This window comes from Bradyrhizobium sp. URHC0002 (assembly GCF_054059515.1).
In genome coordinates this window covers 3,181,880-3,294,967 of record NZ_JBSSCF010000001.1, presented here as the reverse complement: position 1 = coordinate 3,294,967, position 113,088 = coordinate 3,181,880, and the positions used below count along the sequence as shown (strand labels likewise).

General features: G+C 61.6%; 113 protein-coding genes and 2 pseudogenes (2 of these 115 only partly in view). 49 read left to right on the top strand and 66 right to left on the bottom strand.

The features are described from left to right. Positions 1-1,700: the 5' portion of a nitrite reductase large subunit NirB gene (gene nirB, locus ACVWVY_RS15960; protein WP_456627255.1), read on the bottom strand. Its footprint begins 760 nt before the window's first position; only the first 1,700 of its 2,460 coding nucleotides appear in the window; the start codon lies at positions 1,698-1,700; its stop codon lies off the left edge, out of view. Positions 1,701-2,350: 650 nt separating this feature from the next. Here nirB and ACVWVY_RS15955 point away from each other — a divergent pair. After that, complete coding sequence (locus tag ACVWVY_RS15955; RefSeq protein ID WP_456627254.1) at positions 2,351-3,610, top strand: MFS transporter; 1,260 nt, start codon at positions 2,351-2,353, stop codon at positions 3,608-3,610. A gap of 90 nt (positions 3,611-3,700) precedes the next feature. After that, positions 3,701-5,413 (top strand): protein kinase domain-containing protein, encoded by a 1,713-nt coding sequence (locus tag ACVWVY_RS15950; RefSeq protein WP_456627253.1) that lies wholly within the window; start codon positions 3,701-3,703, stop codon positions 5,411-5,413. A 71-nt stretch (positions 5,414-5,484) separates the two neighbouring features. Here ACVWVY_RS15950 and ACVWVY_RS15945 read toward each other — a convergent pair whose 3' ends face one another. From ACVWVY_RS15945 to ACVWVY_RS15910, 8 genes and pseudogenes are all read right to left on the bottom strand, one after another. Continuing rightward, positions 5,485-6,921, bottom strand: coding sequence for an NAD-dependent succinate-semialdehyde dehydrogenase (locus ACVWVY_RS15945; protein ID WP_456627252.1), 1,437 nt, complete (start codon positions 6,919-6,921; stop codon positions 5,485-5,487). 98 nt (positions 6,922-7,019) lie between these two features. Beyond that, entirely contained in the window at positions 7,020-7,679 is a 660-nt protein-coding gene (locus tag ACVWVY_RS15940; protein ID WP_456627251.1) for an ATP-binding cassette domain-containing protein, read from the bottom strand. After that, positions 7,679-8,380, bottom strand: a complete 702-nt coding sequence (locus tag ACVWVY_RS15935; RefSeq protein WP_456627250.1) for an ABC transporter ATP-binding protein — start codon at positions 8,378-8,380, stop codon at positions 7,679-7,681. The genes ACVWVY_RS15940 and ACVWVY_RS15935 overlap by 1 nt, the downstream gene beginning before the upstream one ends. Further along, positions 8,377-9,120 (bottom strand): ABC transporter ATP-binding protein, encoded by a 744-nt coding sequence (locus tag ACVWVY_RS15930; protein WP_456627249.1) that lies wholly within the window; start codon positions 9,118-9,120, stop codon positions 8,377-8,379. Before ACVWVY_RS15930 ends, ACVWVY_RS15935 begins: the two co-directional genes overlap by 4 nt. After that, entirely contained in the window at positions 9,111-10,154 is a 1,044-nt protein-coding gene (locus ACVWVY_RS15925) for a branched-chain amino acid ABC transporter permease (protein ID WP_456627248.1), read from the bottom strand. The genes ACVWVY_RS15930 and ACVWVY_RS15925 overlap by 10 nt, the downstream gene beginning before the upstream one ends. A gap of 3 nt (positions 10,155-10,157) precedes the next feature. Then, on the bottom strand, positions 10,158-11,078 hold the full coding sequence (locus tag ACVWVY_RS15920; RefSeq protein WP_456627247.1) for a branched-chain amino acid ABC transporter permease: 921 nt from the start codon (positions 11,076-11,078) through the stop codon (positions 10,158-10,160). A gap of 77 nt (positions 11,079-11,155) precedes the next feature. Next, positions 11,156-11,497 (bottom strand): hypothetical protein, encoded by a 342-nt coding sequence (locus tag ACVWVY_RS15915; RefSeq protein WP_456627246.1) that lies wholly within the window; start codon positions 11,495-11,497, stop codon positions 11,156-11,158. Next, positions 11,454-12,402: pseudogene (locus tag ACVWVY_RS15910) on the bottom strand (ABC transporter substrate-binding protein). The gene ACVWVY_RS15915 and the pseudogene ACVWVY_RS15910 overlap by 44 nt, the downstream one beginning before the upstream one ends. 182 nt (positions 12,403-12,584) lie before the next feature. On the opposite strand from ACVWVY_RS15910, the gene ACVWVY_RS15905 reads away from it, so the two are divergent. From ACVWVY_RS15905 to greA, 5 genes are all read left to right on the top strand, one after another. Next, positions 12,585-13,421, top strand: a complete 837-nt coding sequence (locus ACVWVY_RS15905; RefSeq protein ID WP_456627245.1) for a MurR/RpiR family transcriptional regulator — start codon at positions 12,585-12,587, stop codon at positions 13,419-13,421. Positions 13,422-13,445: 24 nt separating this feature from the next. Then, entirely contained in the window at positions 13,446-14,270 is an 825-nt protein-coding gene (locus tag ACVWVY_RS15900) for an SDR family NAD(P)-dependent oxidoreductase (protein ID WP_456627244.1), read from the top strand. A gap of 188 nt (positions 14,271-14,458) precedes the next feature. Next, complete coding sequence (locus ACVWVY_RS15895) at positions 14,459-14,731, top strand: hypothetical protein (RefSeq protein WP_456627243.1); 273 nt, start codon at positions 14,459-14,461, stop codon at positions 14,729-14,731. Between the two features lie 191 nt (positions 14,732-14,922). Further along, positions 14,923-16,434 (top strand): helicase HerA domain-containing protein, encoded by a 1,512-nt coding sequence (locus ACVWVY_RS15890; RefSeq protein ID WP_456627242.1) that lies wholly within the window; start codon positions 14,923-14,925, stop codon positions 16,432-16,434. Positions 16,435-16,567: 133 nt separating this feature from the next. Continuing rightward, a complete protein-coding gene (gene greA / locus ACVWVY_RS15885; protein WP_456627241.1) occupies positions 16,568-17,050 on the top strand; it encodes a transcription elongation factor GreA in 483 nt (160 codons plus the stop codon). Positions 17,051-17,091: 41 nt separating this feature from the next. Here greA and ACVWVY_RS15880 read toward each other — a convergent pair whose 3' ends face one another. Beyond that, positions 17,092-17,829: an SDR family oxidoreductase gene (locus tag ACVWVY_RS15880; RefSeq protein WP_456627240.1), complete on the bottom strand. Its 738-nt coding sequence runs from the start codon at positions 17,827-17,829 to the stop codon at positions 17,092-17,094. A 19-nt stretch (positions 17,830-17,848) separates the two neighbouring features. Further along, positions 17,849-19,456 carry a class I adenylate-forming enzyme family protein gene (locus ACVWVY_RS15875; RefSeq protein ID WP_456627239.1) on the bottom strand — a complete coding sequence of 536 codons (1,608 nt, stop codon included), beginning with the start codon at positions 19,454-19,456 and terminating at the stop codon, positions 17,849-17,851. A gap of 234 nt (positions 19,457-19,690) precedes the next feature. On the opposite strand from ACVWVY_RS15875, the gene ACVWVY_RS15870 reads away from it, so the two are divergent. Both ACVWVY_RS15870 and ACVWVY_RS15865 read left to right on the top strand, forming a co-directional pair. Continuing rightward, positions 19,691-20,434 (top strand): SDR family NAD(P)-dependent oxidoreductase, encoded by a 744-nt coding sequence (locus ACVWVY_RS15870; RefSeq protein ID WP_456627238.1) that lies wholly within the window; start codon positions 19,691-19,693, stop codon positions 20,432-20,434. A 1-nt stretch (position 20,435) separates the two neighbouring features. Continuing rightward, a complete protein-coding gene (locus ACVWVY_RS15865) occupies positions 20,436-21,113 on the top strand; it encodes a glutathione S-transferase family protein (protein WP_456627237.1) in 678 nt (225 codons plus the stop codon). A gap of 35 nt (positions 21,114-21,148) precedes the next feature. Here ACVWVY_RS15865 and ACVWVY_RS15860 read toward each other — a convergent pair whose 3' ends face one another. Further along, the gene (locus tag ACVWVY_RS15860) at positions 21,149-22,348 is read right to left on the bottom strand and encodes a CaiB/BaiF CoA transferase family protein (RefSeq protein WP_456627236.1); all 1,200 of its coding nucleotides are present in this window, start codon (positions 22,346-22,348) and stop codon (positions 21,149-21,151) included. A 106-nt stretch (positions 22,349-22,454) separates the two neighbouring features. Continuing rightward, positions 22,455-23,087, bottom strand: coding sequence for a DsbA family protein (locus ACVWVY_RS15855; RefSeq protein WP_456627235.1), 633 nt, complete (start codon positions 23,085-23,087; stop codon positions 22,455-22,457). 238 nt (positions 23,088-23,325) lie between these two features. Here ACVWVY_RS15855 and ACVWVY_RS15850 point away from each other — a divergent pair, with 238 nt between their 5' ends. Continuing rightward, complete coding sequence (locus tag ACVWVY_RS15850; RefSeq protein ID WP_456627234.1) at positions 23,326-23,838, top strand: winged helix-turn-helix transcriptional regulator; 513 nt, start codon at positions 23,326-23,328, stop codon at positions 23,836-23,838. Positions 23,839-23,957: 119 nt separating this feature from the next. On the opposite strand, the gene ACVWVY_RS15845 is transcribed toward ACVWVY_RS15850, so the two are convergent. The 7 genes from ACVWVY_RS15845 to ACVWVY_RS15815 all read right to left on the bottom strand — a co-directional run bounded on the left by ACVWVY_RS15845 (position 23,958) and on the right by ACVWVY_RS15815 (position 31,943). Next, positions 23,958-25,058, bottom strand: coding sequence for an NADH:flavin oxidoreductase (locus ACVWVY_RS15845; RefSeq protein ID WP_456627233.1), 1,101 nt, complete (start codon positions 25,056-25,058; stop codon positions 23,958-23,960). Positions 25,059-25,350: 292 nt separating this feature from the next. Further along, positions 25,351-26,442, bottom strand: a complete 1,092-nt coding sequence (locus ACVWVY_RS15840; RefSeq protein WP_456627232.1) for an ABC transporter ATP-binding protein — start codon at positions 26,440-26,442, stop codon at positions 25,351-25,353. 12 nt (positions 26,443-26,454) lie between these two features. Next, entirely contained in the window at positions 26,455-28,206 is a 1,752-nt protein-coding gene (locus ACVWVY_RS15835; RefSeq protein WP_456627231.1) for an ABC transporter permease, read from the bottom strand. A gap of 8 nt (positions 28,207-28,214) precedes the next feature. Continuing rightward, positions 28,215-29,237 (bottom strand): ABC transporter substrate-binding protein, encoded by a 1,023-nt coding sequence (locus tag ACVWVY_RS15830; protein WP_456632223.1) that lies wholly within the window; start codon positions 29,235-29,237, stop codon positions 28,215-28,217. Between the two features lie 59 nt (positions 29,238-29,296). Further along, complete coding sequence (locus ACVWVY_RS15825) at positions 29,297-29,713, bottom strand: Rieske (2Fe-2S) protein (RefSeq protein WP_456627230.1); 417 nt, start codon at positions 29,711-29,713, stop codon at positions 29,297-29,299. Next, the gene (locus tag ACVWVY_RS15820) at positions 29,713-30,816 is read right to left on the bottom strand and encodes an amidohydrolase family protein (RefSeq protein ID WP_456627229.1); all 1,104 of its coding nucleotides are present in this window, start codon (positions 30,814-30,816) and stop codon (positions 29,713-29,715) included. The genes ACVWVY_RS15825 and ACVWVY_RS15820 overlap by 1 nt, the downstream gene beginning before the upstream one ends. Then, on the bottom strand, positions 30,813-31,943 hold the full coding sequence (locus tag ACVWVY_RS15815) for an amidohydrolase family protein (RefSeq protein WP_456627228.1): 1,131 nt from the start codon (positions 31,941-31,943) through the stop codon (positions 30,813-30,815). The genes ACVWVY_RS15820 and ACVWVY_RS15815 overlap by 4 nt, the downstream gene beginning before the upstream one ends. Before the next feature lie 214 nt (positions 31,944-32,157). On the opposite strand from ACVWVY_RS15815, the gene ACVWVY_RS15810 reads away from it, so the two are divergent. After that, positions 32,158-32,649 carry a MarR family winged helix-turn-helix transcriptional regulator gene (locus tag ACVWVY_RS15810; RefSeq protein ID WP_456627227.1) on the top strand — a complete coding sequence of 164 codons (492 nt, stop codon included), beginning with the start codon at positions 32,158-32,160 and terminating at the stop codon, positions 32,647-32,649. A gap of 313 nt (positions 32,650-32,962) precedes the next feature. Here ACVWVY_RS15810 and ACVWVY_RS15805 read toward each other — a convergent pair whose 3' ends face one another. The 16 genes and pseudogenes from ACVWVY_RS15805 to ACVWVY_RS15730 form a co-directional block, all read right to left on the bottom strand. After that, complete coding sequence (locus ACVWVY_RS15805; protein ID WP_456627226.1) at positions 32,963-33,322, bottom strand: hypothetical protein; 360 nt, start codon at positions 33,320-33,322, stop codon at positions 32,963-32,965. Positions 33,323-33,391: 69 nt separating this feature from the next. After that, positions 33,392-33,625 (bottom strand): DUF6894 family protein, encoded by a 234-nt coding sequence (locus ACVWVY_RS15800; RefSeq protein WP_456627225.1) that lies wholly within the window; start codon positions 33,623-33,625, stop codon positions 33,392-33,394. Between the two features lie 272 nt (positions 33,626-33,897). Then, the gene (locus tag ACVWVY_RS15795) at positions 33,898-34,353 is read right to left on the bottom strand and encodes a hypothetical protein (RefSeq protein WP_456627224.1); all 456 of its coding nucleotides are present in this window, start codon (positions 34,351-34,353) and stop codon (positions 33,898-33,900) included. A gap of 28 nt (positions 34,354-34,381) precedes the next feature. Next, a pseudogene (locus ACVWVY_RS15790) lies at positions 34,382-34,546 on the bottom strand (ring-cleaving dioxygenase); the annotation flags it as partial. A 38-nt stretch (positions 34,547-34,584) separates the two neighbouring features. Next, on the bottom strand, positions 34,585-35,616 hold the full coding sequence (locus ACVWVY_RS15785; RefSeq protein ID WP_456627223.1) for a 3-hydroxyacyl-CoA dehydrogenase NAD-binding domain-containing protein: 1,032 nt from the start codon (positions 35,614-35,616) through the stop codon (positions 34,585-34,587). A 21-nt stretch (positions 35,617-35,637) separates the two neighbouring features. After that, entirely contained in the window at positions 35,638-36,561 is a 924-nt protein-coding gene (locus ACVWVY_RS15780) for a 3-hydroxyacyl-CoA dehydrogenase (protein ID WP_456627222.1), read from the bottom strand. A gap of 52 nt (positions 36,562-36,613) precedes the next feature. Further along, positions 36,614-38,104 carry a class I adenylate-forming enzyme family protein gene (locus ACVWVY_RS15775; RefSeq protein ID WP_456627221.1) on the bottom strand — a complete coding sequence of 497 codons (1,491 nt, stop codon included), beginning with the start codon at positions 38,102-38,104 and terminating at the stop codon, positions 36,614-36,616. Positions 38,105-38,116: 12 nt separating this feature from the next. Further along, entirely contained in the window at positions 38,117-38,899 is a 783-nt protein-coding gene (locus ACVWVY_RS15770) for an enoyl-CoA hydratase (RefSeq protein ID WP_456627220.1), read from the bottom strand. Positions 38,900-38,932: 33 nt separating this feature from the next. Continuing rightward, positions 38,933-40,159, bottom strand: coding sequence for a CaiB/BaiF CoA transferase family protein (locus ACVWVY_RS15765; RefSeq protein WP_456627219.1), 1,227 nt, complete (start codon positions 40,157-40,159; stop codon positions 38,933-38,935). A gap of 38 nt (positions 40,160-40,197) precedes the next feature. Further along, positions 40,198-41,043, bottom strand: coding sequence for an enoyl-CoA hydratase-related protein (locus tag ACVWVY_RS15760; RefSeq protein ID WP_456627218.1), 846 nt, complete (start codon positions 41,041-41,043; stop codon positions 40,198-40,200). A 59-nt stretch (positions 41,044-41,102) separates the two neighbouring features. Continuing rightward, positions 41,103-42,323, bottom strand: coding sequence for an acyl-CoA dehydrogenase family protein (locus tag ACVWVY_RS15755; protein WP_456627217.1), 1,221 nt, complete (start codon positions 42,321-42,323; stop codon positions 41,103-41,105). A 301-nt stretch (positions 42,324-42,624) separates the two neighbouring features. Beyond that, a complete protein-coding gene (locus ACVWVY_RS15750; protein ID WP_456627216.1) occupies positions 42,625-43,605 on the bottom strand; it encodes a helix-turn-helix domain-containing protein in 981 nt (326 codons plus the stop codon). A 147-nt stretch (positions 43,606-43,752) separates the two neighbouring features. Then, entirely contained in the window at positions 43,753-44,235 is a 483-nt protein-coding gene (locus ACVWVY_RS15745) for a hypothetical protein (protein ID WP_456627215.1), read from the bottom strand. Positions 44,236-44,284: 49 nt separating this feature from the next. Beyond that, positions 44,285-44,611 carry a hypothetical protein gene (locus ACVWVY_RS15740; RefSeq protein WP_456627214.1) on the bottom strand — a complete coding sequence of 109 codons (327 nt, stop codon included), beginning with the start codon at positions 44,609-44,611 and terminating at the stop codon, positions 44,285-44,287. A gap of 47 nt (positions 44,612-44,658) precedes the next feature. Continuing rightward, positions 44,659-44,847, bottom strand: coding sequence for a hypothetical protein (locus ACVWVY_RS15735; protein WP_456627213.1), 189 nt, complete (start codon positions 44,845-44,847; stop codon positions 44,659-44,661). A gap of 315 nt (positions 44,848-45,162) precedes the next feature. Further along, positions 45,163-46,059 carry a LysR family transcriptional regulator gene (locus ACVWVY_RS15730; protein ID WP_456632222.1) on the bottom strand — a complete coding sequence of 299 codons (897 nt, stop codon included), beginning with the start codon at positions 46,057-46,059 and terminating at the stop codon, positions 45,163-45,165. Positions 46,060-46,278: 219 nt separating this feature from the next. Here ACVWVY_RS15730 and ACVWVY_RS15725 point away from each other — a divergent pair, with 219 nt between their 5' ends. The 13 genes from ACVWVY_RS15725 (at position 46,279) to ACVWVY_RS15665 (ending at position 56,180) form a co-directional block, all read left to right on the top strand. Next, complete coding sequence (locus ACVWVY_RS15725) at positions 46,279-46,419, top strand: hypothetical protein (RefSeq protein WP_456627212.1); 141 nt, start codon at positions 46,279-46,281, stop codon at positions 46,417-46,419. 284 nt (positions 46,420-46,703) lie between these two features. Next, entirely contained in the window at positions 46,704-47,009 is a 306-nt protein-coding gene (locus tag ACVWVY_RS15720) for a hypothetical protein (protein ID WP_456627211.1), read from the top strand. Next, positions 47,000-47,758 carry a sulfite exporter TauE/SafE family protein gene (locus ACVWVY_RS15715; RefSeq protein ID WP_456627210.1) on the top strand — a complete coding sequence of 253 codons (759 nt, stop codon included), beginning with the start codon at positions 47,000-47,002 and terminating at the stop codon, positions 47,756-47,758. Before ACVWVY_RS15720 ends, ACVWVY_RS15715 begins: the two co-directional genes overlap by 10 nt. A gap of 26 nt (positions 47,759-47,784) precedes the next feature. Next, positions 47,785-48,780 (top strand): helix-turn-helix domain-containing protein, encoded by a 996-nt coding sequence (locus tag ACVWVY_RS15710; protein ID WP_456627209.1) that lies wholly within the window; start codon positions 47,785-47,787, stop codon positions 48,778-48,780. A gap of 169 nt (positions 48,781-48,949) precedes the next feature. After that, positions 48,950-49,351 (top strand): hypothetical protein, encoded by a 402-nt coding sequence (locus tag ACVWVY_RS15705; protein ID WP_456627208.1) that lies wholly within the window; start codon positions 48,950-48,952, stop codon positions 49,349-49,351. 12 nt (positions 49,352-49,363) lie between these two features. Continuing rightward, positions 49,364-49,585 (top strand): hypothetical protein, encoded by a 222-nt coding sequence (locus tag ACVWVY_RS15700; protein WP_456627207.1) that lies wholly within the window; start codon positions 49,364-49,366, stop codon positions 49,583-49,585. Between the two features lie 24 nt (positions 49,586-49,609). Further along, the gene (locus ACVWVY_RS15695; protein ID WP_456627206.1) at positions 49,610-51,664 is read left to right on the top strand and encodes an FUSC family protein; all 2,055 of its coding nucleotides are present in this window, start codon (positions 49,610-49,612) and stop codon (positions 51,662-51,664) included. Further along, positions 51,661-51,870, top strand: coding sequence for a DUF1656 domain-containing protein (locus ACVWVY_RS15690; RefSeq protein WP_456627205.1), 210 nt, complete (start codon positions 51,661-51,663; stop codon positions 51,868-51,870). Before ACVWVY_RS15695 ends, ACVWVY_RS15690 begins: the two co-directional genes overlap by 4 nt. Further along, entirely contained in the window at positions 51,867-52,310 is a 444-nt protein-coding gene (locus ACVWVY_RS15685; protein ID WP_456627204.1) for a DUF983 domain-containing protein, read from the top strand. Before ACVWVY_RS15690 ends, ACVWVY_RS15685 begins: the two co-directional genes overlap by 4 nt. After that, positions 52,307-53,281, top strand: coding sequence for an efflux RND transporter periplasmic adaptor subunit (locus ACVWVY_RS15680; RefSeq protein ID WP_456627203.1), 975 nt, complete (start codon positions 52,307-52,309; stop codon positions 53,279-53,281). The genes ACVWVY_RS15685 and ACVWVY_RS15680 overlap by 4 nt, the downstream gene beginning before the upstream one ends. A 307-nt stretch (positions 53,282-53,588) precedes the next feature. After that, positions 53,589-53,837, top strand: a complete 249-nt coding sequence (locus ACVWVY_RS15675) for a hypothetical protein (protein ID WP_456627202.1) — start codon at positions 53,589-53,591, stop codon at positions 53,835-53,837. Between the two features lie 636 nt (positions 53,838-54,473). Then, positions 54,474-55,424, top strand: a complete 951-nt coding sequence (locus tag ACVWVY_RS15670) for a helix-turn-helix transcriptional regulator (protein ID WP_456627201.1) — start codon at positions 54,474-54,476, stop codon at positions 55,422-55,424. 36 nt (positions 55,425-55,460) lie between these two features. Then, positions 55,461-56,180 carry an SDR family oxidoreductase gene (locus ACVWVY_RS15665; RefSeq protein WP_456627200.1) on the top strand — a complete coding sequence of 240 codons (720 nt, stop codon included), beginning with the start codon at positions 55,461-55,463 and terminating at the stop codon, positions 56,178-56,180. A gap of 5 nt (positions 56,181-56,185) precedes the next feature. Here ACVWVY_RS15665 and ACVWVY_RS15660 read toward each other — a convergent pair whose 3' ends face one another. Then, on the bottom strand, positions 56,186-57,760 hold the full coding sequence (locus ACVWVY_RS15660) for a winged helix-turn-helix domain-containing tetratricopeptide repeat protein (protein ID WP_456627199.1): 1,575 nt from the start codon (positions 57,758-57,760) through the stop codon (positions 56,186-56,188). A 161-nt stretch (positions 57,761-57,921) separates the two neighbouring features. Here ACVWVY_RS15660 and ACVWVY_RS15655 point away from each other — a divergent pair, with 161 nt between their 5' ends. The 10 genes from ACVWVY_RS15655 to ACVWVY_RS15610 all read left to right on the top strand — a co-directional run bounded on the left by ACVWVY_RS15655 (position 57,922) and on the right by ACVWVY_RS15610 (position 68,604). Continuing rightward, positions 57,922-58,716 carry an SDR family oxidoreductase gene (locus ACVWVY_RS15655; RefSeq protein ID WP_456627198.1) on the top strand — a complete coding sequence of 265 codons (795 nt, stop codon included), beginning with the start codon at positions 57,922-57,924 and terminating at the stop codon, positions 58,714-58,716. Between the two features lie 23 nt (positions 58,717-58,739). Beyond that, entirely contained in the window at positions 58,740-59,663 is a 924-nt protein-coding gene (locus ACVWVY_RS15650; RefSeq protein ID WP_456627197.1) for a helix-turn-helix transcriptional regulator, read from the top strand. Between the two features lie 517 nt (positions 59,664-60,180). After that, entirely contained in the window at positions 60,181-61,398 is a 1,218-nt protein-coding gene (locus tag ACVWVY_RS15645) for an NAD(P)/FAD-dependent oxidoreductase (protein WP_456627196.1), read from the top strand. 75 nt (positions 61,399-61,473) lie between these two features. Continuing rightward, positions 61,474-62,403, top strand: a complete 930-nt coding sequence (locus tag ACVWVY_RS15640) for an MBL fold metallo-hydrolase (protein ID WP_456627195.1) — start codon at positions 61,474-61,476, stop codon at positions 62,401-62,403. Positions 62,404-62,512: 109 nt separating this feature from the next. Next, a complete protein-coding gene (locus ACVWVY_RS15635; protein ID WP_456627194.1) occupies positions 62,513-63,313 on the top strand; it encodes an acetoacetate decarboxylase in 801 nt (266 codons plus the stop codon). A gap of 33 nt (positions 63,314-63,346) precedes the next feature. Then, positions 63,347-64,522: a DUF3734 domain-containing protein gene (locus ACVWVY_RS15630; protein ID WP_456627193.1), complete on the top strand. Its 1,176-nt coding sequence runs from the start codon at positions 63,347-63,349 to the stop codon at positions 64,520-64,522. A 42-nt stretch (positions 64,523-64,564) separates the two neighbouring features. Then, positions 64,565-65,347: a 3-hydroxybutyrate dehydrogenase gene (locus ACVWVY_RS15625; protein ID WP_456627192.1), complete on the top strand. Its 783-nt coding sequence runs from the start codon at positions 64,565-64,567 to the stop codon at positions 65,345-65,347. Positions 65,348-65,363: 16 nt separating this feature from the next. Further along, positions 65,364-66,608: an HlyD family efflux transporter periplasmic adaptor subunit gene (locus ACVWVY_RS15620; protein ID WP_456627191.1), complete on the top strand. Its 1,245-nt coding sequence runs from the start codon at positions 65,364-65,366 to the stop codon at positions 66,606-66,608. After that, complete coding sequence (locus ACVWVY_RS15615; protein WP_456627190.1) at positions 66,605-68,194, top strand: MFS transporter; 1,590 nt, start codon at positions 66,605-66,607, stop codon at positions 68,192-68,194. The genes ACVWVY_RS15620 and ACVWVY_RS15615 overlap by 4 nt, the downstream gene beginning before the upstream one ends. Before the next feature lie 50 nt (positions 68,195-68,244). Then, positions 68,245-68,604 carry a hypothetical protein gene (locus ACVWVY_RS15610; protein ID WP_456627189.1) on the top strand — a complete coding sequence of 120 codons (360 nt, stop codon included), beginning with the start codon at positions 68,245-68,247 and terminating at the stop codon, positions 68,602-68,604. Between the two features lie 737 nt (positions 68,605-69,341). On the opposite strand, the gene ACVWVY_RS15605 is transcribed toward ACVWVY_RS15610, so the two are convergent. Both ACVWVY_RS15605 and ACVWVY_RS15600 read right to left on the bottom strand, forming a co-directional pair. Continuing rightward, positions 69,342-69,626 (bottom strand): hypothetical protein, encoded by a 285-nt coding sequence (locus ACVWVY_RS15605; RefSeq protein ID WP_456627188.1) that lies wholly within the window; start codon positions 69,624-69,626, stop codon positions 69,342-69,344. A 97-nt stretch (positions 69,627-69,723) separates the two neighbouring features. Next, positions 69,724-69,927 (bottom strand): DUF6894 family protein, encoded by a 204-nt coding sequence (locus ACVWVY_RS15600; RefSeq protein WP_456627187.1) that lies wholly within the window; start codon positions 69,925-69,927, stop codon positions 69,724-69,726. 412 nt (positions 69,928-70,339) lie between these two features. Here ACVWVY_RS15600 and ACVWVY_RS15595 point away from each other — a divergent pair, with 412 nt between their 5' ends. Together ACVWVY_RS15595 and ACVWVY_RS15590 are read left to right on the top strand one after the other, a co-directional pair. Next, positions 70,340-70,639: a PilZ domain-containing protein gene (locus ACVWVY_RS15595; RefSeq protein WP_456627186.1), complete on the top strand. Its 300-nt coding sequence runs from the start codon at positions 70,340-70,342 to the stop codon at positions 70,637-70,639. 56 nt (positions 70,640-70,695) lie between these two features. Then, a complete protein-coding gene (locus tag ACVWVY_RS15590; protein WP_456627185.1) occupies positions 70,696-71,046 on the top strand; it encodes a hypothetical protein in 351 nt (116 codons plus the stop codon). 349 nt (positions 71,047-71,395) lie between these two features. On the opposite strand, the gene ACVWVY_RS15585 is transcribed toward ACVWVY_RS15590, so the two are convergent. Continuing rightward, a complete protein-coding gene (locus ACVWVY_RS15585) occupies positions 71,396-71,590 on the bottom strand; it encodes a hypothetical protein (RefSeq protein WP_456627184.1) in 195 nt (64 codons plus the stop codon). 293 nt (positions 71,591-71,883) lie between these two features. Here ACVWVY_RS15585 and ACVWVY_RS15580 point away from each other — a divergent pair, with 293 nt between their 5' ends. From ACVWVY_RS15580 to ACVWVY_RS15570, 3 genes are all read left to right on the top strand, one after another. Beyond that, positions 71,884-72,171: a hypothetical protein gene (locus ACVWVY_RS15580; RefSeq protein WP_456627183.1), complete on the top strand. Its 288-nt coding sequence runs from the start codon at positions 71,884-71,886 to the stop codon at positions 72,169-72,171. 434 nt (positions 72,172-72,605) lie between these two features. Then, positions 72,606-73,244, top strand: a complete 639-nt coding sequence (locus tag ACVWVY_RS15575; RefSeq protein WP_456627182.1) for a nucleotide-binding protein — start codon at positions 72,606-72,608, stop codon at positions 73,242-73,244. Between the two features lie 100 nt (positions 73,245-73,344). Further along, a complete protein-coding gene (locus ACVWVY_RS15570; RefSeq protein WP_456627181.1) occupies positions 73,345-74,007 on the top strand; it encodes a phasin family protein in 663 nt (220 codons plus the stop codon). 173 nt (positions 74,008-74,180) lie between these two features. Here the strand turns inward: ACVWVY_RS15570 and ACVWVY_RS15565 are convergent, their stop codons facing one another. The 5 genes from ACVWVY_RS15565 to ACVWVY_RS15545 all read right to left on the bottom strand — a co-directional run bounded on the left by ACVWVY_RS15565 (position 74,181) and on the right by ACVWVY_RS15545 (position 79,524). Continuing rightward, entirely contained in the window at positions 74,181-74,858 is a 678-nt protein-coding gene (locus ACVWVY_RS15565; protein ID WP_456627180.1) for an RraA family protein, read from the bottom strand. Positions 74,859-74,932: 74 nt separating this feature from the next. Continuing rightward, positions 74,933-75,889, bottom strand: a complete 957-nt coding sequence (locus ACVWVY_RS15560; protein WP_456627179.1) for an amidohydrolase family protein — start codon at positions 75,887-75,889, stop codon at positions 74,933-74,935. Beyond that, positions 75,886-77,208, bottom strand: a complete 1,323-nt coding sequence (locus ACVWVY_RS15555) for an MFS transporter (RefSeq protein WP_456627178.1) — start codon at positions 77,206-77,208, stop codon at positions 75,886-75,888. The genes ACVWVY_RS15560 and ACVWVY_RS15555 overlap by 4 nt, the downstream gene beginning before the upstream one ends. 34 nt (positions 77,209-77,242) lie before the next feature. Beyond that, positions 77,243-78,157 (bottom strand): DUF1932 domain-containing protein, encoded by a 915-nt coding sequence (locus ACVWVY_RS15550; protein WP_456627177.1) that lies wholly within the window; start codon positions 78,155-78,157, stop codon positions 77,243-77,245. 2 nt (positions 78,158-78,159) lie between these two features. Next, entirely contained in the window at positions 78,160-79,524 is a 1,365-nt protein-coding gene (locus ACVWVY_RS15545) for an MFS transporter (protein WP_456632221.1), read from the bottom strand. 202 nt (positions 79,525-79,726) lie between these two features. On the opposite strand from ACVWVY_RS15545, the gene ydiJ reads away from it, so the two are divergent. After that, positions 79,727-82,759 carry a D-2-hydroxyglutarate dehydrogenase YdiJ gene (gene ydiJ, locus ACVWVY_RS15540; RefSeq protein WP_456627176.1) on the top strand — a complete coding sequence of 1,011 codons (3,033 nt, stop codon included), beginning with the start codon at positions 79,727-79,729 and terminating at the stop codon, positions 82,757-82,759. 1 nt (position 82,760) lies between these two features. On the opposite strand, the gene ACVWVY_RS15535 is transcribed toward ydiJ, so the two are convergent. The 10 genes from ACVWVY_RS15535 to ACVWVY_RS15490 all read right to left on the bottom strand — a co-directional run bounded on the left by ACVWVY_RS15535 (position 82,761) and on the right by ACVWVY_RS15490 (position 91,127). Next, a complete protein-coding gene (locus ACVWVY_RS15535) occupies positions 82,761-83,684 on the bottom strand; it encodes an SMP-30/gluconolactonase/LRE family protein (RefSeq protein WP_456627175.1) in 924 nt (307 codons plus the stop codon). Then, positions 83,681-84,433 carry an amidohydrolase family protein gene (locus ACVWVY_RS15530; RefSeq protein ID WP_456627174.1) on the bottom strand — a complete coding sequence of 251 codons (753 nt, stop codon included), beginning with the start codon at positions 84,431-84,433 and terminating at the stop codon, positions 83,681-83,683. Before ACVWVY_RS15530 ends, ACVWVY_RS15535 begins: the two co-directional genes overlap by 4 nt. A 290-nt stretch (positions 84,434-84,723) precedes the next feature. Further along, positions 84,724-85,473: an IclR family transcriptional regulator gene (locus ACVWVY_RS15525; protein ID WP_456627173.1), complete on the bottom strand. Its 750-nt coding sequence runs from the start codon at positions 85,471-85,473 to the stop codon at positions 84,724-84,726. A 294-nt stretch (positions 85,474-85,767) separates the two neighbouring features. Further along, a complete protein-coding gene (locus tag ACVWVY_RS15520; protein WP_456627172.1) occupies positions 85,768-86,502 on the bottom strand; it encodes an amino acid ABC transporter ATP-binding protein in 735 nt (244 codons plus the stop codon). Beyond that, positions 86,499-87,149 carry an amino acid ABC transporter permease gene (locus tag ACVWVY_RS15515; RefSeq protein WP_456627171.1) on the bottom strand — a complete coding sequence of 217 codons (651 nt, stop codon included), beginning with the start codon at positions 87,147-87,149 and terminating at the stop codon, positions 86,499-86,501. Before ACVWVY_RS15515 ends, ACVWVY_RS15520 begins: the two co-directional genes overlap by 4 nt. A 5-nt stretch (positions 87,150-87,154) precedes the next feature. After that, complete coding sequence (locus tag ACVWVY_RS15510; RefSeq protein WP_456627170.1) at positions 87,155-87,862, bottom strand: amino acid ABC transporter permease; 708 nt, start codon at positions 87,860-87,862, stop codon at positions 87,155-87,157. A gap of 57 nt (positions 87,863-87,919) precedes the next feature. After that, the gene (locus ACVWVY_RS15505; RefSeq protein ID WP_456627169.1) at positions 87,920-88,702 is read right to left on the bottom strand and encodes an amino acid ABC transporter substrate-binding protein; all 783 of its coding nucleotides are present in this window, start codon (positions 88,700-88,702) and stop codon (positions 87,920-87,922) included. A gap of 110 nt (positions 88,703-88,812) precedes the next feature. After that, positions 88,813-89,505, bottom strand: a complete 693-nt coding sequence (locus tag ACVWVY_RS15500; protein WP_456627168.1) for an HAD hydrolase-like protein — start codon at positions 89,503-89,505, stop codon at positions 88,813-88,815. Between the two features lie 61 nt (positions 89,506-89,566). Next, positions 89,567-89,953, bottom strand: a complete 387-nt coding sequence (locus tag ACVWVY_RS15495) for a RidA family protein (RefSeq protein WP_456627167.1) — start codon at positions 89,951-89,953, stop codon at positions 89,567-89,569. Between the two features lie 4 nt (positions 89,954-89,957). Beyond that, positions 89,958-91,127, bottom strand: coding sequence for a DSD1 family PLP-dependent enzyme (locus ACVWVY_RS15490; RefSeq protein ID WP_456627166.1), 1,170 nt, complete (start codon positions 91,125-91,127; stop codon positions 89,958-89,960). A 232-nt stretch (positions 91,128-91,359) separates the two neighbouring features. On the opposite strand from ACVWVY_RS15490, the gene ACVWVY_RS15485 reads away from it, so the two are divergent. Further along, entirely contained in the window at positions 91,360-92,010 is a 651-nt protein-coding gene (locus ACVWVY_RS15485; protein WP_456627165.1) for a GntR family transcriptional regulator, read from the top strand. A gap of 189 nt (positions 92,011-92,199) precedes the next feature. Here the strand turns inward: ACVWVY_RS15485 and ACVWVY_RS15480 are convergent, their stop codons facing one another. The 7 genes from ACVWVY_RS15480 to ACVWVY_RS15450 form a co-directional block, all read right to left on the bottom strand. After that, on the bottom strand, positions 92,200-93,318 hold the full coding sequence (locus ACVWVY_RS15480; RefSeq protein WP_456627164.1) for an alpha-hydroxy-acid oxidizing protein: 1,119 nt from the start codon (positions 93,316-93,318) through the stop codon (positions 92,200-92,202). A gap of 112 nt (positions 93,319-93,430) precedes the next feature. Next, positions 93,431-94,435 carry a nitrilase gene (locus ACVWVY_RS15475; protein ID WP_456632220.1) on the bottom strand — a complete coding sequence of 335 codons (1,005 nt, stop codon included), beginning with the start codon at positions 94,433-94,435 and terminating at the stop codon, positions 93,431-93,433. Between the two features lie 31 nt (positions 94,436-94,466). Continuing rightward, positions 94,467-95,513, bottom strand: a complete 1,047-nt coding sequence (locus tag ACVWVY_RS15470) for a branched-chain amino acid ABC transporter permease (protein WP_456627163.1) — start codon at positions 95,511-95,513, stop codon at positions 94,467-94,469. Continuing rightward, positions 95,510-96,376, bottom strand: a complete 867-nt coding sequence (locus ACVWVY_RS15465; RefSeq protein WP_456627162.1) for a branched-chain amino acid ABC transporter permease — start codon at positions 96,374-96,376, stop codon at positions 95,510-95,512. The genes ACVWVY_RS15470 and ACVWVY_RS15465 overlap by 4 nt, the downstream gene beginning before the upstream one ends. Positions 96,377-96,378: 2 nt before the next feature. Beyond that, entirely contained in the window at positions 96,379-97,071 is a 693-nt protein-coding gene (locus tag ACVWVY_RS15460) for a branched-chain amino acid ABC transporter ATP-binding protein (RefSeq protein ID WP_456627161.1), read from the bottom strand. Further along, the gene (locus ACVWVY_RS15455) at positions 97,058-97,807 is read right to left on the bottom strand and encodes an ABC transporter ATP-binding protein (protein ID WP_456627160.1); all 750 of its coding nucleotides are present in this window, start codon (positions 97,805-97,807) and stop codon (positions 97,058-97,060) included. Before ACVWVY_RS15455 ends, ACVWVY_RS15460 begins: the two co-directional genes overlap by 14 nt. Before the next feature lie 5 nt (positions 97,808-97,812). Beyond that, positions 97,813-99,126: an ABC transporter substrate-binding protein gene (locus tag ACVWVY_RS15450; protein ID WP_456627159.1), complete on the bottom strand. Its 1,314-nt coding sequence runs from the start codon at positions 99,124-99,126 to the stop codon at positions 97,813-97,815. Between the two features lie 284 nt (positions 99,127-99,410). Between ACVWVY_RS15450 and ACVWVY_RS15445 the strand changes: the two genes are divergently transcribed. Next, on the top strand, positions 99,411-100,406 hold the full coding sequence (locus ACVWVY_RS15445) for an AraC-like ligand-binding domain-containing protein (RefSeq protein ID WP_456627158.1): 996 nt from the start codon (positions 99,411-99,413) through the stop codon (positions 100,404-100,406). A 29-nt stretch (positions 100,407-100,435) separates the two neighbouring features. Here the strand turns inward: ACVWVY_RS15445 and ACVWVY_RS15440 are convergent, their stop codons facing one another. Further along, a complete protein-coding gene (locus tag ACVWVY_RS15440) occupies positions 100,436-101,359 on the bottom strand; it encodes a LysR family transcriptional regulator (RefSeq protein ID WP_456627157.1) in 924 nt (307 codons plus the stop codon). A gap of 103 nt (positions 101,360-101,462) precedes the next feature. Here ACVWVY_RS15440 and mdlC point away from each other — a divergent pair, with 103 nt between their 5' ends. The 7 genes from mdlC (at position 101,463) to pcaG (ending at position 109,980) form a co-directional block, all read left to right on the top strand. Continuing rightward, positions 101,463-103,088 (top strand): benzoylformate decarboxylase, encoded by a 1,626-nt coding sequence (mdlC, locus tag ACVWVY_RS15435; RefSeq protein WP_456627156.1) that lies wholly within the window; start codon positions 101,463-101,465, stop codon positions 103,086-103,088. A gap of 22 nt (positions 103,089-103,110) precedes the next feature. Then, entirely contained in the window at positions 103,111-104,562 is a 1,452-nt protein-coding gene (locus tag ACVWVY_RS15430; protein WP_456627155.1) for an aldehyde dehydrogenase, read from the top strand. 100 nt (positions 104,563-104,662) lie between these two features. Next, positions 104,663-105,613, top strand: a complete 951-nt coding sequence (locus ACVWVY_RS15425; RefSeq protein ID WP_456627154.1) for a ketopantoate reductase family protein — start codon at positions 104,663-104,665, stop codon at positions 105,611-105,613. Positions 105,614-105,707: 94 nt separating this feature from the next. Next, on the top strand, positions 105,708-107,132 hold the full coding sequence (locus ACVWVY_RS15420) for an MFS transporter (protein WP_456627153.1): 1,425 nt from the start codon (positions 105,708-105,710) through the stop codon (positions 107,130-107,132). Between the two features lie 184 nt (positions 107,133-107,316). Next, a complete protein-coding gene (locus ACVWVY_RS15415) occupies positions 107,317-108,495 on the top strand; it encodes a 4-hydroxybenzoate 3-monooxygenase (RefSeq protein WP_456627152.1) in 1,179 nt (392 codons plus the stop codon). A 126-nt stretch (positions 108,496-108,621) separates the two neighbouring features. Then, positions 108,622-109,347, top strand: a complete 726-nt coding sequence (pcaH, locus tag ACVWVY_RS15410; protein ID WP_456627151.1) for a protocatechuate 3,4-dioxygenase subunit beta — start codon at positions 108,622-108,624, stop codon at positions 109,345-109,347. Positions 109,348-109,350: 3 nt separating this feature from the next. Beyond that, complete coding sequence (gene pcaG / locus ACVWVY_RS15405) at positions 109,351-109,980, top strand: protocatechuate 3,4-dioxygenase subunit alpha (protein WP_456627150.1); 630 nt, start codon at positions 109,351-109,353, stop codon at positions 109,978-109,980. A gap of 546 nt (positions 109,981-110,526) precedes the next feature. Here pcaG and ACVWVY_RS15400 read toward each other — a convergent pair. The 3 genes from ACVWVY_RS15400 to ACVWVY_RS15390 form a co-directional block, all read right to left on the bottom strand. After that, on the bottom strand, positions 110,527-111,534 hold the full coding sequence (locus ACVWVY_RS15400; protein ID WP_456627149.1) for an ABC transporter ATP-binding protein: 1,008 nt from the start codon (positions 111,532-111,534) through the stop codon (positions 110,527-110,529). A 79-nt stretch (positions 111,535-111,613) separates the two neighbouring features. Beyond that, positions 111,614-112,717 carry a carbohydrate ABC transporter permease gene (locus ACVWVY_RS15395; RefSeq protein WP_456632219.1) on the bottom strand — a complete coding sequence of 368 codons (1,104 nt, stop codon included), beginning with the start codon at positions 112,715-112,717 and terminating at the stop codon, positions 111,614-111,616. A gap of 77 nt (positions 112,718-112,794) precedes the next feature. Continuing rightward, positions 112,795-113,088, bottom strand: the 3' end of a protein-coding gene (locus tag ACVWVY_RS15390) for a carbohydrate ABC transporter permease (protein ID WP_456627148.1). 864 nt of this gene lie beyond the right edge of the window; 294 of the gene's 1,158 nt are visible here — the last part of the coding sequence; the start codon falls outside the window, past its right edge; it ends in the stop codon at positions 112,795-112,797.

Genomic DNA, 113,088 nt, shown 5'->3' with positions numbered 1-113,088 from the left:
CCGTCCTTCTGGATATTGGCGTGGACGCGTTCGTTGATGTAGCGCGACTGCTGGTCGTCGCGATACTCGCCGGGCCAGGTGGCGAGCAGGTAATAATTCAGGGCGGGCCGGCAGGAGTGGCATCCGTTCGGCGTCTTCCAGTCCATGAACCTCATGACGTCGGGAATGGTCTTCAATGAGTTCTCGATGATGACGCGGCGCGCGTCGTCATGGCTGTGGTCGGTACACGCGCACATCGGCTTGACCTTCGGCGCCGCCGAATAGTCGCCGCCGAGCGTGAAGGCGAGCACCTGTTCGACCAGGCCGGTACAGGAGCCGCAGGACGAGGATGCCTTGGTGTGAGCCCGCACGTCGTCGATCGTGAACAGTTTCTTTTCGCTGATCGCCTTGACGATCGTGCCCTTGCAGACGCCGTTGCATCCGCAGATTTCCGCGTCGTCGCCCATGGCGGCGACCGAATTCTTGCCGCTATGGCCGCCGTCGCCGAGATTGGCGGCGCCGAACACCAGCCGCTCGCGCATTTGCGAAACGTCGGTCCCGTCGCGCAGATGCTGGAAGTACCATGGGCCGTCGATGGTATCGCCATAAAGCACGGCGCCGATGATCTTCTTGTCGCGCAGAATGATCCGCTTGTAGACGCCGCGGGAAGCGTCCTGCATGACGATCTCTTCCTTGTCCGCACCCGGCGCGAAGTCGCCGGCGGAGAACAGGTCGATGCCCGTCACCTTCAATTTGGTCGAAACGACCGACCCGTCATAGGTGGCAAAACCCTTCATGGCGAGGTGGTTGGCGCAAACCTTGGCCTGGTCGAACAGGGGAGCGACGAGGCCGTAAGTCTGGCGGCGATGCTGCACGCATTCACCGACCGCATAAATTCGCCCGTCGTAGGTCTGCATGGTGTCGGAGACGACGATGCCGCGCTCGCAATAGAGACCCGCCTTGCGCGCCAGTTCGAAATTCGGGCGGATACCGACGGCCATCACGACCAGGTCGGCCGGAATCTCCTCGCCGTCGGCAAAGCGCACGCCGGTCACGCGGTCCTCACCCAGGATCGCTTCCGTCTGCGCGGGCATCTTGAACACCATGCCGCGCTCTTCCAGCGACTTGCGCAGCAATCCGCCCGCGACCTGATCGAGCTGGCGCTCCATCAGCGTGTCGAGCAGATGCACGACGGTGACGTTCATGCCGCGCTTCATCAAGCCGTTGGCAGCTTCGAGACCGAGCAGACCGCCGCCGATCACGACGGCGTTCTTGTAGCTCGTCGAAGCCTGAACCATGCGCTCGACGTCCTGAATGTCGCGAAAGCCGATGACGCCCGGGAGATCCTTGCCCGGAAGGGGCAACATGATCGGGTTCGAACCGGTGGCGATCAGCAGGCGATCGTAAGGCACCCGCGCGCCTTCCGCGGTGACGACTTCGCAGGTACGCCGATCGATCATCTCGATCATTTCGCCCTTGCGGAGCGTGATGCCGTTGTCCTCGTACCACTGCACCGTATTGAGCATGATGTCGTTGACGGTCTTCTCGCCGGCGAGCACCGGCGACAGCAGAATTCGGTTGTAGTTGCCGTATGGTTCGGAACCGAAGACGGTGATGTCATAGAGATCGGGCGCGCGGTCCAGCAGCACTTCCACCGTGCGGATGCCGGCCATGCCGTTGCCGATCACCACCAACTTTTGCTTGTTTATTTTCTCGAGCATGCTCTGCCTTCTAATCCTGGTTCCGATGGCCCGACGCGGCGACGCAGATCTGCATCGTCGATTGGCAAGAAATATTGATGATTGGGGAGCGCCCATCGGCGGGCAAAGGATCATCGACTATGACGATCGAGATCTCAGGTATTCAAGACACGTGCCAACACCGAACCCGTAATTTTCCGGGCGCAACGCACGGCTACAGCCGATCAATCGTTAATTGGCGGCGCCTGCACATGCATAAATGCCCAAAAAATCACCCCCTCGGGCTATCCATTGTGCACGACACGAATGCTTAACTATCACCCGGCGTCAATTTGCTCCCGGAAATGGCACGACGCCGACAAGCGGCTTTTCAGGCGCGCTTTTCGCCAAAGCCCAGCACCGCATAATAAAACACCACGATGCACGTTCGAGCGGCTGCTTTTGCCAACAAACGAAGCAGCAGCCGCATTCGCGGTGGGGTTCGCCACGCGCCGCAAGGCCCTGCAAATACACGCAAAGTGGCACGCTTGCTTTTTCTGGCACACGAATTGCTGACGTCGGGATCAGAGTGCGTCTCAACGACGAGACGACTCGCTTTCCAAAATTCAATCCCTTTGTGCCGAGATCACCGCGCTTGCGCGGTGTCACGCACCGATGTTCGAGGCTGCTCGATGAAGTTTGCTGAATTCAAGAAGGCTGGCCACTGGCCCACGCTGCTCGCCGCCTTCCTCTATTTCGACATAAGCTTCATGGCTTGGGTCGCGCTCGGTCCGTTGATCGTCTACATCGTGCGCGACATGAACCTCGCCGTCGACGAGAAGTTCACGCTTGTCGCGATCCCGGTTCTGGCCGGCGCGTTGCTGCGGGTGCCGATGGGCTTGCTCGCCGATTTGTTCGGCGCCAAGCGGACCGGAATTGTCGCGCAACTCGTCGTCATCGCCGCGACGGCGTGGGTTTGCTACTTCGGCCTTCCGAGCAAGCTGTCGGTGGAGATCTTCGGTCTCGCGCTCGGCATCGGCGGCGCCTCGTTCGCGGTGGCGCTGCCGCAGGCTAGCCGCTGGTATCCGCCGCAATATCAGGGCGTGGTGATGGGGATCGCCGGCGCCGGCAATATGGGTGTCGTGCTCGACACGATGTTCGCACCGACGATCGCCGAACATTGGGGCTGGCAAGCTGTGTTCGGCGTGCTGCTCGTTCCGATGTTGCTGATCCTCGCCTACTACGCCTACGCCGCCAAGGATGCGCCGGGGGAACGGAAACCGGTTTCGCTGAAGGCCTATGGTACGTTGCTGCGCGATCCCGACAGCCGCTGGTTCATGTTCTTCTACTTCATCACTTTCGGCGGCTTTGTCGGACTGGCCAACGCGCTACCGCTGTATTTCACCGTGCAGTATCACGTATCAGGCGTCGCGGCGGGCCTGCTGGTTTCCCTGATCGTCGCTTTCGGTTCGGGTTTTCGCCCGGTCGGCGGCCTGCTCGCCGACCGCATTGGCGGCATCCGCTCGTTGTCGATGTTCTTTGGAGTCGTCGTGGCGGCATATCTCGCCATCGCCTTCATGCCGGAAGGACCGACCGCGCCGGCGCCTGCCGGTTGGGCGCTCACCGAGATGCCGCGGATCGCCTGGGTGTCAGTGTCGCTGTTCTCGATCGGTGTCCTCGCGCTTGGCATGGGCAATGGCGCCGTGTTTCAGCTCATTCCACTCCGCTTCCGGCAGGAGATCGGCTTGATGACCGGCATGGTCGGCTGCGCCGGCGGAATCGGCGGCTTCTTCCTTGCCAAGGCGCTCGGCCTGGCCAAGGGAATGACCGGCGGGTTTGGCGCGGGCTTCGTGTTTTTCGGCCTGCTGGCGTTGCTTGGGTTCCTCGGACTTGCCATGGTCAAGGTGCGCTGGCGCACCACTTGGGGCGCCGCATCGGGAGCGCGGGTCTGACGACGCGCGCTGCTCATAGCGTTTTCAAGCGAAGTGGGTACCGGTTCGCGTGAAGAAAACGCGTCCTAACAAAGGTCCGACAGGCCGCGGGTGACGATCGGTTCGCAACGAAATCTCGGGGTTCGCGTCGGCTTCGTCAGCGAGACCGGCAAGCGGTCCGCCAACGAGGATTACGTCGGGACCTGTCTCGGCCGGTCCGGTGTGAGCAACCGCGACATCGTCGCCGTGGTCGCCGACGGCGTCGGCGGACACAAGGGCGGACGCGAAGCGGCCGAACTCGCGGTTCGATGCTTCATCGACGCCTATTATTCCCTTCCCGAAACGCTCGGCGTGCGCCGCCGGGCATCGCGTTCGCTGGAAGCCGCCAATAGCTGGATCTACACGCAAGGCCGCACCGATCCGCTGCTCAGCGGCATGAGTTGCGCATTTTCGTCGATCATCCTGTCGCGGCGGCAGTGCCACGTCATTCACATTGGCGACACCCGCGCCTATCGCCTCAGCGAGGGGCGCCTGGAGCGGCTGACCACGGACCACATCGCCGGACGCGGCGATCTCGCTCACCTGCTCAACCGCGCCATCGGCTTTGAGGATTTCGCCCGCTTCGATTACGCCACCGTCGGACTGCGCCAGCACGACAGGCTCCTGATCTGCAGCGACGGCGTTCATGGCGTGCTGGCCGATCACCGACTACAGGTGCTGTTGAGCGAGCGCACCTCGCCGGAAGAATCCGCGCGCGCGCTGGTCGACGCGGCGCTGGATGCCGGCTCCAGCGACAACATGACCGCCCTGGTGCTCGATGTCGTCGACCTGCCGCCCGCCGACCGCGACGAACTCACCCACTCGATCGCGACGCTTCCGATCCTGGACTTGCCCGAAACCGGCGACGTCATCGACGATTTCACGCTCGGTGAAATACTGTCGGATGGACGCTACAGCCGCCTGTTCAAGGCGATCGACAAGCGGCAGGGCCGCGAACTCGTGCTGAAGTTTCCGCATCCGCGCGTGGCCAGCGAGGGCTCCTATCGCCTCGCCTTCGTCCGCGAGGCGTGGGTCGCCGCGCGCGTGCGCAGCCTGTGGATCGGAGAAATCGTCGAACTGCCTGCCGAAAGGCAGACCCGCCTCTATTCGGTGATGCCGCTTTACGAAGGCGAGACGCTGGAGCAGCGGCTCAATCGTTCGCCGCAGCTTTCGCTGGCCGAAGGCATCGGGATCGCGACCAAGCTGGCGCGCGCGGTCGCCACTCTGCATCGCGCCGGCATCATTCATCGCGACATCAAGCCCGACAACGTGATCCTGTTGAAGGCCGGCGGATTGCGGCTGGTCGACCTCGGGGTTGCGCGCGTGCCGCTGCTCGAGGATTTTCCCGCCGAGGATATTCCGGGCACGGCGAGCTACATGGCGCCGGAGCTGTTCGGCGGGCGGACCGGCGACGAGTTTTCCGATCTGTATGCGCTTGGCGTCACCGTGTACCGGACGTTCACTGCCGCCTACCCTTACGGCGAGATCGAACCATTCTCGCGGCCCCGCTTCGGCAAGCCCGCTTCCCTCTCCCGCTATCGCCCCGACCTGCCGGCCTGGCTGGACGCTGTAATCGGCAAGGCGCTCAATGTCGATCCGGCGCAACGCTACGGCGATGTCATCGAGTTCTCGCACGAACTCGAGAATGGCGCGATGTGGGCGAAGCCGGCCGCAGCGTCACGGCGCTCGCTCTACGAGCGCGATCCGCTCGTTTTCTGGAAGAGCCTGTCCGCAGGCCTGATCGTGCTCGTGATCCTGCTTCTGGCGTGGTCGGTACGACATTAGCCCGACGCCTGGGTGGAGCGCCGGGCTATGTCACATGAGCGAAGCAAACCGCGTCGGCTTCGCGATCTGGCTCACACCCCGGTCTGGGTGATGAACTTGGTGTTGAAAAACCCGTCCATCGCCTCGGTGCCGCCCTCCGAGCCGTAGCCGGAATCCTTGATGCCGCCGAACGGCACTTCGGGCAGCGCAAGGCCAAAGCTGTTGATCGAGACCATGCCGGCTTCGATGGCGGCGCCGATCGCGGTCGCCGTCTTGGTCGAGCTGGTGAAGGCGTAGGATGCCAGACCGAACGGCAAGCGGTTGGCTTCCTCGGCCACTTCGTCGAAGGTGGAGAAGCGGGAGATCAGCGCCAGCGGCCCGAACGGTTCCTCGTTCATGGCGCGCGCATCCTTCGGCACGTCGCTGACCACGGTCGGTTCGTAGAAGTATCCCTTGTTGCCGACACGATGGCCGCCGGTCTCGAGTTTTGCTCCCTTGCCCACGGCATCCTGCACCATGCCTTCGATGGCGGTGACGCGGCGCGGATTGGCGAGCGAGCCCATCTTCGAATCCGGGTCCAGGCCGTTGCCGACCTTCATCGACTTGGCGCCTTCGACGAACTTGTCGACGAACTCACGGAACACGTCGTCCTGTACCAGCATGCGGGTCGGCGAGATGCAGACCTGGCCGGCGTTGCGGTACTTCGCCGCCGCCAGAATCTTCGCCGCCGACGACACGTCCGCGTCCTTGAACACGATCACCGGTGCGTGGCCGCCCAACTCCATGGTGGCGCGCTTCATGTGCAGGCCCGCCAGTGCGGAGAGCTGCTTGCCCACGATGGTCGATCCGGTGAAAGAGATCTTGCGGATCACCAGGTGCGGGATGAGATATTCAGAAATCTCCGACGGCACACCGTAAACGAGATTGATCACGCCGTCAGGCACACCCGCATCGACGAACGCCTTGATCAGTTGCGCAGGCGACGCCGGCGTTTCCTCGGGCGCCTTGACGATGATCGAGCAGCCCGCCGCAAGCCCCGCGGAGAGTTTTCTCACGACCTGATTGATCGGGAAATTCCACGGCGTGAAGGCCGCGACCGGGCCGACCGGCTCCTTGACCGCGATCTGGTAGATGCCGGGGCCGCGTGCCGGGATTACCCGGCCATAGGCGCGCTTGGCTTCCTCGGCGAACCACTCGATGACGTCGGCGGCGGCCATCGCTTCCATCTTGGCCTCGGCCAGCGTCTTGCCCTGCTCCATGGTCAAGAGCAGCGCGATCTCGTCATTGCGCTCGCGCATGATCGCGGCCGCCTTGCGCATGATCCTGCAGCGCTCGAACGGCGCCACCGCCCGCCAGACCTTGAACCCCTTGGCGGCTGCTTCCAGCGCCTCGTCGAGATCGGCGCGGTCGGCATGGGCTACGGTGCCGATGGTTTCCTCCGTCGCCGGATTGAGCACGGCGATGGTCTTGCCCGACTGGCTCGGCCGCCATTTGCCGTTGATGAACAATTGCGTATTGGAATATGCCACGAGACTTGCTTCCTCTTTTATTGTCGCCGGATGGCGAATGGGCCGGCTGAAGATCGGGCGCTTTTATGTGCGAAGCCCGGCCGGATTGCAAAACCGATTCATCCGGGTGTGACCCAGCGACCGGCGCAGAGCGCTTCCGCCGCCCGGGTCATTTCCGCACCCAGATAACTGCGAAACCGCGCCTGACCGGTGAGTGCCGCGAAATCGGGGTGTCGCGTCACGCCGCCATCGGCCACCAGCAGATATTGCTCGGCAATTTCAGCGAGGATTTCCAGATGCCAGGCCGCGGTCGGATGCAGGCACAACACCACGAGACGACCCTCGGCCCGCAATTTGCGGAAGAAGTCGAGCATGAAGCCGATATAGCCGTCCTGCAGGTTGAACTGCGGCTCGTCGAACAGATGCACCATGGGGGCCGATGTCGGCGACTTCTCGAGCAGCACCGACGGGACCAGCTTGCGGAAGCGGCGGACCTGATAAGACTGATGATAATGGATCGCCAGCCGGTCACGCTCGCGATATTTGACCCGGTGAATGTCGGTACCGGCGACGTAGACATGGCCGGAAGACGGCGTATTTGAACCCGTCATCATCTCAAACAGCGTGGTCTTGCCGGCGCCGTTCGGGCCGACCACGCCGACGATCGATGGTTGGGCGATCTCAAGATCGGCTTCGAGCCCAAACGTCTGATGGCGCACCACGCGCCCGCGCGTGTAGACCTTGCGAACCTTACTCAGAACAAGCAGCGGCGAAGCCATCAGTGAACTCCGAGCAGGCGTTGGCGCAGACCGCCGTCGTCGCGGAGTGCCGCCGCTTCTCCGGTCCAGGCAATCCGGCCCCGGTCGATGACCGCGGCATGATCGGCGACCGATAGCGCGATCTCGGCGTTCTGCTCGACGACCAGCGAGGCGACGCCCTCCTCCCGCAGCCTGCGAATGGTCGCCAGCACGTCGCCGACGATCTTCGGCGCCAGCCCCTGGCTCGGTTCGTCGAACAGGATGAGCCCAGGCGCGCCGACGAGGGCGCGCGCGATCGCCACCATCTGCATTTCGCCGCCCGACAGGTTTTCGCATTCGCGCTCCATCAGATACTCGAGCGGCGAAAAGATTTCGCAGGTCTCCTTGACGGTCCAGCTCCGGAACCGGGTGCGCTTCTGCGCGATGCCGAGATTGCGCGCCACCGATAGCGTCGGACACAGCCGCCGGTCGTCGGGCACCCAGCCGATGCCGCCGCGCGCGATTTCGTGCGTCGGACGATGGGTGACCTCGCGGCCATCGAACCGGATCGCCCCACGCCTCGGACGCGTGAGCCCCAGGATCGAACGCAGCATCGTGGTCTTGCCGGCGCCGTTGGGGCCGAGCAGCGCAAACACCTTTCCGCGCTCCACCGCCAGCGAGGCGCCGAACAGCGCCTGGGTTTCGCCGTAAAACGTATCGACCGCATCGACTTCCAAAATCATGCGAACCGCCCGAGGTTGGAGCGCTTGACCCATTCATTCTGCTGCAGCTCGTGCGGCGTGCCGCGCGCGACCACCTGGCCCCAGTGGATCACCGAAATGCGGTCAGCCAGCGAGAACAGGAATTCCATGTCGTGCTCAATGGCCACGATCGTGAGCTTGCCCTTGAGACGCCCGACCAGCGCCGCGAGCCGCTGCACGCCATCGGAGCCAAGCCCGGAAGTCGGCTCGTCCAGGCACAGCACCCGGGGGTTCTGCCCCAGCGCGACTGCGATCTCGAGCGCACGGCGGTCGCCATAGGAAAGATCCTTGGCTCGCACATCGCCCTTGTCGGAAAGCCCGACGGTCGCGAGCACCTCCGACGCTTTCGTTGCAAAACCGCGATCGCCGGCCGCCGCGTAGCGCATATCAAAGCCGCGGGTGCGAAAGTCCGGCAGGCCGACCATGACGTTTTCGCGCGCCGTGAATTCATCGAACAGCGTCATGATCTGGAACGAGCGCGCGACGCCCTTGGCGGCGACGCGGTGCGAGCTAAGCCCCGTCACATCTTCGCCATCGAGCAGGATCGAGCCGCGGCTCGGCTTCACGCGGCCGGTGAGCACGTTGAAGAACGTAGTCTTGCCCGCACCGTTCGGCCCCATCAGACCGTGGAATTCACCCTCCGGCACCGCAAGGTCGATGCTTTCGAGCACGACGCGGTCGCCGAACCGGACGTGAACGCCTGCGACTTGGATCAGCGCCATCGCCCACCTCCGAACAACAGTCGCAGCGCGGAGCCGCCCTGCTGCCGCATCGAATGCAGCGAACGGTTTTGCCAGGCTGCCGTAATGGCGCCGGCAACGCCTTCGGGACGGAACAGCACCACGGCAATGAACAGGAGACCGAAATACAGCATCCAGGCATTGGTCATGGCGCCGATCACATCACGCGCGATCAGGAACAGGAACACGCCGACCACCGGTCCCCAGAAGCTGACGAGGCCGCCGCCGACCAGCGTCATCATCACCACATAGCCGGATTGATGCAGGCTCATCACATCAGGGAATGCGGCAAGCTGCGCCATCGCGAACAACCCGCCGGCAAAGCCCGAAACCGCCGCGGACAGCGTAAAGATCGACGCCTTGTAGAGCCAGACATTGTAGCCGAGATGCGCGGCGCGGGTTTCGCTCTGCTTGATGGCCGCGATGACACGGCCATAGGGCGAATGCACCAACCGCCACAACGCGATGACAGCGAAGCCGAACACGATGAGAACGAAATAGTAGAACGCCACATTGCCGGCGAGATCGAACGACGCGAATCCAAGATCAGCCGGCAGCCGCGCGATCTTCAACAACCCGTCCTCGCCGCCGGTGACCTTGTGCGATTTGATCGCGAGCGTCCAGAATATCTGGCCGAACGCGATCGTCATGAAGGCATAGTAGATGCCACGCCGGTGCGAGATGAACAGCGCGACCAGCGCTCCGGCCAATCCCGCCATAACGAACGCCGCGGCCAGACATATCCAGAGATTGGCGACGACGTTGAACTGACAGAGACCGAACGCATAGGCGCCGATGCCGAAATAGGCGCCGTGACCGAACGACGGTAGTCCGGCCGTACCAAGCACGAGATTGAACGCCAGCGCGTAGAGCGACCAGATCAGGATTTCGATGCCGAGATAAGGATAGAGACCGGCGCGCGCGATCCACAGCGGCACCGTCGCCAGGACCAGGAACAGCACCAGCATGGTGGGCGTGATCAGCCGAACGGAATCGGATTGTTGGGTCGGGATCATCTTTTAGGCCTCGAGCACGCTTTTCTTGCCCCAGAGGCCGCGCGCCCGGACGGTCACCACCGCCACCAGCAGCACGTACATCGACAGCAATGACCATTCGGAGGCGTATGCGCCGGAGAGACCGACGGCGAGACCGACCAGAAGGCCCGCAACGACGGCACCCCAGAAGCTTCCGACGCCGCCGAGCACGATCACCAGGAACGCAGGAATGACGGCGTCGACGCCCATATGCGGACGGATGCCCCAGATCGGCGCCACGATGATGCCGGCAATCGCAGCCAGCATGGTGCCGAACACGAAGACCAGCAGCCGCAGCCGCGTCAAATTGATGCCGAGCGCGCGCACGATCTCGCTGTCATGGGCGCCGGCTTTCACGGTCGCACCGAATGACGTCTTCTCGATCAGCAGCCAGACCAGTCCGATGATCGCGACCGCAATGCCGGCGGCATAGAAGCGATAGGTCGACCAGATCAAATCACCAAACAGGAATCCGCCACTGACCCCTTGCGGCACCTGCAACACGTAATCGCGCGTGCCCCAGGTCAGGCGGATCGTCTCCTCGATCACCATCGCCGCGCCAAAGGTGAGCAGCAGGCCATACATCGGATCCTTGCCGTAGGTGCGGCGCATGCAGAATTCGATGGCGATGCCGACGACGCCCACCGCCGCCGGCGCCAGGATCAGCGTCGCGACATAGCGCCAGCCGAGCGGCATCGCGAGCCAGGCATGCGCGATGTCAGGCGGGAACGGCGGGCGTGGTCCCATCAGTTGCATGGCGAAGTAAGCGCCGAGCGCGAACAATGAACCATGCGCCAGGTTGATCTGCTCCATCAGGCCTACGATCAGCATGAAGCCGAGCGCGATCAGCGCGAACAGCAGGCCGAGCGTGAGGCCGTTGAGGATATGCGGAAGGAGATCGAACAAGCTGCAGTCTCGTGTTGGTATTTGCGAGACAGCGGGCGCACGCGCGCCCGCTGCAAGAGATCAAGCCCCTGTTGTCGTCAGGAGTCGACGGTCGGAACCTGCTCGTAGGGCGTCAGCTTGCACTTGGCTTGCGCATCGGTATCGGCAGCCGCCTTCGGCTCGGTCCAGCTGATGATCTCGTACAGATCGGTGTTGTCGGACGGCTTGGCGTTGCGCCGCGCCAAATAGATCGTCTGCTGCATCTGATGGGTAATCGGATCCATATAGGCATCGAAATGCTGCATGCGGTCGGTCGCCGAGACCTTCAGGTTTTCAAGTTCCTTGATGATCTTGATGTTGTTGGTCGAGCCTGCGCGCTCGATCGCGCGCAGCAATTCACGCGTCGCCATGTAGCCGTTGTAGGAGACGTTTCCGGGCACCGGAATCGACCCCCTCCTTGTTGGTGGCCTGCCACTTCTTCACGAATTCGGCGACGCCGGGCAGCGCCAGCTTGTGATACCAGGTGGTGCCGAACACGCCGAACAGGCTGTTGGGCGCGCCCCATACATCCGGCCAGTCCTGCTGGTTGTTGATCCAGGCCGGCTTGCCGTCGAGCTTGAGCTGGGCGACCTGCTCGCGCAGCGCCTTGATGTCGTCGCCGCCGATCGCGGTCGCCACCACATCCGGCTTCGCCTGCTGGATCTTCAACAGATAGGCGGTGAAGTCACGGGTGTTCTGCGGCACCAACAGATTGTCCATGATCTTGCCGCCGGCGCCTTCGACCTGCGCTTTGGTTGCCGCCGACGTGGTGTGGCCCCACACGTAATCGTTGGTGAGCAGCATCCAGTTCTTGCCGATCGAATCGACGGCGTTCTTGACCGATGCCTTGGAGAAATTGGTGCCGTTGCCGTCCCAGACGAATTTGATGCGCGAACAGTTTTCGCCGGCCTCGCTGGGCGCCGAGGAATTGGTATTGAGATAGATCACGCCGTTCTTGGCGGCGACCTGGGTGATGGCGTTGGCGACGCCGGAATGCACCGCGCCGATCAGGATGGTGCAGTCTTCCCTCGTGATGACGCTCGGCGATGCGGCTGCCGGTCGCCGGCGTGGTTTCGGTGTCGGCGGTGATCCAGGTGACCTTGCGCCCGAGCACCCCGCCTTTGGCGTTGGCCTCGTCGATCGCCAGCTGGATGCCGCGCAGATCGTCCTGGCCGCTGTTGCCGTACTGGCCGCTGGCGTCGCAGGTCAGGCCGAGCTTGATCGGCTTGGCGGCGCCTTGCGCCCAGACCCGATTCTCCTTCCAGGGACCGAAATAACTGGCCGTGCCGGCAAGGGCGCTGGCCATCAGGCTGCCCTTGAGAACGCCTCGCCGCGAGATTTCACGCTTCGTCATGGCTCCCTCCCAACCGCTTTGTTTTCTTGTTGCGGCTCATAGAATGAGCGTTCTATTGTAAATGTAAAGTGGAATATTTGAACCATCAGATAGAACAATCGGCGAAACGGCTGCGATCGGGTAAAGCTGACACCATGAACAAGCCTGCCAGCACGGCGATGAATTACGACGAGTTGCGCGGTGCGATTGCCCAGCGGCATCGCGCGTTGTCCGGGCGCCTGCAGCAGATCGCCGAATTCGTGCTCGATCATCCGACCGACGTCGCGCTCGGTACCGTTGCCGAAATCGCCGAGCGTTCCGGCGTGCCGCCGTCGGCCATCGTCCGCTTCGCCCACGCGCTCGGTTTCGACGGCTTTACCCAGATGCAGCAGGTGTTCCGTTCGCGCCTCGTCGCCGGCGTGGCGCCGAGTTACAAGGCGCGGCTGGCGCGGATGAAGAGCGAAGAGAAATCGATCCTCGGCCGCAAGCCTGCGGCGGTGCTGGGACGCTTCGTCGCGGAAGCGCAATCATCGCTGGTGGCGCTGAGCCAGTCAGCCCACGAGCACCAACTCGAAGCCGCCATCAAAATACTGGCGAAGGCGCGCGACGTCTATTTGCTCGGGCTTGGCGGTTCGTTTCCGGTGGCGACGCACCTCGCCTATGTGCTGCGAAAATTCGGGCGGCGCGTGGTGTTGCTCGACGGCACCGGCGGCAGCATTCACGAGCAATCCCATCCCGCTACCGCCGAGGATGCGCTGGTCGCGATCAGCTTCCGCAACTATTACCCGGACACGGCGCGGCTGTTTCCCGAACTGGTGGCGCGCAACGTGCCGGCGATTTCCATCACCGACAGTCTGCTGAGCCCGATCGTCGAGGGCGCGTCGGTCGTATTCGAGATCCAGGACATGCCGGAGCCGGCCCTGCGCACGCTGGTCGCGCCGATGTGCCTGGTGCAGGCGATTGCCATCGGCCTCGATCTCGCCGCTGACTGACATTTCACATCAGGAGAACACATCATGGCATCAAACGACGCCGCGCGAGCACTAAAGGGCAAGGTTGCGCTGGTCACCGGCGCGGGTCGCGGCCTTGGCCGGGCGTTCGCCGAACGGCTCGCAAGCCTCGGCGCCGATGTCGCCGTACACGGCATGCGCGAGAACGGTCCTGCGGAATATGGCGAGGGATCGACGCTGACGGCCGTCGCCGCGGACGTCGCAGTGGCGCATGGCGTCCGCACCATCCGCGTGCTCGGCGATCTCACACAAGGCACCGACATCGCGCGGGTGGTCGAGACCACGACGCAACAATTGGGCCCGATCGATATTCTCGTCCACAATGCCGGCGGCGACATCGCCGCCAAGGGCGGCAAGCCTGATCCGAACGATGCTGTCGGCATCCGCGAGGAAGACGTGCGCGCGGTGCTCGACCGCAACCTGCTCTCCACCATCCTGACCTGCCAGGCGGTGGCGCAGCAAATGATGTCGCGGCGTCAGGGCCGCATCGTCACCATCGGTTCGGTCGCCGCCTTCAAGGGCCGCACCAACGCCTCGATCTATGCGGTGGCCAAGGCTGGCATGACGCATTACACCCGCTGCCTCGCCGACCAGCTCCGCTCATACGACATCACAGTCAACTGCATCGCCCCCGGCGATACCCGCACCGGCCGCTTCATGGGCACGCGCGCGGTGGATCAGGAACGAATGGTGGAAACAGGCACGCTGGACCGCATCGCGACCGTGGACGAAGTCGCGCGCGTCGTCGAAGTGTTCGCAGGACCGCTGGGTGCATTCGTTTCGGGCCAGGTGCTGCGCGTCGATGGCGGGGGACAGTGCTGGGCGGCGTGAGGCGGGTGCCGGTTTGCCAGCCGCAAACCCATCTGGGATTTCGTCATTCCTCGTTCAAACTGGATTGGACGACCGCATCGTGGGCGGCGCAAGCCAGGTATCAGTCGCATCGGCGCACCTTCCAGAAGGGTACGGGTTGCTGCAAACTGCATATGTAGCCCTGCGATTCGTAGATGCCTTGAGGACCCATGAACGAGACTTTGATATCCGCCTGCACGATGTTTCTCGTTCCGGCAACGCTTTTGTTTGGCGCTCTAGGTGTCGCGAACTCGTCCTTTCTCAAGATGCTGGTCTGCCTGCTTGGCGTAGCCACGACGGGAATATGGCTTTACCGGATATGGTGGTGGACAAACCTGTCCTTGATAGATCGCAGAACGGCGCTTGGTCTCGCGGGCATGTTTGCGTGCGGATGGCTGGTGACATTCTTGGTGCAATTGAAGAATGTGGCCTCGTCGCGCTGACTTGTTCCGTATTGCTGAAAATTTTGTCAGCTAGCTGTGACTCATCTACTCATAGTCATCCACAACATGCCGATTGCCTGTGAACGACCGCTTTGCGCCGTGGAGAACACGGAGTAGTCGGCCATGGGCGCTCGACGGGCTGCGATCAGGTTGTTAAGCCCGCCTCCGCCAAGGAGACTTTGAGTCGAGCCATGACCGTTGCGATCGAGATGGGACACACGACGGCAGGCGCCCCGGCTAACCTGGACCTTGAGGAACTGCTGGCGACCCGCCTGCTGGTGCAGGGCAATTCGGGTTCCGGCAAATCCCATTTGCTACGCCGGCTGCTGGAACAGAGTGCGCCCTGGGTGCAGCAGACCATCATCGACCCCGAAGGCGACTTCGTGGCGCTTGCCGACCGTTTCGGCCACCTCCTGATCGATGCCGAGGACCATACCGAGCGTGGCCTGCAGGTCGCCGGCGAGCGCGCGCGCATCCATCGCGTCTCCACGGTGCTCAATCTCGAAGGGCTCGACGCCGAGAACCAGATGCGGCGCGCCGCCGCCTTCCTCGGCGGGCTTTTCGACGTCGCCCGCGACCACTGGTATCCGATGCTGGTGGTGGTGGATGAGGCGCAGCTGTTCGCACCGGCCGTCGCCGGCGAGGTTACGGACGAGGCGCGCAAACTCTCGCTCGGCGCCATGACGAACCTGATGTGCCGTGGCCGCAAACGCGGGCTTGCGGGGATCATCGCCACCCAGCGACTGGCGAAGCTCGCCAAGAACGTCGCGGCCGAGGCGTCCAATTTCCTGATGGGCCGAACCTTTCTGGATATCGACATGGCGCGCGCCGCCGACCTTCTGGGCATGGAGCGGCGACAGGCCGAGGCCTTCCGGGATCTGGAGCGCGGGCAATTCATGGCGCTGGGACCGGCGCTCTCCCGCCGTCCGCTGGGGCTGCGCATCGGTCCCACTGACACCACGCCGCGCAACGCGACCCCGCGCCTGATGCCGATGCCGGAAGCGACACCGGACGCCCGCGCCATCATTCTTGCAGCGCCGCCGCCCGAGAATAATCGGCCGCAGCGCCGGTCGCCGCCGCCGGACCTCCTCGGCCAGCTCATGGCGGCGAAAACCGCGGCGTTGGAGATCCGTCCCGAGGCGGCGGAACAGCCACTCAGCGCCGAGGAACTGGCGGAGCGGCGGGAGCGCGTGGACCGTATTCTGCGCGCCGTCATGGCGGAACCCGACGCGGGATTCCGTGCCATCGGCGTCCTCTATCAGGAGTTCGTGGTCCGCTGCCGAATAGAAGGCCTCGGTTCGGACGTGCCTGATCTCGCGGACTTCCGTCGCATGCTGACGCGCGCGCGCGCCGGGCTCGGCTCCGATATGGCAGAAGATAACGGATGGCAGGATGTCTCAGTCCGCGCCTCACTTCTGCCGGAGGATATGCAGGGCGTCTTCATGATGATCGCCCGCGCTGCGAAGGAAGGTTGGCCCTGCCCGGGCGATGCAGCGATTGCCCGCGCCTATGGCTCACATTCGTTGCGTCGTGCACGGCGCCTGCTGACCTATATCGAGGAACAGGGCCTCATCGTTTGCCAGCTAGACGGTGCCGGTCGACGGATCGTGACGCTGGTCGAACTGGCCTGGGCGACGGCACCGGGCGACCCCAATGCCGAGGAGTTGCGGGCGGAGCAGGGCTGCAGCAACGAGGTAACTTGATCATGGCGCCCGTCTCGCTCCGCGGTGTATGATTCGCAGAACTCGCTGAACATTGCGCTACAGTTCCTTTGACGCGTCCGCGCTCTTGTCGCCGAGCGCCTTTTGCATATCTCGCTTAAGAGGAGTTTTGAGCTTGAGCGTTGCCTTCACCAAGGAAGACAGTGCCGAAACGGCGTCGGAGACCTTGCTCCCCGACCGCCCGGTTTCACCTCATCCGAACCTTGTTACGGAAGCGGGATTAAAGGCCCTGGAATTTCAGCTCCAACAGGCTCGCGAGGCGCACGAGACCGCGCAGAAAATCGAAGACGTGAATGAACGACGGCGGCAAGCGGCAACCCCGTTGCGTGATGCCCGCTACTTTGCAGCGAGAGTTCGGACCGCTCAGGTCATCCCCCATCCGACGTCAACTGATACTGTCGCCTTTGGGAGCACCGTGACCTTCAGGCGCGAGGATGGACGCGTGCAGAAATATCATATCGTGGGAGAGGACGAAGCGGACCCCAAGGCCGGTTCCATTTCCTTCGTGTCCCCAGTGGCACGGTCTCTTATGGGCAAAGCTGTTGGGGATGTCGTCGGTGCATCCGGTCATGAGCTCGAGATCATCGCGATCTCCTAGCAGCCCCGGGACAAGACACAGCCGGTGTTTGGAATGGCCCGCTACCACTTCTCGCCGAAGGGACGAATCTCCAGTTCAAAGGTCCAGGCGCTTTTGGGCTGCTGATAAAGCAGCCAATAGGATTCCGCGACTGAGGACGGCGGCATCAACAGATCGGGATCCTCAAGCGCATTCGGACCGAGCGCCTCGATCCGCCGCTGGCGCACCCATTCCGTATCGACGCCGGAATCGATGATGAGATGCGCCACGTGAATGTTCTTTGGACCCAATTCGCGCGCGGTCGCCTGTGCAACGGCCCGCAGGCCGAACTTCGCGCTGGCGAAGGCCGCGTATCCCGTCCCACCGCGAAGGCTCGCGGTCGCGCCGGTGAAGAAGATATTGCCTTTGCCGCGGGGAAGCATCAACCGCGCCGCTTCCCGGCCGGCGAGAAAGCCGGAGTAGCAGGCCATTTCCCAGACCTTGCGGAACACGCGTTCGGTCGTATCCAGAATCGGAAAGTTGACGTTGGCCCCGATGTTGAAGATGCAGACCTCCAGCGGAGCGTGCTTGTCCGCGTCGCCAAGGAAGGAAATGATCTCCTCTTCCTTGCGTGCATCGAGCGAGCGCGCGTGAATTTCGCCTCCGGCCTTTTCGATCTCCTTGACCAACGGCTCAAGCTTGGCGCCGTTGCGGCGCCCGGCAAACACTGTGAAGCCCTCTGAGGCGAACTTCTTGGCGATCTCGCCGCCGATGTAGTCGCCGGCGCCGATCACGGCCACGGTTGCGTTTCTCTTTTGCAAGGGTGTTCTCCCGGTCAGGTTAAATCTGTCGTCTGCGAGGTTCGGCAGCCAGCGCCGGAGGGGTCTCGCCACCTTCGCCACGCAAGGACTCCGCGAGCTTGTGCTTGAGTATCTTGCCGGTTGAAGTGGCCGGCAAGGCATCAAGGATGATGATTTCGGACGGCCGCTTGTATGATGTGAGCTGGAATCGGATGAAACCCATCAGTTCCTCCTGCGTCACGCGTGACCCCGGCAGCAGTTGCACAAAGGCGACAATCTCCTCATTGCCATCTGCGGCACGGCCGACCACGGCGGACTGCACGACGTCCTTGTGTGAACTGAGGACCGCTTCGACCTCGGCGGGATAAACGTTGAAGCCCGAACGGATGATCATTTCCTTGGTGCGCCCGACAATATACAGGCAATCGCCGTCGAAGCGCGCCAGATCGCCGGTGTTGAACCAGCCCTCGCTGTCGATCACCTTGGCCGTAAGCTCGGGGGCACGATAGTAGCCGAGCATCACGTTGCGCCCACGGACATGCAGTTCCCCGACTTCCCCACTTGCCGCAGGTATGCCGTCGATGGTTCTGACCCGGGCCTCTACTCCCGGCAGCAGCGTGCCAACCGCCTGGTCCGACCGCGGCGCATCGAAGCGCACGCCTGATATCCCCGGCGAACATTCGGTGATGCCGTAGCCGTTAAGCAGCGGAAGGCCGAACTCCTTTTCCACACGCGACTTCAGGTTCAAATCGAGAGGCGCGCCGGCGACGGCGATCAGGCGTAACGAGCCTCGGGCGAGTTGCTCTACACCCGACACGCTCTTGTATTCCAGCAAGCGTTGATAGGTGGCGGGCACGCCGTTGAGGATGGTGACGCTCTCCTCCGCGATCGCCCTGGCGGTCGCGGCAGGATCGTATTTGCTGACCATGCGCACCGTGCCGCCGACCATCAGCGTCATGATCAGGAGCGAGATGCCGACGATATGGGAGATCGGCAATACGAGATAGATCTTGTCGTCTTGATTCATTCTGCGGAAATACGCGGTAGTCCTTGCGCTGATCAGCAGGTTATCATGCGAGAGCATCACCCCCTTGGGCGTACCCGTCGTTCCCGAGGTGTAGATCAGCACCGCCACCTGTTTCGCCGGTTCGTCCTCCACCGGCTCGACGGTTGCGCTTTCGTTCAGCGGGCCGATGCCAATCTCCCGCAGTGCGCCGATTTGCCGGTTCTCTGCGCCATAGCGTGATGCGTGCGCCGCGGCCTCCTTCGAAACACTTGATGTGAAGAACATCCGACGGGCGCCGCTATGGTCGCGAATCTGATCCAGCTCGCGTGCCGACAACCGCGGATTGGCGACGATGGCCCAGGCGTCGAGCCGGCTCGCCGCGAGCAACAATCCTGCCAACGCGATGCAATTTTCGCTGACGATCATCATCCGGTCGCCCGCTCTCACCCCAATCGAGGAAAGGACAGCAGCGATCTCGGTGACGTGCCGATCCAGATCACGATAGCTCCAGGCGGCGCCGTCCTCGACCAGCGCGATCTGATCCGGAGTCTTGGCAACCTGGCCGGCTGTTACCTCATGGATGCGGTTCGGCAACCCGACTGCAATCTGGTCGACATCGAGCGCTTCCAGAAGCTCCGTCACCGCCAACCTCCCATCAACGATTGCCCGCTTGAGCAATGCGGGATGCTCGACCAGATTTAACGTTCTTTTTTAGAACTCGTCAACACCAATCCATCCTCTCCGCTTCACAAGGTCCGAAGGGGCAACCTGCCTGCCTTATCTTCGCCTGCTCACTGGGTGAAAACCGTCGTTTACAATGTATCGGCTCGCCGTTACGATTGAAGTATCAAATAAGAACTTGATGGGAGAAGCGGAATGGCGGAGCGCCGCGGCGTGGCGATACTTGTGGGCGCAGGCGACGCCATCGGCGCGGCCGTCGCCCGGCGTTTTGCAGCGGGCGGCTATACGGTTTGCATCTGCAGGCGCGATGCGTCCAAGTCGGAGGGGCTTGTGGGCGAACTGAGGGCTGCAGGACATAACGTTCACGTGTTCAGTGTCGATGCCCGCCAGGAAGCAGAGGTCCAAGGCATATTCGCACAGATCGAGAAAGAGCTCGGGCCCATCGAGGTCTGCCTCTTCAACGCAGGATCCAACGTCAACAAGCCATTGCTGGAGACAACCGAGAAGCTGTTCTTCAAGGCCTGGGAACTGGCTTGCTATGGCGGTTTCCTGGTCGGACGTGAGGCGGCCCGCGTCATGCTGCCGCGCGGGCGCGGCACCATCTTCTTTACAGGTGCTACCGCCAGCGTGCGTGGCGGCAAGGGATTTGCGGCATTTTCAGCAGCGAAGTTCGGACTTCGAGCAGTAGCCCAGGCGATGGCGCGCGAGCTCGGACCGAAGAACATTCACGTCGTGCATCTCCTGATCGACGCCGGCGTCGACAGCGAAGCGATTCATCAGCGCATGAAGGCCGCAAAGGGGATCGAGGCAAGCGAAATTCCCCCGGATAGCCTGACCAAGACGTCTTCCATTGCCGAAGCCTACTGGTTCACCCACCAGCAAAGCAGGGATGGCTGGACCCACGAGCTCGATCTCCGCCCCTCTGTGGAGAAATGGTGACATGAACGCGACGCCAAACCTGACCCTGTGGGGCGTTGGGACAAGCCGCACCATTCGTGCGCATTGGGCCATGCACGAACTCGGCCTGGTCTACGAGACAAAGCCGATCGGGCCGCGAACGGGCGAGACCAAGACCGCTGAATACACCAGGCTCAACCCGCGCCAGAAGGTCCCCCTGTTGCAGGACGGCGACTTCTGCATCGGCGAGAGCGCCGCAATCGTTGCCTACCTGTCGCGAATGTACTCCACGACGGAGCGCTCGCTGATTCCTGAAACCACGCGTGAGTATGCCGCGTGGCTGGAATGGTGCTTCTTTATCGTAGCAGAACTGGATTCAACCAGCCTTTACGTGATGCGCCGCCATCGGGCCGACGCGCTCGGTCCGATCTACGGTATTGCGCCCGAGGTTGTTGCCCAGGCCGGAGAGTATTTCCGCCGGCAGTTGCGCCATGTCGAAGTCGCGCTCGCAGACGGCCGGCAATTCCTGATGGGTGAGCGGTTTACCAGCGCCGACATCCTGCTCACGACCTGCCTTGAGTGGGCTATCGCCTACGGCGTCGGCATTTGCGACAACGCGCAACCCTATCTCGAGCGCATCAGGAAACGGGATGCCTATCAGCGCGCCGTCGCGGCGAATGTTCCGATGGCACCGATTACGCCGGCGCCGGTGAAAATTTAGAAACCGCCCGCCACTCGCGCGAGAGGGCTTCGGGATTAGATCGCCACGCGCACGCTGCGCTCGGCGACCATCTTGTCGATGGCGCTGTCGTCGTAACCCAGTTCCCGCAATACCTCGCGCGAGTGCTCGCCGACGCGGGGAGCAGGCCCGCCGATCGCGGCCTCATTGATCTCAAAGCGGGCCGCCGGCTTCGGCTGCCGCACCCGACCGACCTTCGGCTGATCGAACTCCGCGATGATGTCGCGCGCGATTACCTGTTCGTTGTGGATGATTTCGCCCCGTCGAAGAATTGGCGCGCACGGGACGTCAGCGGCGTCCAGGCGCTCCAGCCATTCGGCAGTGGGGTGCTGGCCGATATACTCCGCCATCTTGTTGATGCGGGCCGTGGCGTTGACCGAACGCGCCGCCGGAGTCGCAAAGCGAGGATCCGTGGCAAGCTCGGGATCGCCGGAGGCTCGGCAAAAGCCCTGCCATTCGGAATCCGAGATGGTACCAGCCGTGATGTAGCCGTCGCTGGTCTTGAACACGAGATCCGGCCGGTCGTTGGGATCGGCGGCGGTGGCCTCGGCTCCTACCACCGTGTACTGCATCATGCCTTCCGGCCACAGGTAGGAAATCATCGTATCCAGCATCGCGACCTGAATATGATCGCCCTGCCCGGTTTTCTCGCGGGCATAGAGCGCCGCCGCCACCGCCTGTGCGGCAAAGACTGCGGTGGTCTTGTCGCATACGATCGTGCGGATCATCTGCGGACGGTTCGTGACCGGCTGCGACTGGATATCGGCGAAGCCGGACAGGCCCTGAATGATCGGATCGTAGACGCGCTTCTTCACATACGGGCCGGTATCGCCGACGCCGCTGATCGAGACGTAGATCAGGCGCGGATGCCGCCGGCGCAACTCTTCTACGCCGAGTCCGAGGCGCTCCATGGTGCCGGGCCGGAAGTTCTGCACCAGCACATCAGCCTGCGCGACCAGCCTGGCGAGCACCTCGCGCCCAGCCGTGCTTTTGACGTCGATCGACAGCGAACGCTTGCCGCGGTTCGAAGAGATGAAGAGCGCGGAAAACTCGCCCTCCTTGTCGATCGTGGCACGGCTGCGGCGGGTGATATCGCCGCCGATCGGCTCGATCTTCAGGACATCGGCGCCCTGATCCGCCAGAAACATCGTCGCGAACGGGCCCGACACAACGCCAGTCAGATCGAGGACGCGAACGCCGCTGAGTGGGCCAGGCATTGGGCATTCTCCCTTATTATTACTTTTGCTAGCGGACTGCGAATTTGGATTTCGGTCGTGCAGGCCCAGCATACGAGGCCTGTCTTCCAGCGCTCAATTCCCGATCTCAGGCCGTTTTCGAAACCGGCGGGCCGATCTGTTCGGCGATCGACTCCTCGACGTCACGAAGCTGATCCTTGCCGAAGAACATTTCCTTTCCAACGAAGAAAGTCGGCGAACCGAATGCTCCGCGGCTGACGGCATCGTTGGTCAGGTCGATCAGCCTCTTCTTGACGTCATCCCCTTGCGCACGCGCGATCAACCGGTCGATATCGATGCCTGAGGAGATCAATGCGTTCCGGAAGATTTCGAGATCGTCCATCTTCTTCGGCTCTTCCCACATATGATGGTAAGCGGCGCGGAAATAGGGCTCGAACACGCCTTCGAATTGGGCGGCGACAGCGCCGCGCATCAACATCAACGTGTTGACCGGAAAGAAGGGATTCTGACGAAATTTCGTGATTTTGTGGCGCCGGATAAACCGTTGGGTCTCGAGTGCCTGGTACTCCGGCTTGTTCTTGATTCCGCGAAGCGAGTCGAACGGCGACATGTTGCCCGTCGCCTTGTAGATGCCCCCCAGCAGAACCGGGACGTACTCGAATTTCACGCCGGTACGCCGTTCAATCCCTGGAATGGCTGCTTCCGCCAGATAAGCGTTCGGGCTGCCGAAATCGAACTGGAATTCAACCTTCAGGGGCATGTCGCCTCCTCCCGCGAGCGTATTGGATGATCGGGCTGGATACCCAATAGTCGAAACCCGACCGCCGCTCACCTTTATAGTTCTAAAAACGAACTGTCAAATTTTTGCAGATTTACGCTGGTTTTACCCGATCTGCAGGGATTGTTTGGAGCTTAGTACCTATCTAGAATGGTAGACGGCCGAGGTTCCCTGGACGATTCGAGCGGAAACAGGGGGCCGGCTGGACTGGAGAGCAGGTATGCGATGGGATGCCCTTGAAGAAGAGCCGTGTTCGATGGCCCGCACGATCGGCGTGATCGGCGACCGTTGGACCCTTCTGATCCTGCGCGAATGCTTTCTGCGCACGCGCCGCTTCGAAGGATTTCAGTCCGCGCTCGGGATCACGCGCCATTTGCTCGCGGAGCGGCTGAAGAAACTGGTCCGGCAAGGCGTGCTGCGCCGCATTCCCTATCAGGACTCGCCCAAACGGCATGAATATATTCTCACCCAAAAAGGGCTCGATCTCTATCCAATCATGATGGCAATCGTGCATTGGGGTGACACACACATGGTCGACACACGCGGGCGGCCGTTGCTGCATGCGCACCGCAAATGCGGCAAGAACTTCGATCCGGTCATGGTGTGCTCCGAATGCGGTGAGCCGCTTTCGGCCAAGGAGGTTCATACCCACCCTGGCCCCGGTGCCCGAAGCACGCCGGCAATAAAGGCGCCGGAGAAGCCCAAGACAAAGGCGCGCCGCAGCGCCGCTTGAGGTGGCCGCTGACGCGGGCTACCGCGAAGGCCTCGCTACGCAGATGTCGGTGATTTCTCCTGCGGTCGTGGCGGCCAGCTTGGAATGACCTTTCGAATAATTCTGGGTCGGGTCGCCGTTCAGCTCAGTGCCGCGAATGCAGTCCGCTCAAAAGCCATCAGTTCTTCCGTACGGCCGTCGCGCACCTTCAGCAGCCATTGCGGATCCTGAAGCAGCGCCCGGCCGACCGCGACGAGGTCGAACTCCTCGCGATCGAGCCGGCGGATCAACTCGTCGAGGGACGCCGGACGAGAGCCCTCTCCGCCGTATGAAGCGATGAACTCACCGCTCAAACCGACCGAACCGACAGAAATCGTCGGCGCTCCCGTCACCTTCTTCGCCCATCCAGCGAAATTCAGATCGGAGCCTTCGAACTCCGGCTCCCAGAAACGACGTTGTGAGCAATGCAGAATGTCGACGCCTGCGTCGACCAGAGGCTTGAGCCAGGCTTCCAACGCCCGGGGCGTATCGGCCAGCTTGACTTCGAAGTCCTGCTGCTTCCACTGGCTGATCCGGAGCAGGATCGGAAACTCGACCCCGACCGCCTGGCGCACCGCGCGGACGATATCGGCGGCAAACCGCGCCCGGCCGGGCAGATCGCTACCGCCGTAAGCATCTTCTCGGCGATTGGTGCCTTCCCAAAAGAACTGATCGATCAGGTAACCGTGTGCCCCGTGCAGTTCGACTGCATCGAAGCCCAGGCGCTTCGCCGCAAGCGCCGCATCGGCAAAGGCGCGAATGGCATCGGCGATGTCCTCTTCGCTCATCGGTTCACCCAGTTTCTTCTCCGGTCGCGACAGGCCGGACGGACTGTCGTAGGCACCGGGAGGAGACCAATCCTGAGCACGGGTGCGAACGGCTCCGACATGCCAGAGCTGCGGAGCCATCAGGCCGCCTGCGGCGTGCACCTCGTCGACCACGCGCCGCCAGCCACCTAGTTCTTTCTCGCCATGAAAGCGGGGAACGTTCGGATCGTTCAGCGAGGCTGGACGATCCACGCCCGTTCCTTCCGAGATGATGAACCCGACTTTTCCTTCGGCACGGCGGCGGTAGTACTGCGCGACGTCTTCAGTCGGAACTCCACCGGGAGAGAACGAGCGGGTCATCGGTGCCATAACAACCCGGTTCGGCAAGTTTAACCCTTTGAACTTGAAAGGCCGGAAAAGCACCTCGGTGGACATCTGCACTCCCTAATTCAAGTCAAAAGGCGCTGAGCACGTTCCCGAGCAGCGCTGCAATTAAAGCTGCGTGTACGCCACACGCCTTCCATATTGATCGTGACGCCCGGCATAAGCGTCGGGAGCGACAACAAGGTCACCCTCCTCGCTTTCCATCGGAAGGTCGATTAAATGGTTCTGAAATAGAACTGTCAAGGACGGGCTCAGGAGTGGCAGCGCCTCGACGTGTGAACGGACGTCCACCCCGGACGCATAGTCAGCTTTCCAAGGCTTGCGTCCATATCTCTGTTTCTCTTTAGGGACATGCCATGGCCCAAAGCGCGGATTTGGCGGCAGCGATTTCTATCGTCTCCCCGACTTTGGGGCAGGTCAGCGCGGGAACCTCAATGCGAAGCTCCCCGGCCTGCGTGCGCACAAGCAGGGTACGCCGTGCGCCGCGAAACACCGAATTCAGTACCTCGCCGCGCCACTCAGCGTCGACTTCGTCGGATGCAACGCCCGCCCTAATATCCTCCGGTCTGACCAGGATACGCACCCGGTCGCCGGGCGCAAAACGCTGATCGCCATAGGCGACGCCTTGCCAGCTCTCGCCCCGCACCCCGAGCTTGAATGAATTCGCCGCCGCCTCAACCGACGTCACGGTGGCGTCCAGCAGATTCGGTGCGCCAAAGAATGCCGCCACGACTTCCGAATTCGGACGCTGATAGATGTCCTGCGGCGGCCCTACCTGGAGAATCTTGCCGGACCGCATCAGCACCACGCGATCCGACAGCGCCATGGCCTCGTCCTGGTCGTGCGTCACATAGAGCGTGGTGATGCCGAGGCGCTTCTGCAGCGAGCGGAATTCGTCGCCCATTTGCGCTCGCAACCGCGCATCGAAGTTGCTGAGCGGCTCATCGAGCAACAGCACTTCGGGCTCGAATACCAGCGCACGCGCGATCGCCACCCGCTGCTGCTGCCCGCCCGACAGCGCCGGCGCCGGACGATCCGCAAAGTGATCCATCTCGACCAGCCTCAGCGCTTTCTCGACGCGCTGGCGGATCTCGGCTTCCGGCCGCCGGCGCACGCGCAGCGGATAGGCGACGTTGTCGAATACCCGCATATGCGGCCAGATCGCATAGGATTGAAACACCATGCCGAGCCGCCGGCGATCCGGCGGCAGATGAATGTTGTTTGCCGGATCATTGACCACGCGCGCGCCGATCGAGATCCGTCCGCCCGTGGACTCCTCAAGCCCGGCCACCATGCGCAGCGTCGTGGTCTTGCCGCAGCCGGAGGGTCCGAGCAAGGTGACAAACTCGCCGGCAGCGATCCGCAGGTCGATGCCGGCGACCGCGACGAAACCACCGAAGGCACGCGAGACATTTTCGAGAACGAGTTCTGACACGGTAAATCCCGTCTAGAGAGTATTGATGTAGCGTTTGATGAGCCGGAGCTGAACCCAGCGAAAAACGAACACCAGCAGCATCATCATCAACCCGATCACACTGACCGCTTCGGCTTGCCCATTTTCCCACATCCGCAGCAGCACGACGGAGAGCACCTCAGAGCCGACCGAATAGAGCAGCACCGACGCGCTCAGCTCGCGCATGATGCCGAAGAAGGTCAGCACCCATCCGACGGCGAACGACGGCCACGCCAACGCGATCATGATCCGCCACAAGGTCTGCCACCAGGTCGCGCCGTGAACCCGCGAACACTCCTCGAGATCGAACGACAGCTGCCGATAGGCCGCCGACATCACCCGCACCGCGATCGGCGTTCCCAGCGCGACGTATGCGATCAACAACGCCCAGATGGTTCCGTAAATCGAGATCGCCGAGGGCAGAAAGGCAAATCCCCAGAGGAATCCCACCGCCAGCACCATTCCGGGCATCATCCATGGCAGCCACGCCAGCACATCGATCACCTGGCGGCCGGCCCATCGGGTGCGCGTCGAGATGTAGGCGACGATGGCGCCGAGCAGCATCGTGGTCGATGCGCCGACAAGGCCAAGCAGGAACGTATTGCGAAAGGCCCGCCAGACTTCGCTATTGCCCAGTACCGAGCGGTAATGCTCCAGCGTCAGCATGTCCCACTGGTAGAAGCCGAAAAACTGGAAGAAAGATCCCAGAATCAGCTGACCGATCGGCAGCACGACGCTGATCAGGAAAAACACCACGCACAGCGCAAAGGTCAGCCAGCGCCACGGACCGAGATCGATCAGCCGCGGCGAATAGCCCTTTCCGGTCACGGTCTGGAAGCTCTTGCCGCGCAACAGCCGCCATTGCCACAGCACCAGAAGGAACATCAGCGCCATGATAGCGAAGCTCAAGGCGGTGGCGAACTGGTAGTTGGCGATCGACTGGTGATGGATTGAATTGTAGATCGCGGTGGTGATCACTTCGATTTTCGCCGGCGTTCCGAAGAACAGCGGCGATTCGAAGCTTTCCAACCCGCGGATGAAGCTGAGGAGAAAGGCGGTAACGATGGCCGGCATCATCAGCGCGAAGGTGACGCGGCGAAAGGTCCGCCACTGCGAGGCGCCGCACATCCGGCTGGCCTCCTCGAGCGCGGGGTCCATCGCGCGAAAGGCTTCGACGACGAACAGGAACAGGAACGGCGTCGAATATTGCAGCATGTGCCAGACAACGCCGGCATAGGAGTAGACATTTACCAGCGCGTTGTCCGAGCCGGTGATCCCGCGCCAGGCCAGATTGATGACGCCGACCTGAGGATTGCCGAGCATCCCCCACGCCATCGCGGTGAGGATTGGCGGCACGAAGAACGGCAGCGTGATCAACACCTCGAGCGCGCCACGTGCCGGCGTGTTGGTGCGCGCGATGATCCATCCGAACAGCACGGCCAGCGCCAGCGAGATGATGGTCTTGAGCAGCGAGATGCCGACCGTATTGGCGAACAGCACGGCGGTCGGCCAGGTCAGCACCTGGCGGTAGCCCGACAGATCGAAACTTCCGGGGATGCCGGGTGGCGTGGTGTGCAGGCTGCCATACAGCAGCATCGACAACGGGTAGAGCGAGAGAAACGCGAGCAGCAGGATCAGCGCCGCGATCGCCAGTCGCCGCGGCAGCTTGCCGTCGCGCAGGCCTTGCAGCCGGCTCGAGGGCGCGAGCGCCGGGCGTTCGATCTGTCGCGACGAGAGCGAGGTCATCGAAGGGATTACTGGTAAAGCTTTTTGGCGAGCTCCATCATCGCTGGACGCTCCTCCAGCAGCGCCGGCCCCATCAGCTTGGCGTTGGCGAACGGCCTGGCGTCGTCATTGGCGCGGTCGGCGACGCCTTCGACCACCGGCAGCATCCAGCCATTGGCATAGAGCAGCTGCGAGTCCTGCTCGAGGAAGTGATCGATCAGCAGCCGTGCGGCGTTGGGATGCGCGGCGTTCTTCAACATGGCGAATTCCATCATGGCGTAGGGCGCGCCCTCCTTCGGAATCACCACCTTGACCGGAAGTCCCTTCAGGTCGGAGGCAAAGGCGAAAATCTGCGGGACGTAGATCGGGTATTCGCCGCGCGCCACCCGCCGCGCATCGTTGCGCAGGTCGCGGCTGAAAACCGGTTTCTGTTCCGCCAGTTTTTCGTTGAAAGCGGCGCCCAGCTTTTTCTGCAGGATAGCGAACATGGTATTGCCGCTGCCGAGCGGACGCATGTCGTCGGACAAGATCTTGCCCTTCCATTTTGGATCGTTGAGATCCTCCCAGCTCTTCGGCTCGTCCTCCGGCTTGACCAGACGCGTATTGACCAGGATTCCCATCGGCTGCACGTAAGCGGGAACGCTGACCTCGGTGGCCTTGAACGGGGCGCGCAAGTTCTTCACGTTGGGAATGGCGCCGACGGCCTGGATGTAGTCGCCGGCCTTGCGCTGTTCCTCGATCATCGTGGTGGTGATGATCTCGGCATCGCCCAGAAAACGGCCGGCGGCCTGCTCGGTCCGGACCCGCTCGGCGAGTTCGCTGGCGCGCAGATCGAGGCTTTCCACCTTGATGCCGTATTTGGCTTCGAACGATTTCAGAACCGCCACATAATACGGCGCCCCCAGCGCCATGCTGTAGACGACGACCTTGCCCTCTTTCTTGGCGGCGGCGACGACGGAATCCCAGCCGGCGTCCTGCGCAGACGCCGGGAATGCGAGGCCGGCAAGAAGACTGCTAAGCCCGACCGCCAATGCGGCACGCTTCAATTTCATCAACACGCCTGTCCTCCCCTTATTTTATCTCTTTGCAGTCGGCCGCTTTGATGCGGCCTTCAAACTTCGATCACCACATATTGCCGTTCGATCGAAACCGGAAATGTCTCGGCCCGAAGCAGCGTCTCCTCGACCAGCGCCGCGCCCTCTTCCACTTTCAGGTCGAAGGCGCGAACCTTGGTACGTTGCGGATCGCACCATGATTTTCCGGTGCGCAGGTCGAATTCCCAACCATGCCAGGGGCACCGGATCATTTCGCCGGGCCTGCTGAGCTGATAGGACCCCGGTTCGCTCGATTCCACGAGGCCGACCACACGGCCCTTGCACAGCGACGCGCCTTCATGCGGACAGCGGTTGGCGATGGCAAAGAACTCGCCGCGAACGTTGAATATCCCGATGTCACGGCCCTGCACTTGCACCAGCTTGCGCTGGCCTGGAGCAATGTCGTCCACGGTTGCAACCACGTAACGCGCCATCAGCCGATCCCGTAGAACGCCTGGGCATTTCCATAGAGCAGCTTCGCGCGCTGCGTTTCACTGAGCGGTGCCTTGAAGGCGTAACGTGGATCGTCGAAATCCCAATGTGGATAATCGGTCGAGAACAGCAGGCGGTCCCAGCCAATGCGGTCGAACAGATCGATCAACTGCGAAGCGCGGCCGGGCTCTTCCATCGGCTGCGTGGTGAACCAGACATGCTCGCTTATGTATTCCGACGGACTGCGCTTGAGATGCGGCACTTCGCTGCGCAGGCGCAGCCAGTGCTTGTCCATCCGCGCGCTGAACGACGGGATCCAGCCAAGTCCGCCCTCCATGATCACGACGCGCAGTCCCGGAAACCGTTCGAACACGCCTTCGAAAACCAGGCTCGACAGCACTGACTGCATGGTTTCGGCGACCGCGTGATGCTCTTCCATGTAATAGGACGGCCAGCCACCGCCGGTCGATGGATGACCGTTGGTGCCACCGACATGAACGGCGATCGGCAAATTGTTGCGCGCCGCGGCCTCGAAGATCGGCCAGTAGCGGCGGCGGCCCAACGGCTCGTCGGTCCGCGGCAACACCAGGATCTGGGTAAAATTCGGATCGGACGCCCGCGCCTCGATTTCAGCGACCGACCCCGCGGTATCTTCCTGGGCGATCAGGATCGACGCCCGCAGCCGCGGCTCGTTCTTGACCCAGCGCTCGACCTGCCAGGTATTCATCGCCTGGGTCAGCGCCACCCCAAAATCCAGATTGCGCTGGCTGCCGGGATTCCAGCGCAGCGGAATCAGCATGCCGAAGGCGACGCCGTTGGGATCGAGATGCTGGCTCCGCATCAGCGCCAGGCTGGAGCCCGGCGGGCCGCCCTCGTCCGGATAGGCATCGACACGGGCCGCATCCGGCGACATCCGCGGATGGGTCAGCGCCTCGGAAAAGGCGTGGCGCAGGTGGCTGCCATAGACCGCCAGATGCTCGATCCATTTCCTGGCGAGATAAGGATGGACCTCAGTCCAGGCATTCATCGCCGGATGAATGTCGCAATCGATCACCCGCAGTTTCGCGTCCGCGGGCGGGCCACGATCGAGCTCAAGCGTGCTCATGCGTTTACCTCCATGGCACTGCTGGCCTCAGCCAGGCGCGGATAGGTCGCCTGCGCGTTGCCGCACAGGATTTTCTGGAGCACCACCTCGGAAAGCCCGGATGGCAACACCTCGTCGCCGTCGAACTGCCAGTGCGGATAGTCTGTCGAGAATAAAAATAGCTCATCGGATTCCAGATGCTCGATCAGGCGCATGATCGCCACCATCTCGTCCGGCGCATCGATCGGCTGCACCGTGAAGCGGACGTGATCGCGAATGATCTCCGATGGCGCGCGTGTCACCCAGGGCACCTCGGCGCGCACGCCTTTCCAGGTCTTGTCGGCGCGCCAGATGAAGCCGCTCAGCCAGGTCAGCCCCGATTCGATGGCGACCAGCTTCAGCCCGGGAAATTTGGCGAACACCCCTTCCGAGATCAGGCTCTGCAACTGGTTCTCAAAAGCGGAGGATTGCGCGACGTAGTCCTCGACGTAGTAGGACGGCCATCCCACCGCGGTGGGCGCATAGCGATAGGCGCTGCCGGCGTGAACCCCGATCGGCAGGCCGAGCCGTTCGGCCGCCTGGTAAATCGGCCATAGCTGGCGCCGGCCGAGCGTGACTTCGCCGGACACCAGCATCAGCACCTGTACGAAGCGCGGATCGCCGGCCCGGCGTTCGATTTCCGCGACCGCGAGTTCGGTGTTGTGGGCCGGGATCACGATCGACGCCCGCAACCGCGGGTCGCGGTTGAGCCATTCGTCGCGGATCCAATCGTTGGTGGCGCGGCAGAACACCGCCGCCATGTCCTCGCTGTGCATCACCTGAGCACCGTAGAGGCAGTTCAGAATGCCGAACCGAGGCTGGTAGCGATCGAGCACATGGCTTTGCATCGCCTCAAGCGACGAGCCGGGCTTGGTGGTCCCCTCGAGTTTCCAGTCGGGGCGGCATGACAACGGCGCGTTCTGCGGATAGCTGGTCAGACTTAGATTGAGACGGTCGAGCGCGCGAACCGAGACCATTTCGCGCCAGTAATTGTCAAGATAGGGCAACAGCACATGCATGCCCGGCAACGCCGGATGCAAATCGCAATCGATCGCGCCGGCGTAGGTCGAAGGGTGATCGATATCGGCTGACGGGCGCCCTGCTACCATGAACTCGTCTCTGTTTGCTGTCGGGTCGAAGGTCTGGTCGAAGCGCGATCGGCTTATATTGACGCATCAATAAATGACGTGTCAATTGAATTGATCCAGATCAATGCGCCGGGAACCGAACTCCCCGGGTTTGTGTGCTTCAACCTCCAAGGCGGCCGACATGCGGAACCCGAAGATCTTGACCAGCGCCCTTGCCAAAACCAAGGCAAAACCCGTGACGACGGTGCCGACCGACGATGTATCGCCTGGCCAGCCGATCGCAGGGTTGCTGGCGCAGCAGCACATTACACTACTGCTGGTCGGCATCGGACTGCGGTTCACCCGCAGCGCCAGTGCCTATTATCGCGCCGCCTTCGACCTCGGCATGGCGGAATGGCGGCTGCTGATGGTGCTCAGGAGCACCGAAGCCCTCAATGTCGGCGAGTTGTCTGCCGCCGCCGACCTGGATAAGGCCGCCGTCAGCCGAAGCCTGGTGCTGCTTGAAGAACGCAAACTGATTTCAGTCACGCAGACCCGGACGCGTGGCCGCGCCGCGATCGCCAAACTCACGCCAGAGGGAAAGAAACTGTCGGCTCGGCTGATGGAGGTGTCGCTGCAGCGCCAGGCCCAGCTATTCAAGAATTTCACGAAGGCCGACAAGGATCGCCTGCATGCGCTGCTGACTCAACTCTCGCAGGATCTGACCGGAGTCGAGTGGGACCAATAGAAGCAGGCTTGAACTGATCGTCCTGCGACCACCGCCCAAGAGCGGTCCTTCCATAATCGCTCAGTATGCGAATCCCCTGCTCGCGCCGTCTCGCGCTACCCGGGTCGCGCGCGAGCCGAACTTCCCCCAACGTTTTGCCTGAGGTTTATGGAGCATCCGTTCGCGCACACGAGGCGCTACCATTGAGCGCAAGGGATCGCGAAAGATCGAAGGAAGGCGAGCAAAATCGCAGACCGCAAATTGAAGCAAGGGTCACCACTCCACATTTCGCCTGCGACATCGGCCCTCAATTGGGAGGCGCTCGGCAAGTTCGTCAGTTTCGCTGGGCGGTCCAGTACCCCGAGCAACGCGCGCTTCCCGAATAGCCGCTCCATGTTCCGCGACCGGAATTACTCGAGAGCTGGCCTGAGCCGGCCGCATACTTGTCCGGAACAGTCACCGAGGCGCGCACCGCGCCCGAACGCGCCACATGGCCCGTGAATTTCACAAGGTTGGGATGCGTGACGAGGCCGTCCGTGATGTTGACGGAGAAGTTATAAGTCGGATCGCACGCGCCTCGCTGCGTCACGAAGACCAGGCCCCAGGACCCGTCATACGCCGAGCGGGCTTGCGCGAGCGATGCGAAGGCAACCAGGCCAGTTGCGACTATCGCCGACGTGAGAAGGTTCTTCATTGTGTGCTCCATTGGTTTTGGTCATTCGCGTCTCGCCGGTGCAAGTGAAGCAGTACAAATCCCGGCAAATCAGTGCACCTTGCCGAGCAAGAAAGTGAAAGGCACGACGAAGAGCTCATCGCCCTGGTCGTCGTTGACATGCATGACCCAGTCACGCCAATCCTCCAGGCTGAGTTCGCTGGTGAAGGATTGCACGAGGCGGGCCGCATGATCGCGCGCCTCGGCGAGCTTGTTCACGACGGCGCCGCGGTGATCGAGGAACACCTTCCTCGTGGTGGAACAATGGAAAAATACCTGCGTCATCTCGACCTCCATCGGCCCGGGGATTGGCAACACTCAACCGCCTGTTGACCAATGTTATGGAGACTTTTGCCGCCGATGGCTTTGCTCTGGTTGCCGTGACTTTGTCATTTGTTGCTGTCGATAGCGGTCCGCACAGCCGGCCGATGCACCCCGCGACCTTCGAAGCGACAAGGCGCTTACGCTGGACAAGTGCGATGGTGGTTCCAAACCGTGCCAAGGGCACCCGAAATTCCTGCCGAGAGAAAGCCGCCGCCCGATGCCCGGCGCCCCGGTTAGAGCTGCCGGTCCCACATTTCTTCAAATTCTTCGCGGCAGGCCTCACTGAATTCGCGCAGCAAGTCGATAGATCCGGATTTCGCCATGTCTCGCAGCTCGCCGAAGCTCTTGTCCGGCTCCAGATAGGTATCCATGATCTGCTTGGCGACGTGCTCGGCCCTCAGCACCACCGGCTTGGAAGACAGCACTCGCATCCGATTGAGCTTTGCATACAGGGCAACCAGGCCTGGACTTCCGTCGGTTACCTCATGATGCTGGAGCGCATCGATGTGGCATCTTGAGGCTTCCTCAATGAAATCCCTGTAGAGCATCTGCCGCCGGTTCTTCTCATGAAGAAGCCATTGCGCGCGGACCTGGCTTCGGTGGTTCAGCCAATTGGCGACCCCGCTCGTCATGCCGCCAATCGTCGCGCCGGTGAGAGCGGCGAGCGCAGAGATGATAGAAGCGTCCATTTGGTTCAGCGCTGCATTTGCAAATTCATCATCTCGCCATGCGCCATCGTGCTCTCAAGAAAGGGCAGCTGGCCTCTATCTCCGCGCGACGCGATTCGAGAAACTTGGCCAGCTTTAAATCGCGGCCAAGCGCATCGACCGATTCGTCGATCGCAAATCCTGGAATATCTGTTGCGATCTCGAATAGAACACCTTCTCATGGCCCACTTCCTTGGATTCTCGCTGATGCGGTCAAAACGGCGACGCACCAAACAAGTCCGGCGATTCCTCAAGGATGCTGACGCGTCCATCGCTCGGCTGCGGCTTCGCCGGAAGAGAGGTGCCAGGACGCTTGGTGCGCAATTCGAGCAGGCCGAGCAAAAGCTCGTCTCTCTCGGCTTCGAGCTCCTCGATGGTGCGCGATCCGACCTCGGCATGAACGCCGTCGATCAGCTTTTTCTGGACCTCGGGGGTGAGCACGGGTGAACCGAGCGTCTTCCACGAAGCGCTCATCGGTCCGGAAAACTGGTGAAAGAAATGCTCGATGCCGCCCGGTCCGCCGCCGAGGTGATTGAGCATCATGTTGCCCATGATGCCCCAGCGCAGACCCGGCCCCCAGGACAAGGCGTCGTCGACGTCGGCAGCACTCAGCACATCCTCGGCAATGAGGTAGTAGACCTCCCGCGCCAGCGCCCCCTGCAAGCGGTTGGCGACATGACCCGGCATCTCCTTGTTGAGCCGTACGGCTTTCTTGCCAATCGACTTGTAGAACGCGATCGCACGCTGAATCGTCTGTTCCGAGGTCTTGGTCCCGCCGACCACCTCGACCAGAGGGATCAGGTGCGGCGGGTTGAACGGGTGACCGATAACGCAACGCTCCGGATGCGATGCGGCGCCCGACTGAATGTCGCTCATCTTGATTCCGGACGAGCTCGACGCGATGATCACATCCTGCGGCAGCAGCTCGTCGAGCTGCTTATAAAGCTTCTGCTTGAAGTCCAGCCGTTCCGGCCCGTTTTCCTGGACCAGGTCGACACCGACAACGGCTTCGGCAATGTCGGCCGTGAACTTCAGGTTCGCCAGCGATGCGCCGGGCGACAGACCCAGCCGTTTGAGTGCCGGCCAGGCCGATTTCACGAACTTCCGCAGCGCGTTCTCCGCGTCGGGCGCGATGTCAGTCGCGATGACTTCAAGTCCCTTGGCGAGGTATTGCGCGGCCCAGCTCGCGCCGATTACACCAGTGCCGATGATGGCGACGCGGCGAATGGGTTTGGTATTGGTCATGGGGATGCTCCGATGTGTTTGTCAGATTTCAACGTAGGCGACGCCGGTGAGGTTGCCTTGGGCTCCGAGCAGCGTCCGCTTACCCGTTCCATCCAGCTTCGCGACATAAAGCGAGCCGGCGAGATCGGTGATGAACATGCGGTTACCCGGCACATCCAGCGCGATGCCGATGCCTTCCATCAGGTCCGAGACCACGATCTGCGGCACGTTCTGCGCGGGCTTGGCGTCGATCGGCGCACGGTTCACCGTATTACCGCGCGGAGGATTGCCGCGGTCGGTCCAGTAGAGGACGCGATGCTCGAGATCGATCTCGAGATCGATCGGCTCGGGAAGGCCGTTGAAGAAGACTTCGATGTCGCTGCGATCAGCCGCCGTCTCGCCCTCCGGGATTTCGATCCCGGCGCGCAGGATGCGCCCCACCTCCGCGTTGTCGTCACCCTTTTGCGTCCAGTAGATCTGTTGTCGCTCGTGATCAACGGCAATGCCAACGCACCATCTTTCCTGATCGCGGCGGTCGGCGTCACCCTCTCCGGTCTGGACCAGGGTTTCAATCTGCGAACCGTCGAGATTTGCCCGCATGACCCGCATCCCTTCGCGGTCGGACCAGTAGAGCTTGCCGTGCGGCTTATCGAGATGGAGCTGCTTCGGCGTGAATGTGCCGCCGGATGCGACGATGAATCTCCGATTGTTGCCATTGAGGTCGGCGCGTTCGATCGAGCCGTCGTTTCGGCTGGGAACGCCCATGTTCGTCCAGTAGACGTGACCTGCCGCCACGTCGACGACGATCCCGTCGGGATGAGGACAGTCGGTCGCGATGAGCTGGCGATGCGAGCCGTCGGCATCCATTGACATGACGTGGCCGCCGCTCAAGTCGAGCAGAAACAATCTGCCGGCGCGGGCTGTATCCTGCGACGCCTTTGTTCTCGTAGCCTCAAGTATGGTCATGGTTTTTCCTTTCGTGTCACAGTACGGTTCGATCTTTCGGGGAGCATCGACATCAAGCAACCGCCCGCTTGTGATCGATCCAGAAGCGCTCCCGTAACGACGTCTTCAGAATCTTGCCTGAGGCGCCCTTCGGCAGTTCACCGTCCGAAAACTCGACGTGGCGGGGAATCTTGTATTTGGCGAGAAATCGGCGGCAGTGCTCGATCAGTTCGTCAGCCTCAAGAACGTGTCCCGGCTTCCGCGCAATGCTGACTGCGACGAGTTCGCCCCATTCTGGATCTGGAATGCCGAAGACCGCCGCTTCGAGCACCGCCGGTTGCTGATAAATGACGGCTTCGACCTCGCCGGAATAGACGTTCTCGCCACCCGTGACGATCATGTCCTTCGAACGATCGAGAATGTAGAAATAGCCGTCGGCGTCGCGATAGCCGATGTCTCCGGTACGGAACATTCCGTGCCGGAAGGCACCGTCACTGCCCTCCGCATTATGCCAATAGCCGCGCATGACGTTGGCGCCGCGTATCACCAGCTCCCCGCTCTGCCCTGGTTCGACCTCGCGGCCCAAATCGTCCACGACTCGCAGATCGATTCCGGGACAGGTACGGCCGCACGATATCAGCCTTGCAGGTGTATGCTCGTCGTCGAGCAGGCCGGTAAGAAACCCGGTCTCGGTCAGGCCGTAGCCTTGAGTCAGCTTCACGTGCGGCAGAACTTCGCGCGTTCGGCGAACGAGTTCGGGAGCCATGGGAGAGCCGCCATAGGCGATATGCTCCAGGCTGCTCATGTCGGACCGGCTCAGGTCCGGGGAGTGAATGAGCAGATTGACCATCGTCGGCACCAGCACGGTGCGACTGACACGCTCGCGCGACACGGTTTCGCAGAAGTCAGCCGCGGTGAACTTCGGGATGGTAATTTGGCAGGTACCGAACGCCGGAGCCGCGAAAATGAATGGAAAATCCAGGATGTGAAAGATCGACGCCGCGTGTAGATGTACACCGCCGTCCTGTTGCGGCAGCCAATAGTTCATGTGGTCGATATCAGCCATGATATTGGCGTGGCTCACCACGACGCCCTTGGGACGGCCGGTGGTGCCGCTGGTGTAGATGAGTGCCAGGATCGCATCCGGATCATAAATCGGTTCCGGACAGGGCGCGCCGGCAGCGTCCAGCGGTTCCTTGTCCAGCACGCGCTGCCACGGAAGCTGCAGGGTCGGTGCCGGCAACGACGAATGCCGGACGATGCCGCGAGGGCTGGCGTCAGCGAGAATGTGATTCATTTCGGCGACGGATAACCGGGCATTCATCGGAATGACGGTCACCCCGAGCCAGGCACAAGCGTAGATCAACTCCAGATACTCGGGCTCATTCGGAAGCAGCATCGCCAGTCGGTCTCCGCGTCCAAAGCCATGCCCGCTCAGCGCCGCAACGATGCCGGCAACGCGGTCATGAAGCTGCAGAAAGGTCGAACGCTTTCCGTCCGATCCAATAGCCGCGCGCTCTGGAAAATAGCGCACAGCCCTGCCTACCGAGTGGATGTACATCATGACCGGCGCTCCTCACTCCGCCGCCACCGGCGACGCGGTGCGGGCAAAATTCGGCGGGCGCTTTTCGAGAAACGCCGTGAATGCTTCCCTCGCTTCCGCTGAGCTTTTCCGCGCCGTGAATTCGCGGTTTTCGCTGACGATGGCCGCTCTGAGCTGGGCGATCGACGCCTGCTTGATCAGCCGCTTGCCGGCTCTCAGCGCACCTGCAGGCTTGGCGGCCAGCTTCTGCGCCGCTTCCATCGCAGTGACGAACAGCTCCGCGTCGGGCACCACGCGGGTGACGAGTCCAAGTTCGGCCGCCCGCGCTGCCGCAAAAGGCGCAGCCAGAAGGAACATTTCCGCCGCCCTGAGATGTCCGACGCGGGCCGGTATTGAGAAGCTCGAGCCGAATTCCGGTACCAGGGCGAGATCAATGAACGGCAACCTGAACTTCGCGCTCTCGCCTGCGTAAACGAAATCGCAGTGCGTCAGCATTGTGGTGCCGCCGCCGATCACGGCACCATGCACGGCCGCGACGATCGGTTTCTCGAAGCGAATGAACGCTTCCATCAGACGGGCCTGCGGGCTTTCGCCCGGCTGCGGGGTCTTGAGGAAATCCTCGACGTCGTTGCCGGCGCAGAACGCATTTCCGGCGCCAGACCACAACACGACGCGAACCGCCTCGTCCTGGTCCGCCTCGTCGAAGATCTTGGCAAGACGCGTGTACATGGCGGATGTCAAGGCATTCAACTTTTCAGGACGATTCAACTGGACCCGCAGGATGCCGCCGGAAATCTCGGTGATGATGTCGCTCATGGTGTGCTTCCTTGTTCGATGGTTGCTGCGCGATCAGGCCGCGTGTTCCTTTGCCTTCGGCACGGCGCCGCTTTCTCGCAGGCTCTCGATGCTGCTGGCGTCGAAGCCGAGTTCGCCGAGAATCTCCACGGTGTGCTCACCGAGGCCGGGCGCACGCCGGGCCGGAACCTTGGTGACGCCACGCACCGTGATCGGACTCGCGATGGTCGAGGTCAGCTTGCCGCCGGCGCCGTTGAGCGGCACAATGATTTCGTTTTCGCTCAGCTGCGGATCGTTGATCACCTCCTGCGGCCCGCGGACCTCCCCAAAGGTGACGTTCAGGCCGGCGAAGACCGAATGCCAATGCGCCATGGGCTGAGAGTTGAAGAGCTCGTCGAAGATGGTGGTGAGCGGCGTCATGTTCGCCATGATCTGCGCCGGGCTGGAGAAGCGCGGATCGGTCAGCAGGTCCGCCCGGCCGATCGCCTTGACGACGGCCACGAACTTCTCGGGCGTGACGATGAGAACGAACCAGGTTCCATCGGAGGACCGGTAGACGTTCATCGCCGCGTTGACGGGATGAGTGCGGTCGTGCTGCGGCGGAAACTTGGCGCCGGCGAGGGCCGCCTGGATCGAGACACTGGCCGACCAGACGCCCTGGGCAAGCAACGACGTCGTGACATAGGAGCCCCTGCCGGTCCGCTCGCGCCGGTAAAGGGCGGTGACGATCGCCGAATAGAGACCGACCGCCGTGGCATTGTCGCCGCTGCCGCCGACCGGCCAGGTCGGCGGCACGCCGGCATCGCGGGTCATCGACAACAAACCGCTGCGCGCCCAGTACGCCGTGAGGTCGAAGCCAGGCAGGTCGGCGTCCGGCCCGTTCTCGCCGAAACCGGTAAGGTCGGCGTAGATCAGTCGCGGATTCCATCCGGCGACGTCTTCATATTCGAGCTTCAGCTTCTTGCGTGCATGGTGCGGCGTGTTGACAATGAACACGTCGGCCCAGTTGGCGAGTTCGAAAACGACCTGCTGCGCGGCCGGTGACTTGAGATCCAGCGCAATGCTGCGCTTGTTGCGGTTGGCGAGATGCCATTGATAGGGATCTTCGGATCGCGGCTGGATCGGAGTCTGGTGCCCGTGTCGCCACGCGTCGCCCTGCGGCGGCTCGACCTTGATGACATCGGCGCCGAAGTCGGAGAGGATCACGGCCGCGCCTGGCGCCGCCACGAAGCTGGACAGATCGACAACCTTCAATCCTGAAAAGATGTTTTCGTTTGCCATGGATGGCTCCTGATGATTCGGTTGGTTGGTTTGCAGTTTCATCGACCGTGAAATTGCGGCGCGCGTTTCTCGAGGAAGGCCGAGGTGCCTTCCCTCTTGTCCTCGGTCCCGGCGCACAGCCCGAAATAGGAGGCTTCCAGCGCCAAGCCTTCGTCCTGGCTGGTCTCCGTTCCGTTGTTGACGGCATCGAGCGCGTACTTGACGGCGATCGGTGCGTTGGCAGCGATCTCGTTCAGGATCGCTTCCGCATGCGGGATCAGATCGGAGGCCGGGACGACTTCGTTGACGAGCCCGATGCGGTAGGCCTCCTGCGCACCGATCATTCCACCCGACAGGATGAGCCGATGGGCGCGGCCCTTGCCGACCAGCCGAGGCAGCCGCTGCGTGCCGCCGCCACCAGGAATCAATCCCAGCCTGACCTCCGGCTGGCCAAACCTCGCGTGCTCCACGGCGATGCGGATGGTGCAAGCCATCGCCGTCTCGCAGCCGCCTCCCAGCGCAAAGCCGTTGATGGCGGCAACGACCGGCTTGCCGAGATTCTCGACGAGATCGAGGACTTGCTGTCCCAAACGGCTCGACCGTTCGGCGTCGATTGCGCTCGCCCGCGCGAGGTCGCCGATATCTGCGCCGGCGATGAAGGCTTTGTCGCCCGCTCCCGTCAGGATGACGCCGCGCACGGCCGGATCATTCTGCGCATCCTCGAAGGCGGTCCGCAGGTCCTGCCATGTCGGCGCGTTCAGGGCGTTGAGCACCTTGGGCCGGTTGACCGTCACATAGGCGATCGCGCCCCGCTTCTCGTAGAGAACGTTCGCAAGCGTCAGGGCCGGCGCGGGTGAAGCGCCGGGGACGAGCGCCGGTGACGGCATCATTGCTGCTGTGGACATGTTGATTGATCCTGGTTGAGGGGGTGGGGCCGGCAACCGGGTGCCGGCCTGCCGCGACATCACACGAAGGCGCTGAACCCGGTGATCGCCTTGCCGACGATCAGGTTCTGCATCTGATAGGTGCCTTCGTAGGAGTAGATCGCTTCGGTGTCGGCAAAGAAGCGCGCCACGTTGTAGTCGACCAGGATCCCGTTTCCGCCCATTGCCTCGCGGGCCCAGGCGACCGTTTCCCGCGCTTTGCTGGTGCAGAATGCCTTGACGATCGCTGCCTGCGCATCCGTCAGCTTGCCTTCGGTTTCCAGCTGCACCGAGCGGACCAGCATGGATTGACAGGCCACGATGTTGCCCAGCATCTTCGCCAGCAGCTCCTGAATGAGCTGGAACGACCCGATCGGCTTGCCGAACTGCATGCGTTCCTGGGCGTATTTGAGCGCATTTTCGTAAGCGCCCATCTGCGCGCCGGTGATTTCCCAGCCGACGCCATGGCGGGTGCCGCGCAGAACCAGCGCCGGATCGCGGAACGATCCTTGGCCACCCTGAAGACGATTCGCATCGGGCACGCGGCAGTCGGTCATCGTGATCTGGCCGTTCTGCACGACTTTCAGCGCGATCTTGTTCTGCATCTTCTCGACGCTGAACCCAGGCGTCGTCTTGTTCTCGACAATGAAGCCCTTGACCTGGTTGTCGGCCACGTCGCGCGCCCAGACGATCGAGATGTCGCACCACGGCGCGTTGCCGATCCAGCGCTTCTGACCGTTGAGGATCCAGGTGTCGCCTTCGCGTTTCGCTGTGGTCAGGAGACCAGCACCGGCTCCCGAGCCTACCAGCGGCTCGGTCAACGCGAAGCAGCCGACCTTCTCCATGCGCGCCATCGGCGGCAACCACTTCTGCTTCTGCTCCTCGCTGCCCGCGAGGTAGATAGAATTCATCGCAAGACCAGTGTGGACGCCATGGAAGGTGCAGAACGAAACATCGGTTCGCGCAATCTCCAGGGCGGTCAGGGCGACCAGCAAGGGGCTTCCGCCCGGGCAGCCGTAGCCATGCATGCCGATACCGGCGATGCCGAGCTCCTTGTACGACGGGAGCAATTCGAACGGGAACGAGTCCGCGACCCAATGCTTGTTAATGATGGGCTGGACTTTCGTCTCCATGTAAGCGCGCACCTTCTTGACGACCGCCCGTTCCTCATCAGAGAGCAAGTCAGCGAATTGAAAGAAGTCGGCGTTCGGCGGCGGAAGCTGTTTCGGCGCCGAATGCTTGATCGCAGTAGCGGTGGCCATTTCGATCTCCATTTTCGATGCGGGGCCTGCGACTGCGGCAGGCGTTTCGTTCCGACGCATCGAACATAGCGAGGCAGCCGGCCGGCGGCTTTGCATCACGTGCTGTCGTTTTGTCATTTGTTGCTGGCGATCGAGGCGGCAGATGCAAGTGCCGGGATAATGGCCGCGCACATATCGGGGATTGACCGAGGTGATGCAGAATGCGCAATGCACAAGGCCGGAAAATGCGGGACTCGCGTCTGTGCAGTATCCACCAACGACCATTTTCACAGGCGTCGGCAGGAGGTTGCGACTTTCAGATTCAGGCCAAAACGGGAAGAGCTCGGCTCACATCGGCCGGTGACGGCTCCGGTTGTCCCGATCCGAACCTCTGACGAAACTGGCCGGGCGCCTGACCCGTTGCCTGCGTGAATGCTCTCGTGAAATTGGCCTGGCTGGAAAAGCTGAGCGACAGCGCGATGTCCACCAGCGGCCGATCGCCGTGCATCAACAGGGCTTTCGCGCGCTCGAGGCGTTTGGCGCTGACATAGCGATGAGGCGATTGTCCGACGGCCTGCCGGAAGGATCGCGCAAAATGGAATCGGCTGAGGCACGCAATCTCCGCCATGCGCTCTAGGCCGAGATCGCCTTCCAGGTTCGCTTCTATGTGATCCAGCACACGCAAGAGTCTGCGCCGATCGAGCCCCTGAACCGAGCGTCGAGGAAGGGACTGAGCGGAAGACGCGGTGACATATTTTTGAACCAGCCTCGCCGCCAGGCTGGCTGCGAGGGCTCCAATGAGCAGACCGCCGGTGGAGGTTTCATTCTGTAGCTCCGACGCGATCGCAAATCCGATCTCGGCCAGAAGCGGATCTTCGAAGGCCCGCTCATAGCTCAGCGCGCCGACAGCGGCCGGATCGATACTGATTTCGAAATTGCCCGGCGAGAAGTGACTGACTGGAAGATAAATATGCAGAATCCGCGTCAGGTCTTCGGAGATATCAACCGAACCTTCCTGCACCCCGGGAGGAGAGAGCCAAACTGTGCCTCGCCTTGCAACGATCCGGCTTTCGACGCCTGGGGCCCGCCGCGTGACCAGCGATTCATTGCCGTGGGTATCGACGCAAATCCTGATGTCGGATTGTGGGGTCCTCCAGGGGATCACCCCTCTGAGAGCGGTGCACAGTTGGGCCGACAGGCCGGGCCAGTCCCGGTTCGTCGAAGAGGACAGCAACCCTTCGAAACCGTACTGCTCTGATCCATCTCGGCTTGCGGCGGCCGGCTGATGATGCTGGATTTCCAACACACGCTCCCTACGGAGTTGTCGTCAATGTGGTTCGGCGCGAAATCCGCAAGACCGCCGCCAAAAAGTAAGCGGCGTCTCTAGTTTGGCTAGATGTTCGTTTTTGCAGGCCAGCCATGTCTCACGCCGCAATTTTGCGCGAGACGCTCAGGCTGCAAGGCGTGAATTAGCCGCCTTCGGCCGTTCCGCCATGTTGTTGCGGGCTTTGGCCTTGACGGAATTTTCGAACGCCTTTTCCAAAACGCGCCTGCCGATGGTCCCAAGCACAAAGCCAAGGAGCCGCCCTTTCAAATTCTTTCCCTCGCGTATCACAACCACGTCAATGCTGGTCATGCCGTTGGGTTGACGCCTGAAGCTGTAGGTGTGGCCCGATGCGCCACCCCACAAATTGGAGTCGGTCGTCCTGAGGACGACGCGGCTCGGGTCGGACCAATCGTAATGCAGGCGCTCCCAGATCCCGCCCGAGCCTTCCGTGACATCGGCCTGCGAGGTGCTCCGATGGTGCACCTGCAAATATTCGTCGGAGCTGTTACCAAAGATTTTCGAGCGCCCCGGTCCGAAATCGGTGAGCCCTGCAACGTACTGCTCGGGTGTCGCCGTGGTTGCTCGATGCAGGTGAATGGTAGACATGCGCGCGTTTCCTTATTCTGCCTTCGCTGCAGCAGTGTTGAATCGAAATCTAGTTCGAGCCGGCGGCCGCCTTGCGAACGAGAACGGTCTCGCCTTTCCGACTGATCTCAATCGCACTGGCTTGTTGCGGTGTTGAGAGGACAACGTGCTGGCCAGGCGCAAGAACCGTCACCATGCGGACCGGTGTTCCTGCCTCGCCCTGCGCAAGCGTGGCGACGACGTGAAACCCGTCGCGCTCGACGGTGTAGTAGGCGATCCCCGATATCCCGCCGAGGTCGATGCTCTTGCCCTCCATCGGGCGCAGACCATCAGCACGGGCGGCCGCCACGGAGGCGATACCGAATACAGCGGCGAACAGCATACTGCGGATTGACATGACAATTTCTCCTGTTGGTCGACGGCCGGGTACGGCCGGATTGTTGATCACCACAAAATTTCGCCGCCCTGGTGAATCCAGGTTCCGTTGACCGAATGGACGATTGGCGCGTCGTCGCGTCGCTCGTTGACCGGACCGGCCGACGGGAAAACGCTGTCGTAGTTCGCGCGGGCTTCTCGTATCAGGCGGAGGCGTTCGCGCTCGGCCTTCGAGATAAATTGGATCACTTCACCCATGTTCGCCTCCAACTGTTGTGCCGTGTTGCGGCAGGTCATGGTTGGGAGATGGGGCGAGGATCCGGGGTCAACAGGCAGGGAAAACGGAAGACATCCTTCCAAATTTTGGAAAGTCAGGCTGAGGGTTGACCATTCAACCAAAGTTACAGCAGTGCGTACCAGCCAACCCGGCGATGATTTCGTGCACGCGCGACCGATGACGAAGATAAACGTCGAGTCGTTTATGCAGTGACGAAACGAAAGCTGCCACGCGAAACGCCGCGGCGACCAATACCGGCTTCGCGGGCTCGGGGCGATGGGGCCGCGATTGCGTGGCTACTCCGCGAATACTCGCTTCAGCCGCGGCGCGGCAAAGTCCAGAAAGGCGCGGATCTTGATCGGCAGAAACCGGTTGGCGGCGTAGACGAGGTTCACCGGCAGTGATGGCGGCTGGAATTCATCCAGCACGGTTGTCAATGCGCCTTCCTCGGGAACAGCCTCGATTTGATAGGCAAAGGCGATGGAAATTCCCATGCCCGCGCGGGCTGCGGCACAGGCCGCTTCGGCGCTGCCGACGATGAGCCGCGTATGCACCGGCGCCGCTATGGTCACCTTGCCTCTGACGAATGTCCAGACATCGGGTGGCGAGAAGCCCGGATAAGAGATGCAATCATGCCCGACCAAATCTTCGGGCGTGCGCGGCGTTCCGCGAGCCGCCAGATAGGTGGGACTGCCGCACACCACTCGGCGCGTCTTGCCGAGCCGCAACGCAACCAGGCTCGAATCCGGCAACTCGCCGATGCGCACCGCGACATCGATTTGTTCCTGAGCCAGGCTCAGCTTTTGATCGGTGGGGACCATTCTAACCTTGATATCCGGATAGGTCTTGAGGAAGTCCGCGATGATCGGCATGAGAATGACACGCCCAAGGCCCAACGGGGTCGTCACCGCCAGTTCTCCCGTCGGCGCGGCATACTCGCCGGAAGCTGAACGCTCCGCTTCGCCCACATCAGCGAGAATGCGCTTGCAGGCCGCAACATAGGAAGCGCCTGTATCGGTCAGCACCAGCCGCCGGCTCGATCGGTTGAAGAGCTTCGTGTGCAGGTGAGACTCGAGCTCGGATACGTTGCGGCTGACTGTTGTGAGCGGTGTTTTCAATCGCCGCGCCGCCGCGGACAAGCTGCCGTGCTCGACCACAGTCAGAAAGGTCGACATCGCTTCCAGGCGGTCCATCGGGGCCCCTTCCATGTTTTGGAAGAATTTTTCCCGATTTTGCCATACCACCCCGGATTTCGGAAGGCCGGCATCGCTTGCGATCAACCTCCCTGTTGAGCCGCCCTTCCGCTGCTCGGAAGGACCCTTTCCACGTGCGGCCCCTTTTTAAAGCCGGCCCTCCAGTCAATCTTCTTGGATGAAGGCGCAAGACGCCAGTCAACTGACAAGGAGAGTTCAATGACAAGACATGTCGAACCCTATCGGTACGAAATTCAGCACGGCGATGACGTCGACTTCGTCGCGTATCAGCGCAAGGCGAGCGACGGCGCCTGGCAGACGATTTCCGTGTGGATGATTCCGCAAACCGCAGATTACTGAATGCTGGCCGCCCGCTCCGGCCAACCGGTCTCTCGGTGGCGTGTCTGGTCTCGAACACCCGACACCGAGGTCACCGGCATGAAGCTCACTTCATTGTACTCGGTGCAATGATTTACTTGCACCGAGTAATATGTCGGAGCATTCTGGCTTTGTAAGCGCAATTGTATCGATGATGTCCAGGTTTGCGGCCGATTTCCTGTGTACGGGCACGTTTCGGCCCTCGCCGAAGCCACCGCCTTCCTCGGAGCATTAAGGAACTAGGCTCGGAGCATTGGAGACCGAAAATGCCAGCGATCTTTTCAACCATCGTCCTGCCTGCCGTCACGCAGGGGCCCGGTGCATTTGTTCGGTTGCTTGGCGCAGCCTGTGAGGTGACCGCGGACTACCTTGGCCGCCGGACCGCCATTGCATGCCTGCACGGTCTCGACGACCGCGCACTGGACGACATCGGGCTGGCCCGTTTTCAGATTGAGGCGGCCGTCTATGGTCTCGTCCCGCTGTCCGGTCGAACGGACGAAGGGACGTTGGCCTACGCGGCGGCGAACCCGCGCGTGCGCCAGCCCACGATGGAGGCGGCGTCATGGAGCTGACGGTCGCCACGATCCTGGTCACCTTTGCCGGCGTGTTCCTGATCTGCTTCATGAAGGGCGCGTTTGGTGGCGGATTCTCAATTGTCGGCATTCCGCTGCTATCGATTGTGATGGACCCGGTCACCGCCGGCGGCCTGCTCGCGCCATTGTTCATCGCGATGGATTTGTTCGCGCTGCGCTACTGGAAGCCTACCACGTGGTCGAAGCCGGACCTTCTGCCGCTGTTGCCGGGGCTCGTGACCGGAATCGGACTGGGATATCTACTGTTTCGTTTCCTGGACCATCGCGCCATCGCGATCGCAATGGCCGCGACCACCCTGATCTTTGTCGCGCTCTGGCTTGTTGCAGGCGCAGAGGTAACGACGCGCCCACGTTCGACGCCGAAGGCGCTCACCGCAGGTCTCGCCTCGGGAGTAACCACAATGGTGGCGCATTCGGGCGGACCGCCGCTTGCGATGTATCTGCTGCCCCTCGGCCTTAGCAAGGACGTCTACGCCGGAACGACCAGTCTGTTCTTCACCGTAGGCAACGCGACCAAGGCGGTGCCCTGGCTGCTGCTGGTGAAGCCGACGGGCAACGTCTGGACATTGATGGCGCTCTGCGTGCTCGCCATTCCCGCCGGCGTGTGGGCTGGCTGGCGGCTGCACGGAAGCCTGGACCAACGGCAGATCTATCGCGTTTGCTACGGACTGCTGGTCGTGACGGCGCTGAAATTGTTGTGGGACGGCGTTTCCGGATATCTCGTGTGAATTTTTCATCCTGACGGGAGCGTGTCATGGAGCTTCGACAAGAAAAGCCAGAGGCTGCAGGCCGAAACAAGCCGCTGCCCTACTGCGACTTGTGGAGCCGTTCGTCGAAGCTGCTGTTATCTTCCGTCGATCGAGGCTGGTCCGGCCTGTCCGCCGAACTGCGCAGACACGGCCAGAGTGTTTTCCCCTGGAGGGGTCCTCAAAGCGATACCCATATCGTCGTCGACATCATGGGCGGTGAGCAGCTCGTCACGCGACGCGCGACAGGCATCGAGGACAAATACGTCTCGAGGCGCGGTACGGCGTGGCTCTCTCCGCCCGGCTGGCGCGAAGGTTCGATCGAAATCACCGGGGACCTTCCGGGGATCCTGCATCTGTATGTTTCGCCAAGCCAGTTCTCGCCGGACAGGCTCGGAATCGATATTGGCGAGTCTGAGGTCGGCACGCTGGAACATGAAAGCACTTTCGAAGATCCGCTGCTCACCGAGATTGCCCATGCCATTGCGTCCGAACTGCGGACTGAAACCTCCGCCGGCAGTCTGCTTGTCGAATCGCTCGCCAACACCATCGCCGCAAGGCTGGTGCAAAAGCATGCCGGCACGTCACCTGCCCGGTCCTATCCGCTTCTGAAGACCGAAGGGCTCGATCGACGCCGCCTGCTTCGTGTGCTGGACTACATCGAGGCAAACCTGGAAGGCGATCTCAGCATCAATCGCATGGCATCGATCGCGTGCCTGAGCCGGTTTCATTTCGCGCGGGCCTTCAAGCAGGCCGTCGGACAACCGCCGCATCGCTACGTCAGCGCCAGACGTCTTGAGCGCGCGAAAGCGCTTTTGACACGCAGCGACCGGCCGCTGGTCGACATTGCCCTTGCCTTGGGCTTTTCCGGCCAGGCCAATTTCACGAGAGCCTTCAGCCAGGCGACCGGCCACGCGCCCGGCCAGTATCGTCAAACGGCAGGATCGCGGCGATCGGAATTTTCGCTGACCGATGTCAGGCGATCGCTTCCGGTGTTGGCCTGAACCGGTACGCCGCTGGCGTCCTCGCCGGTGTGACCAGCAACAAATGACTAAACAATAGCAGGCGATGCAAAGCCGGCGGTCCGCGATCCCACTATCTTCGCCTTCAGAGAGGGCAATGAGAGGCCGCCGCGCCTGAGGGCTCGCACCGTCACCAAGGGATCCGCTTCCAATGCCGATACGTCAGTACTTCGTCTGGGTGGGAAGCGTCCTTCTCGTGGCGCTGTTTGCCGCCGATTGGTGGGGCCCTGGACCCCCTGAACAACCACGTTCCACGCTTGCTCCCAACGAGCGGGTCAATCTGCGCATCCGTTCGGGCCACAAATGGCCGGAACGGATCGTGTTCGACACGGCGCATTCGGGAATGCCGCTCACGGCCGAGATTAACTCCCAGCCGGATGTCGCGCCCAACCAAGACCTCGCCGAGGCGAAGCCGCGCAGTCCACTCGATGCGTTCGCAGCGATGGAAGCGGCCGAGGTCACGCCGACAGCAACAAATGAAAAAGCGTCGGCAATCCGGGCAAAGCCGCGGCCGTCCGGAGCTCGTATGACCAGCGTAGCCAAAGCTGACTGATCGGGAGGTCACATGAACGACGTTTTAACCCTCGCCGTGTTCGCCGCCAAAGTGCTGTGCCTCATCGTGTTCGTGACCATCTTGAAGCCCGACGGCAGCATCGGCGCGATCCGGACGTCGCCGAAACCCGTCGACTGCAGGAAGGATCGTTTGGCAATGCCGGAATGCGGCCTCCTTCGCAAGCCGGCGCCAAATCATGCATCGTACGTCAGGGTGTCGCTCGCTGCTGAATAGCAATCCGCGGATGCCACAATCGTCATGACCCAGCCTCCCTCATTCTGGAATCGACACGCCGCCCTCGTCTTCTCGCTGAGGACGTTTGCAACGGCAATGCTGGCATTCTCGGTCGCACTCCTGCTGGATATGCCGCGTCCCTATTGGGCGATGGCTTCGGTCTACATCGCCTCCAACCAGCTGACCGGTGCGACCAACTCAAAAGCCGTCTATCGTATTCTTGGAACACTGATCGGCGCGGCCGGGACGATCATCCTGGTCCCGAACCTCGTCAATGCGCCGGAACTGCTCAGCTTCGGCATTGCGCTGTGGGTCGGGATTTTCCTGTATCTTTCGTTGATCGACGGCACTCCGCGCAGCTACGTGTTCATGCTGGCGGGCTACACCGTGGCGCTCCTTGGGTTTCCGATCGTCTCGACGCCCCAGGCAGCCTTCGACATCGTCGTCTCCCGCGTGCAGGAAATCATACTCGGAATCATCTGCGCGAGTGTCGTCGCGATGATCGTGCTGCCGCGCAGCGTCGCTTCTGCGGCTACCGCACAAGCGGATGCCTGGCTGGCCGGCGCTCGCCGGCTTGGCGTGGATGTCCTCACCGGTCGTGGCAGCAATCAGGAGCGCGACACCGAGCGCATACGTCTCGCCGCGGTGGCGTCCGAAATCGACCAGCTCGGGCGGCATCTCGGCTATGAGGCCGTCCGTTCTTCGAATATCGCGCACGGCTTGCGGCGCCTCCGGCAGCACATGCTGTCGCTGCTGCCGCTGCTCGGTTCGATTGAAGACCGCAAGCTCGCGCTCGACTCCAGCGAAGAAGCGTCGGCGCGTGTTGCTGAAATCTCCCAAAGGACCGCGCGGTGGCTCGAAGCGGGCGGCCGCGACGGACCGGAAGCCGATGCGCTGCGCGCGGCGCTCGACCAAATGCGGCCGGCGCTGGATGCGGCCGCCGGCTGGATCGATATCACGGTCGCTGGCCTCGTTGTCCGGCTACGCAACCTCGTGGACATCATGCGGGACTGCCAGCTTCTGCGCGAGGCGATCGCCGAGGATCGCAATCCGGACTTGCTCAAACTCGCCTTCATGCCTGAGACACTGACGTTCGCCGTCCCGCACCGGGACCATGGGCTCGCGCTGCTGTCGGCCGCGTCCGTGGCGCTCTCCATTCTGGCAAGCTGCGCCTTCTCGATCGCAACCGGCTGGCCCGACGGCGTTGCCGCTCCGCTTTTCGCTGCCGTAGTCGGCAGCTTTCTAGCTGGTCTAGACGATCCCCTTCCAGCTTTCCGCAATTTTTATGGACTATTCCTGGTCGTTATCGCCATCCATGGAATCTACCTGTTCGGGGTACTGCCACGGATCACGACCCTTGAGATGCTGATTGCCGCACTCGCGCCGGCTTTTCTGGTGTTCGGCTGGATGGCTGCGCGGCCTGCGACCGCGCGCGTCGGCTCAATACTTGCCATCTACCTCTCGGTGCAACTGGCGCTGACCGAGACATACTCGGCCGATTTCTCGTCCTATGCCAACTCCAGCGTCGCGCTGATGGTGGGGGTCTCGCTCACGGGCGTCATCTCCGGCATCGTTCGCCTGCTCGGGGCCAACTGGATCGCCGGCCGATTGGTTCGCAGCGACTGGACAACGCTCGCCGCGGTCGCTGAACGCAGGTCGGACCAGGATCGCCTCGCGCTTGCCAGTCTCATGCAGCATCGCCTCGCCCTCCTTGCCGCCCGGATCACCGTGGTTCCCGCCGAGGCAAGGAGCGACGCCGCCAATCTTCGCCAGCTTCGGACGGCGTTCAATATTCTCGATGTCAGGCGGGCGAGCATTGGCCTGTCACGCCGTACCAGAGCAGCCATCGAAGCCTTCCTTGCTCGTCTTGCTTCGCTCGCCAGGACTCATACCGCGGGGCCGCTTCCCGATGGACTGGTGAAACAGCTCGACAGCACGATCGCACTCGCGTTGCTGGACCCGTCGCTCGAAGGTCGCGACGAGGTGCTGATGGGTCTCGCCGGCATTCGCCCCGGACTGTTCCCGGAATCGCCGGCCTATCAACCGCTGGAAATCGAACACAGGACAATCGCCGCATGAAATACGAACTTGATCTGTTCGGCGTGCTGGTTCCGAGCCTCATGCTCTGGAGCGTGCTTGCCTATGTCCTCGCCCGCGGCGTGAGCAAGATGATGGGACGCACCGGCCTCTATCGCCATGTCTGGCATCCCGCACTGTTCGATTTCGCCGTTTATGTCTGCATCGTCACCAGCTTCGTCTACGCTTCCAAGGAGTTTTTCTCATGAACGCCCCGGTTTCATTCCCGAAGGCCTTATGGCGCGGGTTCACGATGAAGTGCCCGAACTGCGGTCAAGGCCATCTGTTCGGCCGCTATCTGAAGGTGGTCGGCAGCTGCGAGATTTGCGGCGAGGACTACACGTCGCAACGCGCAGACGACCTTCCAGCCTATCTGGTCATCGCTATCGTCGGTCACCTTGTCGTGCCGGCACTCCTTGCGGTCGAGATGGCCTATTCACCTCCCGTCTGGCTTCAAATGCTGGTCTGGGTGCCTGTTACCGGACTTGCGGCATTGTTCTTACTGCAGCCGGTGAAGGGGACAATCGTTGGCCTGCAATGGCAGACCGGCATGCATGGTTTCGAAGCCGCAAAACAGCGCCGCGATCAAGAAACCCGCGATCATGCCGCGCTCCTGCCGAACGTCGTCTCCAAGGAGTTGGTGTCATGAAAGCCTTGCTGAATTCGCTGCGGCGCGTCTCGCTGACCAGTGTCATGGTGCTTGCCGCGCTCTGGGCCGGCTACAAGCTGTGGGACTATTATTTTGATGCGCCGTGGACCCGGGATGGTCATGTTCGCGCCGACGTGGTTCCGGTCGCTCCTGACGTCTCCGGCTTCGTCACCGACGTGCTCGTCAAGGACAACCAGCAGGTCCATCACGGCGATGTCCTGTTCCGGATCGATCGCGCGCGCTATGAGATCGCGGTGAAGCAGGCCGAGGCGGTGCTACTCGGCAGGCGCGCCATGCTCGATGAGGCTGACGCGGATCTGAAGCGCTACAGCGCACTGACGCCGGGTGTCGTCGTCTCCAAGCAGCGGATGGACCAGGTCATTGCCCACCAGGGTTCGGCGCACGCCGCCCACGACCAGGCCGTCGCCGACCTCTCGCTTGCCAAGCTCAACCTCGAGCGAAGCGAAGTCCGCGCGTCCGTCACCGGCATCGTCACCAATATGGAGCTGCGGCCCGGGACCTATCTGACGCCCGGAAAGGGAGTGATGGCGCTGCTCGACACCGACACGCTGCACGTCCAGGGCTACTTCGAGGAAACCAAGCTGCAGCGTATTCACGTCGGCGATCCCGTCAACGTGCGGCCGATGGGAAGCGGCCAGATGCTGCAAGGACGGGTGGAAAGCATTGCGGCGGGCATCGAGGACCGCGATCGCAGCGCCGGCGCGACCCTGCTTGCCAACGTCAATCCGACATTCAACTGGGTGCGGCTGGCGCAGCGCGTGCCGGTCCGGATCGCCCTCGACGGTGCCGACCAAAAGCACCTGGTTGCAGGCAGTACCGCCACCGTCGAAGTGTTTGGATCGAACGCGGGCAAAGCCGTAACGGAAACCAAAGGCGGACTAAAAATAGCTCAGCGTTCTGTGTGCCGTGTGGCGCCGGAAGCAACCACATCTGCTCCATCGTGCGGTTGAGATTCGCGGATCAGACGAACCAGGATCCATCACAATGTTGGTCGCGTTTCTGGCAATGATCAGCAGCGGGATCTTCACCGCTCATGCTCTCGACGCCCTGCTGGCAAATTATCGCGAGGCGAGTCCCCGGCATTTAGGTCGGCCGACACGTCTCAAGACAGCTACCCGAACTGAATCGGCCAAGCGCTGGATTGGGCGGAGCGTTAGCAGCAATCGCTCTACAGGTACGGCAATCGCTCTGGCGCAGGCGAAGCCGCGATCCGCTAGATTTTTACCGTTCCCACATCCATCCAGAAGGTGAAAACAGATGATCTGGAAAAACATAGTCAACTCCAGCGCGATCGCTGCGGCTTTTGCGCATCGGTGCGGAGTGCCTGGCCTGGCACGCAAGACGCTCGAGGCACTCTCCGACCTCACGGGCGTCGTTCAGAACCTGGTTTTGGACGTACGCGATAGCTACCGGCCCGAGGTGCACTACATGCGCGGCCCCGGCCCAAAATGGCACGCCAAGCATCGGCCTTCGCCAAGTTTCAAGGGCGCGAGAGGATTTCGATGATTTCGCGCAGGAATGTCAGCTTGAGGGCGAAATTGCCGTGATCGGTCACTCATCAAAGATCCATGCGACCGACACTAACGTCCGATGCGTCCGCGGCACGTATATCCCCTCCGATTAGGCGGAGGGGATTACGAGGGCCTTGAGCTTCACGAGGCCATCACGCGTTCTGGCGCGCCTCTCAGTGGGCGTCGGAAATCCGGAAGCAGCGCTTTTGCCGACGACCCTATGCAACGCAGCCTGACTTTCAGGCTCGGAGACGTCGGCCAGCGCTCCGATATTTTCACACAAAGGCGGATATCGCGCCAACCTCTCAGTTGCGTGTAATTATCATTGACCAGCGACTGATCATCCAGCTTTCGTTGCTGAATTTCGCCGTTTCCGCTCGGTAACGCTAAGCGGATGATCATGCAAAACTATGTCAGCCCAACTGACCATTTAGCGACCAGAAAGGCAGCTACTCGACAGCAGCAATTGGCGCCGGACGGCTAAAATGAATGCGGCGTTTGAGCGCATGCCACACAACCGATGGCGGCTGGAGCAGAACTAGACAAAATACGGCGGATTTAGAAAAGACGTGACCACGCTACGGCGACTAGAACGCACGCGTTCGCAATGCCCCTAACCGAGGACCGGTCGATGAGCGCACTTCGCTCGCGGGATAATTCGCAGAACAAGCCCAGCACTTCCCAGGTACTACAGCACGATCCGCTGATCGGCGACCGCCCTCATGCCGATGAGGAAATGACGCGCGTGCTCAAGACAGCGCCGCTGCACGTGGCTTCAGACCCTTCCAGCGGCGTGATCACGTTCTGGAGGCACGATCCGCTGCACGACGTCGTCAAACCCATGGTCGATCACGTCATTATGGCGTTCCCCGCCGAACCAGTGCGGTTCGAGCGCCGTGACGGCAAAGCCTTTGTGAGCGGAGCGACACGCCCAGGGACCGTGACCATCATTCCGGCCGGTTCAAGCTCACGATGGGACATCTATCAGCCTTTGAGTGTCCTTCAGCTCTACCTTCCACAGACCACTCTGGAGCGCGTAGCGCACGAAGCTGGAGCTGCTCCCGGCGGCAACCTTGTGGAGCGAACCGCTCATCCCGACCCCATTACAGCCCGACTGCTGCTGAGTGCAGCCGACGCCCTGGAAGGCTCCGCGGTGCTGGATACGTTGTTCAGACACCAATTGATGGATCTTCTGGCCACGCGCCTGCTCGCAGCACATGCCGGCGTGCCTGCAGCAATCCAGCCGGTCGTGGGCGGGCTGTCGCCCAAGGTGCTGAGCCGCGCTATCGCGCGTCTCCGTTCGGACAGCGATGCGGACGTATCGCTCGCCGCGCTGGCCGCGGATGCCGGGCTGTCGCGTTTTCACTTCTGCCGTGCGTTCAAGGAAAGCACTGGGCTTTCTCCTCATGCTTGGTTGCGCCAGCACCATCTGGAGCAGGCCATGAATAGGCTGCGTGACACCAACGAATCCGTTGTGTCGATCGCAATCGCGCTTGGCTATTCCTCCCAGAGCGCATTTGCCGCCGCGTTCAGGAAATTGACCGGTGAAAGTCCGAGTGATTGGCGGATGCGCGTGCGGTGAGTACCCTCTAGCTTCAGCGCTGAAAGGACGTTGGTGATGAAGACATTTCTCAGCATCGGAGCGGGCCCGGGGATGGGTTTCGCGACCGCCGAGCGCTTTGCCAAGGAAGGTTTCCAGGTCGCTCTGGCGGCCCGCAACATCGCCAGGACGCAAGATCTGGCCGACCGCCTATCATCAAAAGGGCACCCAGCCCGCGCGCACAAGGTTGATGCGGGCGATCCGAGCAGCATTGCGGAACTGGTCGCTGAGGTTCAAAAGCATTTTGGCTCGATCGACGTATTGCACTACAACGCGGCAACGGCGCGGAAGGCCACGCTGTCCGAACAGCCGCGCGACAGCTTCAACGATGACCTTGCCGTGAATATCGGCGGAGCGCTCGCCGCCGCTCAGGCGGTCGCCCCAATGATGGAGGTGCAAAGGTCCGGCGCGATCCTGCTGACGGGAGGCGGGTTCGCAGTCGCGCCCAGCGCGGACTATCTCTCGATCAGTATCGGCAAGGCCGGTGTCCGTGCCTTGGCTCACGGGCTGTTTCGAACCGTTCCGCGAAAAGGGAATTCACGTGGCGACGGTAACCATCTTCACCTTTGTTTCCCCGGAATCCAGGGAAGCCGCATCGGTGGCCGAGCACTTCTGGCAACTGTACAGCCAGCCAAAGGACTCCTGGACCGTCGAAGCAAATTACGGCCTCCCGGGGTGATCGATAACCATCTCCACATCATCTACGAAGGACTGAACTGCAATATGAGATCGCGATAGGGAGCTCACGCCGATAGTCCAGCCTTGCGCAGCCCGGTCACGAACATGGCGAGATGCTCCGGTTGCCGAATCGGAAGCCAGTCTTGGAGACTGGAGACACGAAACGTGGGATCCAGCATCCGCAAATGCCCGATTGCGGTCCGCGCCCGTTCCATCCGACCAGCGAGCGCATGACTTGCAGCGATGACAGCTACCACGGCCAAAAAGGTCGGCGACTGCCGGAAAGACTGATCGGCCCACGAGGAGGCCAAATCGAAGCGCCCGGCGAACAGGTGCGACAGCGCCATTCCTGCCTGCATCCGAAACATCTCGGGATCGAGCGGGCTGAAACGCATGGCGCGTGTGAGAAATTCAATGGCGGTGTCCAGGTCACCGCGTAGCGCTCTGAGAAAGCCGCCCAGGAACCAGGCCGCCGCCAGGTTTGGGTTTAGCACCAGAGCCTTGTCGATCAGCGCGATTCCACCGTCCAGATCGCCGACAAGATGAGCAAGCGCATGTCCGCCTCTCGTGAGCGCGACGGCATCGTCCTTGCCCAATTCCACCGCGAGGCGGGCTAGTCGAACTCCTTCGGCGAGCTCCCGCGGCTGATCAGTCATCCAGCCGTTGACCTTTCGCCAGAAATAACACCAAGCCCCCATTGCGTGCGCAGAAGCAAACTCCGGATCGAGTTCTATGGCCTCGTAGAACAACGGCAGCGCCTGATCAATCGCCTCCCGCGTTCCCCGATGCAAATGAGGCATGGCGCGCAAGTAGTTATCATAGGCACTGAGGCTGCCGGTCGGCTTCCGCCTGGCGCGCTCAATCTCTACACGTTCAAGCTGGGAAGCAATTGCTCCGACGATGTTGGTCGCGATTTGATCCTGAAGTTCGAAGATGTCTTCGAGTGTCCCTTCGAATCTCCCCGCCCAAAGATGAGTACCGGTCGCCGCTTCAACAAGTTGCCCGGTGATACGAACTCGCTTTTCGGACCGGCGGACACTACCTTCGGCGACGTACCGCACGCCGAGTTCGCGCCCCACCTGCTTCTCGTCCACTGTCTTGCCCTTATAGGTAAAGCTTGAGTTGCGCGCGATTACGAACAGCCAGCGAATATGTGACAGTGCTGTGATGACGTCCTCGACAATCCCGTCGGCAAAATAGTCCTGTTCGGCGTCGCCGCTAAGATTCCGGAACGGCAGGACCGCAATGGACGGCGAATCCGGTAGCGCCAGTGAAGGTCCGGCTTTCTCACCCGCGATGTTCGGGTTCGCGGAGGCGCTCGCACGCAATTCTTCCTCTCGAATCTTCCCGACAAATCGAATGCCCTTGCGCGAGACCGTCCGGATCAGCCGCTGCTCCTTGCCGCTGTCCCCGAGCGCTTTGCGTACCGCGTTGATATGGCTGGTGAGCGTCGACTCCGAAACGATGCGGCCACCCCAGACTGCCTGAAGCAAATCGTCTCTCGTCACCACCTGCTCCCGGTGCTGGATCAGAAAAAGCAGCAAATCGAAGACTTTGGGCCCAACCGCGACGAGTTCAGTGTCGCGCTTGAGCTCGCGCCGGTCGGCGTCCAGGCAGTAATTTTCGAATGAGAACTGCACTTTCGGCGCTCTGGTTGGACAGGAATCCAAGGAAAATTCAACCGCAATCCAAGACGGCTGCAAGGCTTTTCAGCCCACCTCGGCGCAATCTCGTCGCGCTTTCGAAGCAAGGCCGCTTTCAGCAACAAGCGAAGAAGTAGCCAGGAAAATCGAGGAAAGTCATGAAGATTGTCGTCATCGGTGGGACCGGCCTCATCGGAGCGAAGCTTGCCAACAAGCTCCGTCAGAGAGGCCACGAAGTGGTCCAGGCAGCTCCCAGTACTGGTGTCAATACTATCACAGGCGATGGCCTCGGCAAGGTGATGTCAGGTGCCGAAATTGTCGTCGACGTTTCAAATTCACCCTCCTTCGAGGACAGCGCGGTCCTATCGTTCTTTGAAACATCGGGCCGCAATCTTCTCGCTGCTGAGGCCGCCGCCAAAGTAGAGCTCCATGTCGCGCTGTCTGTCGTCGGCACCGATCGCCTTCCGGAAAACGGCTACTTCCGCGGCAAGTTGGCTCAGGAGAACCTGATCAGAGGCTCGACGATTCCCTACACAATCCTACGCGCCACCCAGTTCTTCGAGTTCGTCAGCGGAATCGTTGGTTCCTCCGGAGATCGACAAATCGTCCGGGTGTCGCCGGCATTGTTCCAGCCCGTCGCTTCGGACGATGTCGCCGCTGCGCTTGTCGATGTCACGCTCAGCGCTCCGGTTAACGGGATTGTCGAGTTGGCCGGTCCGGAGCAATTCACTCTCGATGAATGCGTCCAGCGATACCTGGTCGCAACAAGCGACGCACGCAAGGTCGTAGCCGACATCCATGCCCGCTACTTCGGAGCAGAATTGGACGATCATTCCCTCACGCCGGGCAAGAACCCTCGGCTCGGCTCAGTGCGCTTTGACGACTGGCTGGACGGACATCGCAAGTCAGGAACGTCTGCCCGATTGATTCATCCCGCGAGAACACGTCCGTGACCAAATCTGTCTTGCGCCATTCTGTGGAGGACCCGGCCGTCACGCCCGCGCCGCGCGAGGAGCATCTGCCGGATGCCGATAGGCGTTCCGCGGATGTAGAGATGGCCCGCGTGCTCGGGACCACACCATTTCGTATGGCTTTGGATCCATCTGGTGCGGGGATCGCCCACTGGAAACATGACCCGTTGCACGATGTCGTCGAGCCCATGACCGATCACGTCATCATGGCTTTCCCCGCCGAGCCGGTACGGTTCGAGCGCCGCGACGGGAAAGCGTTTGTGAACGGAATGACGCGTCCCGGCACCGTGACGGTTATTCCGGCCGGTTCAAGCTCACGATGGGACATCTACCAGCCCTTGAGTGTCCTTCAGCTCTATCTTCCGCAGACAACGCTGCATCGCGTTGCTCACGAAGCCGGTACAACCGCTCCCGGCGACCTTGTGGAGCGAACTGCGCATTCCGATCCCATTACATCCCGATTGCTGCTGAGCGCGGCCGACGCCCTGGAAGGCTGCGCGACGCTGGATGCGCTGTTCAGGCGCCAGCTCATGGATCTGCTGGCGACGCGCCTCCTCGCGGCGCACGCGGGCTCACCTGCAATAATGAAGCCGGCCATGGGCGGACTGTCGCCCAAGGTGCTGGGTCGGGCTATCGAACGCCTGCGTTCGGACAGCGATGCAGACGTTTCGCTTGCCGCGCTGGCTTCCGATGCGGGCCTGTCGCGCTTCCACTTCTGCCGCGCCTTCAAGGAAAATACCGGCCTTTCACCGCATGCCTGGTTGCGCCAGCACCGGCTCGAGCAGGCCATGAACATGCTGCGCGACACCGACGCCTCAGTCGCCTCGGTCGCAGCCACGCTTGGTTATTCCTCGCAGACCGCCTTCGCCGCCGCATTCAGGAAGCTGACTGGCGAACCCCCGAGCGATTGGCGGAAGCGCCGACGTTAACAGCAATCGCTCTATAGGTACGGCAATCGCTCTGGCGCAGCCGCAGCTCCGATCCGCTAGATCATCACCGTGCCCACGTCCAGGCGGACGGAGAAACAAGATGATCTGGAAAAACATTGTCAAAGCCCATTCTATCGCGCCGCGACGACGATTGGTCGCAACCGCGCTCGTATACGGACTTTCGCTGTCCATTCGCTTCACCTCGGCGACAGGCGAGCAGGTGGAAATTCCGGCGCAGTCCCTGCAAAGGGCCAGACCCGTGATGTCAATCATGATGGGAGCAAATCTTCGCCTCTCCCATGAGGACTGGGCCGCAAACGCCCCTCAACCGATCGTCTTTCGCACCGGCTGGCCGCTGGGACCGCGGGCTGCCGCGCGGGGATGTGAATCCTCGATGCCAATGTCGTCCGTGCAGGGCGACCTCCGTCAATAAGGATTGAGGTCCCTTCATTTCACTTCTTCGTTTCATCGTGGAGCGCCACGGACTTTCGGGAAGTTCAAACCAAGGAGCAAAGACATGCGACTAGTCATCATCGGCGCCGGCTTCGCCGGCATGTACGCCGCCCTCTCCGCCGCGCGCCTGCGTGACATCCAGGGCGTCACGCCCGAGGAGCTCGAGATCGCGCTGATTGCGCCGGAGCCCACGCTCGTGGTCCGTCCGCGGCTCTACGAGCCGAAGCCCGAGACCCTGACGGCGCCTCTGCTCGACGTCCTCAAGGCCATCGACGTCATCTATGTGCAAGGTAGTGCCGAGACGATCGACACCAAGTCACGCATGGTGCAGATCTCTACCACCAAGGGCGCGCGCAAGACGCTCTCCTACGACCGCCTGGTCGTGGCCACCGGCAGCAAGCTGTTCCGCCCGAATATTCCGGGCCTCGCCGAGCATGGCTTCAGCGTCGACTCGCTCGACGACGCGCTCGCGCTCGACAAGCATCTGCGCGGCCTGGCCGACCGGCCGGCCGTCAACGGGCGCGACACGATTGTGGTTGCCGGCGGCGGCTTCACCGGCATCGAGGCGGCGACGGAATTGCCTACACGTCTGCGCCAGATCTTCGGCAAGGATGCCAAGACGCGCGTCATCATCGTCGACCGCAACAAGGCGATCGCTCCCGCCATGGGCGAAGGCCCCCGCCCCGTCATCGAGGACGCCCTGCACAAGCTCGGTGTGGAGACCCGGCTCGGTGTCGGCATAGCCTCGCTCGACGGATCCGGCATCAAGCTTTCCAGCGGCGAGCACATCGAAACCGAGACCGTGATCTGGGCCGCAGGCATTCGCGCCGCGCCGTTGACCCAGCAGATCCCCGCCGAGCGCGACAATTTCGGCCGGCTGCTGGTCGACCGCGATCTGCGCGTGCCGGGAGTGGACGGCGTCTTCGCGACCGGCGATGCCGCCCGCGCCGCCTGCGACGATGACGGCAATTACGCGCTGATGTCGTGCCAGCACGCCACGCGGATGGGCGCCTTTGCCGGCAACAACGCTGCCGCCGAGTTGCTGGGCATTCCGACCAAACGCTACCACCAGAAGGGCTACGTCACCTGCCTCGACCTCGGCGAAGCCGGCGCGCTGTTCACGCGTGGCTGGGAGCGCGAGGTGACGATGGTCGGCGACGTCGCCAAGAAGACCAAGCAGGAGATCAACACCGTCTGGATCTATCCGCCGAAGGCCGAGCGCGCCGCCGCGCTGGCCTCAGCCGATCCGGAGCGTGTGACTGATGTGAGCGGCTTCTTCTAATCCTTCACGCGAAACGGGCCGCGCTCCGCGCTGGCTGCGCGGCCTGCTCAACCAAGACAAGCCAGCAGCCCAACCATGAAACAGGAGAGAAACATGAACCTACACAACACCTCACACACCGGCAGACCAGTGCGCGACGAATTGGTTCCGTCGCGTTACGCGCTGAAGATCGGCGAGATTGACGTAATGGTGGTCAGCGATGGCGTGCTCACCCTGCCGGGCGCGATGCTGGCCCACAATGCCGAGCCGGCCGTCCGGGAGGCCTGGCTGAAAGAGAATTTCCTGCCGCCGGACGCGTTCGATTGGGCGCTGAACGTGGTCGTGGTGCGCAGCGGCGACCGAACCATCCTCATCGACGCCGGGATGGGGGCAGCGTTTCCCTTGCCGAAGGCCGGACAGTTGATCCATCGTCTGGAGGCTACCGGCATCGATCTCGCATCCATGACCGACGTGGTGCTGACCCACATGCACATGGATCATGTTGGCGGGCTGCTCGTCGAAGGGGTGAAGGAACGTCTGAGTCCGGACCTGCGAATTCACGTCGCGGCCTCGGAAGTCAAGTTCTGGGAGGCGCCCGATTTCTCCCACGTCTCGATGCCGGACGGATTCCCGGACGCACTCCGGGCGACTGCCAAGCAGTTCGTCAAGGAATACGCCGGCAATCTGCAAACGTTCGAGGAGGAGTACGAGGTGGCGCCGGGCGTGGTCGTCAAGCGCACCGGCGGCCATACACCCGGCCACAGCGTGGTTCACGTGACGTCTGGTGGCGAGCGGCTGACATTCGCCGGCGACCTCGTATTCCAGGTCGGGTTCGAACACCCCGAATGGTACAACGGCTTCGAGCACGATCCCGTGGAATCAGCTCGCGTTCGTATCAATTTGCTGCGTGAGATGGCTGAGAACGGCGGGCTGCTGGTGGCCACGCACATGCCGTTTCCGTCCATCGGTCACGTAGCGGCCCATGGCGACACCTTTCGTTGGGTGCCGGCCATCTGGGATTACTGACTGCTCGCTGGTTTAAGGCGGAATCAGGCGCAGCAAGCGCCTCATCAGATACCGGCCGCGCAATAGAGTGCGGCCCTCCTCACCCAAAGCTTTCTGGAGCTCGACCTCGATGAAACACGAGACCGTGCGCGCGAACGCGTTTGCCATGCCGTTGACAAACCCGGCCTTTCCCGCCGGCCCCTATCGCTTCGTCAACCGCGAATACTTCATCATCCAGTACCGGACCGATCCCGACGCGCTGCGCCGGATCGTGCCAGAGCCGCTGGAGCTCACCGAGCCGGTCGTGAACTATGAATTCATTCGCATGCCTGACTCGACCGGCTTCGGCGATTACACCGAAAGCGGACAGGTCATTCCGGTGTCCTTTCAGGGCCAGGCTGGCAGCTTCGTCCACCAGATGTTCCTCAACGACCATCCGCCGATCGCGGGCGGACGCGAGCTGTGGGGCTTTCCCAAGAAGCTGGCGCAACCGAAGCTCGCGGTCGAGATCGACACGCTGGTAGGTACCTTGAACTATGGATCGGTGCGGATCGCGACCGGCACCATGGGTTACAAGCACCGGGCCCTCGATGCCGCGGTCGAAGCCCGCAAACTCGCCGCGCCGAATTTCCTGCTCAAGATCATCCCGCATGTCGACGGCACGGCCCGCATCTGCGAACTGGTGCGCTTCCATTGCGAGGAGATCACGGTGAAGGGGGCGTGGACCGGACCGGCCGCGCTCGACCTGTACTCGCATGCGCTCGCTCCTGTCGCCGAGCTGCCGGTACTTCAGGTGCTCGCAGCCAAGCACATCGTCGCCGATCTGACCCTCGGGCTCGGGTCCGTTGTGTACGACTATCTGTGCCCGGCTTCTGCCGCGCGGTCGCGCGGAGCCGGATCGCAAATTCTCATCGAAGCGAATGCAGGCTGAATCAGATCGGCCTCAATGCAAGGAGTCCTGGCCATGTTGAACGTGATGCGCGAGCAAACCCATTCTGCGGCACGACGGACCAACGAGCTGCCTTACGATGTCGTTGCCTTGGTGCTGCAGGGCGGCGGTGCGCTCGGCGCCTATCAGGCCGGCGTGTATGAGGGCCTTCACGAAGCTGGCATCCGCCCGAACTGGCTGGCAGGCATCTCCATCGGCGCGCTCAACGCCGCCATTATCGCAGGCTCGCCCGAAGATGAGCGCGTGGCACGGCTGCGCGAATTCTGGGAGACCATCTGCGCCCACTCGATCGAGTGGCCCGCCGGAGAAGGGCTGGTCGATGCCTTGCCCTTTGCGTTCGACGTCAAATCGGTGCGCAACGTGCTGGCGGCGACGAGAGCCCTGGTCCAGGGCCAGCCCGGCTTCTTCAAGCCGCGCTTCCCCTCGCCGCTTTTCTCGCCGTTCTCGGGCGATGCCGCGACCAGCTTTTATGACACCGCTCCGTTGCTGCAAACGCTGGAGAATCTCGTCGATTTTGACCGGTTAAACTCTGGCGCAGTGCGCGTCAGCGTCGGCGCGGTCAATGTCCGCACCGGCAACCTCACCTATTTCGACACCGCTGAACGCCGGCTCGGACCAAAACACTTCATGGCCTCCGGCGCACTGCCGCCCGGCTTTCCGGCCGTCGAGATCGAGGCCGAACATTACTGGGACGGAGGCGTCGTGTCGAACACGCCGCTCTCCCGCGTGCTGTCGGACGATGCGCGCGACACGCTGACCTTCCAGATCGACCTTTGGTCCGCCAGAGGCCACGTTCCCCAGGACATGATGGAGGTGTCGAACCGGCAGAAGGATATTCAGTATTCGAGCCGCACCCGCGCCGTCACCGATCAGGCGCTGCGGATACAGAAAATGCGCCAGGCGCTGCAGCGGACGCTCGAGAAGCTGCCGGAGGCTGCAAGGAAGGATCCCGAGATCAGCGCCTTGGCTGATTTGGCCCGCCATCGCTCTCATAACATCATTCACCTGATCTATCAGTCCAAGCTGCATGAGGGTCAGTCGAAGGACTACGAGTTCGGCCTGAGCGCGATGCGTGCGCATTGGCAGAGCGGCTTGGAAGATATCCGCCGCACGCTCGCCAATCCGCAGCGCCTCGATCCGCCGTCGCCCGAGGTCGGCATTGTCACCCATGATATCCACCGCCGCGACTGAGCGCCCGGCCGGTTCATCTCCCACGCATCGAAAGGAAGTCTCATGTTGAAGGGCAAGGTAGCCATCGTCACCGGATCAACCAGCGGCATCGGGCTCGGAATCGCCAAAGAGCTTGCCAGGCTTGGCGCTGACATTGTGTTGAATGGCTTTGGCGAAGCAAGCGAGATCGAGGCGATCCGCAAGGGACTTGAGCGCGAGCATGGGGTGCGTGTCACCCATGACGGTGCCGACATGTCCAAGGGCGAAGCCGTGCGTGGATTGATCGACGCGACGATCAAGAAATTCGGCCGCATCGATATCCTCGTCAACAATGCCGGTATCCAATTCACCGCTCCGGTCGATGAATTTCCGGCCGCGAAGTGGAATGCCATCCTCGACATCAACCTCTCGGCGGCTTTCCACGGCATCGCGACGGCCGTGCCACAAATGAAAAAGCAGCGCTGGGGGCGGATCGTCAACATTGCTTCGGCACACGGGCTCGTCGCTTCAACGCACAAGGCCGCCTATGTCGCGGCCAAGCATGGGCTCGTCGGCCTCACCAAGGTGGTTGGACTAGAGACCGCCGGCAGCGGCGTGACGTGCAATGCGGTCTGCCCAGGCTGGGTGCGAACGCCGCTGGTCGAGAAGCAAATCAGCGACATGGCGGCAGAGCGAGGCATCAGCCAGAAGACGGCAACCGACGAACTCCTGGCCGAGAAGCAGCCGTCCCTGGAGTTTGCGTCTCCGGAGCAGCTCGGTGGCACCGTCGCGTTCCTGTGCTCGGACGCGGCAGATCAAATCACGGGAACCGCCATCTCGGTCGACGGCGGCTGGACCGCACAATGATCGCGGGAGAAACAACATGAACGCCATGACGACGATTTCTGAGGCGGGTGCGGTCGCGCTGTCCGAAGCAGGCCACACCGCAACGCCTGCACAAGCAAAGGCTGCTCCAGCCGGACACCGCCCCGCCGAGCCGGCGCCAGCACAGGCCAAAGATCAACCAGCAACGGCTTCGCCGCACGCTCCGGACACGACCGCTACCCAGGTCGCGTCACGCAGCCCGCGGCACCTTATCATCCCGTTGATGGCCATCGGTGCGGCGGCAGCGCTCGTTCTCGTGACGTCCGACCGCTGGAACGCCTGGGCGGGTGCCGCCGCCGTCCAGACCACCGACAATGCCGCAGTGCATGCCGAGACGTCCCGGCTGAGCGCGCGGGTGAGCGGCAACGTCAGGCGCGTTGTCGTGCAGGATTTCCAGCGCGTCAAAGCGGGTCAATTGCTGATGGAGATCGAACCTGCGGACTACGATGCGGTCGTGGCCCAGGCCGAGGCGCGCGCTGCTGCTGCCCGGGCCGACCTCGACAACCTGGAAAACAAGAAGGCCCATCAGCGCGCCGTGATCGCCCAGGCAGAAGCGCAGCGCCAGTCCGCCCTCGCCCGCGAGCTTGAAACACGGCAGGAGCTGGAACGACAGGACAACCTTCTTCGGGGCGGCGTCGCCGGCACAAGGCAGCGGCAGGAGCAGGCGACGGCCGCGCACGAAACGGCCAGTGCCGCGCTCGCGGCGACTGGAGCGACGATCGAAGCGCAGCGCAGCCAGCTCGAGATTCTGAACGGCGACGAGAACCTGCTGCGGGCAAAGCTCGTTGCCGCCCAGGCAGATCTCACGATGGCGCAGCTGCGGCTGGGCTATACACGCATCGTGGCACCCTTCGACGGCGTTGTCAGCGCACGCCTGGTACAGGAAGGCAACTACGTCAATGTCGGCACCAATCTGATCGCGGTCGTGCCGCTGCCGAACGTCTACGTGGTTGCCAATTACAAGGAAACGCAACTGACCCACGTGGTGCCGGGTCAGCCGGTGGATGTCACTGTCGACACGTTCTCCGGCGTCGTCCTGCGTGGACGTGTGGAGCGCCTTTCGCCGGCCAGCGGATCGACCTTTGCCCTCCTGCCGCCGGACAACGCGACAGGAAACTTCACAAAGGTGGTGCAACGCATCCCGGTCCGCATTGAGTTCGCTCCCGGTCAGCCGTTAGTAGCACAACTAAGACCTGGGATGTCGGTCGTCACACACATCCGGATAAATCGAGGCGCGTCATGACGACCGCAGCCATCAAAGGCGGCGCCGACTCTGTCGACCGTCCCTCCCACCACCCGTGGCTCGCCGTGGGCGCTGTGCTGCTCGGTGCCTTCATTGCAAGCTTCGACGTGCGGCTGTTCGCACTCGGTCTGCCGGACCTGAGAGGCCAGTTGGGCCTGAGCTTCGACGAGGGGTCATGGCTGGCAACCGCCTCTACCGCGCCGCAGATCCTCATCGCTCCCGCCATTGCCTGGCTTGCCGTGGTCTTCGGTTTGCGCCGGGTACTGGTCTGGCCGAGCCTGCTTTATGTCGGCATAGCGCTGGCCATTCCTTTCGTCCGCGACTACCAGTTGCTCCTGGCGCTGCACTTCATTCGCGGCCTGTTGCTGGGCGTCTTCGTTCCGGCGACGATCATGATCGTCCTGCACAATCTGCCGAAGCATTGGTGGATCGTCGGCCTCGCAGCCTATTCTTTCCGGCTGTCCTTCACCGGTAACGCCGGGATATCGTTGGTGGGCTTCTATGTGGACCAGGTTGGCTGGCAATGGCTCTATTGGCAGGACGCCGTGGTGGCCCTGCTGATGGCGCTGCTGACCTGGCGGGGCACGCCCCGGGAATTCGTCAATCAAAGGCTGCTGGCGCAAGCCGACTGGAGCGGCATGCTGCTGCTCGGCACCGGCCTTGCCCTGATCTATGCCGGCTGTGATCAGGGCAACAGGCTGGACTGGTTCGAATCTGGCACCGTAACCGGGCTGATCGTCGGTGGCGGCGCGCTCGTCATCGCCTTTCTCGTCAACGAAGCAATCGTCCCAGAGCCATGGGCGAGCCCCGCGGTCCTGATGTCGCGAAACATCGCCTTGGTGCTGTTGACCATGATGACCTACATGGTCACGAGCCTGTCCAACACCATGCTGGTCCCCAACTTCCTGACCGTCGTCGCCGGGCTTAGGCCCGAGCAAGCCGGCAGCGTGCTCCTCCTCTACACGGCGTTGCCGCTGATCGTCGCGGTGCCCGCCGCGGTCTGGCTGCTTCGCCGAATAGATGCTCGGATCGTGGCCATGTTCGGATTGTCGAGTTTCGCGATCGCAGCGTGGATGGGCACCCGCATCACGCATGAGTGGGCGCCGGACGATTTCATTCCGATGGCTCTGGTGCAGACCGTTGGCCAGGGCCTGACCTTTACCGCACTCCTGATTTTCGTCGTGTCAAATCTCAATCCGGCGCGGGCCATCGCCTTCGTCGCCTATATCCAAGTGTTGCGCCTTGACGTGATCGAGGTTGCAGCCACAGCGATGACCACCTGGCTTCGCGTGCGCCAGCAGGTCCATTCGAATCTCACCGGCCTGCACGTCTCCGCTGGAGACAACGATGTGGTTCAGGCTCTCGGTCGCCTAACCGGTCGGCTTGCCGAACATAGCGCCGCCACGGAGACGGCCGCAGCACGCGCGGCGACCATGTTGGCCTCGCTCGTTCGACGAGAAGCCAACGTACTGTCCACTATTGACGGTTTCCAGGTTGCTTTCTGGGCCGCAATCGTCGGGCTGTTGCTGATTAGTCTGATGCGGGCGGCGCCGGCGGGCCCGCTGTCGCCAGCATCGACGAAATAGAGATCTTGGACGAGCCCTGCAGAAACCTGCGACCCGAAAGGAGAATTACGATGAAGGCGCTCTCGCTTTGGATCATTGCAACCGGCTGCTTGATCGCCCTGCCATCTGCCGCACAGGCGCGATCGGCCTATGACGGCTCATGGGATCTCGCGTTCGTGACGCAAAGAGGCGCTTGCGACGCCAGCTACAACTTCACGATCAATGTTTCTGACGGTGTCGTCTCGCACCCCAACCTTGTGAAGTTCAAAGGATATGTCGCCAGATCCGGCGCAGTTCATGCGTCGGTCACCGTTCACGACAAACACGCCGCAGGATCCGGCAAGCTCGCCGGCACCACGGGCCATGGCAGGTGGAGCGGTCGCGCGGGGAGTTCGCAGTGTTCCGGTTATTGGACCGCTCAACGCAATTGAGCACGCGCAGGCGATGGCACGCTTCTCTACAGCAAACTATCTACAAGCATGCCAATCGCGCTGGCGCAACGGCGCACCTGAGTTGCCAGAGTAACCGCGTTCACGCCGACGACACGGAGACAACAATGACCAGCAATAAATCTACCAACCCGGTCTTCTTCAGGAGCGCACCATGATACTCGGCATGAGCTTGGCAACGTTCACGACGATCCATGTGATCATCAGTCTGATAGCAGCTTTCTATGAGACGGTCGTTGTAGTTGTGCCGGTGCGAAGCCGTCCTTTGATGTGGTGTTTATCGAAAAGTCGGCAGTTTTTCGACTGAAGCGCGGCCTCTCGAATCCGTGAACTGACTTCACCGCGTCGGTTCCGAAGAAACGATCCCGCAACCATTTTCCTTTTTGAGTGAAGACGGCCAGAAACAATCTCCTGTCATTCTGTCGTGTGACGGGTTCAAGAGGCGTTTTGCTCTTGGGCGCGTTCCTCCCAAGACTTGGGCCGCCCAATCCCGGCGGCCCTTTTTTGTGAGCGGAGTTGTCCGTCACCAGTCGGCGACAAGCCATTGCCGGTTTGCGCTGTCGCGGCACGCATCACACTGCCCAGGATCAAAACGAACCTAAGGAGCGTCATCGCGTCTCTGGACGGCTCTAAGCGCCGGGCAAGACTAGTTGGTGTGGTCTGCCAGCGAGTGACCCGCCGATCAAGAGTTCCCAGGCTCGTCACCTCTTCGGATTTCGCTACTTCCAACGGCGGTGTTTCTTCTTTGCCGTGCGACCCGCCCCGATTTTGCCTAGCCGTCTCGCGTTGGCGGCCACGCGCCTTCGGTATTGACCTATTATCTCTTCAGCAGAAGCGCCGCCGATCAGGCTCCTGGTCGCTTTGACCGAGGCATCGATCTTTTCGCTTACCATCAGTCGGGCTTCTCGCCGCGCCGCCCGTTTTCCGCCCAGCATGAGCTTTGTCATGCGCAGTGCAATGACGCCGCTCGACTCGACCGCCAACCTCGTCAGGGCATCCCACATACCATCATGCTCCCGTTCGTCCGAGATCCCTCAGTGATGTTGGCGGGTAACGGCCCATCGCCGGGAACGGTTCCCGATGGACTAAGCGCACCGAGTTCTAAAAGGCTTCGCATTCGAACAGGATGTTGTCATCCGCGTCCGCGACGATCACCAAACTCGCCTGCGCAAACACGCCACCCTTTTGCAGTTCATCTGCAACGGCATGCGCCATACGTTTCGCGCAATCTAAACTCGGGAGGTCGCTGCCAACATCATCCGGATGGATCTCCAAACCGTCAAAGATATGAAAAAAGTAGCGCATTTGCCGGACCGCATTAGCTCGGGCGACCTGCGCCTTCCAGTGACAAATCGGTAAGCGACGCGCATCAGATTAAGGCGCGTTCATGTCGACGTCGACCATACCTCGCGGCCCTCGCCCTCAGAACAGAGCGCGAGTTTCGAAGGCGAGCAAAGCAGGAACGGGCAGCAGAATTGCGCCTAACGATTGCGAAGACGGAAAGCTCGCAGCTAACCGAAGCGGGGTCTTGCGGGAAAGCGCGTGTGAGCCGCCCGCGTCACCCGTCGTCGCCTTTGAGTAAAAATTAACCGCTTACCTGTAGTTTGTTCATCGTGGTCCGATCCGAAAAGGCGCACCACGAGCATTGCATAGTAATGATCCGCCGCACCGTTGGCGGACCCCATCGTCATTCATTTTAGATCGACGATTTGACTAGATGGAACAACGTAAGGCACATCGCGTCGTATTCGAGCGCGGGTTCGCCGCGAACATGATGGCGATCGACGGTACGTGGCAGCGTCCGTGTACAATGCAGGATATATCGGAGACGGGGGCTAGGCTTTCCGTCGGCGGTTCGATTGAAGGTCTTCCGCTGAAGGAATTCTTTCTTGTGCTCTCGACAGTGGGGAAAGCATATCGGCGTTGCCAACTAGCTTGGGTCAACGGCGATCAGGTGGGCGTCCGCTTCATTAAAGCGTCCGACATAAAGAAGAAGTCGCAGCACACCGTGTCTTGAACTCCGGCACAGCGAGCAGTCGGCCGCTTTGTGGACGGACCGTACAGAGGCTCAAGATGGCACGCTTTGAGTCAAAAGACCGTTCCTCGGTGCAATTTGAGCGCCAAGCAGCGCCATGCGAGGTTTTCCGTCTGGTCCAGCCCCGTGGCGTTGGGCAAGCATCAACCATGATTTTCCACGTGCATGCCCACGTTGACGATCACATGTTCAAGGCTGCCGCCAAAACGGCCAGGGACGCTTTTGCAAAAGCGATCGAATGGCATGTCGTCGGGAGGCTAACAGGCATCTCGATCAGCGATGGCACTAGGTCCTATTCGATCGCCGAGTTTGCATCGGTGATGGCACTTGCGGAGATTGCGAACATCAAGGCTCAGTCAAGCAATACGAAGCGAACAGATGAACGCTGACGGCCGCCAATCGCAATCGTTGGGTAGCCAAATTCCCGAGGTTGACGGTACGAGGTCCGCTTTACCTCGGCCGGCTCAACCGGTCGACGCAACACAGGGGTTAAATGTCTGCTCTGGTGTTTCAAATCGCAAGGTCTCACTTGGTCGTTCGTTTAGCTGACGAGCCAACTTGCAAAATCGCCTTGCATTACCACGAGTTGGGCGAAGACATGCGCGAGGTGATTGCGACTAAAGACGCCACCCACACCCGAGAAAAATGTGGGTGGTGACGTTCTTCCTGGCGCACCCCAATTCTCGCTGGTGACCTTTCCGTTCGATCGTGGCCTTGCCCAGGTTCTGCAGCAAACGCCTACCGCTCTGAACCGGTGCCGTGACTTTTGAATTTTAGGTCAATGGGCGTCAGCGGACTGCAGGCCGGGGAGTCATCGTCTTCGTACCGCGCAGCTAAGTCCAGAAGTCGCCTTTTTGTGAAACGATCGGTTGCTATCGCTGCCAACTCACGCGCCGTTTGGGCGCGTTGTTTCTTAAATTCGGCATCCAACATGACACATCTCCAAAGCCATCACCCGAAAAGCTAGATGCTACTCAAGACAATGACATGGGCAAAATGGATGCGCGTATGGATGTGGATAAGCCGAACGGGGCGTACCAATCGCCGGTGTGAGCGGTTCGACATGCGCGGCCCCGGGGCAGGTTCGCCCCAACCGTCGAGTTCCAATCCTGCGATGTTTTCGCCACACCGAGTACTCAATCGGATCCATTGCAAGCCACCCAAGTTTACAACGGCACACCTCGGTAGATACTCGCGCCGACGCAAACTTCGAAGGGAGTCGTGCGATGTCGGCAGTTCAGTTTGACAGCGAAATTGGCTGGGACGGCAATAGCCTGACTGTCTGGGCCACCGTGAACGGTTCCCGTGTGTTCTGCGAGATTCCTCGGTCTACTATTCATGGAGTACCACTCTTAAGCGACGAGATTTCGTGGGAGATTTCACGGGATCGTGCAGCAATTTTTGATTGTCTGCGGCCGGCCGTTGTTGCGAAAATCGTTCGCAGCCGTGACAAGTCGATACGGCTTCATTCGTCCGACGTCAGTGCGCCAACACACGTGCTGGCCGTGGGCTGATGTCCTGAAATTAGACAAGAAAATTTCGATAGTGCATCGCCTTCTTTCTGAAATGCTGCTGCGAATGCTCTGTGGGATACTTTCTAATTGGCTTTCAGAGGTCGGAGTGTAGTGAGGCAAACGTAAATTGACGATGAGGTCACTGCTCATTCTCATTGCTATCTGCTTTTCGGCAACCGCATTCGCTCAGAGTGGGCCGCAAGGTCGGCAACAAACCGTGGTTCAGGTAAAGCCGAAAGAGCCGATGGGCTGCAAACTCGTTGGAACGGTGCGGGGCACAAAGCTATGGGCTGGTGTCTGCGCAGAGTCACAGCTTAGGGGCTCGACAACCACGACGGAAACGCAAGCCCTGCTTGAGCAGCGACCGCAGTAATCCCGTTCGGTCAGAAAGAGTGATAGCTGCTCAGACACCTGCCATTTGGGGAAACGCAGCAATGTACGTTGTCACGCTGGTCACGCAAAAAGGCGGAAGCGGCAAGAGCACGCTCACCGTGGGCCTTGCTGTCGCTGCGATGGAGGACGCAAACCGCGTTGCCGTGATCGAAGCAGATTCGCAAGGCACGGTATCAAGCTGGCGCCGACGGCGCACCAACCCCTATCCGCGCGTTGATCGGGTTGCCGATCGCGTTGAAATTGAGCGTGCAATACCTCGCCTCAGGGCCGAGGGGGTCAGGCTCACAATTATCGACACCGCAGCCACGAACAACAACATGAGCAGCTGCGCCATTTCGGTGGCTGATCTTTGTCTCATCCCGGCCCGTCCGAGCCCGGCAGATATAGAAGCTGCGCTGCCCACGCTTACCACCATTCGCAGGTTCAACCGCCGATTTGCTTTCGTCCTCAACCAAACGCCGCCTCGCGGCTATCGGCTGAGCGAAGCTGCGACGGCACTCAATTCGCTCGGAGTACTCGCGCTGCCCTTCATCGTCCAGCGCAACGACTATCAGGACGCGCTCGGGGCTGGTTTGGGAGTCACAGAATTTGCGCCCGAAGGAAAGGCCTCAGAGGAAATTCGCGCGTTGTGGGGCTGGGTTTCGAAACAACTCAACAGGGAGGCGGTCGTTCATGGATAAACCGCGGTCAAGGCAGCCTGCTCATGCGCGCCCCATTCGTCGCTCGCTCGTGGAGCTCACGGCCGCTGCAGTGAGCACTGCGGCACGTGATGGAGTGCGCGTGACGTCGCCCGCTCCGATCGCGACTTTCTTCGAGGACGTGAAAGCAGGTGAAACCGCAGCTGAGAGCGCTGACCAACTCACCATGAGCATCACGGTTGCCCCTCCGACAACGGAGGCCTCGACCGTAATCCAATTGCCTCATCCGGCGGACGCGCTCACCTCAAGCGCTCGCGCGATCTCGAATTCCGTCGATGATACCACCGAAATGGCTATGGAGCATCGGGCCCCTGTCCTGCAAACCCTGAAAGTCTGTGTGAGTGCCTCACCGGGTGATGTGAACGACATTGCCAGCCGAGAGTTGCCGACCGGTCCAGCGCCGGAACCGGCGACTCAAGCGAACAGCAGCCATGGTGCTGTAAGCTCGGAGAAGACGATCTCGGCGGCCACCATTGCTGCGACCGTTGCTGACTATCAGGCCAAGGCGTTTGGACTCACGGAGGCGAACATGAGCGCCGCACTGGAATACGCGCAGCAGCTGGTCAATCTGAGGTCGGCCTCCGATTTGATCAAATTGTCGAGCACGCATGCGCGAATACAGATCGAGCTGATGATCAAGCAGTCCAGCGAATGGCGGTCGCTTGCAATGAACTTGACGCCGTCCTACGATACCCACACCGCTGTTGATCCCCAGGTGTTAACAAAGTCTACTGACCGCCCGTAGAGCGCGTTGGTTCCGAACGTGATGACGATTTCGTAGTTCATTCGACTGCGAGGAGACGCCCAATCAGGGGCTGACGGACGTGCAAAGTTGCGACCGGCCAAGTAAGCGCATGCGACGCCGACTGAACGAGCCGAATTTGGGAAGCGCGTCTCGCCCTACCCGCGAATCTGTGTTCAATCGAGGCCTTCGCAATTCAGCTCGCGCAGCGCCTTGTCCACCCAGGAGGCATCGTGCGTACCCGCCATGATGTTCGCGATCTGCTTCTGCTCCGCTTCGTACTTTGCCGTCGCGGCTTTCAGCACCGCATTCACGTCGTCAAACGGCACGCAGAGCAGGCCATCGTCGTCTCCGAGGATGAGGTCGCCCGGCGCGATCACCATGCCGTCGATCGCTATCGGAACATTGATCTCGCCGGGGCCGTTCTTGTAAGGCCCGCGATGGGTGACGCCTGCTGCGAAAACGGGAAACTTCTGTCCCCGGATGAAGCCGGCGTCGCGTACCGCACCATCGATGACGATGCCCGCAATTCCGCTTTTGACAATTCGCGTGAGCATCATTTCGCCGATAAGCGCATTGGTAAGATCGCCCCCTGCATCGACAACGATGACATCACCGGGTTCGGCGATTGCCATCGCCTTATGAATCATCAGGTTGTCCCCTGGTCGTGTCTTGACGGTTAGCGCCACGCCGGCCATGCCTCCGGCCCGGTGCATTGGCCGGAGCCGCGCGCCCGCCGCCGTCATGCGCGACATGCTGTCGCTAACATTTGCTACCGGCAAGCGGGCAAAGCGCTCGACGGCTTCGGTAGCTACTTTTCTTTGCCGCTTTAGAATTCTGAAGCCTACGGACATGCGTTATCCTTCTCGATGTTCTGGAAATGAAACCGTTGCGTTCTCGCCGTTCCCCTTTAGGGGCGTCGAAAGTCCTAGAAGCCGAACAGTTCGGTGGGATTTTCGACCAGGATGCGCCGGCGCGTTTTTTCGTCTGGCGCCCAGTCTGCAAGGAGATCGAGCAACAGGGCATCGTCCGGCTTGGTGCCGCGCTGTGTCGGATGCGGCCAGTCGGTGCCCCACAAGATTCGCTGCGGCGTCGCCTGCACGTAGGCCCGGGCCACTTCGCTGGAGTCGGCGTACGGCGGCCCAAGCTTGCTGTCCTCATAGGGCTCAGTGACTTTCACCCAGGTGCGGCCCTCGTCCAGCAGGCGGCGCACCGCGGCGAACGCCGGATGCTTGATTCCGTCGGGCTGAGGGATGCGCCCAAGGTGGTCGATCACCACCTTGGTGGGAAGCGACCGGATGACGCTCTCATGTGCGGCAATCTGATCGCCCAGCATCAGGATCTGCACGTGCCAGCCAAAGGGGTTTACCCGCCTTGCGAGCGTGGTCAGCATTTCCGGTGTCGTCGTCCCCCAGCTCTGGGGAGAAACGAAATTGACGCGGATGGCCCGGACGCCGGCGTCCGTCAGCATCCGCAGCTCCGCGTCCTTGACCTCGGTGTCGACGACGGCAACGCCGCGCGACGCCGCGCCGAGCTGGCCGAGCGCGTCCACCAGACAGCGGTTGTCGATGCCATAGGTCGACGGCTGCACCACCACGCTTCGCGTCGTGCCGAGCCGTCGCTGGAGCAGCCGATAATCCGCTACGGTTGAACCGGACGGAAACCCCTGACGCCAATGCGGCGAGACGGGAAATCGTTCGTCGTAGATGTGATGGTGGCAGTCGCACGCACCCGCCGGCGCATCCAGGCGTGGCGGAGCGGATCCGGTGCTGTGAGGCACCGTTTGTTCGACGCCGGCAGCCCACGCGCCTGTGCCTGCAGCCAGCATGCCTGCGAGAACGCCGCGTCGGGTGATGGAGCGCTGTCCCTTGCTGCGCGGGCTCATGGCTTCACCGCCGCCATTTCCGTCGCGCGCGCGGCGCTACGTCCGAGCACGAGGACACAGGCTGCGGCCACCGCGCAGAGCAGCGCCAGCGGCAGCATGCCGATGACGAAACTACCGGTCGATTCCTTGACGAGGCCGACCACGTTCACCATCAGGCCGCCACCGATCAGATTGGCAATCGCGTTGATTCCGGCAAGGCCCGCCGCGAGCGTGCTGGCCGAAAGCCAGCTCGCCGACAGGGCCCAGAACGGCCCCTTGAAAGCATACGCGCCAACCAGACAGCACGTGACCATGATGACGGTCGGCACGACCGCGGTTCCGGTCAAGCCCAATGCCGTGAAACCGCCGGCCGCGAGCAGCAGTGGAATGGCGGTGTGCCAGCGGCGCTCACCCGTCTTGTCCGAGTGACGTCCCCACAGCACCATGAGCACGGTCGCAATACCATAGGGGATCGCGTTGACAAAGCCGGTCTGCAGATTCGTCAGGCCGAACGACTTCAACAATTGCGGTTGCCACACCGACAGCACACTGCCGGTGGCGGAGGCGCCGGAGCAGACCAGCGCCATGACAAGGAAATACTTGTTGGTGGCAAGCTGCCAGAGCGAGAGATGCCCGACTGGCTTGCGCGCGGCGGCTTCCGCCTCCATGCGTCCTGTCAGCCATTCCCGCTGCTCCACGGTCAGCCAGGACGCCTGCGCCGGCTTGTCGGTCAGGACGAACAGGCAGGTAAAGCCTAGCAGGACAGTCGGCAGCCCTTCCAGGATGAACAGCCACTGCCACCCGCGCAGGCCAAGCGCGCCGTCGAGCTCAAGCAAGCCGACCGAAAGCGGTGAACCCAGGAAAGTGGCCAGCGGAATCGAAACCGTGAACGTTGCCAGGATGCGCGCGCGGTATTGGGAAGGGAGCCAGTAGGTCAAATAGAGGATCGCGCCGGGAAAGAAACCCGCCTCCGCCGCGCCCAGGAGGAAGCGCATCGCATAAAGCGAGTACGGCCCCACCACGAAAGCCATGCACGCCGTCACCAATCCCCAGGTGATCATGATGCGCGCGATCCAGCGCCTGGCACCGACCTTCTGTAGCGCCAGATTGCTCGGCACCTCCACCAGGAAATACGAGACAAAGAAAAGGCTGGCGGCAAAGCCGAACATTGCGGGCGTCAACCCCAGATCCTTGTTCATCTGCAGCGCCGCGAAGCCGACATTGACGCGGTCGAGCAGCGCGAAGAAGTAGCAGATCATCAGGAACGGCACGAGGCGCAGGATCACCTTGCGCATCGTCACCTTTTCCAGTTGGTCGAGTTCTGTCAGAGCGGCCGTCACGTTTCTCTCCCTGTTCTTTTCCCTTGGCTTGGCCTTATTCGGCCGCTTTTGCCTTTGGCTGCGTCTTGGCCACGATCGCGTCGATGGCGATCCTGTAATTTTCGGGAACGACGCCGTTGAAATGCTCCTTGAGGCCGAGGCTTTCCTTCCAGCGAAGCCGCGCCACCGTTGCGCGTGCCATGAGCGGCTCGATCCCGGCATCTGCGACCGCCTCGGCTGCCATCTCGACCTCTTCGGTCCGCCGCTTTGCATGGATGACGCCGGAGGGCGTCAGGCTCTCAACGGTATCCATGAAGGGACGGGTGAGTGTCTTCGACGCCGAAGCCAATACGGTCTCGTCCAGACCATAGGATCTGGCTGCCAGCAGCGTTTCATCGATCAAGGCCTCGATCCCCTTGATCAGGACAGAGCGAAGGATCTTGATCCCCGAAGCCGTGCCAAGCTTCTCGCCGGCGAATTCGATGCTCATGCCCCAGGGCACGAGTAGATCGACCACGCGCTGCCCGGCCGCTCCGCTCGACATCATGTGCATTGAATAGCCGTTCTTTGGCGTCCCCATGATGGAGCCGTCCCCGAGCGTGGCGCCTGTCCTGGCGAGCCGTTCGGCGACGCCGTACTTAACCTTCGGCGTGGCCGAGGCGAAGTCGAGGAAGGTGTGGCGGCGATCGAGCACGGGCGCGAACGCAGCCGCGCTTTCAAGCGACGCGGAGCCCGGCGTGACGCTGAAGATCAGCTCCGCGGCATCCGCCAGTTCCTGATTGGACTTGACCAGCGTGACGCCTGCCGTCTTGGCGCGGCTTTGGATCAGATCGGCGTAGGGACCGTCGAAAGCATACTTGTCGTAGCAGAATATCTGCTGCAGGCCGGCCGCGCGCAGCCCTTTGCCCAATGTGCTGCCGATCTCGCCATAGCCGACCAGACCGAGACGAAACTGCTGTTTGTCGCTCATCTTCAGATTCCTTTCGAGAGGGTTGCGATCGGACCGGTGCGGCCATCAACCGCCTCGGCCTGTCGCTGCAGACTGACGCCAACCACCCGGATGAGGATGGCGGCCAGGGTGAGAAATGCGGCCACCGAGATCAGGGCCCAGGAGAAGCTGTCGGTCGACTGCTTGATCACGCCAATGAGATACGGGCCGACGAAACCGCCGAGATTGCCGATCGAGACGATCATCGCGAGGCCACCGGCGGCAGCGCTGCCGGTGAGGAAGCTCGACGGGATCGGCCAGAAGGTGGACTGGTAACACATGATGCCGATCACGGCGCCGCAGAGCGCGACAACGGAGGCGAGCGCCGAAGACGTCGCGTAGCTGCAGGCAACCAACGACACCGCACCCAAGAGTAATGCGCTGGCCACGAACCAGCTTCGTTCCCCGCCCTTGTCCGACAGGCGAGCCCACAGCATCATCGCGATGGCGCCGCAGACGTAAGGGATGGCGGCAATGAAGCCGACGGCAACGACACCGAAGCCGAGGCCCTTGATGATCTGCGGCATCCACAGGCCGAGGCCGACGGAGCCGATGATGGCGCAGAAGTTGACGGCGGAGCAGACAAGGACCCGCCAGTTGATGAAGACGTCCCTGAGCCGGGTTGAGTGCTTTGCAGCAATTGCCGCGCGCTCCGCCGCGAGCACTTCGACCAGCCAGCGCCGCTCCTCCTCGCCCAACCACTTGGCCTGTTCCGGTTTGTCGGTGAGCGTGAAGAAACAAACGAAGCCCAGCAGGGTTGCCGGCAGCCCCTCAAGGATCAGCAGCCACTGCCAGCCATGCAAACCACCCAGGCCGTCAAGGGCGAGCAGCGAACTTGAGATCGGCGCGCCGATGATGTTCGCGATCGGGATGCCGAGCAGGAAAGCCGCCGTCGCCCTGCCCCGAACACGCGCCGGGAACCAGTAGGTGAAATAGAGGAACACACCGGGCGTGAAGCCGGCTTCGCCGAGACCGAGCAAGAAGCGCATCACGCCAAAACTGACAGGGCCGACCACAAACGCCGTTGCGGCCGAGATCAGGCCCCAAGTGATCAGGATGCGGGCGATCCATTTGCGGGCGCCGATCGCTTGCAGGGCCAGATTGCTCGGCACCTCCGCGAGGAAATAGCCGAAGAAGAACAGCCCGGCACTCCAGCCGAATGCAGATGGCGAGAGACCGAGGTCTCCGTTCATCGTCAGGCTGGCGATACCGACGTTCACCCTGTCGAGATAGGCGAAGATGTAACAGAGCAGCAGGAACGGCACGATCCGCCACAGCACCTTCGAGAGGATTTTCTCCTGCTCGGGCGTGAAGCCCGCGCCGGCTGACGCGGCGGTGACACTGGCCATTTGGTTTCCTCCAAGGCCGGTGTTTCCCCGGCCGTGCGGCTCCTTAACAAAAATAGAACGGCGTTGCAATTTATTTTGAAACGGTATTTCATTTTCAAAAGACTGACACCGCGGCGCTTGCGTTGCCCGATCAGAGGCGCTCACATGGAAAAGTGGAGTGCTGGCCGTCAGTTACGGTGTCCGCCAAACCGGGAGGGACTGGATGCTGCCACGCGTTTCCGATATGCGGGCCCCTGCGCCACTGCATGGCGAGCTGGCGACGGAACTCCGGCTGCGCGGCTTCGAAGGCGATTTGTCGCCGGCCTATGGTGACCGGATCGTCTCGGCGACCGACAACTCGATCTATCAGCTGCTGCCGCAGCTCGTCGTGTTTCCGCGCAGCACCGACGACCTGGTGCGCCTCGCGCGTATCGTATCCGAGCCCCGTTTTGCAGATATCGTGTTCGCGCCTCGCGGCGGCGGCACCGGCACCAACGGCCAGTCGCTGACGGAAGGTCTCGTTGTCGACGTCTCGCGCCACATGAATGGGATCATCGAGATCAACCCGGTCGAGCGCTGGGTACGCGTGCAGGCCGGCGTTGTGAAGGACCAGCTCAATGCCGCGCTGGCCGAACACGGCCTGTTCTTCCCGCCGGAACTCTCTACCTCCAACCGCGCCACGATCGGTGGCATGATCAGCACCGACGCCAGTGGCCAGGGCTCCTGCCTCTACGGCAAGACGCGCGACCATGTACTGGAGCTGACGACCGTGCTGCTGGACGGCACGGTCTGGACGTCGCGCCCGCTGGAAGACCAGGAGCTGCAGCAAATCCAGCGACGAGCCGACCTCGTCGGCGCCGTTCACAGACTGGTCGATGCGATCCAGCGCGAGCAGGCGGATCTAATCGCAGCGCATTTCCCGAGGCTAAACCGGTGCCTGACCGGCTACGACCTCGCACACATCCGTGACGATCGCGGTCGCTTCAACCTGAATTCGATTCTCTGCGGCAGCGAAGGCACGCTTGGGATGATCGCGGAAGCCAAGCTGAATGTGTTACCGATCCCCAAACACAGCGCTCTGGTCAATGTTCGCTATGGCAGCTTCGATGCCGCCTTGCGCGATGCTCAGGAGCTGATCCGGTTCGGCGCAGCGTCGATCGAGACCGTCGATTCCAGGGTGCTCGGCCTCGCGCAGGACGATGTGGTCTGGGACTCCGTCCGGCGATATTTCCCCGAAGACGATGGACAGCGCGCCATGGGCGTGAACCTCGTCGAGTTCGTCGGCGGTACCGCGACGGACGTTGAGAGCCCCGTTCGCCGGATGACTGAAGCGCTTCAATCATCCGACCCTTCGCGCGGCCGTCGCGGATTTAGCGTGGCGTGCGGCGAGGCCGAGGTGAACGCGATCTGGACGATGCGCAAGAAATCGGTCGGCCTGCTCGGCAACATGCAAGGCGACAAACGGCCGATCCCCTTCGTGGAGGACACCGCCGTGCCGCCCGAGCACCTGGCCGACTACATCGCTGAGTTCCGCGCACTGCTTGACGCCCGCGGACTGGTTTACGGCATGTTCGGCCATGTCGATGCCGGCGTGCTGCACGTCCGCCCGGCCATCGACATGAAGGATCCCGCCCAGGAGCCGCTCATCCGGGAGATCACCGAAGAGGTCGTTCAGCTCACCAGGAAGTATGGTGGGCTGCTGTGGGGCGAGCACGGCAAGGGCGTGCGCTCGGAATTTTCGCCGCGCTTCTTCGGGCCGCTCTACCCGATCCTGCAGTCGATCAAGGCCGCGTTCGACCCACGAAACCAGCTCAATCCCGGGAAGATCGCCGCACCCGAGGGCGGACAGTTGCTGACGATCGACGGCCTGACTACGCGCGGCCAGCTCGACCGAACCATCGCCGCGTCCGTCCGCACCGCGTATGACGAAGCCCTCCACTGCAACGGCAATGGTGCCTGCTTCTCCTGGGATACGGATGAAGCGATGTGCCCGTCCTACAAGGCGACGCGCGATCGCCGGCATTCGCCGAAGGGCCGCGCTTCGCTCACCCGCGAATGGCTGCGGCAACTGGCTGCCCTCGGCGTCGATCCGGAGAACGAAGCAGCGGTGCTGCGGCAAGGCGCCAGCTGGCGGCACTTTCCAGCAAGGCTGCGCAACAGCTGGGCTCGCGAGCCGGATTTCTCGCACACCGTGAAGGAGGCGATGGATGGTTGCCTTGCCTGCAAGTCCTGCAGCGGGCAGTGTCCGATCAAGGTTGACGTGCCGACCTTCCGCGCAAAGTTTCTCGAAGTCTATCACGGGCGGTATCTGCGACCGTTGCGCGACCACCTGGTCGGTTTGCTGGAGTCGATGCTGCCGGCGCTCGGCAAGATCGGCTGGCTGTACAATCTGATGATCGACAGCCCACCGGGCCGCACGGCGATGCGAGCGATCGGACTGGTGCATACGCCGAAATTTTCGCAGGTTTCGATGCGCCGGGAATTGGCGGCGCGGGGGATTGCGGTCGCAACGCCCGAGCTGCTGGCGACGCTTTCGGTTGAGGAGCGCGCGCGCAGCGTGGCGGTAGTGCAGGACGCCTTTACGAGCTGGTATGAGCCACGCGTTGTGCTCGCAGTGCTCGATCTCATGCGGGCGACCGGCTTCAAACCGTTCGTCGCGCCGTTCCGCCCAAACGGAAAGCCGCTGCATGTGCACGGCTTTCTCGGCGCCTTCACCCGCGTGGCATCCCGCAACGCGGCCATGCTGCGCAGCCTCGCCACCACCGGCGTCGAGCTGGTCGGCGTGGACGCCTCTATGACACTGACGTACCGCTCAGAATACAACATGCTGGCGGAAGCGGACCGGCCGCCGCCCGTGCTGCTGGTTCAGGAATGGCTGGCGCGCCGATGCGATGCCATCCCGAAGACGTCAGGGGCCGGTGAAGAATACTTTCTGCTGCCGCACTGCTCCGAGCGTTCGCTCGCCTTGTCGAGCCTTCGCGACTGGCAGGCAGCGTTTGCAGCCGCGGGCGCGAATTTGCAGGTACTGCCGTCAGGATGCTGCGGAATGGCGGGGACTTACGGCCATGAGGCCGAACATCGCGCCAGATCCGAGCAGATCTATGAAATGAGTTGGGCGCGGCATGTAGCCGAATCGGCGGAAAGCGGACGCTTGCTCGCCACCGGCTATTCCTGCCGGTCGCAGGTCAAGATCATGGACGGGCAACGCCTGTTCCATCCGGCGGAGGCATTGTTGGACTGTCTGCGAGGCCGGTGAACTAATCAGCGTGCGAGAACATCGGCAGGCCCGGCGTTTCGAGCTCGGCGTGCAGCAGCGTTCCGGTGCGGCTTTCGGTGATGAAAAGGCTTTTTTGTTCGGGTCCGCCAAACGCAAGGTTCGTGTTGCCTACGCCGGCGCAGGAGACGATCCGATCGAGGGGCTCCGCCAACGGCGACAGCCGCCATACCGAGCCGAAGCCGGTGTGGCAGACCAGCAGATTGCCGCCACTGTCCAACGCCAGTCCGTCAGGGCCGCCCGGACCACCGTGCAGATGCGAAAATATGCCGACCTTGGTCGTCAGGCCGCTGGCCGGCAGCGGCACACGCCAGATCTGGTTGGCACGCGTCACCGCGACGAGCAGGAAACTCTCATCGGCATCGACCACGATGCCGTTCGGACTGGGGATGGTGTTGAGCAGGCAGGTGAGCCCGCCCTCGGGCGTGAGCTTCCAGACCCGGCCGGTGGGATCATGCATCCCGGTCTGGCCCTGGTCAGTGAAATAGAGATTACCCGACGGCGCAAAGACCAGGTCGTTCACACCCTTGAAGCTCTCGCTCGCGGCCGTTTCCAAAAACGGCGTCACGGCGCCGCTGGCGGGATCGAGCAGCATGATCCCGCGTTTGTAGTCGGTGATGAAAATGCGGCCGTCGCGGTGGATCTTCAGCCCGTTCGGCCAGCCGTCATACTCGGACACCAGCTCCCACGCGCCTTCCGCGGCGACGCGGAAAATGCGCCCAAAGGGAATGTCGGTGACGTACAAGCGGTCCTGACGATCGAAGGACGGGCCTTCGAGAAAGCTGTCGATTTCGCGCCCGCCCTGGTTGGCATCCGCCCAAGCGGTGCGGCGCGGTTTACGGAACTGATCCGGAAGGCGCGTGAAGATGCTGGTTTCGATCCGGCGTGGGGGACTGAAGAACGTCATGGCGCGACCTTTGGAAAGCCGTAGAGTTCGACGGGGTTATCGACCAGAATGCGCTTGAACGCGACGTCGTCGCCTGCGCATTGGGCGAACAGATCGAACAGGTGCGCGTCATCCGGTTTGTGATCCTTCGGCTCTGAGGGATGCGGCCAGTCAGTGCCCCATAGCAGCCGCTCCGGGGCGGCCTTGACATAGGCTGCCGCCACAACACCGGCGTCGGCGTAATCCGGCGCGCCCTGCTTACTCGATACATAGGGTCCCGACAGCTTCACCCAGGTCTTGCCGCGATCAAGCAGTCCACGGATGATCTTGTAGGGTGCGCTCTCGATTCCGGCTGGCTGCGGCACCTGAGCCAGATGATCAAACACGAGGCGCCCAGGCAGAGAAGCCAAGAGGTCAGCATTGTCTTCGATCTGCTTAGGACGCATGTTGATCTGGCAGTGCCAACCGAGATCGGCCAGCCGCGGCGCGAGCGGCTTTAGCGACTCCACGGTCAGCACGCCCGGAAAACCGAGATTGAAGCGAACACCGCGGACGCCTTGTTCGTCGAGCCGCCGCAAATCCGTGTCCGATATGTCCTCCGCTACCACCGCAATCACACGGAAATTCTCCGCACCGAGTGACTGTCGTGACGCGATCTGCAGCCGGTTGTCGGTTCCGTAAGTGGAGGGCTGGATGATCACACCCCGCGTTGTGCCGATCCGACGTTGCAGCGCGCGATAATCATCCGTCGACGCATCATCGGGCAGCAATGTCGCGCCCTTCGTGATCGGAAAAAGTCTTATCATAGGTATGAAAGTGGCAATCGGTGGCGCCGGCGGGCGGAACGAAGCGCGGTTTCCCAGTTCCTGACGACCAGCGCACTTCCTGCGCTTGTGCCGTCGTGATCACGGGCAAAGCGGATGCGGCCAGTCCCGCCAGGACCGTCCTCCGCGTGAGCGATGTTGCTGCCACGACGTTCGTCCTCCCCATCGATTGTTATGGGGAGGCTTATAGGCCCGCCAGGCCATCGCCGCAAGAGAAAATGAAACGTCGTTTCGTTTTATTCCGCGGCGTTGCTCCGCTTGCGCGCGCGCTTTGGGGTGCCGGAGGACGGCGTTCCGCCGCATGCCGCGGTCAGCTTGTTTGCGGCCTCGACCAACGCGTCCTTGATCTGCTCCGCCCGCGCCGGGGTGAGCCGACTGACGGGCCCGGAGATCGCGAGCGCGCCGACCAGAGAGTCGCCGATGCCGAACACAGGCATGGCGAGAGCGGCGGCATGAGGGTCCGTGATGCCTGATGTGAACAGCGGTAGCTCGTCGTCCGGTCCGGGTGGACCGGATTCGTAGCGGCGGAGCGTTTGCGCGATGGCGGCCTTGTCCATGGGGCGGGTGTCGCCCGGCTGCACCGTCATCCGGATGCGGCTGGTGCTCTCTACCCGGAAAAGACACAACCTCTCTTCGCCGTTACGAACATAAAACGACGTCGTTTCGCCGGTCTTCGTGGCGAGTTGCTCGAGCACCGGCATGACGTGATCGGAAAGGCGAAACGCCTGCTGATAGGCGGTGCCTAGGCGCAAGGTCTCCGCATCAAGCCGGTAAGAGCCGTCCGGCAGGCGTGCCAGCAACCGGAATTGTTGCAGCGATAACGCCAGCCGCATGATCGTGCTCTTGACCAGACCGGTCCGCTCGGCAAGTTCGGCCAGGCTCAAGGCGCCGTCTCCCCGGCGAAACGCGGTCAATACCTCCAGCGCCCGTTCGGCTGCTGATACGCCCTTGAGTACGGGCGGCTTCTTCACGGTCTGCTTTGCCATCTCAAATCCTCGTCTCCACCATTTCCTACGGCATTCTCAACCCAGGTAGAAGGGCCACAATGCCGCCGCAAGAAATACTTGTGGCGAAGTCCCCGAAGGAGCCGGTAATTGAACCAGTGTCTAATCGATGAAGCGTAGGCCGGGATGTGGACGCCACAGCGCCGCGATGGGCAGAAGCCGACATCACGGCGCGGGTCTGCGCGACTATTCGCCGGGCAGTGGCGGACGGCGCCGTTGGTTGGCGTTTGCCCACCAGTCGGCCAGTGCTCTATCGACACCGGTACCTTGCGTTCGTCAATGGGACAATATCTTGCCAAGGAACGTTTGCGCCCTATCGGAGCGGGACTGCGATGTTCCAAAAAATTCTTCGGTCAAGCAGTCTTCCACCACTTCTCCCATATCCATGAAAACAACCCGGCTGGCGACTCGGCGCGCAAATCCCATTTCATGCGTAACAACCATCATGGTCATGCCGTCCGCCGCGAGCGATGTCATGACTTCGAGAACTTCGTTGATCATTTCTGGATCAAGTGCGGATGTCGGTTCGTCGAACAAAATGACTTCCGGATCGAGCGCCAGCGCACGGGCGATTGCAATACGCTGCTGTTGGCCGCCCGACAGACTCGATGGATACGCCGCTTCCTTGTCTTTCAGACCGACTCGATCGAGCAGACGCCTCGCGCGCTCGATGGCTTCTCCGGCAGGCCGCTTGAGAACGACGCGCTGCGCAAGGCAGATGTTCTCGATCACATTGAGATGCGGATAGAGTTCGAAATTCTGGAACACCATGCCGACGCGCCGCCGTAGATGCATGGCCGATCGCGCCGAACCCTTAACATCGATGCCGTCGACGAGAATTTGCCCCTCCTGGTAGGGCTCGAGCGCGTTGACGCATTTGATCAAGGTCGACTTGCCGGATCCGGAAGGTCCGCAGACCACCACCACCTCTCCGCGCGAGACCGTCATCGTGATATCGCGAAGCACGTGATGTGCGCCGTAATACTTGTTGACGTGCTTGAACTCGATCATCGGGCGAACTTCCTTTTTAGCTTCTCCACGCCGGCCGTCGCCCCGAGGCAGATCAGGTAGTAGACAAGACAAGCGAATGTGTAGGCTTCGATCAGTCTCCCGTCGCGATTGGCGATGATTGACGTCGCCGTCAGGAAGTCGTGCAGCGAGACGACGAAGACCAAAGATGTGTCCTGGAACAGAATGATCGCCTGAGTGAGGAAGATCGGGATCATGGCGGCGAAAGCTTGCGGAAAGATCACGTAGCGCAGCGCCTGCCCCCGGCTCATGCCCCCGGCGAGCGCCGCATTCATCTGCCCTGCACGCACGCTTTCCAAGCCGGCGCGTAGAATCTCGCTGTAATAGGCAGCTTCGAACAACGTGAACGCGACGATCGCCGATGTCCAGGCACCGACCGGTCTGCCTAGAATCAATGGGACCATGAAATAGAACCAGAAGATCACGAGGATCAACGGGATTGCGCGAAACATAAAGACATACGCGTCGACCACGTAGTTGCCGACGGCGCCGGCGAACGGCCGGACCAGCGTCAGCGCGGTGCCGACGGCAAGTCCGCCTAAGACTCCGATACCCGTCAAAGTGAGACTGAGTAGCAGGCCGTCAAAGAGAAAGCCGGCATTTCGGATAATCAGGGCATAGTCGAGCATCAGGATTACACCGCTACGGGCAATGCCAGTGTCCGCCGCAGGCAGACCATGATCAGGTTGAGGACGAAGGCGACAAGGACGTAGAAGGCCGTCGCCGCGCCAAACGCCTCGAAACCGTGAAAGGTGAAATTCTCGATCTGCCGGCTCTGCGCAGTCAATTCGAGCACCCCGATGGTCAGGGCCAGCGACGAGTTCTTGACGATGGACAGGAATTCTGAAGTCAACGGCGGCAGAATGATCCGTAGCGCCTGCGGCATGACGATGTATCGCAAAGCCTGTGAACGGCTCATGCCGGTCGCGTCGGCGGCCATCCTCTGCCCACGCGGCACGGCTTGCAGCCCGGCACGGAACAATTCCGCCAAACGGCCGGACGTGTAAAAGGCCAGCGCTAGAACGCCGGTGCAGAACTCGGGGTTCGGAAGATCGCGTTTGAACCAAAGACCAAGCCTGGCGGGCAGCAACTCCGGCACCACGAAGAACCACACGAACATCTGAAGCAACAATGGAATGTTGCGAAACACCGAGACGTAAAAACCCGAAATCCCAAGCAGCCATCGCGACGATGACGTACGGGCGATGCCAATCGTGGCTCCGAGCGGCAACGCAATAAGCCAACCGACGATCGACAGGGCGACGGTCCAACCGAGCCCAGTCAATAGCCAGCCGGCGTAGGGCTCCTTGAACAGCAGACTCCAATTCCATTGATAGTTCATCAGGTCAGATCTCGTCCGTCGATCTTCGAAAGGAACGTCACGCCTGTTGCTTTGCCGTCATTCAGCGATGGCTTGGACCTTGAACAGAGTGTCGATCTCGCCCTCGAGCGGTACGCCATAAGGCGTGATCCACTGGTCATAGAGCTTCTGAAGTTCACCGCTGGCGAGCATACGGGCAATCGTGCCATTGACGATGGTCATCAGGCCGGAATTGTTTTTGCCGACCATGAAGCCGACTTGTTCGAACGACATTGGTTTGCCGACGATCGCGTAGTCGTCCTTGTTTTGCGCCGTACGGAGCGCGCCGCCGAGCAGCACTGCGTCGTTCGCGAATGCGTCAACTCGCTGCGAATTGACGGCGAGCAGCCCCTCCGCATTATCGCGGACCTGAAGAACCCGGGCATTGATCTTGGCCTGGTCCAGCGCGGTGCGCACGTAGCGCTCCGCCGTGGTCCCGGCGGCAAGCGCGACGATCTTGCCGTTGAGGTCGGACAGATCCATTATGCTGGATGTCTTCTTAACCAGCAGTTTGCCTTCGGCCAGCGCGACCGCGTAGCTGAAGTCGACCTGCTCCTGACGGGCCAGGGAGTTGGTGGTGGTGCCGCATTCGATGTCGACCGTTCCATTGGCGATCAGCGGGATGCGCGTTTGCGGCGTGACAGGCACGTATTTGACTTCGATGTTGGGAATGTTGAGCTTGCGGCCAATCGCTTCCGCGACTTTCTTGCAGATGTCGATGGAATAGCCGCTCGCCTGCTTGCTTTCGCTCAGGTAGGCAAATGGCGCCGCGCTTTCACGAAATCCGATGGTGACCGCTTTGTTTTGCTGGATGCGCTTCAAGGCCGTGTCGGCCTCCTGCGCTTGCGCCAATGCCGGCAAGAGAGCCGCGACGACCACGCCAAGCAGACTGATTCTTCGAATGAGCATCACGCGCTCCTCACCTGCTGTTGTTAGATGTCGACGATTTGGTTCAGGGACTGGATGTCCGGAAAAGTGAAATCCGGACGCGGGACGGAAGCCTCGAGTGTTATCTGGCGCCGATTGATCCAGGCGATGGTCAATCCCAGCGGCTTGCCACCGACTATGTCGGTGAACTGCGATTGGCCGGAGTGCAGGATCTCGTCCTTGGCGACGCCTGCGTTCTCGATAAGGTAGCGAAACAACGTTCCGTCGGGCTTGTAACCCTTGGCCCGTTGCGCGGTGCAGACCAGATCGAAGTTTCTCTTGAGCGGCGTCAACGCCAGAAGGTCATCGTCGATGTTGGAGACGACCGCCAGTTTGTGACGCCGCGAGAACTGCTCGAGCGCGCGAAGGACATCGTCGTAAAGGAAAAAGGCCGGAAATGCCTCGAAATAGCGATCGATAGACCGGGTGTCGCCCGCAATCTTGAAATGTTCTAACGTCTCGGCGAGAGAGAGTTCGCAGATTTCGCGATAGGAGCGATACGGCTCCCAGTAGTGCGCGATGTTCCGATGCTCCCAATGCTCCCAAAACGCCTTGATGTCGAGATGCCCGGCACCCGCATCTGCCAGGATGCGCTCGAACGCGCCGTAGGAGCTGTCGCGGACGCTGATCAGCGTGCCGAACACATCAAACGACATCAGCTTCGGCTTGAGGCGTGTCGGGGGCAATTCGCTATTCATTGATTGATCCAGATGATGCTTTGGTTCTGAACGAGTGCATGCCGCCGTGAACGGCCTAGCTTCACCGCACGGCGATGGCCTCGAGTTCGATCAGATAGCCGTGATGGAGCTCAGGAACGGGCACCACTGCGCGTGCCGGGCGATGCTCCCCCAAAACCTCGGCGTAGATCGCATTGAACGCTGCCCAGTGTTCGACGCCGACGAGATAGGCGGTTACTTTTGCGATGCGATCACGGCCAAGACCTGCGCCCTCGATGATCGCGATGATGTTGGCCAGCGCCTGGCGCGCCTGGATCTCGAAAGGTTCGTCCGCGAGCGACGCCCCATCGGCCCGGGCGGCGAGCTGGCCCGAGACGTACACAACGCCTGCTGCCTCCGTCGCCTGCGCGTAATGCCCAAAGGCCTGCGGCGCCGCCTCGGTTGCAATTCGCTTGATTGAATTCGACATCAGATCACCATCCATAGATACGAGGCCAGATGGCGGACACGGTCCGGTCCTGGTCGACAACGTAGTAACGGTCATATTGAGCGCCGGTCGCACAGGCATGGTTGGGAAGGATCCGCACCATGGCACCGACTGGAAGTTTCGGCGGGGAGAAGCGAGAGCCTGGGCGCGCAGCCAGAATGCCGTGCTCCTGATTGGCGTCGATCATGACCAGATCGGGGATCGGATTGCCCGAAAGATCGCAAACGACTCGATAGCCCTGATCAATAGGGAGGCGCGCGGTGCCACGGTCGCGGGACATCGCCATCCAGCCGGCATCGACGATGATCCAGCCTTTGTCATGCTGATGGCCGATCACTGTAGCAAGCACCGAGAGGGCGATGTCGCCGATATCGCAGACGCCGATCCCAGCCATGACCAAGTCGAAGAACATGAACACGCCGGCGCGAACCTCGGTGACGCCGGGAAGATCGCGGGCAAAGTGCGCGGTCGGCGTGGATCCGACGCTGACCTCTGGACAGGGTAGTCCCGCAGCTCTGAGCGCTGCCGCCGCCGCGACGATGCCGGACCGTTCCTGCTCGGCCATCGCCTCGAACGACGCTGGCCTGCGCAGGCCGTAGGAACTGCCGGCGTGGGTCATGACGCCGCGAAGCGCCGCCCCGCCCGCGTGCAGCGCCCGACCCACCGCGACGAGCATATCGTCCGGTGGCTTGATTCCGGAACGGTGCTCGTCGGTATCGACCTCGATCAGGGCGGGCAGCGGATCGCGCCGCTCGACACTTTTCGCCGCTACCAATTGCGCGGCTTCCAGATTGTCGAGAACGACCGTCAAATTGGCGCCGCGCCGGCGCAGATCGAATATGTGATCGAGCTTGTTCGGAGCGATCCCGACCGCATACAGCAGATCCCTCACGCCGTGACCGAAGAAGTATTCGGCCTCCCGCAGCGTTGAAACCGTGATCGGCCCTTGTGGGCCATCCATCACCAGCCGCGCGACGTCGATGCTTTTTGCGGTCTTGAGATGCGGACGAAGTCCGACTCCAAGCGGCTGAAGGTGCCGCCTCAGTCGCGCGACGTTCTCGATCAGTCGGGATTTTTCGAGCACCAGGCACGGCGTCTCCAAAACCTCGAGCGCTTGACCGACCTCCTGGCACGCGTAGGCAACGGCTGATGACATGGCGATTAATCCACGTGACAGGTGATGACGGGGGCGCAGCCTGCTGGCACTTCAGCCGAAGCCGAGATGACGTGCGTCAAGCCTGATTGCATATTATATATAATAACTACAGACACCGATTTGCCTTCGATTGCAGAGTGGCTTAGACGATTATATATTATATGTCAAACCTGATTCGAGGAGATGTGTAGTGTTAGGCGCGGCGAGACCCAAACCGATCGGCAGTACGGAGATGATCGCTGACGCCCTTCGGGACGCGATCTGCAGCGGAGAGGTTCCGCCCGGCGCACCGCTGAAACAGGATGACATCGCAGCAGAGTTCGGCGTGAGCCATACGCCGGTGCGCGAGGCGCTCAAGGCTCTGGTCTCGGAGGGACTAGCCGTCCTCCATCACAACCGCGGTTGTTTCGTGTCGGATCTGTCGAGCGCGGTCGCGCGCGAACTGATGGAATTTCGCGCCGTTCTCGAACCCCGACTGGCCGGCTGGGCCATCGATCATCTGACCGAGGCCAATATCGAACAGGGCCGCCAGGTCATCGCGAAGATCGACAAGACCGGCAATCCGTTGCAGCGGCTGCGGCTCGCCGCCGAATTTCACACCGTCATTTATGTTCGCGCCAACCGACCATTCTTTCTCGAACAGGTCAGTCGCGCCCGCAACAATCTCAATCGATATTGGCGGCTCGCATGGGCTGATCAGACATTCCCGGTTAGCACCCAAAACGAGCACCAGAAAATATTGGATCTTTGTGTCTCAAGAGATCGGGCCGGCCTGATGGCCTTCATTGAGCAACACATCATGACTTCGGGTGAAGTTGTGCTGCAGTACCTCCAAAAACTGGAAGCTAATCAGACGGTCCATCCCTCCGTAGGTTCAAACTAGGCATCAAGCCGGCGGCGCCAATGCCGGACCCAGCGCCCGTCATGAGCGCAACCTGTGGTCGCATCGGAAGTAAAGGCGCTGGCTCAACAAACCGCCGCAGCGACAGACGACGTTCGCGAGCAGATTACTCGCATACGCCACCAGAAGGATCCGAGTTGCCCGGCGACCATCGCGACGGTGTGTGGCTCCTCACAATTGAATGAACTGGCTGTTAAGACGTGCGGCCTCTGGACAGCCGACAAGTGCCAGCGTCGTATCGACTTCGGCAGTGAGGATTTGAAGCACGTGACTAGCCCCTTCTTCGCCCGCAGCGGCGAGCCCATAAAGGATGGCACGTCCCAACAACACCGCTTTGGCACCGAGCGCCAACGCCTTTACCGCATCTGCTCCGCGGCGTATGCCGCCATCGACGAGAAGCGGCATCGCATTCTGATTCGAGATTTCCGCTAGCAAATCTATGGGCGCCTGAACGTCCTCGATCTGCCTTCCTCCATGATTGGACAGAACGACGGCATCAATGCCAAGTTCCCGGCATCGACTTGCGTCGGTCGGAGTCATAATGCCCTTCACTATAAGCACACCCGGCCAGGCGTCGCGGAGCGCCTGAAGATCCTGCCAGCAGAAGCTGGCATCCATCTGCCGACGCATCAAGGCGGCTTGTGCGTTCACGTCGGTTGCGTCAGGGCTGGCAAAATTTGCGAGCTGGGGCAACCCATGGCGGATCTGCCCGAGCGCCCACCTTGGATGAGTTACGGCGTCCAGAACCGATCGGGGAGTCTGGCGGAACGGAATCGCAAACCCATTTCGCAGATCACGATCCCTTTTGCCATTCACCGCAACATCAACGGTGAGGACCAGCACACGGTAACCCGCTTCTTTGACCCTGCGGACAAGCTGCTGCGCCAGATCTCGCTGCACGACGTAAAGCTGGAACCAAAGATCACCGCCCGCCCGTTCCGCGACGTCCTCAATTGTCGCGTTTGATGCGGTCGAAAGTACAAACGGGATCCCTGCACTGCGAGCAGCCCGGGCTAACGCGACATCGCCGTCAGGCCACAGCGCACCGTTCAGGCCTGTCGGTGCGACCACAAAGGGCGTTGGAAGCGTCCGTCCGAATAGAGATACGGACGAGCTGCGCTGGCTGACATCGACAAGCCGCCGAGGAGCAAAATTGATCGCCGCAAAAGCCCTAAGATTTCGGTGCAAACCACGTTCGCTTTCGGCTCCCCCATCAAGATAGTCGAACACCATTCGTGGAAGGCGACGCTTAGCCAGGCTTCGATAGTCGTCTACGCTAATCGGGGTCACTGTAAGACCTCAAGCCACACCGTTCTTATCATAAAGGCAACCCCACGTGGTTCTCAGCAAAGCACGTCGCGGCCGCTTGCGATCCAACGTCGACCAGTATCGCGTAGACCGTTCAAGTCTCGGTGAAAGTGACCGCCGCGTTCTCGTCTTCGCTGAAGCTGACGCTCGTGCGACGCGGGCTGCGGTTGACCATGAGTCGGACGACGTCACCGCGGGCGTAGTGCCCCGTGGGGTCGTAGGCCGCTTTGGCGATTGCAATCATTGACAGGTCTACGTCAGCATAGAGGATGCCTTCCTTGTCCTGCGGCAGATGCTCGCACATCGGCTGACCGTCGGGACCGAAAATCATCGAATAGCCTCCACCCGGCTTCGCTCCCTCCGCGTTCAGCAAATCGGCCTTTTCCGGAGTATCGCAAAGCATGTCGAACATATCTTGACCGGTAATTGCCGAGGCATGCAGGACGAAGCAACCTCCCTCTAGCGCGTAGATCTGGCTGGCGGCGAGATTCACCTCATGACCCAAAGCGTAGGCTTTGCCGCGATACAGCGTGAAAGATGGCCACGACGCCACGTGAACTTGCTCGTGCATCGAGTACATGGCGTATTTCGACAACGGCTGAATGTGCTCGGCACAGCACAAGGCTCCGAGGCGTCCGACGCTGCTTTCGACGACGCGGAAATCAGACCCATCTCCTTCACCATATAGCGTACGTTCGACGTGCGTCGGCTTGAGCTTTCGGCGCGTGCAGATAATCTTTCCCGCATCGCTAATAAAAACCTGACTTAGGTAGAGCGTTCCTCCATCGATTTCGGAGAAGCCCATCACAACATTGATTTTCGCTTCGGCGGCGGCCGCACAAAGATCGAGGATTTCGGGCCCATCAGCACGCAGCGAATTGGCGTGATAGCGCGGTACAAACTGCATTCCCCAAGCCGGCGTCCCGAGCCAAAGCCACCAGGGATAGCCTGGAATCCAGACCTCCGGGAACGCCAGCAGCTTCGCCCCTGCTGCACCCGCCTCCTCGATGAAACCAATCGCCTTGGCCACGGAAGCTGGCGCATCCATGAATACCGGCGCGGCCTGAACGACTGCGACTTTGAATTTCGTGTCCAGCATATTGCCCATGGAGTTTCTCCCTATTCAATATTCAACCGGCTGCGTTGTGGGTTGCGGCGTCAGCAGGCCGATCCGGATCGGATCCGGCCATGCGTCGGCGAATCCGGAACGGATCGAGCCGCCACTTTTCGGGGATGAGAGAAACCGCGCCGCCCGGAGCAGCCACCATGGTCAAGATCGCAAGCAGCCCGACCCCGATGAAGTACCAGGCGCCGTAACCCGCAAAGCTCTCGCGGAGCAGGAAATAGACGAGCGTTCCTACGATCGGGCCCTCCAGCGTTCCGATGCCGCCGAGAACAGCGATGAAGATCGCGGCGGCGGTCCAGTTGAGGGAGAACGAGGCGTCCGGCGTGACCTGAAGTGTATTCATGTACGAGACCGCACCGGCAAGCCCCGACATGACGGCGCAGAGCACCCAAAGCGCGATCTTCGCGCGAGCGACTGGAACGCCGCTCGCCAACGCGGCAGGTTCTGAGTCACGCACGCTCATCAACGCAAGTCCCAGCGCGCCACGCAGCACCTGTCGGCTTACGACGAGCGATCCGACACCGACCAACAGCGCTGCCCAGTACACGCCCGCATTGCGCGTCCACCGATCGATATCGCTCATCGCCTCCAGCGGCATGCCGCCTCCGGCGCCCAGCCATGGCGAATTCAACGTCAGTATCCGCATCATTTCAGCGAGAACCCACGTGCCAACCGCGAAGTAAGCGCCGCTCAGACGGAACATCGGCCAGGCCGAAACGAGCGCGAAAGCGGCAGCAAAGACGGCTGCGGCAGGCAGCAGCAGAAACGGATTGAGCTGCAGTTGGTTCGAGAGCGCGAAGAGTGAATAGGCGCCTACGCCGACAAACACGTGCAAACCGATCGCTACCAGGCCCCCGTAGCCGGCAAGCAAATTCCAGGCGAGCGCGACGGCGAACAGCGTGAAGACCTCGACGAGCAGCCGCTGAACGGCGAACGTCGACAACCAGGGAATCGCGACTGCAAGCGCAGCGACCATCAGGAGCCCAGCCCACGCGAAGACTCGCGCCAACGTCGGCTTGGAATTGACACTCGACACGGTAACCACGGTCATGACGCCGCCTTTCCAAACAGACCTTGGGGACGAGCGAGCAAAACGGCGAGGAATACGAGATGACCGAAAAACGGACCGAGACCAGAGGAGATCTTCGCGCCGAAAAGCTGAGCAACTCCGATCACGAGCCCACCGAAAAGCGTACCCCAGATGTTGCCCAGTCCACCGAGCACCACCGCTTCGAACGAATAGAGCAGCCGTTCGGGCCCGGCGGTCGGCGAGAAGGGAGTTCTGAGGGCATAAAGTACGGCGGCTACGCCGATCATCGAGAAGATGACCCCGGTCACTATCGCAAACAAGCGGCGATCGTTCACGCCGACCAACCTTGCGGTGCCGGGGTCGTCCGACACCGCGCGCGCCTGGCGTCCGAAATGCGTGTGCCCGACCAGCCAGTGCGTCGCCCCGAGCAGAGCGATGCTCGCGAGGGCGGAAAGAAGTGGAAGGACGCCAATGGAAATGCCGACGACGCTGAAGCCGAGGCCCGCCAGATCGCCGGCCTGCAAGCTCCGCGTGTCGGCAGAGAACATCTCTTGAAGAACATTCTGCAAGACGATGGACAGCCCGAACGTCAGAAGCAGAGGGGCCAGCGGATCTCTTCCGACGACGCGATTGAGCAAAGTGATCTGAAGGATCCAGCCGAGCGCAAACATCATCGGAATGACCACGAGCAACGCGGTGAAAGCACCAACGCCTGCCCCGCTCATGACCACACTGGTCAGATAGGCCCCGACGACGATCAGATCGCCATGAGCGATATTGATCATGCGCATGACCCCGACGCTAAGGCTAAGGCCAAGCCCGAACAGCGCGTAAAGCGCCCCCAGCATCAGCCCGTTCATTAGAGTTTCCGCGGCGATCTGCATGATCAATCTCCGAAATACGCGGCCGATACGCGCGCGTAGTCGGCGGTCTTGGAGACTCCTTCGAGCACAACGTTTCCCTTCAACATGCAATAGTACCTGGACGACTTGGAGAGCGCGCGACGCACATTCTGCTCCACAAGGACGATCGCCATGCCTTCTTCGATAACGGTGCCGAGCAACCCGTAGACGGCCTCGACCGCGACCGGCGAGAGGCCGAGCGATATCTCGTCGCAAAGAAGAAAGTCGGGATTCGTGACGAGCGCCCGGCCTACCGCCACGAGTTGCTGCTGACCGCCGGACAGAGCCGTGGCGGGACGAGACCGCAATTCCTGGAGAACGGGCAGCTCCCGGTAGAGACGGCCGGGCGTCCATGGGCCACGGCGGCCGTTTCGGGCGGCGAGAAGCAGGTTTTCCTCGACGGTGAGGCTCGCAAACAGCCGGCGACCTTCGGGCACCAACGCAATTCCGCGATCCAGCTGATCGATTTCGGCAGAGCCGCCGATCGGCTTCCCGTCGAGCAGCACACTCGGAGCGGCAACCTGGACGGAGCCCACGATGGCGCGAAGAAGCGTCGACTTCCCGGCCCCGTTCGCGCCGATCAGCGACACGACCTCGCCGCGTTCGACCGAGAAGTTGATGCCGAACAAGGCCTGAAACATGCCGTAGTTCGCGTTGAGGGCTTCAGTGCGCAGCATGAGACGCCTGCTCATCGAGATCCGAGCCAAGATACACGTCGCGGACGTCGCGGCTGCCCATGACCGCGCTGGGCGACCCGTCACCGAGCAACCGTCCCTCCGACAGAACGAGCAGGCGATCGGCGGACGAGACCAGCGCATGGACGAGATGCTCGATCCAGATCACGGTCACGCCGGCTCTATGGATCGCGGTCACGAGTTCGAGGAGTTCGCCGACTTCGGCGTCCGTCAGCCCGCCGGCGACTTCGTCGAGCAACAGCAGTCGAGGTTCGGTCGCAAGTGCGCGGGACAGTTCGAGTCTCTTGCGCTGGAGCAAGGTCAGACGGCCGGCGGGCGTGTCGCCGAGATGCTCGATGCCGCAGCGAAGAAGCGCTTCCCGCGCTTTTTGCTGCGCTTGCTTGCCGTGCAGGGAAGCTCCAAAGGTAGCTGCCACCAGCGCGTTCTCGAACACGGTCATGCCCTGGAACGGTTGCGGGATTTGGAACGTCCTGCCGACGCCGGCGCGGCAACGTGCATCGGCTCCGAGCGCGGTGACGTCTTCCCCACCGAAATAGACTGTCCCGGAATTGCAGCTGAGATTGCCGGAGATCAGGCCGAACAGAGTGGTCTTACCCGCTCCGTTCGGTCCGATGACACCGACGAATTCGCCTGCCTGAACCCCAAGCGTCAGGCCGGGGATCACGACCATGTCGCGATAGCGCTTGCTGACATCCCGCAGTTCGAGCAACGCTGTCATTGCCGTCAACTCTTCAGGAGTTCGAGTTTGCGCTCGGCCTTGATTTCGGGCGCCGTGCTGTTGCTCGTGATATAGAGGTGCGGCTTTCCAGCGGCCTCGACGCGCCACTGCCCCCCGACGACACGTATCTTGGAGACATTGGCGATTCCGCTACCGCCGAAATCGAGATTTCCGATCACGGTGTCGGTCTTCAGCTTGCGGAGGGCCTCGACGACCTTCTTGGGAGATTTCGGATCGCCGCTTGCCTTCAAGGCTTGAACGCCGGCCTCGAACAAGGCGTGGGCGACGCCGATCGGTTGCGTCCACTCCCGCTTCGTCGTTTCCTGGTAGGAGGCGGCAAGCTCATTCGCAGTCTGCCCGGTCAGGCTCGAGCGGAACGGGTAGCTCGGTAACCACCAGATTTCCGTGGACATGCCCTCCGCGCGAGGTCCGAGAGCCGCCACACCGCCCGGGAAGAGCAACGCCTTCGCGATGGTGCAAACCTTCGGCTTGAATCCCATCTGAGCAGATTGATTCAGGAAGGTCGCCCATTCGGGGGGATTGAACAGGCCGGTGACGATCTCCACGCCTTCCTTCTTGAAGGCCTGGATGTGGGTCGAGAAGTCATCCGCTCCGGCCGGGAAACGCCCGATGTCGACGATCTTGTAGCCGGCCTTGGCGAAGGCGCCGGGCATTCCGAGCTTCGCGTCGCCCATGGCGTTGCCGGGAACGTCGTTCGAAAAGACGGAGCCGACCACCTTGTTCGTGTCCGCGTCCTTCCAGATGTCGAGATAGACGGCCGCGATGTCCTCTATCCCCCAGAAGAAATGAAACACGTTCTTGAACCCCTTGGCCGGATCGCCCTTCATCGGGAACATCCACGCCTGCCATGGGCCCATCGTCGAAATGCAGGGAACGCCGTTGAGCTCACATTGCTGCGATACGGCTGGACCGATCGAGACCTGCGCGAGCATCAGGTCGACATTCTCCTTGTTGATCAGCTCGGCGGCGAGATTGGACTGCCGATCCGGACTGCTCTGATCGTCGCGCGCGATGATCTCGACCTCATATTTCGAACCTCCCACCGACAACCCGCCGGCGAGCGACTTCCTGACCTGATCGAGAATGAAATCGTCCGCCTCGGCAAACGGCGCGAACGGCCCGGTCTTCGGACTGATGTAACCGATGCGAATTTTCTTGTCGGCGGCAGCCCACGCGCGGCTGGTCGAGCCGAGCGTCACCCCCGCCGTCAGGGCCGCGGCGGCCTTGAGAAAATCGCGTCGCGCGGGGTCGGCGATACCGGTCTCGGGGACAAGACTGGAGTTAATCTTTGAAGCCATGCATGCTCTCCGATGCAAAAACGCTGACCGAGTTGGCGGGCCCACATTGGTCACGTTCAGTCGGAGACGGCTTGGTTCGGACGGAACAGAAACTTGTCTGAGACGGCTAGACGCGATCGTACTCCACAGGAAGAGATCCCGACGGAATCCGGAGAATTGGCATATTTCGTGCTTGATTGCCCAAAATTGAGCAATAGACTTCGCGGCGGCGGGTGATCTGTCAGTGATCGACGTTGAAGGGGCACCTAAGAACCCCGTCGTAACGGATCGAGGGGAACCAAGAGATGCTTCTGGAAGCCACAAAGGCTGCTTCGATGCAGCCGTGCTTCGCGTCGACGGCGAGCCTTCCGCCGCGAGAGCGCTTCGACTATTGGCACGACATCGTGTGTCGCAATCTCGTCGACCTGGATTACCGGCTACTCGGCGAAGGCCAGTTTGACGCGACCTTCCACAGCACTCCGATCAACGGTCTCGACCTCTGCCGCATCAAGGCTTCTCCCCATGTGGCTCAGCGAAGCACGGAAGGTATCTCCCGTGCAGACAACTCGATGCTGGTCTTCAATTTCGTTCTGTCGGGCTCGTTGGTCGCCGAGCAGGACGGGCGCTTGGCACATCTCAAGCTCGGCGACGGCGCGTTATGTGATGCAACGAGACCGTACAAGCTTTCCTCGCACGAGGCGTTTGAACTTGCGTGCGTTCGGGTACCCCGCGAGCAGTGCGTCGGCAGGATCCCGCATCTGAATCGTCTCTCGGCTTGCAACTTGAGCGAACGATCAGAGCTCGCGCCGATGGTCTTTGGCTACCTGTCACATCTCATCGACCGCGCGCCCCATCTCACGAGCCGTGCGGCCGGCCTCAAGATATCGCAGAACTTCAAGGACCTTCTGCTCGCCACGTTGGCGGAATTGGCGGCCTCCTGCCCGCCCTCCCTCACCGAATATCGGAGCCTGGCTCTGATGAGGGTCAAGGAGACGGTCGAGCGAAACGTTCAAGATCCCGACCTCACACCGGCCACGATAGCAGCCGAGCTGAAACTGTCGGCACGATATATCAACCAGCTGCTCGAAGCTGAGGGGACCTCTTTGTCGCGCTACATCTGGTCAAGACGACTGGACCGCTGCGCCGAACAGCTGAAGGACCCAATGATGCGCTCCCGCAGCGTATCCCAGATCGCAATCGACAATGGCTTCAACGATCTCAGCCATTTCAGCAAAGCCTTTCGGAGCAAATTCGGTCTTTCGCCGCGGGACTACCGAAATGATCAGGTGCTCCGGTCCTAACGGCGAAACTCAATTCGTGCTGCCGCGGCTTATGAAGCTGACCGACGTAAGCGTCCGGATGTCAATCGTCGCAGCTCATCCAGGAATTTGAGCGACGGCACGGGTAGCAGGCCACGGCGGCGACGAAATGCCACCAGTGCGCGGCGGCCATCCACTCCTGCAATCGATAGCGGAGACACCAATCCCGCGCGCCGTTCCGGTTCGAACATCGGCTCAGCCATCCAGCTCAGAAAGCCGGAATCCACAACGAGGCTCTTGAGCACGGTGATCGATCGCGTTCGGACGACGATGTCGGGCATGCCGAGGCCCTGCTCTGCGAACACGCGTTCGAGATGCTGGTGAGGCCCGGTGCCGGCCGGCGGGATAGTCCATCTCTCCTGGAGCGTGTCGGCAAGCGTCAACTTGCGACGGCGCTTGAGAGGGTGATCGGCGGCCACGATGATGTGACTCGTGTCCTGCCACCGGCAATCCCGAATCGCGACGATTTCATCCGTGTCAGGCGCTTCGGCGCCAAGAGCCAGATCAATCTCGTGCTTTGCAAGACCGGCCGCCAACAAATCCCAGACGCCTTCCACGACGTCGAAATGCAGCCCCGGCCATTTTTTCAAAGTGCGCTCGATCGCCGGCGGCAGGATCGAGCTGGCTATGCTCGCAACCGCGCCAACGCGAACGGTCCCCTTTCCCGCACCGCGCAGTGCTTGAATCTCCTCCAGAGCCTGGGTGGCCTCGGCATGCAAGGACGTCGCATGCGGCAGAAAGGCTTTCCCGATCTCGGTCAGCTGCATGCCTTTCGAGTGACGCTCGAAAAGTTCGGCTCCGAGCTGCTCTTCGAGTCGCTTGATGGCCCTGCTGAGAGCCGGCTGCGTCATGTTGAGTACGGCGGCGGCCCGGCCGAGGCTTCCCGCCTTGGCGATCGCCGTGAAAGTCGCCAGCTGCTCGACACTCAATGCCATAACCAAACGTAATGCCTTTTGCTTCTTTATGCAATTCCTCGCAAGGGCCGACAGCCGCTAGTCTGGCTCCAGGATCGATAGAATTCCGGAACAGGAGGAAGTCATGGCCATTGCTGATGGGCCGCAGCCACGGCGCGTTCAGATGCCGACCGTTCGCGACGCCGTGATGGATCTTCTGCGCCGTCTCGACATGACGTCCATCTTCGCCAACCCGGGATCGACGGAATTGCCGTTGTTCCGCAACTTCCCCGACAACTTCCGCTACGTTCTCGGACTCCAGGAGGCGGTCGTCGTCGGCATGGCCGACGGGTTCGCGCAGGCGACGCGCAACGCGGCCTTCGTCAACCTGCATTCGGCGGCCGGCGTCGGCAATGCGATGGGAAACATCTTCACCGCGTTCAAGAACCGGACGCCGCTCGTCATCACGGCCGGACAGCAGGCCCGCTCCATTCTCCCCTTCGATCCGTTTCTCGCTTCCCGAGAAGCCACCGAGCTTCCGAAGCCTTATGTGAAATGGAGCATCGAACCCGCGCGTGCCGAGGATGTACCGCATGCCATCGCGCGCGCCTACTACATCGCCATGACTCAACCCTGCGGTCCCGTCCTGGTATCCGTGCCCGTGGACGATTGGGATCGTCCTGCCGAGTATCTGCCAACGCGCGTGGTCAGCCAACAGGTCCGCCCCGATCCAGGCATTCTCGAGCAAATCGGGAACGCCCTCGATCGTTCGAGGCGACCAGCCTTCGTTGTCGGAGCGGCCGTCGATCGCGACGGGGCATTCGACGAGACCCGCCGGCTCGCCGAGGCGCATAATGCGCGTGTCTTTGCTGCTCCGATGTCCGGCCGCTGCAGTTTTCCCGAGAACCACCGGCTGTTCGCGGGTTTTCTGCCGGCAATCCGGGAGAAGGTCGTCGACCTGCTTCAGGGACACGACGTCATCTTCGTGATCGGCGCGCCGGCCTTCTCGTATCACGTCGAGGGGTTCGGTCCGCATCTGCCGGCCGGAGCCGAGCTCTGCCAGTTGACGGACGATCCCGAGACCGCGGCATGGACGCCGGAGGGAACGGCAGCGATCGGCAGCGTGCGGCTGGGCCTCCTGGATCTTCTCGCACGCCCGACACCACCGACGCGCGTTGCCCCGCCGGCGCGCGCTGTCGCGCCGAGAGTGCGGCCGACGGCACCGCTCTCGACAGCCTACGTGATGCAGGCCATCGCGGAGACAAGGCCCGCCGACGGCATCATCGTCGAGGAAGCGCCCGGCGCCAGGCCTGTGATGCAGGCGCACTTGCCCATCACGCAGACTGAATCCTTTTACACGATGGACAGCGGTGGCCTCGGCTACGGCATGCCGGCAGCCGTCGGTGTGGCTCTCGGAAAACCTGGCAGCCGCGTGATTGCACTCATGGGCGATGGCTCGAGCCTCTACTCGATCCAGGCAATCTGGAGCGCGGCACAACTCGGTCTGCCCGTCACCTTCGTCATTCTCAAGAACCGGCGCTACGCCGCGCTACAGGACTTCGCGCCCGTGTTCGGCTTCGGCTCGCAAGAGCACGTCCAGGGCACCGACCTTCCTGGGCTCGATTTCGTCTCGATTGCAAGGGGCTTGGGCTGCTCCGCTACTCATGTCGAGCATGCCGAGGGCCTCCGTGACGCTCTGGCAAAAGCATTTTCATCCGAGCGGCCAACGCTGATCGAGGTCGAGGTCGAGGACAGAGACTCGCACAAATAGAGCAAAACCTGAGGGAGTGAACATGAATACGATTTCGATGTTGATCGGCGGCGAGGCACAAGCGGCCTCCGGGAATGCCACGTTCGAGCGTCTCAACCCGCTCGACGGCAAAATTGCAACGCGGGCACCGGCCGCCACTGCAAGCGATGCGGTTGCGGCCGTGGAAGCCGCCGCCGCAGCCTTCCCGAGCTGGGCTGCAACGGGCCCCTCGGAACGCCGGACCCTTCTCACCCGGGCCGCGCACGCGCTGGAAGCCAAAGCCCCCGCATTTGCGGCGTCAATCGCTGCCGAAACCGGCGGCTCCGGAATTTGGGCGGGCTTCAACGTTCATCTCGCAGCTGGCATGCTGCTGGAAGCTGCGGCGATGACGACGCAGATCAACGGCGAGATCATTCCTTCCGACGTGCCCGGCAGTTTTGCCATGGCGGTGCGGCAACCCGCCGGCGTGGTTCTCGGCATGGCGCCCTGGAACGCACCGGTGATCCTCGGCGTGCGCGCCATCGCGCTGCCGCTGGCCTGCGGCAACACCGCCGTTCTGAAGGGCTCCGAGCTGTGCCCCGCGACACACGGGCTGATCGTCGAGGCTTTCAAGGAAGCCGGCTTCCCCAAAGGCGTCGTCAATTATGTAACCAACGCTCCGCCGGACGCTGGAGTTGTCGTCGAAGCGATGATCGCGCATCCCGCCGTTCGCCGCGTCAATTTCACCGGGTCGACTCGCGTCGGCAAGATCATTGCCGCGACGTGCGCGAAGCATCTCAAGCCGGCGGTCCTCGAACTCGGAGGCAAGGCACCGCTCGTCGTCCTGGACGATGCCGATATCGGTGCCGCTGTGAACGCAGCCGCGTTTGGCGCCTTTGCCAATTCAGGCCAGATCTGCATGTCTACCGAGCGAATCATTGTTGATGAAACCATTGCGGACGACTTTGTGCGCCGTCTTGCCGACAAGGCGTCCAAGTTGCCGCTCGGCGATCCGAGACTGGGCCCCGTCGTGCTCGGCTCGGTCGTGGACATGAGTGCCGTCAAGCGCTGCAACGAGCTGATCGATGACGCGCTGGCGAAAGGCGCAAAGCTGCTGTGCGGCGGAAAGGCCGATTCCACGCTGATGCCGGCCACGCTCCTCGACAACGTCACACCCGATATGCGAATCTACAGCGAAGAATCCTTCGGACCGGTCAAGCCGATCGTTCGGGTCAAGGGCGAGGACGCCGCGATCGCCTGCGCGAATGACAATGCGTACGGCCTGTCGTCCGCCGTATTCACAAGGGATACGTCGAGAGGCATGCGCGTCGCGTCGCGTATCCAATCCGGCATCTGCCACATCAACGGCCCCACCGTGCATGACGAGGCGCAAATGCCGTTCGGCGGGGTCAAGGACAGCGGATACGGCCGATTTGGCGGCAAGGCTGGAATTGCCGAGTTCACCGACCTCCGCTGGATGACCATTCAGACCAGTGAGCGACACTATCCGTTCTGATTAATCCCGAGCCAGATTTCGATCTCCAACGAAGTGACGTCGCCTCCCCTTCAGCATCGCCTGGGGAGGCGCGAGGGAGCTTGCGCAGATGGAGCACAGAATGTCTGACCAGAAACGAGAGCAGCTTCGCATCGCCATTCTCGGATCAGGTGCGATGGGATCATTGTTCGGTGGCTGTCTTTTCGAAGGCGGATCAGACGTCACCTTGATCGATCTGAATGTTCCGCATGTTGAAGCGATCCGGAAACACGGGCTCGCGCTAAGCACCGACGCGGGCAGCAAATCCATCCGCGTGCCGGCTCTCTTCCCTCATGAAATAAAGACAACTTTCGATCTCGTGATCGTTTTCACCAAGGCCATGCACACGACAGCCGCTCTTTCCGCAGTGCGAGGCTGCATCGGCCCGGACACGGTCTTGCTGAGTCTTCAGAACGGGCTCGATAACAAGCTCGCCCTGACCGCGTTCGCTTCCCCTCAAAACGTCCTGATCGGCATCACGACCTATCCCGCCGATCTTGTCGGACCGGGTCATGTCGAATCGCACGGGGCAGGTGTCGCTCGCCTGGCGGCGACAGCCGAACCTGCCACGCCAGTTTTGGCGCTGCTGCCCGACCTGTTCGCGCGCGGAGGACTAAATGCCACCGTCGATCCCCAGGTTGAAGCCGCCATCTGGGAGAAGGTCGCGTTCAACGCTGCGCTGAATACGCTTTGCGCGATAACGCGCTCGACGGTCGGTGAGATCGGCGCAGACGCCGCTACTCGACGATTGGCTTTCGCGATTGCTGCGGAAGTCTGCAACACCGCGATAGCCTGCGGCTTTTCGGTCAACCCGGCGCATGTCGAGCAGACCTTGGCGTCCGCGATGCAATACCACACGCATCACAAGCCTTCGATGCTGCAAGACGTGCTTGCCGGAAAGCCGACCGAGATCGACGCGATCTGCGGTGCCGTCGTGGGGCACGCAAGGGAACGCGGGATTTCAACGCCAATTACTGAAACTGTTTTGGCCTTGGTCCGACACATCGATTCGAAGATCGCCAGCAATGCCTGAATAGCGAAGGTCCTGCGCAGGTGACGTAGGCAAATGAACGATCGTGTTGGAACTTCGACCAGCACGACACAAAACAACAGGGAGGAAATCCGTCGTGACAGAGTCGTTCCCCATAGGCCACGCTCCGCACATCGCAGCAACCGGCTTAGATCCAACCCGCCCTTCCGGAGAGGTGAGCGGCAGCCGCGAGAGCGCGCGTCCTTCCCTGGACATTGGCCAGCTCCTTGATAACAGCCCTTGGAGCGCCATGCAGAAGATGGTCGTCTTCATCGCTGCCCTGTCGATCATCATGGACGGGTTCGATGGGCAGCTGATTGGCTTCGCTGTCCCGGTTCTCATCAAGGAGTGGGGCGTTACCCGCGGCGACTTTGCTCCCGCACTTGCGGCCGGGCTGGTCGGAATGGGAATAGGGAGCGCCTTCGCTGGCCTCTTCGCCGACCGGTTCGGACGACGCGGGGCCGTGATCGTCAGCGTGATGGTTTTCGGGCTGGCAACCTTCTGCATCGGCTTCGCAGCCAACCTCTGGCAGATCGGCGCGCTGCGATTTATTGCGGGACTTGGCATTGGCGGAGCCTTGCCGAGCTCCACCACCGTTGCGGCGGAATTCACACCCGCACGGCGGCGGACGCTCGCCATTACCGCGACCATCGTCTGTGTCCCGCTTGGAGGCATGCTCGCCGGCCTTTTCGCCGGCCTCGTCCTGCCGAACCTCGGTTGGAGGGCCCTGTTCTTTCTTGGTGGAGCTCTGGCCGTGCTCCTGGGCTTCATTCTGCTCTTCATTCTCCCGGAAACGCCCCGATTTCTTGTGCGGCGGCCGGCGCGTTGGGCCGAGTTGGGCCGGCTCGTCGGGCGCATGTCGCGACCGGTCACAGCCGACATTGTCTTCACAGATTTACGCGAGCAGCAGATCGAGAAACGGGAGGGCTTTCTTGCATTGTTCGAGAACGGCCGGACGCGCGACACGATCGCGCTCTGGTGCGCCTTCTTTCTCAACCTGCTTGCTGTATATAGCGCCTTCACGTGGTTACCGACGATGCTTACCTCCGAAGGGCTGGACGTCGCGATCGCCGGGTCAGGTTTAACGGCCTACAACTTCGGAGGTGTGCTCGGCGCATTGCTGTGCGCCATGACGATCACCCGGTATGGCTCCCGCTGGCCGCTCCTGGTGTGCAGCCTCCTCGGTGCCGCCACCGCGTTTTACCTGACCAGCGTGAACATCGCGCTGCAGACGAGCATTCTGATAGCCGGGTTCGGTGTGCAAGGCTTCTTCGCCAATGCGGTGCAGTCGACCATGTATGCTGTGTGCGCCCACGTCTACCCGACCACTGTCCGGGCCACGGGCACGGCCTCCGCCCTCGCCTTTGGTCGGCTTGGAGCGATCCTCAGTGCCTTTGCCGGAGCAGCGGTGATCACGGCCGGCGGAAAGGACGGCTATCTCCTGATGCTGGGCGTCGCCATGATCGGTCTCGCCCTCTCGCTCGCTGTCGTTGGTCGCCACATCCCCGCACGCGAAACGTGACGAGGATCTCCTCCGTGAGCTGCGATAGCCCAAGTGCGCGGCGCTTCCCGACTCGCCCAAAGATGGGGCCGCCGTTCCCGTACGAATCGTGCCTTTCCTGGTCGATCGCGACTGGGGCGTTTCATCACATGAGAGATCGTTACAGCCGCTCGACCCATCCGGAAAATTACGAGAGGAACACTCAATGCGAACACAAGTGGGTATTGTCGGAGCTGGTCCAGCGGGGCTATTGCTCTCTCATATGCTGCATCTGAGCGGCATCGAGTCGATTATCGTTGAAAGCCGGTCGCAGGCAGAGATCGAGCAGACGATCCGGGCCGGCGTGCTCGAGCAGTCGACCGTAGATCTGATGACCGAGATCGGTGCCGGAGATCGCATGAAACGCGAGGGCTTCGTGCATGGCGGCTTTGAGTTGCGTTTCGCCGGCCGCGGGCATCGCATCGATCTTCAGAGCTTGGCGAATGGCCGCACGATCACCGTTTATCCGCAGCACGAAGTTCTGAAAGACCTGATCGCGCTTCGCTTGCGTACGGGCGGCCAGATTCATTTTGAGGCCAAGGCAACCAGCATCGACGGCCTCACCTCCGACCAGCCGGTGATCCATTTCACCACCAAGGAGGGCGAGACACGCGAGCTGTCCTGCGACTTCGTCGCCGGATGTGACGGCGGCTATGGTACAAGCCGCGCCGCCATACCGGAACATTTGGTCCGCCGCGACTATTTCCGCGTCTACCCGTTCGGCTGGTTCGGGATCCTCGCCAAGGCGCCCCCATCATCTGAAGAGCTGATCTACGCTCATCACGAACACGGGTTCGCGCTGATCTCGACGAGATCTCCGGACGTGCAGCGCATGTATTTCCAGTGCGACCCCACCGACACAGTCGCTAACTGGTCCGATGATCGGATCTGGAATGAGCTGCAGGCCCGGGTGGGCGGCGACGGGTTCGAGCTCAAGACGGGTCCGATCTTTCAAAAGGGCATTATCCCGCTCCGCTCGTTCGTCTGTGAGCCGATGCAGCATGGGCGATTATTCCTTGCGGGTGACGCAGCACACTCCGTACCCCCAACCGGCGCCAAGGGGCTAAATCTGGCCGCGGCTGATGTCCACGTCCTCGCCCGGGCGCTGTCCTCGTATTACTCCAATCGGTCAACCGACCTTTTGGATGCCTATTCCCGCACTGCGCTTCGGCGGGTGTGGCGCGCTCAGCACTTCTCCTGGTGGATGACGTCGATGCTGCACCGATTCCACGAGGGGACCGAATTCGATTTGAAGCGCCAGCTCGCCGAACTCGAGCTCGTAACCTCGTCACGTGCCGCCGCGACAACCCTCGCTGAAAACTATGTCGGCCTGCCGTTGGCATGAAACTTCGACGTCCGCTATCTGGTTGCGCGATCAACAGGCCGGCTCAGCGGGTGCACAAATGAGCTACTCCCGTGCAATGGAGCTCCGAGCATCGAAGCTTGCGCAAATAAACAAGGGTCAGCAGCCATGACAACCGACAGAGAATTTTTTCAGCGCGACCGTCGTCTGCATCCACCCGCTTTTACGCCGCAATACAAGACAAGCGTGTTACGTACGCCGCGCATCCCGCTCTGGTCCTTGCAAACCTCGCTTTCCGAAGTAACTGGTCCCTTGTTCAGACCTGAAGAATTGGGAGCGCTCGACAACGACCTCCTCCTCAATTACGCGCGAACCGGCGAGCCGGTCGGCGAGCGAACCATCGTTCACGGGCACGTGCGCGATGAAGCGGGCCGCCCGGTTTCCGACACCCTGATTGAAATTTGGCAGGCCAATGCCGGTGGGCGATATCGGCACAAGAACGACACCTATCTCGCCCCCGTCGACCCTAATTTTGGAGGCTGTGGCCGCGCGCTCACGGATGCGGAAGGTTATTACGCCTTTCGCACCGCGAAGCCCGGTGCGTATCCGTTCCGCAACCAGGTGAATTCCTGGCGGCCGGCCCACATCCATTTCTCGATTTTCGGATCAGGTTTCGCGCAGCGGCTCATCACGCAGATGTATTTTGAAGGCGATCCGCTGATTCCACACGACGCCATTATGCAGACGATTCCCGATCCGAAGGCGCGCGAGCGCCTGGTCGCGCGGCTCGATCTCAATGCATCCGTGCCGCTCGATACGCTGGCCTACCGCTTTGACATCGTGCTGCGGGGAAGCCGCCAAGTGCTGTTCGAAAACAAAAGGGAGGGAGCGTGAGCGATGACCTTTCTGCCGTATACGCCTGAAACGCCGTCGCAAACGGCAGGCCCTTATGTCCATATCGGCTTGATTCCCCACCAGGCCGGCTTCGATATATTCCAGAATAATTTCGGCAACGTGCTCGTCGCCCCCGAGACGCTCGGCGAGCGCATCCGCATCGAAGGACACATCCTGGATGGGACAGGATCGCCGGCGCGCGATATGCTGGTCGAGATCTGGCAGGCCAACGCGGCGGGCCGCTACAACCATCCTGCGGACCGGCAGGACGGCAAGCCGGTCGACCAGTCGTTCCGCGGCTGGGGCCGCACCGGTACGGACTTCCAGACGGGAGGCTACGCTTTCGAGACTATCAAACCTGGGCGCGTCATCGGCCGTCGCGGGCACGGGCTGATGGCGCCGCATGTGAATTTCTGGTTGGCGGCGCGCGGCGTGAATATCGGGCTGTCAACGCGGATGTATTTCGCCGACGAGCCGCCGGCGAACGCAGAAGACCCGGTGTTACGCATGATCGAGCCCGCGGCACGACGCGACACTTTGCTGGCCCGTCGCGAAGAGCGCGATGGCAAGACGGTTTACCTGTTCGATATTCACCTCCAGGGCCCGCGTGAAACGGTATTCTTTGACGCTTGAGGATCGAAAGCCTGCCAACCAGACCCGTCGTCGTCGCAGTCGCCATCACTGGCTCGGTGAGGGTCACGGTGAAGTAGGCGGCCGGTCATAGCAAGGCAGTTGCTATGGTAGGCTCGCGTCTCTTTGGAATTCTATGCGCTATCGCACGCTATGTTACACCTTGCGCATCCTGCGACGCCCCTAGTTCACACGGCAGGTCCGCTACCCTTCGACCTGAGGGCGACCGCCAATTGCCGGCCTCGGCAGCGCTCCCGGCTTCGGCCAGTTGTAGGGGTTCTGAAGACCGTTGGGGTTGCCGTCGGCGGCCGTGCCCATTGGAGCATCTTCGGCATCGCATGCAGAGGGCAAGCAAGCGCCGAGGTCACCGGTCCCTCCGGCGTCGGCACGTGGCCTTCAGCAGCCTTCCCGACTGGAGGATGATCGGGACTGGGTGAATTTGGCTCCATGCCTTCCGGTTCCGATCCACTATCATCGTGGACACGCTGCATCGGGCGGATGCGATCTAGAGCAAGCTAGGGTGTGTACCCTTAAGTTCGTCGCGTCCGCTCAGCGCACACGCAGGCCACTTCCAGCATCGAAGACGAATGTGCGTGACGGCGTCAGCGAAACGCCGATGCGCTCGCCTTGCCTGCCGGCAAACTGCTTGGGGGCCTTCACGGCGATGAAGTCGTTTTCGACTTTGACCGTCACAAGCGTGTGGTCGCCGATCAACTCGTTAGCGTAAATTTCGCCCTTCAGATCGCCCTTGTCGTGCTCAACGATCGAGCAGTCTTCAGGCCGCACGCCGAGGACGGCCTTGGCGATCTTACCTGACACCGGTGACATCAGTTGGGCTCCGTGGCCCATGAAGGCCCTGCCGTCCAGAGCCCCATGGATGATATTCATGGGCGGTGAGCCGATGAATTGGGCGACGAACAGATTGGCAGGATCATTGTACGTATTCACAGGCGTATCGAGCTGCTGCAGAACTCCCTTCTCCAGAATCGCGACCCGGTGGGCCAGGGTCATGGCTTCAATCTGGTCGTGAGTAACATAGATGGTCGTGATGCCCAGCGACTGCTGCATGTGTTTCAGTTCGGCGCGCATGTGACCACGAAGCTTGGCATCGAGATTTGAAAGCGGCTCATCCATGAGAAACACCGACGGGCGGCGGATGATGGCCCGCGCCAGCGCAACCCGCTGACGCTGGCCTCCGGATAGCTCTCGGGGGTAGCGGTCGAGTAGGGTCTGGAGTTGAACCTGAGCGGCAGCCTCCTTGACTGCGGCGGTGCGCTCAGCTTCGGGAACGCGGCGAACCTTGAGCGGAAAGCCGATGTTCTCGGCCACGGTCTTGTGCGGGTAAAGCGCGTAGGACTGAAACACCATCGAGATGTCGCGGTATTTCGGCAAGATGTCGGTGACATCGCGGTCGCCGATCAACACGCGGCCGGCGGTGGCCGTCTCGAGGCCGGAGAGAATGCGCAGCGCGGTGGTCTTTCCCGAGCCGGAAGCGCCGAGCAGCACCAGGAATTCGCCCGGCGCGATGTTTAGATCGAATTCCTCGAGCACCTTCACGGTGCCGAAATATTTCCGCACTTTGTCGAAGCGGACCGGGACCTGGCGAGCGGCGCCCGAAATCGTATTGTTCATCCGCTCATCCCTTGACCGCACCAAGCAAGACACCCTTGGCGATATAGCGCTGCAACACGACAGCCATGACGATCACCGGAAGGATCATGATCATGATAATGGCACACATCTCCCACCAAAGAATGCCCCGCTCGCCCGTGTTCTTGGCGGCAACCATGATCGGCATAGTCTGGGCTCGAGCAGTCGTGAGGAAGATCGCAAAGAGATACTCGTTCCAATTGAGAATAAGCGTCAGCAGGGTGGTTGCAGCGAGCCCCGGACGGGTCAAGGGCAACACGATGTCCCAAAATATTTCGAAGCGTGATGAGCCGTCGAGTTGTGCCGATTCCTCCAGTTCAACGGGAAGATTCGCGAAAAAGTCATGCATGAGCCAAACGACGATTGGCAGATTGGCTACCGCATAGATGATGATGAGCGCGAAGTGCGTGTCGATCATGCGGACCGACTGAAACATCATGTAGACCGGAATAATGACAACGATCGGTGGCAATATGCGCTGGGATACGATCCAGAACAGAATGTCGTCATTTCCGAGCGTGGACTTGAAACGCCGCCCTAAAGCGCGGGCAAGAAGGAAAAACAGGGCGAGGCCAACGGAGCCTGAAATCGCCCAATGAACATCGAAATAATTGGAAGCGACGATGGCCGACAGGGCCAGCAGCACAAACACCACGATGTTCCCGAACTTCGGCTTGTAGCTAATGCGCGCCAGCGCGTAGGCCGCCATGGACCCGACTGCAATGCAAAGCGCGGTGGCGCCGAAGCTGATCACAAAGGAATTCGTATAGGCAAGGTAGACCCTGCAAATCTGCGGCTCCATTTTTTCGATCTTGACGATCGGCGAAACAATGAAGGCGAACAGATTGTAGACCAGCAGGAAAAGCTGGCGGCCGACGGAATAGGCATCGCAATTGGGCTCTGTTGCGAATTGCGCAGTCCAACCCTTCAGCGTCGGCTGGAAATCGACAAAGGGGATGAAGAACGGCCCGTTATTGACGGTCCCGGCATCCTTGAAGGCCGTAATGACCACCCAATAGATCGGAAAGAGCACAAACAGCGACCAAAACAACAGGATGGCCCAGGCCACAAGGTTCGCCATAAGGGACATCTTGCCCACGGCAGGCGGCTCGAACAGCCGCTGTCTGAACGACCGATGGTCCTTGAAAGTCCTGTGAGGCGCCCCGCTCATGCCCGCGCCTTACGTAACCGTTTGAGGACCACATAGTTGAAGAACGAGGAGCACACGACGACGGTCAATATCAGGAGAAGATATGCCACGGCAGCAGAATCCCCCATGTTATTGGCGCGCCAAAGAAACAGCGAATGCAGTGTCATTGACTCGGTTGCTATCCCGGGCCCTCCGGCGGTCATGATGTTTGGCAGATCCACGATTTTGAACGCCTCGATCATACGGATGAGCATGACGGTTGCTGCGACTGGAAGAATCTGCGGCCAGGTGATTTCGCGGAAGATCTGGAA

Bases quoted from the DNA above. Each gene is read 5' to 3' on its own strand.
- ACVWVY_RS15955 (WP_456627254.1), top strand. From the start codon at position 2,351: ATGAAGTTTGCTGAATTCAAGAAGGCTGGCCACTGGCCCACGCTGCTC.
- ACVWVY_RS15940 (WP_456627251.1), bottom strand. From the start codon at position 7,679: ATGGCTTCGCCGCTGCTTGTTCTGAGTAAGGTTCGCAAGGTCTACACG.
- ACVWVY_RS15935 (WP_456627250.1), bottom strand. From the start codon at position 8,380: ATGATTTTGGAAGTCGATGCGGTCGATACGTTTTACGGCGAAACCCAG.
- ACVWVY_RS15930 (WP_456627249.1), bottom strand. From the start codon at position 9,120: ATGGCGCTGATCCAAGTCGCAGGCGTTCACGTCCGGTTCGGCGACCGC.
- ACVWVY_RS15925 (WP_456627248.1), bottom strand. From the start codon at position 10,154: ATGATCCCGACCCAACAATCCGATTCCGTTCGGCTGATCACGCCCACC.
- ACVWVY_RS15905 (WP_456627245.1), top strand. From the start codon at position 12,585: ATGAACAAGCCTGCCAGCACGGCGATGAATTACGACGAGTTGCGCGGT.
- ACVWVY_RS15900 (WP_456627244.1), top strand. From the start codon at position 13,446: ATGGCATCAAACGACGCCGCGCGAGCACTAAAGGGCAAGGTTGCGCTG.
- ACVWVY_RS15895 (WP_456627243.1), top strand. From the start codon at position 14,459: ATGAACGAGACTTTGATATCCGCCTGCACGATGTTTCTCGTTCCGGCA.
- ACVWVY_RS15890 (WP_456627242.1), top strand. From the start codon at position 14,923: ATGACCGTTGCGATCGAGATGGGACACACGACGGCAGGCGCCCCGGCT.
- ACVWVY_RS15870 (WP_456627238.1), top strand. From the start codon at position 19,691: ATGGCGGAGCGCCGCGGCGTGGCGATACTTGTGGGCGCAGGCGACGCC.
- ACVWVY_RS15865 (WP_456627237.1), top strand. From the start codon at position 20,436: ATGAACGCGACGCCAAACCTGACCCTGTGGGGCGTTGGGACAAGCCGC.
- ACVWVY_RS15860 (WP_456627236.1), bottom strand. From the start codon at position 22,348: ATGCCTGGCCCACTCAGCGGCGTTCGCGTCCTCGATCTGACTGGCGTT.
- ACVWVY_RS15855 (WP_456627235.1), bottom strand. From the start codon at position 23,087: ATGCCCCTGAAGGTTGAATTCCAGTTCGATTTCGGCAGCCCGAACGCT.
- ACVWVY_RS15850 (WP_456627234.1), top strand. From the start codon at position 23,326: ATGCGATGGGATGCCCTTGAAGAAGAGCCGTGTTCGATGGCCCGCACG.
- ACVWVY_RS15845 (WP_456627233.1), bottom strand. From the start codon at position 25,058: ATGTCCACCGAGGTGCTTTTCCGGCCTTTCAAGTTCAAAGGGTTAAAC.
- ACVWVY_RS15835 (WP_456627231.1), bottom strand. From the start codon at position 28,206: ATGACCTCGCTCTCGTCGCGACAGATCGAACGCCCGGCGCTCGCGCCC.
- ACVWVY_RS15830 (WP_456632223.1), bottom strand. From the start codon at position 29,237: ATGAAATTGAAGCGTGCCGCATTGGCGGTCGGGCTTAGCAGTCTTCTT.
- ACVWVY_RS15825 (WP_456627230.1), bottom strand. From the start codon at position 29,713: ATGGCGCGTTACGTGGTTGCAACCGTGGACGACATTGCTCCAGGCCAG.
- ACVWVY_RS15820 (WP_456627229.1), bottom strand. From the start codon at position 30,816: ATGAGCACGCTTGAGCTCGATCGTGGCCCGCCCGCGGACGCGAAACTG.
- ACVWVY_RS15815 (WP_456627228.1), bottom strand. From the start codon at position 31,943: ATGGTAGCAGGGCGCCCGTCAGCCGATATCGATCACCCTTCGACCTAC.
- ACVWVY_RS15805 (WP_456627226.1), bottom strand. From the start codon at position 33,322: ATGAAGAACCTTCTCACGTCGGCGATAGTCGCAACTGGCCTGGTTGCC.
- ACVWVY_RS15800 (WP_456627225.1), bottom strand. From the start codon at position 33,625: ATGACGCAGGTATTTTTCCATTGTTCCACCACGAGGAAGGTGTTCCTC.
- ACVWVY_RS15795 (WP_456627224.1), bottom strand. From the start codon at position 34,353: ATGGACGCTTCTATCATCTCTGCGCTCGCCGCTCTCACCGGCGCGACG.
- ACVWVY_RS15785 (WP_456627223.1), bottom strand. From the start codon at position 35,616: ATGACCAATACCAAACCCATTCGCCGCGTCGCCATCATCGGCACTGGT.
- ACVWVY_RS15780 (WP_456627222.1), bottom strand. From the start codon at position 36,561: ATGACCATACTTGAGGCTACGAGAACAAAGGCGTCGCAGGATACAGCC.
- ACVWVY_RS15775 (WP_456627221.1), bottom strand. From the start codon at position 38,104: ATGATGTACATCCACTCGGTAGGCAGGGCTGTGCGCTATTTTCCAGAG.
- ACVWVY_RS15770 (WP_456627220.1), bottom strand. From the start codon at position 38,899: ATGAGCGACATCATCACCGAGATTTCCGGCGGCATCCTGCGGGTCCAG.
- ACVWVY_RS15765 (WP_456627219.1), bottom strand. From the start codon at position 40,159: ATGGCAAACGAAAACATCTTTTCAGGATTGAAGGTTGTCGATCTGTCC.
- ACVWVY_RS15760 (WP_456627218.1), bottom strand. From the start codon at position 41,043: ATGTCCACAGCAGCAATGATGCCGTCACCGGCGCTCGTCCCCGGCGCT.
- ACVWVY_RS15755 (WP_456627217.1), bottom strand. From the start codon at position 42,323: ATGGCCACCGCTACTGCGATCAAGCATTCGGCGCCGAAACAGCTTCCG.
- ACVWVY_RS15745 (WP_456627215.1), bottom strand. From the start codon at position 44,235: ATGTCTACCATTCACCTGCATCGAGCAACCACGGCGACACCCGAGCAG.
- ACVWVY_RS15740 (WP_456627214.1), bottom strand. From the start codon at position 44,611: ATGTCAATCCGCAGTATGCTGTTCGCCGCTGTATTCGGTATCGCCTCC.
- ACVWVY_RS15735 (WP_456627213.1), bottom strand. From the start codon at position 44,847: ATGGGTGAAGTGATCCAATTTATCTCGAAGGCCGAGCGCGAACGCCTC.
- ACVWVY_RS15730 (WP_456632222.1), bottom strand. From the start codon at position 46,059: ATGGACCGCCTGGAAGCGATGTCGACCTTTCTGACTGTGGTCGAGCAC.
- ACVWVY_RS15725 (WP_456627212.1), top strand. From the start codon at position 46,279: ATGACAAGACATGTCGAACCCTATCGGTACGAAATTCAGCACGGCGAT.
- ACVWVY_RS15720 (WP_456627211.1), top strand. From the start codon at position 46,704: ATGCCAGCGATCTTTTCAACCATCGTCCTGCCTGCCGTCACGCAGGGG.
- ACVWVY_RS15715 (WP_456627210.1), top strand. From the start codon at position 47,000: ATGGAGCTGACGGTCGCCACGATCCTGGTCACCTTTGCCGGCGTGTTC.
- ACVWVY_RS15710 (WP_456627209.1), top strand. From the start codon at position 47,785: ATGGAGCTTCGACAAGAAAAGCCAGAGGCTGCAGGCCGAAACAAGCCG.
- ACVWVY_RS15705 (WP_456627208.1), top strand. From the start codon at position 48,950: ATGCCGATACGTCAGTACTTCGTCTGGGTGGGAAGCGTCCTTCTCGTG.
- ACVWVY_RS15700 (WP_456627207.1), top strand. From the start codon at position 49,364: ATGAACGACGTTTTAACCCTCGCCGTGTTCGCCGCCAAAGTGCTGTGC.
- ACVWVY_RS15695 (WP_456627206.1), top strand. From the start codon at position 49,610: ATGACCCAGCCTCCCTCATTCTGGAATCGACACGCCGCCCTCGTCTTC.
- ACVWVY_RS15690 (WP_456627205.1), top strand. From the start codon at position 51,661: ATGAAATACGAACTTGATCTGTTCGGCGTGCTGGTTCCGAGCCTCATG.
- ACVWVY_RS15685 (WP_456627204.1), top strand. From the start codon at position 51,867: ATGAACGCCCCGGTTTCATTCCCGAAGGCCTTATGGCGCGGGTTCACG.
- ACVWVY_RS15680 (WP_456627203.1), top strand. From the start codon at position 52,307: ATGAAAGCCTTGCTGAATTCGCTGCGGCGCGTCTCGCTGACCAGTGTC.
- ACVWVY_RS15675 (WP_456627202.1), top strand. From the start codon at position 53,589: ATGATCTGGAAAAACATAGTCAACTCCAGCGCGATCGCTGCGGCTTTT.
- ACVWVY_RS15670 (WP_456627201.1), top strand. From the start codon at position 54,474: ATGAGCGCACTTCGCTCGCGGGATAATTCGCAGAACAAGCCCAGCACT.
- ACVWVY_RS15665 (WP_456627200.1), top strand. From the start codon at position 55,461: ATGAAGACATTTCTCAGCATCGGAGCGGGCCCGGGGATGGGTTTCGCG.
- ACVWVY_RS15655 (WP_456627198.1), top strand. From the start codon at position 57,922: ATGAAGATTGTCGTCATCGGTGGGACCGGCCTCATCGGAGCGAAGCTT.
- ACVWVY_RS15645 (WP_456627196.1), top strand. From the start codon at position 60,181: ATGCGACTAGTCATCATCGGCGCCGGCTTCGCCGGCATGTACGCCGCC.
- ACVWVY_RS15640 (WP_456627195.1), top strand. From the start codon at position 61,474: ATGAAACAGGAGAGAAACATGAACCTACACAACACCTCACACACCGGC.
- ACVWVY_RS15635 (WP_456627194.1), top strand. From the start codon at position 62,513: ATGAAACACGAGACCGTGCGCGCGAACGCGTTTGCCATGCCGTTGACA.
- ACVWVY_RS15630 (WP_456627193.1), top strand. From the start codon at position 63,347: ATGTTGAACGTGATGCGCGAGCAAACCCATTCTGCGGCACGACGGACC.
- ACVWVY_RS15625 (WP_456627192.1), top strand. From the start codon at position 64,565: ATGTTGAAGGGCAAGGTAGCCATCGTCACCGGATCAACCAGCGGCATC.
- ACVWVY_RS15620 (WP_456627191.1), top strand. From the start codon at position 65,364: ATGAACGCCATGACGACGATTTCTGAGGCGGGTGCGGTCGCGCTGTCC.
- ACVWVY_RS15615 (WP_456627190.1), top strand. From the start codon at position 66,605: ATGACGACCGCAGCCATCAAAGGCGGCGCCGACTCTGTCGACCGTCCC.
- ACVWVY_RS15610 (WP_456627189.1), top strand. From the start codon at position 68,245: ATGAAGGCGCTCTCGCTTTGGATCATTGCAACCGGCTGCTTGATCGCC.
- ACVWVY_RS15605 (WP_456627188.1), bottom strand. From the start codon at position 69,626: ATGTGGGATGCCCTGACGAGGTTGGCGGTCGAGTCGAGCGGCGTCATT.
- ACVWVY_RS15600 (WP_456627187.1), bottom strand. From the start codon at position 69,927: ATGCGCTACTTTTTTCATATCTTTGACGGTTTGGAGATCCATCCGGAT.
- ACVWVY_RS15595 (WP_456627186.1), top strand. From the start codon at position 70,340: ATGGAACAACGTAAGGCACATCGCGTCGTATTCGAGCGCGGGTTCGCC.
- ACVWVY_RS15590 (WP_456627185.1), top strand. From the start codon at position 70,696: ATGGCACGCTTTGAGTCAAAAGACCGTTCCTCGGTGCAATTTGAGCGC.
- ACVWVY_RS15585 (WP_456627184.1), bottom strand. From the start codon at position 71,590: ATGTTGGATGCCGAATTTAAGAAACAACGCGCCCAAACGGCGCGTGAG.
- ACVWVY_RS15580 (WP_456627183.1), top strand. From the start codon at position 71,884: ATGTCGGCAGTTCAGTTTGACAGCGAAATTGGCTGGGACGGCAATAGC.
- ACVWVY_RS15575 (WP_456627182.1), top strand. From the start codon at position 72,606: ATGTACGTTGTCACGCTGGTCACGCAAAAAGGCGGAAGCGGCAAGAGC.
- ACVWVY_RS15565 (WP_456627180.1), bottom strand. From the start codon at position 74,858: ATGTCCGTAGGCTTCAGAATTCTAAAGCGGCAAAGAAAAGTAGCTACC.
- ACVWVY_RS15560 (WP_456627179.1), bottom strand. From the start codon at position 75,889: ATGAGCCCGCGCAGCAAGGGACAGCGCTCCATCACCCGACGCGGCGTT.
- ACVWVY_RS15550 (WP_456627177.1), bottom strand. From the start codon at position 78,157: ATGAGCGACAAACAGCAGTTTCGTCTCGGTCTGGTCGGCTATGGCGAG.
- ACVWVY_RS15545 (WP_456632221.1), bottom strand. From the start codon at position 79,524: ATGGCCAGTGTCACCGCCGCGTCAGCCGGCGCGGGCTTCACGCCCGAG.
- ydiJ (WP_456627176.1), top strand. From the start codon at position 79,727: ATGCTGCCACGCGTTTCCGATATGCGGGCCCCTGCGCCACTGCATGGC.
- ACVWVY_RS15535 (WP_456627175.1), bottom strand. From the start codon at position 83,684: ATGACGTTCTTCAGTCCCCCACGCCGGATCGAAACCAGCATCTTCACG.
- ACVWVY_RS15525 (WP_456627173.1), bottom strand. From the start codon at position 85,473: ATGGCAAAGCAGACCGTGAAGAAGCCGCCCGTACTCAAGGGCGTATCA.
- ACVWVY_RS15520 (WP_456627172.1), bottom strand. From the start codon at position 86,502: ATGATCGAGTTCAAGCACGTCAACAAGTATTACGGCGCACATCACGTG.
- ACVWVY_RS15515 (WP_456627171.1), bottom strand. From the start codon at position 87,149: ATGCTCGACTATGCCCTGATTATCCGAAATGCCGGCTTTCTCTTTGAC.
- ACVWVY_RS15510 (WP_456627170.1), bottom strand. From the start codon at position 87,862: ATGAACTATCAATGGAATTGGAGTCTGCTGTTCAAGGAGCCCTACGCC.
- ACVWVY_RS15500 (WP_456627168.1), bottom strand. From the start codon at position 89,505: ATGAATAGCGAATTGCCCCCGACACGCCTCAAGCCGAAGCTGATGTCG.
- ACVWVY_RS15495 (WP_456627167.1), bottom strand. From the start codon at position 89,953: ATGTCGAATTCAATCAAGCGAATTGCAACCGAGGCGGCGCCGCAGGCC.
- ACVWVY_RS15490 (WP_456627166.1), bottom strand. From the start codon at position 91,127: ATGTCATCAGCCGTTGCCTACGCGTGCCAGGAGGTCGGTCAAGCGCTC.
- ACVWVY_RS15485 (WP_456627165.1), top strand. From the start codon at position 91,360: ATGATCGCTGACGCCCTTCGGGACGCGATCTGCAGCGGAGAGGTTCCG.
- ACVWVY_RS15475 (WP_456632220.1), bottom strand. From the start codon at position 94,435: ATGCTGGACACGAAATTCAAAGTCGCAGTCGTTCAGGCCGCGCCGGTA.
- ACVWVY_RS15470 (WP_456627163.1), bottom strand. From the start codon at position 95,513: ATGACCGTGGTTACCGTGTCGAGTGTCAATTCCAAGCCGACGTTGGCG.
- ACVWVY_RS15465 (WP_456627162.1), bottom strand. From the start codon at position 96,376: ATGCAGATCGCCGCGGAAACTCTAATGAACGGGCTGATGCTGGGGGCG.
- ACVWVY_RS15460 (WP_456627161.1), bottom strand. From the start codon at position 97,071: ATGCTGCGCACTGAAGCCCTCAACGCGAACTACGGCATGTTTCAGGCC.
- ACVWVY_RS15455 (WP_456627160.1), bottom strand. From the start codon at position 97,807: ATGACAGCGTTGCTCGAACTGCGGGATGTCAGCAAGCGCTATCGCGAC.
- ACVWVY_RS15450 (WP_456627159.1), bottom strand. From the start codon at position 99,126: ATGGCTTCAAAGATTAACTCCAGTCTTGTCCCCGAGACCGGTATCGCC.
- ACVWVY_RS15445 (WP_456627158.1), top strand. From the start codon at position 99,411: ATGCTTCTGGAAGCCACAAAGGCTGCTTCGATGCAGCCGTGCTTCGCG.
- ACVWVY_RS15440 (WP_456627157.1), bottom strand. From the start codon at position 101,359: ATGGCATTGAGTGTCGAGCAGCTGGCGACTTTCACGGCGATCGCCAAG.
- mdlC (WP_456627156.1), top strand. From the start codon at position 101,463: ATGGCCATTGCTGATGGGCCGCAGCCACGGCGCGTTCAGATGCCGACC.
- ACVWVY_RS15430 (WP_456627155.1), top strand. From the start codon at position 103,111: ATGAATACGATTTCGATGTTGATCGGCGGCGAGGCACAAGCGGCCTCC.
- ACVWVY_RS15425 (WP_456627154.1), top strand. From the start codon at position 104,663: ATGTCTGACCAGAAACGAGAGCAGCTTCGCATCGCCATTCTCGGATCA.
- ACVWVY_RS15415 (WP_456627152.1), top strand. From the start codon at position 107,317: ATGCGAACACAAGTGGGTATTGTCGGAGCTGGTCCAGCGGGGCTATTG.
- pcaH (WP_456627151.1), top strand. From the start codon at position 108,622: ATGACAACCGACAGAGAATTTTTTCAGCGCGACCGTCGTCTGCATCCA.
- pcaG (WP_456627150.1), top strand. From the start codon at position 109,351: ATGACCTTTCTGCCGTATACGCCTGAAACGCCGTCGCAAACGGCAGGC.
- ACVWVY_RS15395 (WP_456632219.1), bottom strand. From the start codon at position 112,717: ATGTCCCTTATGGCGAACCTTGTGGCCTGGGCCATCCTGTTGTTTTGG.